Raw genomic sequence first — 80,956 nt, 5'->3', positions numbered from 1 at the left:
AGGCGTTCAGCCCCCAGGAGTGCTCCAACTACTTCAGACATGCAGGTTATGGTTCAATTTAAAACTGACAGACTCTAATCGGAACAACGAAGGATCGGCGGCCGGCTTCCCGGCCACCGCCTTGCCCATCAGCCTGCGTGGCTCAGTTGGAGACGAGAAACGCCGGCGGCGACGTTCAAACCTGTTCCAACCTGAGCACTGACTGGCTGCAGGGCAAAATTCTTGGAGTTTCCGCCAATCAGCGCGTTGGCACCGACGCCAAGCCCGGCGGCGGCAGACGCGGATGCGCCGACATAGCTGCCAGCCAGTGAGCCTTCGCCGATGCGAGACGCAGCAGTGCTGACAACCACCCAGTTGAGGTAGGTTTTTCCCGTCACGCCAATATCGAGACCAAGCTTACCGATCGAACCGGTGTAACGCTCAACCTTGCCATTCTGCTGACGGAACTGGCACTGCACCTTCTTGCTCGAACCGAGGATCAAGCCCACGCCACCTTCGATTTCGCAACTCAGCGCACCGATACGCTGACCAGGCTCCGCTGCTTGGGCACGGGAAGCCTTTCCGCTTGCCGCAAAAGCGGCAGGGGTTGCTGCGAGAGATGCGATTGTGGCGAGAAGAATGATCTTTTTCATAATGTTCTCTTTCTTCAGAAGCTGATTTAGCTATGGTCCGGGATGACCGCGTCATTGACAGCGATATAGCGAGGCAGATGGATCCGTGGCTGCACGGCGAGGTCGGCCAGAACGCTGCGTCCAGTGAAGACTTCAGCGATAGCAATCGCGGTCTCCAGTGTATCGGTGGAGTCCACCTCACCTGTCAGGACAATCCGACCATCCTCGAAGGAACAGGCAATGCTGCTTTTTTCGAGTCCCTGCGCATAGGCAAGGATCGACTGCAAGGCAGCACAAACACTGTGATCCTGAAGGTGTCCGCGCATCTGGGAACGTGCGTGTGCGACAATCATCATACCTGCCTCGCTCACGAGTTGATCCGGAAACTACTTCAGAGCGGACTTCACAGAGTCCTTGGCCTTGCCGACAGCGCTCTGCGCTTCGCCGGCAACCTTGTCGGCCTTGCCCTCGATCTCGAGGTCACGATTGCCCGTCACCTTGCCGACGGCTTCCTTGATGGTACCCTTTGCCTGACGGGCAGCACCTTCGATTCGGTTCTTATCCATGATCCTACTCCTTGTTTCAGTTGGGTCAGCAGCTCTTCATTGCGCTACACGACTGGAGATAGGACCGGAAACGGTGCTGATGCAGAGAGAGAACTACTAATCCTGCTAGTAGGTTTTTACCTTTTTTTGGCCTTCGATGTCTTTTTGCCAGAAGATGCACCGTTCCCGCTGAACCCACGCTCGCGCGCCCATATCACGGCTGCGGCACGCCGATTGACGCCGATCTTGTTGTAGAGGGACGCCACATGATTGCGAATGGTATGGCGCGACAGGCAAAGCGCATCGCCCATCTCGGCATCACTCAAACCATCGCAGATCAATCCGAGAATCTCGCTCTCTCGCTCGCTTAGATCTCTGAGTTCCGCGGACGGACTTTTCCCGGTAGAAGCCTGACGCAAGGTGGCGAGGCGATCCACGACAGTTCGGCTGAACCAGGATGTATCGGCCATGACGCTTTCGATGGCCTCGATGAGTTCCAGTTCCGACCGTCTTCTTTCCGTCACGTCCTGCACCGACCACAGCACGCACGCATGGTCATTTATCTCCACCCGTTCAGCAGAGACCAGACATTCAGCCGTATCGCCATTTGCCAACATCATACGCATGGCGACGTCCCTCACCGGCACATTGTCACGCAAATGCTGCTCGATTTCCTTACGAGCCTTCGTATCTTCCCAAAGCTTCAAATCGGCTGCCGTCTTTCCAATGACAGATTCGATCTTCCTGCCACTCAGGGACAGGAAAGCTTCATTGACCTCCATGAAGACGAAGTCATCCAACCGCGCGATTGCGGCCGGTGCAGGCGACAAGCGGAACGACTTCGAGAACCTCTCTTCACTCTGGCGAAGAGCGTTCTGCGCCTTGCGGCGCCCATCGAGATCGGCAAAGGTAAACAGCATGCAGGGCACCTCGCCGACAGGGATGGGCTCGCCCGCGACAATGACCAATCGATCTCCACCATCCGGAAGCGGTATCAGGGCCTCGCGCTGGCGTATGACCCTGCCTTCCGCCAGCTTGATCATGGCGTCATCACCCGTCTCGCAGTTGGAGAACAGTCCGATTTCCTCGACCATCTTGCCCAGCACATCGTCCTGGCTCAGTCCGGTCATTTCCATGAAACCCTGGTTGACGCGGATAAAGCGTTGGTCGTCCAGCCTGCATATGAGTCCTGGCGCGGGATTGGCATTGAAGGATTTCTCGAAACGCTTTTCGGCCTCATAGCGCGGGGTTTCGTCGCGAATGATCAGCACCAGAACATCAGGCTTGGCACCGGCGTCTTCGAGGATCAGCGTCCGCACAACATGAACCCAGCACGCATCAGGATCGCTGGTCGGAGAGACTTCAATGGTGACCCCGTCCAATGCTTCCCCGCCCAGTAGCCGTTCAAGCGGGTACTGCCCCTCGTCAAGCGTGTGGTTGTTTCGATACCTAAGAGTGAAACGGCGGCGGTAATCCGCAACAGTCTCGCCAAGCCCGGCAAGATCTTCCACGCGGTGGCTCTTGAGGGCGGCTTCGTTTGCCCAAATGATTCTGCCATCCAGTTCCACAAGGATAAGACCATCTGTCAGGCCTGCGATAAGCTGCTGCAGGACGGTACGGTTTATGCGTGGTACCTCAGCGGCTTCGTTCATGGAGATCCGGTTCCAATTTGAATGGACCATAAAGTGTGAACGATCTTGTGCAGGACAAGTGGCATCATCCTGATGTTGAACACGGTGGAAAAGACGTCTGGCGACTAAAGAAAATAAACAAAGGGTTTACGAGGATCATTTTTTTGCCACGCGCGTTGATGAGGAAATTCACAAGCGTCAGCATTGCTGAGTCGAGAACTGCCGCACCAAACGCATAGAGTAATACCCAAGGAGTAAACCCATGAAGAAAATCCTCGCAGTTGCCATCTCTGCTCTGCCCGTCATCGCAAGCGCTGGCACAGCATTTTCAGCCGACACCATCTCCCGCTATGACCGCGCTCCGGTCGCTCAGGAGCAGGACCAGCGCGGTGGCGTGCGCATCGGCTATCTGGATTGCACGATCGGTGGCGGTGTTGGCTACGTGCTCGGTTCTGCGAAGGAAGCTGACTGCGTCTTTACGTCCGCGATGGGTGGTGAACCGCTCGACCGTTATACGGGCGTTGTGCGCAAGATGGGCGTAGACCTTGGCTTCACGACGAAACAGCGCATGGTCTGGGCCGTTTTCGCTCCGACTGCCGGTTACCACCGCGGTTCACTCGGCGGCCTTTATCAGGGCGCAACGGCTGAGGTAACGGTTGTTGCAGGCGTCGGCGCCAATGTTCTCGTCGGCGGGACGTCCGGATCGATCCACCTTCAGACGGTCAGCGTCCAGGGCCAGCTTGGCCTGAACCTCGCTGCAACCGGAACCTCCGTGACGCTTACTCCTGCAAGCTGAGGTCCGTAGTATCAATGAACATGAAAGCGTCTGCTCCGGCAGGCGCTTTTTTCTTGGCCTTGTCTTTATTCAGATTTACTTGAAAAGACTTGATCTGTAATCGCTGGTTCGATTTGGATCCATCGGTACATGACCAACCCACCGCTTCTATGCCGAACCGGAGTTCCAGATGACCGCACTCGTCGAAAATGCCAAGCGATTGGCTGACCGCCTCCTGTCGTCCTACTCGGGTTCTCGACTACTTGCAGGCATGGCCGGAGCACCCGGATCCGGAAAGTCGTCGCTAGCGGATGCAGTAGTGGAAGAAATCAACCACAAGCGGCCGGGCGTTGCCGCGGTCTTCCCAATGGACGGATTTCACTACGACGACGCCGTGCTTCGAGATATGGGCCGCCTTGCCAACAAGGGTGCCATCGATACGTTCGATGCCCATGGTCTCAGACACATGCTGCAGAGGCTGAAAGCAAATGAAGATGATGCGGTCGCCGTTCCGGTTTTCGATCGATCCATTGAAATTGCCAGGGCTGGGGGTCGCCTCATACCGCGTGAGACGGGTATCATCGTTTGCGAAGGTAATTATCTGCTGATGCGCAACGAGCCTTGGGACCGGCTGCATCCGATCTTTGACCTCACCGTTCTGGTTGAAGTGCCGGTCGAGGAGTTGCGCCGGCGTTTGCGAGAGCGCTGGTTCTTTTACGGTCTCGACGAGGAAGGTATTCGTCGAAAGCTGGACGACAATGACATTCCCAACGGGATGGCCATCATGGACGGCAGCATCGAACCTGATGTCCGGGTTCCGAATTGAACCCGCGATGCGCTTCAAGGACATGATTGCATGACTTTGGTTACTATGACCTGGCTTATTGCGGGCATGACCGCCCTTGGCGTCGTCGTCCGTCCGTTTCGATGGCCGGAAGCGGTCTGGGCGGTTGCCGGTGCCGCCATGCTCCTCCTCCTCAACATCATCGGTTGGAGCGACGCCGTCAGCGGCGTCCTGAAAGGGTTCGACGTATACCTCTTTCTCATCGGAATGATGTTGCTATCGGAGCTTGCCAGGCGAGAGGGCCTGTTCGACTGGATTGCCGCGATCGCAACCTCCGCCGCGAAAGGATCTCCGCTCCGTCTATTCTGCCTGGTTTACGCAGTCGGCGTGGTTGTCACGGTCTTTCTGTCAAATGACGCAACAGCGGTTGTCCTGACACCGGCGGTTTATGCCGCCTGTCGTGCAGCGAAGGTAAAGGACCCTCTGCCCTATCTCCTGATCTGCGCATTCATCGCCAACGCCGCGAGCTTTGTCCTGCCCATTTCGAATCCCGCAAACCTTGTCATCTTCGCAGGTGGAGAGATGCCGCCTCTATCCCGTTGGCTGGCGACATTCCTGCTGCCCTCCATTGCCGCGATCGCCGTTACCTTTATTTGCCTCTACGGGACCCAGCGCAAAGCATTGATGGCGGATGAACTGGCAGAAAACATTCCAACACCGGAATTGACACGAGCGGCAAAAATCTCTGGTATCGGTCTCTGCATCACTGCCGCTGTGTTGGTCATAGCATCTGCCCTGCATCTCGATCTTGGAATCCCCACCTTCATAGCCGGGGTCGTTACAACTCTTGGCGTCCTGCTGCTCACCCGCCAGAACCCTCTTGAGGTTTTACGCGGGGTCAGCTGGAGCGTATTGCCACTGGTCGCAGGACTGTTCGTTGTTGTGGAAGCCGTGAACAAGACCGGGCTGACATCGCTTCTTGCGCAGCAGCTAGCAACGCTTGCGGCGGAATCAGAAACACAAGCGATAGCGATCGCAGGCACCGGCGTCGCGATTATTTCAAACCTCGTCAACAATCTGCCAGCAGGTCTCTTCGCCGGAAGCGCGGTGCAGGCCGCGAATGTGTCAGATGCCATCGCGGGCGCTGTACTCATTGGTGTAGACCTTGGCCCGAACCTGTCGGTCACGGGGTCACTTGCCACCATCCTCTGGCTTACAGCATTGCGGCGCGAAGGCATTCACATGAGTGCCTTCGCCTTTCTGAAGTTGGGCTTGGTGGTGATGACCCCAGCGCTTGCCGCTGCACTGGGGGTTCTCATCCTGCAAAGCCTTTAGGCTATTTCGTACGGAGCATCTCGATGATGCCAGAGAAATCCGTCGCACCATGGCCTGAGGCCTCGAACTCGCGGTAAAGGGCAGCAGCCGCAGCGCCCAGCGGCGTGTTCGCTCCGCTGCTGTTTGCCGCATCCTGGGAGAGCAGCAGATCCTTCAGCATCAGGGCTGCTGCGAACCCGGGCTGGTAGTCGCGGTTGGCAGGCGAAGTCGGAACCGGACCCGGAACCGGGCAGTAGGTATTGACCGACCAGCACTGACCGGACGAGGTGGAAACCACATCGAACAGCGCCTGATGGGTCAGGCCAAGCTTTTCGCCCAACGCAAAGGCTTCGCAGGCGCCAATCATCGAAATGCCAAGCAGCATGTTGTTGCAGATCTTTGCGGCCTGACCAGCGCCGCCGCCACCGCAATGGACAATGCGTTTTCCCATGGCCTCGAGGATTGGGCGCGCCGCGTCAAAGGCGGCCTGCGTGCCTCCCGCCATGAAGGTGAGTGTCGCCTGCGCTGCTCCCGAGATACCACCGGACACCGGCGCGTCAAGGGAATGGCAATTGGCCTCGGCTGAAAGTTGATGCGCCTTCCGGGCTGAATCCACATCGATGGTCGAGCAATCGATCAACAGTGTGCCAGATGCAAGCGATGGCTTGAGCTCTGACCAAACGGAGAGCACATGCTCCCCCTTCGGCAGCATGGTGATGATCACGGTTGCGCCCTCGCATGCGTCAGCCAAGGACGAGACCGCCTGCACCCCGGCCTCTCCGGCTGCCTTGCGGCTGTGCTCCGACAGATCGAAACCGCGAACCACGTGGCCAGCCTTCACCAGATTGGCGGCCATTGGTCCGCCCATGTTTCCAAGTCCTACAAATGCAATATTCGCCATAATCAAAGTCCTCCCGATGCCATTATCTATTGTCTTCCAAAATCATCATCGCCGCTTTCTCCGCAATCATGACCGTAGGTGAATTCGTGTTTCCCGACGTGATCCTCGGCATAATGGAGGCATCTGCTATTCGCAGACGCCCAAGAGCCCGCATCCGCAATCGCGGATCGACGACGCTCTCAGGGTCCGGCCCCATGCGGCAGGTGCCGACAGGGTGGAAAATCGTCGTTCCGATCTCTCCAGCGGCTTTGACCAGTTCCTCCTCAGTCTGATAACTCGGACCCGGCTTATATTCCTGCGGATTATAACGGGCGAAGGAAGGCTTAGAAACAATCTCTCGCGTCAACCGGATAGACTGCGCGGCGACCATCCGGTCACTTTCCGTCGAAAGATAGCGGGGTGCGATAGCAGGCTGTTGCGCGAAATCAGCGCTCTTGGCATGCACTGAGCCTCGACTGTCTGGCCGCAGGTTGCACACACTGGCTGTAATGGCTGGGAAGGTGTGAACAGGATCGCCGAACTTATCGAGGGAAACGGGCTGCACATGGTACTGCAAATCCGGCGTTTCCTTCTCCGGTCCGGAACGGGTGAAGATGCCAAGCTGGCTGGGCGCCATCGCCATGGGACCGGATCGTTTTGCCAGATATTCGAGCCCGATCGCCATCTTGCCAAACAGGCTGGACGCCTTCTCGTTCAGAGTTGGGACACCGGTCACCTTGAAAGTCAGGCGCAGTTGCAGATGGTCCTGAAGGTTTTCGCCCACCTGCCCGACCTCCTTGACAAGGTCGATTCCAGCATTTTGCAAAACCTCTCCCCGCCCGACCCCTGACAGTTCCAAAAGATGCGGCGAGCCGATCGCGCCAGCTGAAAGCACTGTCTCGCGACGGGCATAGAATCGCTGATCGACGCCCCCGACGGATACCTCGACACCCTTCACCTCTCCCTGTTCGATGATGAGCTTTTTCGCCTGCGCCTTGGTTACGACGCGTAAATTGCCGCGTTTCATTGCGGGCCGAAGAAAGGCCTTGACCGTATTCCAGCGAATGCCCGAACGCTGATTGACGTCAAAGTAGCCAGAACCTTCGTTGGTGCCCCGATTGAAATCCGGCGTCTTGGGAATGCCTGCCTCTTCCGCCGCCTGCTGGAAAGCGTCGAGAACCGCCCAGCGAACGCGGGCGGTTTCCACGCGCCATTCCCCACCGGCTCCGTGCATGTCATCGCCGCCCTTATGAAAATCCTCGGACTTCCGGAAAAGCGGCAAGACGTCATCCCAACCCCAGCCGGGATTGCCCATCTGTCGCCACTGATCATAGTCGCGCGCCTGACCACGCATATAGATCATGCCGTTGATCGAAGAGCAGCCGCCAAGAACCTTGCCGCGAGGATAGTTCAGCGCCCGGCCGTTGAGACCCTGTTCCTTCTCGGTCTGAAAGCACCAGTCCGTCCGGGGATTGTTGATGCAATAGAGGTAGCCGACCGGAATGTGGATCCAATGATAATTGTCGTTGCCGCCAGCCTCCAGAAGCAGAACCGTGTTCTTCCCGTCGGCGGACAGGCGGTTGGCGAGCACGCAGCCAGCAGTCCCTGCACCAATGATAATGTAATCGAAGCTATTCATGACACAGCTCGTGAGGGGGCCAAAGGTTCGCCTGGGCGCGCTCAATGCGCCCATGCGGAGTTTAAACTAGAAGCTTTGGTGCGCTTATCGGGTTAGAGCCAGCGCGCCAGCCCGAATTTTCGGCCGATCCTTGAGGCCGCCAGTTCGCCCACCACACCACGTCGGAAGACCAGCACGCAGATCATGAACACAGCGCCGGTGATGATCGTGACCGGAAAGCCGGTCGTTGCCAGATAATTGCCGAGCATGACCACAATGGCGGAACCGAGGATTGGGCCAAGCATGGTGCCGATACCACCGAGCAGTGTCATCAGGATCACCTCGCCGGAGGTCTGCCAGCCCACATCGGTCAGCGTCGCGAACTGGAACACGAGAGCTTTGGTGCCGCCTGCCAATCCGGCAAGCGCTGCCGACATCACGAAGGCACCAAGTTTGTAGCGCGCGACGGAGTAGCCAAGCGAGATCGCGCGTTGCTCGTTCTCACGGATGGATTTCAGGATCATGCCGAAGGGCGAATGTACGAAGCGCCAGATGATGAAAACGCCAATCAGGAAGATCGCGGCCACGGTGTAATACATGGCGATCGGCTGGTTGAGATCGATGAAGCCGAAAAGATGCCCACGCGGAACGGACTGGATACCGTCCTCACCATGCGTGAACTTGGCCTGCAGGCAGAAGAAGAAAAACATCTGTGCAAGCGACAGCGTGATCATGGAGAAATAGATGCCCTGCCGCCGGATCGCAAAGAAACCCATGATGAGGCCGAGAGCGGCGCCGCCTGCAGTTCCGATGAGAATGCCGAGTTCAGGCGGCACGCCCCATTCCTTCACGCTGTGCGCGGTGAAATAGGCAGCGCCGCCGAAAAAGGCCGCGTGCCCGAAGGAAAGGAGACCGGTATAGCCAATCAGAAGATTAAAGGCGGCCGCAAAGAGAGCAAAGCAGAGCACCTTCATGATGAAGACCGGGTAGATCAGGAAGGGCGCAACAAGAAGCAGCAACAAGCCTGCGATCAGCGCAAGACGTCTCGCCGTGATTTCGGCCTTTGAAACAGAACGGTCATCGAGGGCATCAGACGGGACGGTGGAGGTGTGAATTTCAGCCATGTTCTTACTCCCGTCCAAACAGTCCGGCAGGCCGGACCAGCAGGACTATTGCCATGATGACAAAGATCACTGTGTTGGAGGCTTCCGGATAGAACACCTTGGTCAGGCCTTCGGTAATGCCCAGAACATAGCCCGTTACGATCGCACCAAGGATGGATCCCATTCCGCCCACGACGACCACCGCAAAGACGACGATGATGATGTTGGAGCCCATCAAGGGCGAGACCTGGTAGATTGGCGCTGCCAGCACACCTGCAAAGGCGGCAAGAGCAACACCCAGCCCGTAGGTCAGCGTCAGCAGGATCGGCACGTTGACGCCGAACGCCTGTACAAGCGTGGAATTTTCCGTTGCTGCCCGAAGATAGGCGCCAAGCTTTGTCTTCTCGATCAGCAGCCAGGTTCCGATGCAGACCAAGAGCGAGGCAACAACCACCCAACCGCGATAGTTCGGCAGGAACATGAAGCCGAGGTTCGTGCCGCCCGCAAGTGATGGAGGCGTGGCATAGGGCTGTCCGGATGCACCATAGTAGTAGCGGAAGATGCCTTCCAGCATCAGCGCCAGACCGAAGGTGAAGAGCAGACCGTAGAGCGGATCAAGACCATAGAGCCTTTGCAGGAACAGCCGCTCAATCACTGCGCCGAACACGCCGACGATGATTGGTGTCAGAATAAGCGCCGGCCAGTAGCCAATGCCGGCGAAATGCAGAAGCAGATAAGCCGTGAACGCACCCAGCATATACTGTGCGCCATGCGCAAAGTTGATCATGCGCAGCAGGCCGAAGATAATCGCCAGCCCGAGCGACAACAGGGCATAGAAGGACCCGTTGATAAGACCGATCAGAAGCTGACCCAGCAGCGCGGGAAGCGGAACTCCGAAAACCGTGTTCATGGTTCAGACTCCTAGAACTTTATGGAGTTCATCCATGCGCTCGCCAAGCTGCGCAACGGGAAACTCCGATTGAATATGGCCGTGATCCATGAGGTAGAAGCGGTCGGCAACTCGACTTGCAAACCGGAAGTTCTGCTCCACCAGAAGAACCGTTATACCGCGCTGTTTCAGCCGGATCAGTACATCGCCGATACGCTGAACGATAACAGGCGCAAGTCCCTCCGTCGGTTCATCCAGAAGAAGCATCCGCACACCCGTACGCAGGATCCGCGCAATAGCCAGCATTTGCTGCTCGCCACCGGAAAGCTTGGTTCCAGGGCTGTTTCGACGCTCATGGAGGTTTGGAAACAGTTCGAAAATCTCATCGACCGTCATGCCGTTTTTGGCGATCTGCGGCGGCAGCATGAGATTCTCGATGACACTGAGGCTTGCGAAGATGCCGCGCTCTTCCGGCACGAAACCCAAGCCATGCCGCGCCGTCTTGTGCAGCGGCACGGGCATCATGTCCTGATCGTTAAATCGCAGCGTACCCTTGCGCTGGCGGATGATGCCCATGATGGTGCGCAGCGTCGTCGTCTTGCCGACGCCGTTGCGGCCAAGCAGGGTTACCGTCTCGCCTTCGCGGATCTGCATGTCGACCCCATGCAGAACGTGGCTTTCGCCATACCATGCGTTGAGGCCGCGAACGTCCAGTAATGCGTTCATCTCAATCCTCCTCGCGGCCCATATAGGCCGTGCGCACCTGTGGATCCTGGCTGACGGTCGCATAGTCACCAGCCGCGAGGATTTCGCCGCGCTGAAGCACGGTGACCCGGTCGCAGATGTCGGCCACGACCGACAGGTTGTGCTCGACCATCAGCACCGCGCGCGTTTTGGCGACGGAGCGAATGAGCCCGGCAATGGCGGTGATATCCTCCTGCCCCATCCCAGCCAGCGGTTCGTCGAGCAGCAGCACTTTAGGATCGAGAGCGAGCGTCGTTGCAATCTCCAGAACGCGTTTGCGCCCATAGGAGAGGTCCGCCGCAAGTGCATCACGCTCCCGCATGAGCCCGACGGTTGTCAGCAGGGCATCGGCTTTCCCTGTCAGGGTGTCGAGCGCCGACATCGGCCGCCAGAACTGGTGTGCCAGACCGTTCGGTCGCTGCAACGCGACCCTGACATTGTCCAGCACCGTCAGATGCGGGAAGACCGCCGAAATCTGGAATGAGCGCACCAGCCCCATTCGTGCCACGCGGTCCGGGGAAGTGGACGTGATGTCTTCGCCCATGAGGGTAATTTTACCCGCCGTTGGCTGAAGAAACTTGGTCAAAAGATTAAACACCGTCGTCTTCCCGGCGCCATTCGGCCCGATGAGCGCATGGATCTCACCATGGAAGACGTCGATATCGACATTGTTGACCGCTAGAAAACCACCGAAGCGGCGAGAGAGACCACGCGCGGAAAGGACCGCGCGTTGCTCCCCCAGGGACTGTGGGGATGGTGCGTTCATGAAAAGACCCGCTTATTTTACGAGGTCACAGCCGCTCTTGGCCGGATCGATATAGGCTTCCTTGCCAGGAATCGTGGCAAGAACCTTGAAGTAGTCCCAGGGCTTCTTGCTCTCGGACGGCTTCTTGACTTCCAGCAGATACATGTCCTTGATCATACGGCCGTTCGGGCCAACAGTGCCCTTGCCTGCAAAGACGTCTTCAACCGGCATGGAATGCAACTGTTTGGCAACGGCTTCCGTCTCATCCGTTCCGGCCTTCTGGATGGCCTTCAGGTATTGAAGAACAGCAGAATAGGTGCCCGCCTGAATCATGTTCGGCATCTTGCCGGTGCGCTTCATGTAACGCTCGCCGAACTTGCGGCTCTCGTCGTCACGATCCCAGTAGAAACCTTCCGTCAGGGTCAAACCCTGTGCCGCTTCAAGACCGAGGCCGTTGACTTCCGCAAGCGTGAAGAGCAGCGCTGCGAGGCGCTGTCCGCTCTGCGTGATGCCGAATTCCGCTGCCTGCTTGATGGCGTTCTGCGTATCCGCGCCAGCATTCGCGAGACCGACGACATTCGCACCGGATGACTGCGCCTGAAGCAGGAACGAAGAATAGTCTGCGTTGCTGAGCGGATGGCGGACCGCACCCACTACTTCACCACCATTGGCCTTGACGAATTCGCTGGTCTGGCCCTCAAGCGAGTAACCGAATGCGTAATCGGCCGTCAGGAAGAACCACTTCTTGCCGCCCTGCTTTACAAGCGCGCCGCCGGTGCCGACAGCCAGAGCATGTGTATCGTAGGCCCAATGGAAGCCATAGGGGCTGCACTGCTTGCCAGTCAGTTCTGTCGTCGCAGCACCGGTGACGATGTCGATCTTCTTCTTTTCCTTGGCAATTGCCTGCACCGCGAGAGCGACGGAAGACGTCGTCAGTTCCATGATGGCATCGACCTGGTTTGTGTCGAACCACTGGCGTGCGATGTTGGAAGCGATGTCCGGCTTGTTCTGATGGTCAGCGTCAACAATCTCGATTGCGCTATCGAGCACCTTGCCACCGAAATCTTCAACGGCCATCTTTGCCGCCTCGACAGAGCCCTTGCCGCCGAAATCGGCATAGACACCGGACTGGTCGTTCAGGATGCCGATCTTCACCTTTCCGTCGGAAACGGAAGCAGCAAACGCCATGGATGTGCTGGCAAGAAGCGCCGCAGCCGACGCCAGAATAGTTCCGCGCATATCATTATCCTCCCAGAGATAGTGCGTGGCGCTCATATGAGCCTGTTCAAAAACAGGCTGCTGGCTATCCTCAAAGCCCGCAGCTCAAGGATTATGTTTCTCTTAAAAATCCGCTTGCGCAAGCAATTGCGCGAACTAATTTCAAACAGTATCTGTTCAAAATTGAACAGGCAGGAGCGAGTGGAATGTCGAAGACGCATTTTACGTGGGATGACCTGCAATTCTTCCTTGCAGTGGCGCGCTCAGGCCAGTTGTCGACGGCAGCAAGAAAACTGAGGACAAGTCACGCTACGGTCTCGCGACGCATCGATCGGCTGGAGTTTACCCTGAAGGTCAAGCTCTTCGAGCGTAACCCACGCGGCTATGTGCTCACACCCATTGGCCAGCGATTCGTGGAAACGGCAGAAAAGGTCGAACAGGAGACCGAGCGGCTGGAGGCGGAACTTGCCGGTCAGGGGCCCGCTCAGCAAGGTGTCGTGCGCATCTCTGCACCGGAGGGCTTCTCGAACTTCTTTCTCGCGGCCCGCTTTGGAGAACTTTCCGCACGCTATCCCAATCTGGCACTTGAACTGGTCACGATCCAGCAGATCATGGCGCTCTCACGCAAGGAGGCTGATCTTGCCGTCGTACTCGATCCGCCAAAGGCAGGCCCCTACCATGTGGAGAAACTGACAGACTACGCGCTGCAAATCTATGCAAGCCAGAGCTATCTCAACCGTCGTGGCACGCCGGAAAGCCGCGAGGAACTGCTCAATCACCAGTTCATCGGTTACATTCAGGATATGATCTTTGCGCCGGGGCTGGACTATCTGGGAGACATCCATCCGCGCATTCAACCGAGCCTGCAAAGCTCTAGTATCTTCGCGCAATTGACCGCGACTCGAAACGGGTTGGGGGTCTGCGTTCTGCCCTTCTTCATTGCCCGCCAATATTCGGAACTTCAGCCAGTCTTAAGCGACGTGAAGCTTGACCGCCACTACTGGCTGGTCTGTCACCAGGATCTGGTGCAGTCCAGCCGTATCCGCGCGATCATTGGCTTTCTTCGGGACATCGTGGCGAAGGACCAGAACCAGTTTCTGTCAAACGGCGTTGATGAACCCCGCGCAAAGGGCAGAGGCAGACATACGACTGTCTCATCCGGTTGACCGAACAAAGAGGCGAACCGATCCGGCGATCGCTTCCCCCGGCTTGAGAACGGTCAAATCTCTTGCCTGCCGCTGCTCCGGGCTCAGGTTCAAGACGCCGGCTGCCGCGCTCACTGGCTCAAGGCAAAGATACCGTTCTGTTCGGTGCACTGCGATGTGCTTGAAGACAGGATCTGCAGTCACGGCCACGTCCCATCCTTTTTTCGAAGAATAGGATGCCTCGGTCCAGTCGCGGAAATGCAGCGTATAGCCAACCTTAGCGGGAATTTCTGCTGATTGCCGAGCAACCGGCGCGGCCAGTGTAGGCAGGTTCTGCGCATCCAGCACATAGGCGTTCCCGGCATCTGTCTGGGCGGCGGCTGACAGATCAACGGCAAGATAAGGATGCCAGCCGAAACATCCGGGCATGGGATCATCAGAGCGATTTACAAGCTTCAGGCGTACAGTCAGGCCATGGTCATCGAGTTCAATCTGCTGGTGCGCGGTGAATGCAAACGGCCACTCGGCATCGGCATCATAATCCAGTCGCAAGGACACGGACGAGCCGTTGGATGACGTGACCTGCCATACACGCTGGTGTGCAGGTCCGTGCATCACATCGCCGCCCAGGGCAGGATGCGACCGCAGTTGGTGCAGCACTCCCTGATGATAAAACGCGGCCTGCTTGATCCGGTTGTGGAAAGGGAACAGCGGATAGCCACCGGCTTTCGGCCAGTTCAACGGGTCGAATTCCGACGCCGTGACGGGCACGAGAATATCGCCAGCCCCAGCATGACTAAGGCCGGCAACCCGCCCTCCCCAGTCTGGAATGACACGGGCCGTAAACGGCCCGTGCGCAATGTCGACCACCTCAAGCGAAGGCATAGGAACCATCAGGACGCTTAGGCACCCGCCGCTGCCAATGCACATAGCCGTCTTCCTGCATGGCCTTCTCATCCATTTCGACACCCCAGCCGGGACGATCCGGGCGCAGTTCCAGATAGCCATCCTTCGGCAGATAGGGATCGACAACGTAGCGCGTTTCGTCTTCACGCGTCTCGATATCGGTCCCGCCGTAGACATAGCACTGGCCGCGCGGCAGGCGATATTCAAGGATACGGAAGTTCTGGGTCGCCGCTGCGAAGTGAACATTCACCGCCGTGGCAAGCGGACCCATGGGGTTATGCGGTGCCATGCTGACAAAATGCGCTTCAGCCAGAACCGCGATCTTGCGCATTTCCGTGATGCCGCCGACGACGCAGATATCCGGCTGGATCCAGTCTGCACCCTTGACCTGTAGAAGGCGCAGGAATTCGAAGCGGCTGTAGAGGCTTTCACCTGTCGCGAGCGTGCAGTTGAGACCCTGCTTCAGATCACCCCAGGCCTCGATGTTCTCTGGCCGCAGCGGCTCTTCGAAGAACAGCGGATCATAGGGAGCGAGCGCATTGCCAAGCTGCCGCGCCGCCGCAGGTTCAAAGATCTTTGCATGTGCATCGAAGGCGATTTCGTAGTCAGAACGGATCGTTTCACGCAGGGAGCGGAAGTATTCCGCCGAAGCGCGAACGACCTCACCCCAGCGATTGGCATGCAGATCGATGCGCCATGGGCTTAGCTTGAAGGCGGTAAAGCCCCAGCCTTCGTTCAGGCGATCAAGCTCTTCCTTGGCAGCGGGCGCATCCGGTGCCGTGTAGACACCCGCGTAGACGCGGATCTTGTCACGCACCGCGCCACCCAGGAGCTTGTAGACCGGCACATTTGCAGCCTTCGCCGCCAGATCCCACAAACAGTGGTCAAGCGCTGAAATTGCAGAAAGCCCAAGCGCCCCAGGGGGAAAGCGGCTTTGCTGGATCAGCAGGTTGACGAGATATTCCACACGCGTCGGGTCCTGCCCGGCTATGAAGCCATAGAGGTAATCCAGCAGCGGCGGCAGCGCGAGATCAGGGCCGTGATTGTAGCACTCGCCCCAGCCGGTCAACCCATCATCCGTGTCCAGAGCGACGATAACGCGTGGACGGTCCTTGTCGCGCGTCACGAAGACGCGCATGCGATCAATTTTCATGGTCATGCCTCATGCAATGTCGGATTTATCGCCCCGCGCTGCCATTTTTTACGGCTGCGGGCTCGATGTAGCGGAAGCGGCGCGAACGGTCGCGGTCGCGTGGATCTGGACGCGGAATGGCGGAAAGCAGCGCCTGCGTGTAGGGATGATCAGGTGCGTTGCAGACCTTCTCTGCCTCACCGACTTCGACGATCTTGCCTCGATACATGACGCCCACGCGGTCGCACATGTAGCGAATGACGCCGATGTCGTGGCTGATAAAGATGTAAGCGAGCCCAAGCTGGTCCTGCAGTTTCATCAGGAGATCGAGAACCTGGAAGCGCACCGAAACATCCAGCGCCGATGTTGCTTCGTCTGCGACGATAATGCGTGGGTTCAAGGTGATGGCGCGGGCAATCCCTATGCGCTGGCGCTGGCCACCGGAAAAGGCATGCGGGTAGCGCTCACGGCCACGAGGATCGAGACCGACCTGTTCCATGAGGTGGCTGACCCTGTCATCCAGTTCCTTGCCTCGGGCAATGCCGTTGACGAGGAGCGGCTCACCAATAACCTGAGCCACCGTCATGCGCGGATTCAGCGAACCAAAAGGATCCTGAAACACCATGCGCAACTCGCGCCGGGCCTTTTTCAATTCCTCGCCCTCGATTTTTGCGAGATCGACCACGGAACCATCTACCTTGCGGTAGAGCATTTCGCCGGCGGTCGGGTCGTAAAGCCGCATGATGGCGCGGCCCATGGTCGTCTTGCCGGAACCACTTTCGCCGACGATACCGAGAGTTTCGCCCGGCAGCAGCGAAATGGAAACGTTATCGAGCGCCTTCACGGTGCCGAACTGCTGCGAAAGATTGCGCACCTCGAGAATGGGCGGCGCGGTCTGGTCCAGCGGCGGTCGGGCAAGCCGTATTTCCGCCTTCTGCTCCAGCTTCAGCACAGAACCTATCAGCATCTTCGTGTAGGGATCCTGCGGCGAATGGAAGATCTGCTCGACCGTTCCATACTCCTTGGCGACGCCGTGATGCATGACGAGCACGTCATCGGCAATCTGCGCCACCACACCCATGTCGTGGGTGATGAACAGAACCGCCATACCGCTCTGTTTTTGCAGGCGGGCGATGAGGTCCAGGATTTCGGCCTGCGTCGTCACATCAAGCGCCGTCGTCGGTTCATCGGCGATCAGGAGCTTTGGACGGCACGCCAGCGCCATGGCAATCATCGCACGTTGGCGCATGCCGCCGGAATACTGGAACGCGTAGCGGTCGATTGCCAGTTCCGGGTTTGGAATCTCCACCTGCCGCAGCAGATTGATCGCCTCGGCGCGCGCCTCGTCCTTTGACATCTTCATGTGAAGACGGATGGCTTCCGTGATCTGATCACCCACCGTATGCACCGGCGATAGCGAGGACATCGGCTCCTGAAAGATCATTGCAATGTCACGCCCGCGCACGGCACGGATCGCCTTGCTGCGCGGGTGCAATTTCGCCAGATCGATCGAGACGCCATCTGCCGTGTTCAGCATGATGGAGCCGGAGGCGATCTGACCGGGCGCGTCCACAATCTGCAGGATTGAACGGGCGGTCACCGATTTGCCGGAACCACTTTCGCCGACGACACAGAGTGTCTTGCCGGCTTCAATCGAGAATGAGAGATCGTTGACGGCACGAAACACGCCGGTTCGCAGGGGAAACTCGGTAACGAGGTTACGAACTTCCAGAAGCGGCTTGCGGGCGGGCATGGAGAGAACATCAGACATGGTTCGCCCTCACTTGTTGTAGGGATCGGCTGCATCGCGCAGACCGTCACCCAGAAGGTTGAGCGCCATGACGGCAACCACGACCGCAGCACCGGGCATGAACAGCCACGGAGCAGTCGCGATCGAGCGAATATTCTGGGCCTCGCGCAGAAGCACGCCCCAGGAGATGGTAGGCGGCTGAAGTCCGAGGCCGAGGAACGACAGAGACGTCTCCGCCAGAATCATGGCCGGGACTGCAAGCGTGACCGACGCAATGATATGGCTGGAGAAGCTCGGAAGCATGTGGCGGAAGATAATGCGACCTTCCGAGACACCATCGAGGCGGGCGGCGGCGACGAATTCTTCCGTTCTCAGTGACAGGAAGCGCCCACGAACGACGCGGGCAAGCTGCGCCCAGCCGGTCAGCGACAGGATGATCGTAATCATCATGTACTGCATCGTCGCGGGCCAGCCCTGTGGCAGGGCGGCGGCCATGGCAAGCCAGATCGGGATCGTCGGAAGCGAGAGAACGAAATCGATCACCCGCTGCATGAAGAAGTCGATGCGCCCGCCGTAATATCCCGAAATACCGCCAAGCACGATGCCGAGCATCAGCGAGATGAAGACGCCGACAAGACCGATGGACAACGAGATCTGCGCACCCTGTATAACACGGCTATAGACATCTCGACCCAGACGGTCAGCGCCAAACAGAAAGAGCGGGCGTGATGGGTCGCCTGACGCCAGAAGATGGACGTTGCTGTTGAACAGTCCGAGCACGGAATATTCGTATCCTCGACCGAAGAACTGGATTGGCACTTTCTTCGTCGTGTCCTCAACGAAGATTGCAGCCAGCGTCTGCGGATCGCGCGTCAGCTTCATGGGGTGGAAATAAGGCCCGATGGAAAAGCCGTTCGACGTATCGAACAGATGGATCCGCTGCGGCGGCGAAAACGTCGCCCGCGCATTCTGGGCAACAGGGTCGTTGATCGCGAAGAAGCCGGGAACAAGCGCCACGATATACATGGCAACCGTGATCCAGAGCGAGATCATTGCAAGTTTGTGGCGCTTGAATGCCCACCAGATAAGCTGCCACTGCGATGCAACGGCGGCGCGATCCGGTTGATAGGTTGTGATAGCTGCATCAACCATGGTCGCCCTCCTATTCGAGACGGATACGGGGATCGACCATGGCCAGCAGGATGTCGCTGATCAGGGATCCGATGAGGGTGAGTGCGCAGATGAGAAGCACGAAGGCACCTGCCAGATACATGTCCTGCGCCATGAGCGCCTGGAGCAGAAGCGGCGCTGCCGTCGGCAGGTTCAGGACGATCGCGACCACCACCGAACCGGAGATCAGGTTCGGCAAGAGCCAGGCAATCGTCGAGATGAAAGGGTTGAGCGCGATGCGCATCGGGTACTTTGTCAGCAGACGAAACTCGGAAAGTCCCTTGGCGCGTGCGGTCGTGACATAGGGTTTCGGCAGCTCGTCCAGCATGTTGGCGCGCATGACGCGAATGAGGCTGGCCGTAGACGAAACAGCAAGAATGGTCACCGGCAACCAGATGTGGGTCATGAGATCCACCATCTTGGCGATGCTCCACGGCGCTGTCTCGTATTCCTGCGAGAACAGGCCACCGACGTCGGCTCCGAATTCGACGGCTGCGACATACATCAGCACGAGCGCCAGCAGAAAGGAGGGGACAGACAATCCGAAGAAGCTGAAAGCCGTGAAGGCATAGTCGCCAATGGAGTACTTCTTGACGGCTGAGTACACGCCGATGGGCAGAGCGATTGCCCAAGTTGCCAAAAGGCTTGCGATGGCGAGAACGAGGGTGAGCGCCATGCGCTCCCAGATCAGGCCAGACACAGGCTGCTGCCATTCGAAGGAGATGCCGAAATCGCCACGGCTCAAAATGCCCCACATCCACTTGCCATACTGGACCAGCATGGGGTCATCGAGGCCGAAACGTTCACGCAATTGCGCAGCCGTGTTCTGGTCAACGACTTCGTTCGAAGCGGCAAGGGTTGCGATATAGGTGGTGACATAGTCGCCCGGTGGCAACTGAATGAGCACGAAAGCTAGAAAGCTGACTGCGAACAGGGATGGTATCATCCAGAGCAGCCGTTTCCCGATAAATTTCAGCATGGCAGGCACTCGTGAGCAAGGTCCGCCGGACGCCAGCAGCGATACTGCGCTGTCGTCCGGGAAACTTCGTGGAATGGAGCGCCGCCCTCAACAAGGCGGCGCCAGCTCTGGTGATCAGGTGTTGAAGGTGAATTGCTGCGGCAGAGCAGGACCCGGGTTCGGCCAGGACCAGCTGTCAGGCTGCTTTTCCGGAACGTTTCGCAGGTTATTGCGGATGACGCCAAAGCCGCCAACCGCAAGGCATACGCCGATCGTTTCGAACTCTTCAGCCGTAATGTCGAAGAGTTGCTTCATGATCGCGCCGCGCTTTTGCAGGTCCGCCGTGGAACGCGCCTCATCAAACAGCTTGAAGCGCTTCTTCTGGCTTTCCGGCGGCTCTTCGCCCTTTGCACCGTTGGACGTGTACCAGAGCGTCCACGGAATGGCATAACGGGAGCCCTGCGGGTGGAACGCGAAGAAGTCGCGCGGATCAAGCATCGGATCCAGACCGCCCGGACCCGGCCAGACCGCCGCATCATGAGCGTTGTCGTCACCGCGTGTATAATAAAGCGCGCGCTCGATGGTGTTGACCTTGATGTCGACACCGATACCTGCCCACTGCGTCTTCACCAGTTCCAGCACGTCGACCAGATCCGGATAGAGCGTCGGGATCACATCGATGGCAAAGAAGACCGGCTGACCATCTGGCCGCAGACGGATACCATTGGCATTCTTCTTGCTGTAACCCGCCTTATCCAGAAGTTCGTTTGCTTTGGCTGCATCGAACTGCGTGAACTGCCGCCCGAGCTTTTCATGGTACCACGGATGTGTGGGGCGTGGTCCTGCCTGATAGGGCTCGCTCTGGCCGAAGTAGACGATATCGATGATTTCCTGGCGATTCATGCCGAGAGACAGTGCCTGCCGGAACGACTTGTCGGCGAACATCTTGCGCATCGCCGGATCTTTGTGCGTCATGTTCAGGTAGATCTGGCACTGCTGCGAGGCAGAGGGGATCAGCGTCAGCAGGCGGTAATCGCCCTTTTTCATGTTCTCGGAAAGCGTTGGCTTATTCGCGAGAACGCTGACATGGCGCTCCTGAATATCGATCTTGCCGGAGATGACGTTCAGCATCAGCGATTCGACATCCTGGCTGATGCCGAAGTTGATTTCATCGATATAGGGCAACTGGTTACCTTCGGTATCGACCTGCCAGAAGTAAGGATTACGCGTCATCAGCACGCGTGTTGCACCGCCGGAATAGGCTTCCTTGACGACCCAGGGGTCGAGAGTCGGCTTTTCGACATTGCCCCAGCGAGACGGAATTTCGATATCGCCGCACTTTGCACGGAAGAGTTCGGGCCAGCTGTTGACGCCCGCTGCCTTCACATCATCGGCCAGCTTCGGATTGTACTTGGGCAGGAACTTGCTGCAGTAGTGTTTTGCAAACAGCGTGGGGTGCTGGCCAAGCGGCGTGGCGAGGTTTTCAAGATAGAGCGCATTCGGCCCGGCAAACTTGAACTTGACCGTGTAGTCATCAACCTTGGTGACTTCGACTGCCTTGCCTGCAACGGAAAGCTGCGCCGGGGTAGCGCTGTATAGCTCCTTGTTCTTGACGCAATCTTCGATAGCAAAAACAACGTCATCGGCAGTAAACGGGTTGCCGTCAGACCACTTTACACCCTGCAACAGATGGAAGGTGAACTCTGTCGCGTCCGCGCTGACTTCCCACTTCTCTGCAAGGTTGGGCAGAACCTCGGTGAAGTCCATGTTCCAGCGCACCAGGCCCTGGTTGCCAACCATGCGCAAAATGCCGTTATGGTCGGACGAGCCACGCAGGCCACGGCGCAGAGAGCCGCCATAGGAACCGATTTTTTCGAACGGCTTCACCACCATCGGCTTCGGCGGAATACGCTCGGCAAGCGGCGGAAGCTTCCCGTCTTTTACCATCGCCGCAAGCTGAGGCGCCTCTTTGCCAGTCGCAGCCGAAGCACCCCGTGGCGCAAGCGACATGGCCGCCGCCGCCCCGATGCCTGCCAGAACCGTACGGCGTGAAACGCCCGGCATCTTGTTATCCCCGTCACCCATCGTCTTCTCCTCCAGAAACTGAATGGCATCCGTGCCGCCGACTCCTCGCAGCACCGATGCGGCCCCTCCAGGCCAGCGGTCAAACCATATGCACGTTTTCAGATGATTACAAGTATTGACAGATTTTTACAGCTTTTATAAATCTGCCGCGATATTGCGAGCCCACGGGGTTCGCCGAGGGGTTTCAAAGGGAGAAGACGAAATGGCAGTCAGCGAAGCGGCGCGTGACAAATTGAAAGCGGTTTCGACCGCAACCTTGACGACTGTCATGCTGAAACGTGGCTTTCGCAATGTCTTCATCGCCGGCATTCACAAGATCAACCATGATGCACCGCGCATGGTGGGGCCAGCCTATACCTTGCGTTACATTCCCGCCCGCGAAGATCTTGATCATCTTGGTGTTTTTGCAGACCGCGGTCATCCGCAGCGTCGCGCTGTGGAAGAATGCCCGGAAGGGGCAGTTCTGGTCATGGACAGCCGCAAGGATCCAAGCGCTGCATCTGCCGGGAGCATTCTGGTAACGCGTCTCTGGAAGCGCGGAGTTGCGGGCGTCGTGACCGACGGAGGGTTCCGGGACACGCCAGATATCGCCGAACTCCCCTTCCCCGCTTATCACGCTGCTCCATCGGCGCCGACCAACCTGATCCGTCACCATGCCCTGGACATCAACCAGCCCATCGGCTGCGGTGATGTTGCAGTTTATCCAGGAGACATTCTGGTCGGTGACAACGAAGGCGTTGTCGTTATCCCTTCCGATATCGCCGAGGACGTGGCAAACGAAGCCTTCGAACAGACGGTTTTCGAGGACTTCGTCGAAGAACAGGTCCGCTCAGGTCGATCGATTTTCGGCATCTATCCGCCAAGCCCGGAAGCCGAAAAAGAATTCGCCGCCTGGCGAAAGGAAAAGGGGCGCTGATGAACAAACCCGAGCTCATTGCGAGCCAGAGACAGGACCCGCGGTTCAGCGACATCATCTACGAGAAGATCGTCGGAATGATTGCTGATGGTCGGTTTCCAGTCAACGAACGACTGCCTTCGGAGACCAACCTCTCGACAATGCTGGGTGCGTCGCGACCCGTCGTCCGCGAGGCTCTGGAAAAGCTCCGCGCGGACCAGTTGATCGTATCTCGCAAGGGTTCGGGTTCTTATGTCCGCCAGCGGCCGGATCAGTCTGTCCTCACGGAAGTGCCAGTCGGCTCCCTGGCCGACGTACAGCGCTTCTTCGAATTTCGCGCAGGGCTGGAAGCGGAAGCCGCCTCCCTGGCGGCGAAAAACTGGCAGATGCAGGACAAATCCCTCATCGAGTCGAGGTTCGACGAATTGGAAGCCTGTCTGCAGCGAGGGGATCTTGGCGCGAAAGAAGATCAGGCTTTGCACGACGCCATTGCCCTTGCGACAGGCAACCAGTTCCATACGCTGGTCAGGGAATGGTTCAAACCGCATATCGCCATCGGCATGTCGGTTACCCGTTCGCTCAGCCTGAAGAGAACGCCAGCGCATGTTCGTGCCGTCCAGGATGAGCACGCGGAAATCGTTGCGGCCATCTTCGCGCGCGATGAGCAGCGGGCCCATGGGGCAATGAAGACACACATATTGAACGCCCGCGCGCGCATGTTCCAGGGCGTATGACCAGCAAGGCACGGCGTGGGGAGACGTCGCCTGTCTTGGGTAAAGCATGCAATTGGAGGACATTATGCCATCGCCACGCGTGATACATCCGAAGGTGCGCCGTCTCATGGACACGCCTTTGAGGGTCGGGGAGTCGCCGACATGGGACGACCGGACAGGGGATTTGTGGTTGGTGGATGTTCTGGCTCCCGCCGTCTACTGTATCCGTGCGAATGGGAGCCTGAGCCATTATCCAATGCCCGCATTGATCGGTAGCCTAGCGCTCTGCGAAAGCGGCAAAATCATCGTGGCATTACAAACCGGCGTCCACGTCATGGACCCTGAATCCGGCGCGCTGACCTTGTTCTGCAATCCGGATGGTGGTCGTCCTGACAGCCGTTTGAACGATGGCAAGGTGGGGCCTGATGGGCATTTCTGGATCGGAACAAGAGATGAGGCAACGCCGCAAACCGGCAATGGACGCCTCTACCGGGTGGCTCCCGATGGAACGTTTCAGACGATCATCGAAGATGGTCTGCTCACCTCCAACGGCTTGGCATGGAGTGCAGATGGCAGAACAATGTTCCATTCCGATAGCAGCGGCCAATTTCTTCAAAGTTTTGACTTTGACCCTGCTACCGGCTCGCTCGGGCCGGCCAGAAGGCTGACCAAATTTACCAATGCAGAAGGCCGTCCGGATGGGGCCGCCATCGACACGGATGGCTTCTACTGGAGTGCTGGAGTGCTGGACGGAAAGCTGAACCGGATCAACCCGGACGGTGAGATCGTCGAACTCTATCAACTGCCGCTGAGCGGACCGACCATGCCGTGTTTCGGCGGTCCGGATCTTCGAACCCTTTTCGTCACAACGCTTGCGCGTGAGGTGAATGGCGAAATGGAGCACGGAACCGTCGTCGCCCTCGACGTAGATGTGACCGGCGTGCCGGTTCCCCGTTTCCCTATCTGAATCCGATTCTCCGAAAGGTTTCCCATGTCCATTCAAGCCATCAAGTCGGCCCTCGCCGGCGTATCCGGTGTGCCGGTTACTGCCTATGATTCTGCCGGAGAAGTGAACCCGGAGGTCACCCGCGAAGTCTATCGTCGCGTCGCGGATGCTGGCATCCACAATATTGTGGCTGCCGGAAACACCGGGGAGTTCTATGCTCTCACGGTCGATGAAATCTACAAGGTTCAGGACGCAGCAGTTGCGGGCGTCAGCGGCAAAGCTCCCGTCACCGCTGCAATCGGTCGCTCCCAGCGCGAAGCCCTGCAAATGGCGCGGCGCGCCAAGGAAATCGGCGCAAGTGCGGTCATGTCCCACCAACCGGTTGACCCCTTTGCTGCCCCTCAGTCACAAATCGACTATTTCCAGGGATTGGCAGAAGGAAGCGAACTGCCGCTGGTAGCTTATGTGCGCGCAGATGGCTTCAGCGTAGACGACATGAAGCGGCTGGCCGATCATCCCAATATTGCTGGTGTCAAGTTTGCGACGACTGATCTCATGCTGCTGTCGCGCGCGATTTCTGCCTCCAATACGAACGGCGCTCTCTATGTTTGTGGCCTAGCGGAAAGCTGGGCTCCGGCCTTTGCCGCAGCGGGTGCGAGAGGGTTCACATCCGGCCTCGTCAATGTCGCCCCGCAACTGTCTCTCGAAGTTCACAAGGCGTTGAGCCAGGGTGATTTCGAGACCGCCAGACTCGTCGTCGAGAAGATTGAGCTGTTCGAGCGTCTTCGGACGAAGTTCCGCAACGGTGCGAATGTTACGGTCGTCAAGGAAGCGCTTGAGATTCAGGGACTGCAGGTTGGTCCGGTGCGCGTCCCCGGACTGCCACGCCTGGATGAGGCAGACCGGGAAACACTGCGCCAGTTGATCGAAGGCTGGAGCGTCAAATAACCTTATGCTCCCGAATGGAAGCGTTGATCTGGTCACGCCAGTTCCGCGCTTCCTTCAGCGCCTCAGGAAAAAGGCCAGGAATGGCAAAGAACGAAGCTGAGGGGTCGCTTGGCTTCATGCCTTGCGCGGCGGCCAGAACTTCGGCACGCCGGGGGTCATCGCAGTCTCCACGCTTGCGCACTGCAGCCATCCATGTGCCGACAGCATAGGCTGTTGCGCCCGCAGTTTCTCCCTGCATCAGGGCATCGATCGCGGGGGCCAGCAGACGTTGCGGCAATTTCTGCGTCGTATCCAGCGAGATTTGTATGTTGCGATGCGCAATCGTCGGATTGGCGAAGCGGGCGAGAAGCTCATCGATATAGGCTGGAAGATCAATTCCTGGCACGGGGTCGAGAGTGCTGACCACTTCCTCCATGTGCTTGCGCGTCTTCGCGGCCAGTTCGGGAACCGCCATGACCTCGCGAATATAATCAAGGCCGTTGAGAATGCCGAGATGTGCAAGCAACGTGTGCGAGCCGTTCAGCAGGCGGAGCTTCATCTTTTCATAGGGCTCGACGTTTTCGGCGAAAATCGCTCCTCCCGCTTCCCACGCAGGACGCCCTTCGACAAACCTGTCCTCGATCACCCATTGCAAGAACGGTTCGGTATCAAGTGCCAGTCGATCATCCACGCCGAGAAGAGAGGCAGCACGCTGCCGGGTTTCTTCGGTTGCGGCAGGAACGATCCGATCCACCATCGAGCACGGAAAAGCGCCTTCCCGTTCGATCCAGTCTGCCAGACCGGCACCTTTGGTACGGGCCATGTCCAGCACCAGCCGCTGAATGACCCTGCCGTTGGAGGGAAGGTTATCACAGCAGAGAACCGTAAAGGGCTTCAACCCCGCAGCATGGCGGAGTGCCAGACCTTCAACGATGAAACCGAGCACACCGCTTGGCTTATGCGGGTTCGCGAGGTCATGCGCCACGGCTGCGTGGTCATGGTCAAGTCCGCCAGTCACCGGATGCAACCCATAGGCTTTCTCCGAGACAGTCATGGTCACGATCCTGATGGCCGGATCAGCCAGATAATCGAGGACGCGTTGTCCGTCCTTCGCAGCGCAGATCCAGTCGACCGTTGCCCCCAAAACTTCTGAACTGTCTCCTGCCTCGCTCCGCACCGTGATGGAATAAAGCCCATCCTGCGCGGCGAGCGCCTCCACCGGTTCCGGCGAACGAAGGTTTACGGCCACAATCCCCCAGTCACCAAACTGCGCCTCAAGGGCTCTCTGCGTATAGACCGCCTGGTGAGCGCGATGAAAGGCGCCGAGACCGATGTGGAGGATACCGGGTTTCAGTCTATTCCGATCATATCCGGGGCGACGTACATTGGCTGGCAGGGCTGAACCTTTGGAAAGAAATACCATCTTTATGCTCCCAGCCCATAGCGCTGGTGTTTCAACGTTCTTTCGATGCCACGCAATTCTGCCAGACCCTTGAGACGCCCGATGGCCGGATAGCCCGGTTGCGCGCCGCGTGTCAGGTCGTCCAGAATTTCCTGGCCGTGATCCGGCCGCATGGGGATCTGGTGGTCCGCGCGCCCTTCCTCCAGGCGCCTCGCCTCTTCCGAGACAAGCGCTGCGATGACTGCAACCATGTCTGTGCCACCCTCCAGATGCTCGTCCTCGAAGAAAGAACAGGGCACTGTATCCGTATCACGCGTTACATTGCGCAGATGCACGAAATGAATGCGATCGGCGAAACGCGTAGCTATAAAGGGCAGATCATTATCCGCCCTTGCCCCCAACGAACCGGTGCAAAGGGTCACGCCATTGGCTCGCACATCTACCTGGCCAAGCATGTGCGCATAGTCTGCCTCAGTGGACAGAATGCGCGGAAGACCCAAGAGCGGCCACGGCGGGTCATCACCGTGCGCGCAGATATTGATGCCAACCTCTTCCGCAACGGGCGTGACTTCACTCAGGAAATCGATGAGGTTCTGCTGCAACCGCTCTCGGTTAACACCCTGATAGGTGCGTAGCTTCTCCAGCAATTGATCCAGCGTATAGCCATCCGCCGAGCCGGGAAGGCCAGCGCCGATGTTCTTGCCAAGCGCTGCGATCTTGCTATCCGCCATCTCAGAGAAGCGACGATGAGCCTCCTCCCTCAACCATTCCGGATAATCGAGCGCGGCATCCGGTCGTTTCAGGATGTGGACATCGAAGGCGGCAAAATCCGTCAGGTCGAAGCGCATTGCCTTGGCGCCGTGCCGTGTTTCCCAGCGCAAATCCGTGCGCGTCCAGTCCAGCACTGGCATGAAGTTGTAGCACACCGTGCGGATGCCGGACGCGGAAAGACGGCGAAGCGTTTCCTGCCAGTTGGCAATGTGTCGCTTCCAGTCGCCCGTCTGGGTCTTGATGTCTTCCGAAACCGGAACGCTTTCAACGACATCCCAGTAAAGACCACCCGCCTTGATCTCCTGGTGTCGCTTTGCAATCTCGTCCACAGGCCAGACTTCGCCCGTCCCGATATGGTGCAGAGCACTGACAATACCCTCCGCGCCCGCCTGTGCCGCATCCTGCACGCTCACTTTGTCGATCGGGCCGAACCACCGCCACGTATGTCTCATCGTCTTTTCCTTAAGATTCTAGTCTGTCTGACTGAAGGTCAACTGAACCTTGCACGCGACAGTTCTGTCACCGGCCTGCTCGAAGGCGTCGATAGCCTGCTCGAGAGGAAACTCGTGGGAGATGATCGGCCTGACATCGATGGCCCGGCTTGAAATCAGATCAACGGCCTGAGCAAACTCCGCGTGAAAGCGTTGCGATCCACGCCAGACAATTTCCTTGCCCACCAGGGCATTCAGCGGAATGGTGATGTCACCCGTCACGCCAACCTGAACGATCGTTCCTCGCGGTTTGATTGCTGCGAAGGCGGATCTGAGGGCAGGACCTGCAGCAGAACAGTCAAACACTACATCGAATTTGCCCTTGTTTTCTTGATAGGGAGCTAGCGCCTCCCCATCGCGCGCCACATTAATCGCGACATCCGCTCCCATGACCGGAGCACGGGCAAGGGCCGCATGGGTCAGGTCCGTCACAACAATTGTGCCAGCACCAGCGTGGCGGGCCGCCGCGACAACCAGCAGACCGATCGGGCCAGCGCCGGTGACAAGCACCGTCTTGCCTGCCAGATCACCTGCTTGCGAAACCGCATGAAGGCAGACAGCCAAGGGTTCGGCACAGGCGGCCTCGCCGGGCGTGACATTGCCGCCAACCGCATGGCATTGTCTGGCGGGTACGACCAGTTGATCGCGGAACATTCCGTTTTCGTGTGGCAGGCGCATGGCAGAGCCCATGAACCGCATATTCAGGCAATGAATTGGCTGGTTGATGGCGCAATATTCGCAATGGCCGCAGGGCTGCGAAGGGTTGACCGCCACCAGTTGCCCGACGGCAAGATTGCTGACGCCGGACCCTAGCGCCTTTACGATGCCGGAAGCTTCGTGACCGGCGATGATGGGTTCACGCACCCGCACGGGTCCAAAGCCCCCATCCTGATAGTAGTGCAGATCCGATCCGCAAATACCACCCGCCGCCATGGCAAGCAGAACTTCGCCCTCGCCCGGCATGTGGGTGCCAATTTCCTCCACGCGCAGATCGCGTGTCGCGTGGAGACGAGCAACGCGCGTCTTCATGTGTTTCTAGCCTCGATGGTTGAGATTGGGGCTCCCGCGACGAGACGCGGGAGCCTTTCGATTAGCGAATGAGGCCCATTTCCTTCGGCAGCCAAAGTGTAATGCCTGGGATGAAGGTGATCAGCAGGAGCGCGATGAGCAACGGCACCAGCCATGGAACGATCGCCATAGTAGTACGCTCCACGGAAAGCTTTGCGACACGCGAAAGTACGAACAGGACCATTCCCAACGGCGGATGAAGAAGACCGATCATCAGGTTCAATGTCATGATCAGACCAAAATGGACCGGATCGATACCGAACTGCTTCACGAGCGGCAGTAGAATCGGAACGAGAATGGTGATGGCCGCGATGGTATCCAGGAAACAACCGACGAAGAGCATCAGCAGGTTCACGAGAATGAGGAAGACCCACTTGTTGCTCGTGATCGACAGGATTGCATCCGAGAGAAGCTGGGCGGTCTGGCTCACAGTCAGCAACCATGCAAACACTGAGGCGGCTGCAACGATGAACAGAACCGAAGCCGTGGTTTCCACCGTATCCAGTGTGGCCTTGGCAACCGACTTGAACGTCATGGTGCGATAGCGGACCATGCCCAGGAAAAGCGACCAGAGTACTGCCGCGACAGCTGCTTCTGTGGGCGTGAACCAGCCCATCGTCATGCCGCCAATCAGAATGACGGGTGTCATCAGCGCCATGACAGCAGAGAAGTCAAAATACCAGTCGCATAGCAAAAGCACGATCAAGGCAACGAAGATGGCCCAGTTCAACGAAAGGCCAAGCATCGTCAGGATCCAGATGCCGGTCGGCACAGCCATCACGACGAGAACTTCAAGAGATGCGCCCAGCAAGTTTCTTATGCTGAAAGGCGTATCGGAACCCCACCGCTTGACGTAAGCGAAGATAGCGACGGTGATCATCATCAGCACGGTCATGACCACGCCGGGGATGATGCCCGCCATGAACAGAGCGCCGATAGAGACATTGGCCATCATGCCGTAGATGACAAAGGGCAGCGAAGGCGGGAAGATGGGCCCAAGCGTTGCGGATGCCGCGGTAACGCCGACGGCTGCTTCCACCGGATAGCCGTGGTCCTTCATCGCCTTGATTTCGATGGTGCCGATACCCGCTGCATCGGCGAGCGCCGTGCCCGACATGCCGGAGAAAACGACAGAGCCGATGATGTTGACCTGCGCCAATCCGCCCTTCATCCAGCCAACAAGCGCGACCGCGAATGAGTAGATGCGGCCTGTGACACCGGCAATGTTCATGAGATTACCAGCCAGAATGAAGAAAGGAACGGCCAGCAGAGGAAAGCTTTCAACGCCCGCGATCAGACGCTGAGCGGCAATGATATCCGGCGCGACATCATAGAACACGATGTACAGAACCGACGAGACGGCCATGGACACTGCAACCGGCAGCCCCAGCACCATCAACGCCAGAAAGGATCCAATCAGGAGAAGCATATCAATCAATCCTCTGCGTTCTGGAAGGCTTCAGGGCGCTCGAGAACGGAATAGCCGCGGCGCATATTGGCAATGAAAACCTGGATGGAACGGCCCAGCATCAGGACGAAGGCGGCGAGAACCGTATAAAAAACAATGTTCCGGGGCAGTTGGACAGTCACCATTTCTTCATCGGCGACGATCTCCATGTAGCGCCACATGAGCCACGAGCCGTAGGCGAAGAAGCCGATGCGGATGATATCCACCGCCGTCGCCATGATGCGCGTCACGCGGGCCGGGAGGTAATGGTACAGAACGTCGACCTGGATATGCCGTGACATTCGCACGCACATGACCGAGCCCATGAACACGACGCCGATCAGGCAGTTGACGGCGATTTCTTCCGTCCAGGCGTAACTGTCATTCAGCACGTAGCGCGTGAAGAACTGCAGAAACACGCAAGCCGTCATCACCCAGAAGAGGCCAAGAGTGAGCCAGTCCTCGAAGGCATAGACCTTGAGGTCGACATGGGCCGGCGCTTCGTCGAAGGTATGCGCCAATTCCTCCGGTGTGACCGGTGTATGGATATCCTGTGCCGCAGACATCAGCAATTTCCTGTTCAAGAACATAGCTTCGCCGGTCAGGCAGTCGCCTGATTTTTTGAAGAGGCCTGTCGATTGGCGACAGGACACGGATCGAAGCGGATTGCAGAAGGGGGCGCGGCGTCAGCCGCCGCGCCGAGGGCGTTACTTGATCGCGCGGATGGCGTCCCAGTCAGCTTTTTCGTAACCGAAGTCCTCGAGCTTGACCTTCTCGATGACGTTCTTCTCAAAATCAGCCTTATCGATTTCCGTGACCGTGATGCCCTTTTTCTTGAACTCGTCGACGAGTTCCTTCTCGCGGGCCTCGATCTTCTTGGTGCCACGCTCAGCTGCCTGTTGAGCCACTTCCGAGAAAATCTTCTTGTCCTCGTCAGACAGGCTGGTCCAAAGCTTTTTCGAGAAGAGCGTATTCAGGTGGTCCACAATATGGCCGCTCAGGACGATGTTCTTTTGAACTTCGTAGAACTTCTTCGCCTCAATCGTCGTCAGCGGATTTTCCTGCGCATCGACAGTGCCGTTTTGCAGGGCAAGGTAAACTTCAGCGAAGGCAATCGGCGTCGTGTTCGCACCGCATGCACGCGGCATTGCAAGGTAGGCTGGCACATCCGGAACGCGCATCTTCACGCCCTGCAGATCGGCGCATTTGGAGATCGGCTTGTTGGATGTCGTGTGGCGCGTACCGTAATAGGTGACGGCTGCGATATGGTTGCCGGTCTTATCCTCGTAGCCCTTGGCCAGACGCTTGAAAACGTCACTCTTGGTGTAGGCGATGAGATGGCTCGGGTCACGGAAGATGTAAGGGTAGTAGGTCACACCGATCGGCTTGAAATCGCGCGCAGCAAAGCTGGAGCCCGAGATGATGATATCGACCGTACCGAGCTTGAGGCCCTGATTGATATCAGCTTCCTTGCCAAGCTGCGATGCCGGGAAGACATCGATCTTGTAACGTCCATTCGTCCGCTTGGCGATTTCCTGCGCCGCCCAGACGGATTCCGTGTGGAACGGCTCGGACGTTTCATACACGTGCGCCCATTTGAGCGCAGTCTCGGCGTGCGCTGAAAGCGTGGATGCCACGATGACGGCGGCAGCTCCCAGCAATGTCTTGAATCTCAGTTTCATTCTTTCCTCCCAAGTGAAACCAGACTTATCGAACGACCGAACCGGAGCGGCTCAATCATTTCTCTCTCGGTTGCTCCTCCCCGAAGCTTTCCGAGAATCTCTTTTGCGCCAACGTCAGATGGCTGCGCATTGCCTCGCGCGCGGCGGCAGGATCACCCGTCGCCAGCGCATCGCGAATGATATGATGCTCCTCCAGAGCCAGCTTCCAGGTATGCGGGCCCTCGAAATAGCTGGCGAGTTTGGTGAAGTAAGGCGACATGCGGGAATCGTAGATCAGGCCCGTAAAATGCTTGAGGGCCGAATTTCCAATCATATCCGCAATGGCGGTATGAAAATCGCGATCGCAGCCCAGCGCCACCTCCGGCTCATCGAGCGAGCGTGCCATCCGCTCGAGCGTGGCATCGATCCGTTGGAGACCAGCTCGCGTCACGCGCCGTGCGGCCTCTTCAGCAATCGCGCTTTCGATAAGGCATCGCGCCTGCAGAATTTCCAGCGGACCTTCTGTGTCTTCCAACTGACGAAGCTCATCAGACCCCTGAGGTTTCTGGCTGATATAGACCCCCGACCCCATGCGGATCTGGATATGGCCTTCGACTTCCAGGACAATCAGCGCTTCACGAACCGTTGGTCGAGACACGGCGAAACGCTCGGCAAGTTCACGCTCCGGCGGCAGACGCGTACCGGGCTTCAATTCGCCGGCCTCTATCAGCGCGCGTATCTGTTCCGCGACCTGCCGATAAAGGCGGCGCGGCTCCAAAGCCACGAACATTGAACCCTCCCCGCGCATCCTCTCCCGATGCGCCATCGGTCAGATTGTCTGACCAATTGCTACTATGGGTTAATTCCTGCAGGTGTCAAGCGGGAAAGTTAAGGACATGCTAAGAAGCAGGAGCATCGATCGGATCCGGCAATCTGACACCATATTGCTCAGCAAGAGCACTGAATGCCTGAGACGTGGCAGGATCAAATTGAACGCCTGCGGCTTCGCGCTCGCGCGCGACACGCCATTCGCGATCACCCGGCGCCATGACATCTGCACCGTCCCGCGGGCGCGATCCACGCAACTGTTCCAGATATCTTTGCATGCCTGCGTCGAACGTCGCCCGATCCACGAAGGCTTCCGGCTTCAGTGCCAGCACGAAGGCACCCATTTCCCTTGGCGTTTCAAAATCCGGCCCGCCCATAGGGGCGATGTCGAATGAAAGGCGCATCCCCGTCAAAACCGCGCTGAAGATTTCGGCGACGCCCGCGAGTGCGGCACCCTTGAATCCGAAAGCCGCACCGATCGGCGCCAGCATTTCAGTTGCGTTCGCATCCGTCGTATCAACACCATCGGCATCCGAGGCGACCGCTGGCGGCAAGGCCAGCCCAAGGCTCCGGTAAAGAAGAACGCGATTGAAGGGAATGGCGCTCGTTGCCATGTCCAACAGCCAGGGAGCATCTCCAGACACAGGAACTGCAACGCTGATGGGGTTCGTGCCATGGAATCGCTCTGCACCATCGTGCAAGCGAACAAAGCTGTCGGAGTTGCAGAATGTGATGCCGAGAAAGCCCTTCTCGGCCGCATGAAGCGAATAGGCACCCGCCGGACCGAAGTGCGATGTATTGCGAATGGCAACGGCCCCGATGCCGAATTGACCGGCAAGCTCTGTTGCAAGGTCCATTGCCTCGTAAGCAGCCAATGCGCCATGGGCGTGATCGGCGTCCAGAGAAGCCACGGCGCCAAACTGGTTTGCGACCTTCAATTTCGGCGCCTTGTTGACCCGCCCCCCATTCAGAACCTGAACATAGTGGGGAAGCAGCCGTATGCCGTGGCTATCCACGCCAAACCGCGTTCCATGCATCATTGCACGCGTTGCAGCCTTTGAAGTCGGCTGATCGGCACCCGCCGCCAACAGGATGTCGAACGTAAATCGCTCCACTTCAGCCAGCGTCAGTCGCGGTTCGAGGTTCTGGTCCAAGAGATCATCTCTTCCATAAAAACGTCTAATGCACACACTAGACGTTTCAAAATATATGTGCAATCCCTCATATCCGCTGATCCATAGGAAATCGCTGTCACGTCATGCACACAAACAATCGCGTCCCGAAGCTGTACCGACAGGCGTATGACGTGCTGGTCCGCGACATCCGTTCCGGGGCCTATCAGCGTGGGATGCGGCTGAGCGAAACCCAAATTGCCGAGCGCTTCAGCATAAGCCGGGCTCCGGCGCGGCAGGCACTTCAGGAACTGGAACGTGACGGCCTTGTGCGCAAGGCAGAAGGCCGAGGATACGAGATTAGCGACTGTGACCGATTGGGCAATTCTCAGCTTTTAGCAGAGCTGCCCCTCGCAGAAGTCGAACCCAGATCAAGCTGGGAACTCATCTATCCGGAAGTCGAGTTGGAAATCGTCTCCCGCACGGCGCTTGCCAGTTGGCGGATCAACGAGGCTATTCTTGCAAAACACTATGGAGTAAGCCGTACCGTAGCTCGTGATGTTGTGGCGCGGCTACAGGAGCGGGGCATTGTTCGCAAGGACCAAAGCGCCCGCTGGTACGCGCAGGCCCTGACACGCGACCACATTGAAGAGCTTTACGAGTTACGCTGGGTGTTGGAGCCGCTTGCCTTGCAAAAGGCGGCTCAACGACTCCCGTCAGAGCATTTCACGCTATTGAGACAGCATCTTGAGCAAGCGCTGGATGCCTCCCAGGTTCCCAGCGAAACGCTTGACCGGCTGGAGCAGGAACTCCACGTCGATCTCCTATCGCACTGCGGCAATCAGGCGCTTTTGCGCGCCGTAAGTCTGCCTCAAGCCCTGCTGGTCGCGCATCATTTTCTCTACCGTCAGACTTCGGACATGTTTGCAAGCGAGCCGTTTCTACCCGAGCATCTGACCATCATCCAGAACCTGGAACAGGGTCATATCGCGATGGCTTGCGATGCGCTGGTCCATCACCTTCAAGTGTCCCGCCAACGAGTCATGCTGCGCATTGAAGCCGTGGCCAACAGCATTACGCCTGCCGCACTGCCTTATCTGGAGCAGCTGTAGCGGTAGCCATTCGATATCCTGGAGGAGGATCCGCAATGAAAATTACTGCCGTCGAACCGTTCATTCTGCATTTGCCGCTCACATCGGATTCGATCTCCGACTCCACCCACAGCATCACGCATTGGGGCGTGGTCGGCGCAAAGATCACAACGGCTGATGGCCTGGAAGGCTACGGCTTTACCGGAACACATGCGCATCTGGCCTCGGACAGGCTGATCACCGCCTGCATTCGCGATTGCTATACGCCGCTACTTTTGGGAGAGGATGCGGCGGACCATCAGCGTCTCTGGACGAAGCTCGCACGCTACCCGGCTCTTCAATGGGTCGGGCGCGCGGGCATTACGCATCTGGCGCTGGCAGCGGTGGATGTCGCACTGTGGGATCTCGCGGCCAAGAAGGCGGGCGTTCCTTTGTGGTCACTGCTGGGCGGAGCGAGAACCGAAAAGTTGGAGGCCTATAACACCGACATCGGCTGGATTTCCTTCTCGAAGGAAGCGTTGATCGCCGGCTCGGCGCGGGCTGTGGAAGAAGAGGGCTTCACCCGCATCAAGATCAAGGTCGGCCATGATGATCCGAATACGGACATCGAGCGCCTCGCCGCCGTGCGCGCCCGTGTGGGGAACAATGTTCGCATCGCGATCGACGCGAACGGTCGCTGGGATCTTCCAACCTGCCAGCGCTTCTGCGCACGGGCTAAAGGACTGGATATCTACTGGTTCGAGGAACCCATGTGGTATGACGATATCGCCAGTCATGCAGCGCTTGCCCGCAATACATCGATACCCGTCGCATTGGGCGAACAGCTCTACACCGTGGATGCTTTCCGCAGCTTCATCAATGCGGGAGCGGTTCAGTATGTGCAGCCGGATGTGACCCGGCTCGGCGGCATCACCGAATACATCCAGGTCGCCGATCTGGCACTCGCGAACCGGCTGCCGGTCGTACCTCACGCTGGCGAGATGAGCCAGGTGCATGTGCATCTCAGCTACTGGCACCCGGCCTCAACAATCCTCGAATATATCCCCTGGATCAAGGATCACTTCCACGAGCCTTCTCACGTGAAGGACGGCATTTTCCTGCGCCCGCAACAGCCGGGGGCAAGCACGACACCCTTGGCCGAAAGCGTTGAGCGCTACGGAAAATCTCTTTCCTGATCGATCAGCGGGCGGGGAGCAGCAAATCCCCGCCTTCGGCTTCCTGCATCATCAGCGCAAGAAGCTCCTTCGGCACATCATCCAAAACGGCATATTTCCAGCGCGGATTGCGATCCTTGTCGACGATCACCGCGCGAATGCCTTCGATGAAATCGCCATGCTCCAGGACGCGAGAAACGAAGCGGTATTCATTGCGAATGCCGATTTCCAGCGTGTCCGCCTCACGAATGGCTTTCAGCGTTGCCTGAAGCGAGATGGGGGAACCACCGCGAATGGCTTCCAGCGCCTTCATGGCCCATTCGGACGACAGACCGCTTAGACGATCGACGATATCGTGGACGGTCTCACCGCTAAAAGCGTGATCGATTTCCGCCTGTCTTCCGGCGAGAACCGAGGTTGGCGGTGTTGACGAGAATTCAGAGATGACCGTTGCATCGCCAGTTTCTATCAGTCTGGCTTTGAGAGCTGCCAGCTTTTCACGCTCGACATAATGATCCGCAAGGTTGGCGTAGATGGCGTCGGCACCGTTCATGCGCGTGCCGGTCAGTCCCAGATATTCGCCCAGATGACCAGGTGCCTGATGAAGGAGATAGGTGCCTCCGACATCGGTAATGAGGCCGATGCTGCATTCCGGCATGGCGACAACGGAATGCTCCGTCACGATCCTGTGCGAACCATGGGCCGAAAGCCCCACACCACCGCCCATGACGATGCCATCCATGAAGGCAACATAAGGTTTCGGATAGTGCGCGATCATCGCATTCAGCCGATACTCATACCGCCAGAAGGCATTTCCGGCATCGAACTGACCGGCCCGCCCATGTTCGTACATGGCCGACAGATCGCCACCAGCAGAGAAGGCACGTTCACTATCGGAATCCGCCATGACCAGCGAGATAGCGGGATCATCCCTCCAGCGGGTCATTGCGTCGGTCATGCCGTCAACGATGGCTTCGTTCACCGCATTCAGCACCTTGGGGCGGGTTAGCGTGATATAGCCGACACGGCCTTCGACGCGGATGGTGAGGTCGGAATTGTTCATGCCGAATATCCTGTCATGACGGACTTAACTGTGATCCCAGTGGGGTTTACGCTTTTCGAAGAAGGCGGCAATGCCTTCTTTAGCCTCATCCTGCTCCCAGGCATCGGCCAGTGCGATGATGCTTTCCTCGATCCCGTCAGCGTCGAGTGATCGGCAGAGAGAACGCGCAAGCGCCTTTGCAGAAGCAACAGCACCCGGTGCCGTTGAAAGATAAAGCTCCGCTTCCGCAACCGCTTCGTTCATCAAGGTGTCCGCACTCACGACACGCGACACGATCCCGAGTTCTACGGCTTCCACAGCCGAAAACCGCTTCGCCGACATGAACACGCGTCGTGCCCGCCCCTCGCCCATCCGCGCCAGAACATAGGGGCCAATAGTTGCCGGAATGATGCCGAGCCGTGTTTCTGTCAGACCAAACAAGGTCTCCGGCGTGGCCAGCACCAGATCACACACACAGGCCATACCCACACCGCCGCCGAAAGCGCTGCCATGGATGGCGCCGATCAACGGCTGCGGCAGCGCGTTCAATGCGCCTAGCATGGTTGCGAGTTTGCGCGCCTCCGCCATGCGCGTTTGCCGATCAGACTGCATTTGCTGGCGCATCCAGTCCAGATCGCCACCGGCACAAAATGTCGCTCCCTCACCGGAGAGAATAATAGCCCGCCAATCGCGCCGACTTTGCGCGCCTGCGGCAAACTCCGTCAGTTCCGCGATCATCTGCACTGATAGGGCATTGCGCTTTTCTGGGCGGTTCAGACGAAGCTGAACGATGCCACGCGCGTCAACGTCGATCTTGATCGCCTTGCTCATGTGCCGCTCCTCAAGGTCTTGGCGAAGGCCGCTGCTTCGTCCAATGCATCCAAATCGAGACCGGTCTCGAAACCTGATGCAGCTAGATGCCGCGCCACGGCTTCCGTTGCCACATTGCCCGCCGCCCCCGGCGCATAGGGGCAGCCGCCCAAGCCACCGACCGAGGCATCGAACACCCGCAACCCCTTTTCCAGCGCCACATCGATATTGTGGAGCGCCCGACCGCCGGTATCATGAAAATGCCCTGCCAGTTTTCCAGCCGGAACGACATCCAGTACAGCTTCCAGCATGGCTGCCACGGCTTGCGGCGTGCCGCGCCCCAGCGTCTCTCCAAGCGAAATTTCATGGCAACCGAGTGCCGCCAACCGGTCTGCAACACGGGCAACCTGTGCGGGTTCAACACGGCCCTCGAAGGGGCAATCGATAACAACCGACACATAGCCGCGAAGCCTGACATCATCGGCCAGCGCCGCTTCGGCCACTGGCTTTAGGCGCTCAACACTCTCGGCAATCGAAGCATTGAGATTGGCACGGCTGAACCCCTCTGTGGCCGCAACAAAGATTGCCACCTCATCAGCACCGGCCAGCCTTACAGCCTCGTATCCCCTCAGGTTCGGTACAAGCACCGCATAGGAAAGACCTTCGCGACGTGGAACACCCGCCATCACCTCTGCCGCATCTGCCATTTGCGGCACCCATTTGGGACTGACAAAACTGGTGGCCTCGATACGGCGAAACCCGCAGCGATTGAGCTTTTCGATCAGAGCTAGCTTATCAGAGGTCGGGATCACCCGCTTCTCGTTCTGCAGCCCGTCGCGTGGACCGACCTCATAAAGCTCCACGAATTCAGCCATGCGGCACAGCCTCCGGCTCCAGCTGAACCAGCGGATCGCCTGCGGAAATCTGCTCTCCTTCGGCGACGAACACCTCCGCGACACGGCCTGCCCGCGCGGCTTTGAGCGTGTGCTCCATCTTCATAGCTTCCAGCACACACAGATGCTGACCGGCATCCACCGTCTCCCCCGCTTGCACCAATAAAGCGCGCACCAGTCCTGGCATCGGTGCCAGCGTTACATCACCGCCGGGACAGGGCGACTGATCGCGATCAAGCGGATCGTGCAAGCGAAAGCTCAATGAGCGCCCGGACGAGAAGACATGGAAACCCTCGGCTTCAACAACCTGAAAGCCGGACTGCCCTTCGAGCGACCAGCAGGAAGCATGCCGCACCGCCGAAAACACCTCACCTTCAATTGATGCCTGCGCTTGATCGGGGTGAGTGAGTTGAAGCCTCATCTCCAGCGTTTCTCCCGCCTGTTCCAGAGCAATCTTTTGGTCCAGTGGTGCCCAGAGAGAAAATCCGGCAAGCGGATCGTTGGGAATTGCCGCAGCATGCAAAGCAGCCAAGGCCGCCATAGCCATCTCTTGCCTACGGCTCTCCGGCTTTGCGGTCAGCGCAGCAAGGTCTCGGGCAATCAACCCTGTATCGACTTCGCCTTTGGCAAATCCTTCATGACGGGAAAGCGCGGCCAGGAATGTCAGGTTCGTCACCGTTCCTGCAACCTGAGTTTCATCCAAGGCGCGGGAAAGCTTTGAAAGCGCGATGTCACGCGTCGGCCCGTGGGTGATGATCTTGGCGATCATCGGATCGTACCAGGGCGAGATCTCATCGCCGCTACGAACACCGGTATCGGCACGGCAGTTGCTGGGAAAAGTCAGATGTGCCAGCCTGCCCGTTGCGGGCAGGAAACCGGCCTCCACGTCTTCCGCATAAAGCCGGGCCTCGAAGGCATGGCCGTTCAGCCGGATGTCATCTTGGCCAAGCGGCAGCCGCTCGCCACTTGCCACGCGCAGCTGCCACTCCACCAGATCGAGCCCGGTAATGGCTTCCGTTACGGGATGTTCTACCTGAAGCCGGGTGTTCATTTCCATGAACCAAAAGCGATCCGGGCGCAGCCCTTCAGACCCATCGACAATGAATTCGATGGTGCCAGCACCGGAATAGCCGATGGCCTTCGCAGCCTTGACCGCCGCCGATCCCATGGCTTGGCGCATCTCAAGCGTCATACCGGGGGCTGGTGCCTCCTCTATGACCTTCTGATGTCGCCGTTGGAGCGAGCAATCCCGCTCAACAAGGTGCACAGCGTCTATGCCATCACCAAACACCTGCACCTCGATATGACGAGGCGCAGCGACATATTTCTCGATGAGAACGGCATCATTGCCGAAAGCATTTGCAGCTTCCGCCTTGGCGGAGCGAAGCGCATCGGCAAAGTCGGAAGCGCTTTCCACCCGCCGCATTCCCTTGCCACCACCACCGGCGACGGCCTTGATAAGTACCGGATAGCCGATGCGTTCGGCCTGCTGAGCCAAAAATGCACCGTCCTGATTATCCCCGTGATAACCGGGAACAACAGGAACGCCCGCCTTTTCCATCAGCGCCTTTGCCGCATCCTTCAAGCCCATGGCACGGATGGCCTCAGCGGAAGGGCCGATGAAGACGAGACCGGTTGTCTTCACTGCTTCAACGAAATCCGGGTTTTCCGACAGAAAACCGTAGCCGGGATGGATCGCCTCCGCACCCGTTTGAAGCGCAGCGGCGATAATGGCCTCACCCTTCAGGTAGCTCTCCTTGGGAGCTGCACCGCCGATGCAAACCGCCTCATCCGCCAGCTTTACATGGAGCGCATTTCGGTCTGCCGCCGAATAAACGGCAACCGTCGAGACGCCCATTTGGCGGACTGTCTTGATGATGCGGCAGGCAATCTCACCGCGATTGGCAATCAGGATCTTGCGAAACATTGTTCTCTCCCCTTTTGCCGTTACATGCGGAAAAGGCCGAACCGGGTTTCCCCGATTGGCGCGTTCAGGCTGGCGGAAAGTGAAAGGGCAAGCACTTCACGCGTCTTGCGCGGGTCCACGATCCCATCGTCCCAGAGACGGGCCGAGGCATAGAGCGGGTGGCTCTGCCGCTCGAACATATCCAGTGTCGGGCGCTTGAACTCGGCTTCCTCATCCGCACTCCAGCTACCACCTTTGCGCTCGATGCCTTCGCGGCGAACGGTAGCCAGAACACCCGCAGCCTGTTCCCCGCCCATGACCGAAATACGCGAATTCGGCCATGTCCATAAAAAGCGGGGCGAGAAGGCACGACCCGCCATGCCATAATTTCCCGCCCCGAAAGAGCCGCCGACGAGCATGGTGATTTTCGGTACGGCAGTCGTTGCGACCGCTGTCACCATCTTTGCGCCGTGCCGGGCAATACCTTCATTTTCGTATCTCCTGCCCACCATGAAGCCGGTTATGTTTTGTAGGAACACCAGCGGAATGCCGCGCTGCGAACATAGCTCCACAAAGTGCGCGCCTTTCTGCGCACTTTCGGAGAACAAGACACCATTGTTCGCGACGATGCCGACCGGGCACCCCATGATATGCGCAAAACCACACACCAGTGTTTCGCCGAAGCGCGTCTTGAATTCATCGAAGCGGCTGCCGTCCACCACGCGGGCGATCACCTCACGAATGTCATAGGGCGTGCGCAGGTCGGCGGGCACCACATCCAGCAGTTCCTCCGGATCATAGGCTGGGAGTTCCGGTGCCTGCCATTGAACGGAGTGGAGCTTATTGCGGTTGAGATTGGCCACAGCGCGACGGGCAAGCGCCAGCGCATGGGCATCGTCTTCCGCCAGATAGTCCGCCACGCCGGAAAGGCGCGTATGGACATTACCGCCTCCCAGATCTTCCGCGCTGACGACCTCGCCGGTCGCAGCCTTTACCAGCGGTGGACCAGCCAGAAAGATCGTACCCTGATCCCGCACGATGATGGAAACGTCCGACATGGCAGGCACGTAAGCACCGCCCGCCGTGCAGGACCCCATGACGACTGCGATCTGTGCTATGCCCTTGGCGCTCATCTGGGCCTGATTGAAGAAGATTCGGCCGAAGTGATCGCGATCCGGGAAGACCTCATCCTGGTTCGGCAGGTTGGCACCGCCGCTATCCACTAGATAGATGCAGGGCAGATTGCAGGCTTCTGCAATTTCCTGCGCCCGCAAATGCTTCTTCACTGTCATTGGATAATAGGTGCCGCCCTTCACCGTCGCATCATTGGCGACGACCATGACGTCCTGCCCCTCGACGCGACCGACACCTGCAATCAGGCCAGCCGCAGGTGCAGCACCCTCATACATATCATGAGCAGCCGTTGCGCCGATTTCCAGAAAGGGAGATCCGATATCCAGAAGGCTGGCCACGCGCTCCCGCGGCAGCATCTTGCCTCGGCTTGCGTGCCGCTTGCGCGCCTCTTCGCCACCCCCGTGCGCAGCAAGCTCTGCCGCCGCGCGAATGGTTTCCAGCATGGCCAGATGCGCAGCGCGGTTCTTTTTCGCGCTCTCCGATCCGGCAAAGTGTTGGGACTTCAGTTTCATCGGCTCCTCCAGCCGTTGCGCCACAGGCGAGCAGGTTCAGGCCATTGCGGCCATCAACTCCCGGCCAATCAGCATGCGGCGAATTTCGGACGTGCCTGCGCCGATTTCCATCAGCTTCGCATCGCGGAACAGACGGCTCACCACGCTATCATTCAGGAAGCCCGCCCCACCCAACGCTTGCACGGCCTGATGGGCCTGCACCATGGCCTGCTCACTGGCATAGAGCACGGCGCCTGCCGCATCCTGCCGCGTGACCGTGCCGCGATCGCAAGCCTTAGCGACCTCGTAAACATAGGCGCGCGCGGTATTGAGGCTGACATACATATCAGCGATCTTGCCCTGCATAAGCTGGAAATTGCCTATGGGCTGGCCGAACTGCTCGCGGGTTGAAACATAGGGCATGACCTCATCCAGACAGGCGGCCATGATGCCAAGCCCGATGCCGGACAGCACCACGCGCTCGTAATCCAGACCCGACATCAGAACCCGGACACCCCGACCTTCTTCGCTAAGTACATTTTCAAAGGGTACTTCCACACCGTCGAAAATCAGCTCTGCCGTGTTGGAGCCGCGCATGCCCAGCTTGTCGAAATGTGGGCTGGCGGAAAAACCCTTCATGCTCTTTTCGATGATGAAGGCGGTGATGCCCTTCGATCCGGCCTCCGGGTCAGTCTTGGCATAGACCACCAGCACATCGGCATCCGGGCCATTGGTGATCCAGTATTTGTTGCCCTTAAGCACATAATGTCCGTCGCGCTTTTCGGCGCGAAGTTTCATGGAAACGACGTCCGACCCTGCCCCCGGCTCCGACATCGCCAGTGCGCCGACATGCTCGCCCGACAAAAGCTTTGGCAGGTATTTCTGCTTCTGAGTTTCCGAACCATTCAGCTTGATCTGGTTTACGCAGAGATTGGAATGGGCACCGTAGGAAAGGCTTATGGAGGCGGAGGCGCGCGCAATCTCCTCCACCGCCACCGTGTGCGCCAGATACCCCATGCCCGCGCCGCCATAGGCTTCATCCACCGTGATGCCGAGCAGACCGAGATCCCCCATCTCCTTCCAGAGTTGGTTCGGGAAACTATTCGAGCGATCCACCTCGGCAGCCAGCGGCTTCACCCGTTCCTGCGCCCAGGCCTGAACGGTTTCGCGAAGGGCCGCGACATCCTCTCCCAGATCAAAGCCCATCGTAGCGTGAAACATGAAGTCTCCTCCCTTCCCGTTCACGAGGCAATCTATGCCTTACCTATTCTTGAATTCAGCCGGCCTGCGCGCCACGAAAGCAGCCATGCCTTCGGAGCGATCTTCCAGGGCAAAGGTGGAATGGAACAGGCGGCGCTCGACCAACAGACCCTCGGCAAGCGTTGTCTCAAAGGCGCGATTGACTGCTTCCTTCGCCATGGCCGCCACCGGTTGAGACATGCCAGCCACGACCACTGCGACCTTGACCGCCTCATCCACCAGATCAGCCGCCGGGAATACGCGGCTGACGAGACCGCAACGTTCTGCTTCCGCCGCATCCATCATTCGACCTGTCAGAACCATATCCATGGCCTTGGACTTGCCAACAAACCGGGTCAGCCGCTGCGAACCGCCCATGCCGGGAATAGTGCCGAGCTTGATTTCCGGCTGGCCGAACTTGGCCGTATCCGATGCCAGAATGAAATCGCACATCATGGCAAGTTCGCAGCCACCGCCCAGCGCAAACCCCGACACGGCAGCAATGATTGGCTTGCGGCGGTTGGTAAACAGCGACCATTCCGAAAACTTGTCGGTGACGGCCACATCCTGAAACGTCAGCGGCTGCATTTCCTTGATATCAGCGCCTGCCGCGAAAGCCTTTTCCGAGCCGGTGAGAACCACGCAGCCAATGGCCGGGTCGACATCCGCCGCAGCCGTAACGGCAATCAATTCCTGCGCGACGGTGGAATTCAAGGCGTTCAGAGCTTCCGGGCGGTTAAGGCGGATAAGAAGCACGCTATCGCGACGTTCCGTCAGAATTGTTTTGTAGGTCATGGTGTCTCTCCCTTCGGCCCGCTCACGCCTGCGCAATAACAGTGCGCGCCACGATCAGCCGCATGATTTCATTGGTACCTTCCAGAATCTGGTGAACGCGAAGATCGCGCACGATCTTCTCGATTCCGTAGTCTGCTAGATAGCCATAACCACCGTGCAGTTGCAGCGCACGGTTGGCAACATCGAACCCGGCATCCGTGACATGCTTCTTGGCCATGGCGCAAAGCTGCGTTGCTTCCGGCAGCTTCGCATCGAGTGCTGCCGCTGCACGCCACAGAAAGGTGCGGGAGACTTCCAGATCAATCGCCATTTCTGCCAGCGCAAACTGCAAGGCCTGGAACTCGTTCAGCTTCTGGCCGAAGGCTTTGCGCTCATTGGTATAGGTAATAGCCTTATCGAGTGCCGATTGCGCACCGCCAAGCGAACAGGCGGCGATGGAGGTGCGCCCACCATCCAGCGCTTCCATGGCCAGTTTGAAGCCGGCCCCTTCCGGACCCAGCATGGCATCAGCCTTCACCCGCACCTTGTCGAGCATAACTGTGCGGGTTGGCTGTGCATTCCAGCCCATTTTCTTTTCATTGGCACCGAAGGAGAGTCCGGCGGCTTCCTTCTCCACCAGAAAGGCGGAAACACCCTTTGCACCGGGGCCACCCGTGCGGGCCATGACGACATAGAGATCCGTCGCACCTGCGCCGGAGATGAACATTTTCTGGCCGGTCAGTAGATAATCATCTCCATCACGCTCAGCCCGGGTCGTCAGCGCCGCTGCGTCCGAGCCGCAGGAGGGTTCCGTCAGGCAATAGGAGGCCAACAATTCGCCGGTGCAAAGGCGCGGCAGATAGGCGGATTTCTGTACCTCGCTGCCATGCTTGTCGATCATGCTCGCGACCATGTTGTGGATCGAAAGATAGGCGGAGAAAGCCGGACACCCCTTTGCAAGCGCTTCATAGACGAGCACCGCTTCAATCCGGCCGAGACCGGAGCCGCCATGCGCATCGGAGACCATGATACCGCCGAGGCCGAGCACCATGGCGTTTCGCAGCACATCCACCGGAAAATGCTTGGCTTGATCCCACTCGATCGCTTGTGGTGCGACTTCATCCTGGGCGAAGGCTTCTGCCATTTCGCGAATGGCGGCCTGCTCTTCCGTCAGCGAAAAATCCATGGGTATCCCTCCTCATTTCTTATTCAAGCGTGCAGAGCCTTGCTCAAGCCCGCCAGTGCAGCCTCCTGCACAGTCTCTCCAAGCGTCGGGTGCGCGTGGATCGTCGCGGCAATATCGGTCAACGTGGCGCACATCTCCAGTGCAAGCGCAAATTCTCCGGCGAATTCGGAAACACCCGCGCCAACCGCCTGAATGCCAAGAACGAGACCACTGGCCTTTTCATGCACAATGCGCACGAAGCCATCGGTCCGTTCCAGTGTCATGGCACGTCCATTGGCGCGCAGCGGATAGGTGGCCACCGCCGCCTCCGCATTGACCGCACGCGCCTCCTCCGGCAGTTGACCGACCACAACGATTTCCGGATCGGTAAAGCAGACGGCGGGAATGGCGCGTTTGTCCCAGTTAGCTGCTTCGCCCGCAATCACTGCGGCTGCAATCTCCCCTTGCGCCATGGCGCGATGAGCCAGCATTGGTTCGCCGGTCACATCACCGATGGCATAAACGCCGCGCATCGATGTCTGGCACTTGCCGTTGATCTTGATGTAGCGGCCTTGCATATCGAGGCCCAGATCGGCAACACCGCATTCGGCAATCACAGGGCGACGGCCGACCGTGACAAGAACCTTGCGGGCGGCAATCTTCAGTTCGCCAACCGCCGTCTTTGCCCGCAGGACACCGTTCTCATAGCCTGCGGCTTGAGCGTTCAGATGCACCTCGACACCCAAAGCCTTTAACCGAGCCAGAACAGGCTTTGAAAGCTCGGCATCATACTGCGGCAAGATCTGAGCCTTGGCTTCGACGATCGTCACCTTCGCCCCGAGTTTCGCGTAAGCCGTGCCGATTTCCAGCCCGATATAGCCACCGCCGACGATCGCCAGCGTTTCCGGCACCTGTTGAAGCGAAAGCGCCTCGGTTGAGGAGAGAATATTGCTACCGAATGGCAGCGACGGCACCTCGATCGGAACCGATCCGGTAGCAATCACCAAACTCTCACAAGAAATGCGAGAGAGACCTTCAGCCGTTCTCACCTCAATGGTCTTACCGTCCAGAATGCGGGCTTCACCTTCAATCTTGCGAACCCCTGCCTTGCGAAGCAGTCCACCGACGCCGCCGGTCAACTGGCGAACGATGCCATCCTTCCAGCCCATGGTTTTGGAAAGATCGATTTTCGGTGAGGCGGTTGTGATCCCCAGCGCAGAATTACCGGTTGCCGCCTCCGCGACGGCGTGAAACTGTTCAGCGGCATGGATCAGCGCTTTGGACGGAATGCACCCAACGTTCAGGCAGGTGCCTCCGGGAGCAGCTTTTTCCACGATGATCGTATCGAGCCCTGCCTGGCCGGCGCGAATGGCGCAAACATAACCACCCGGACCGGCACCAAGCACCAGCACTTTGCATGAAAGATCGGTCATTCCATCAATCCTTCATGAAAATCAGGGCGGGAGTTTCGAGTAATGTCTTCATCCTCTGAACGAAGACTGCCGCGTCCCATCCGTCAATTATGCGATGGTCGAAGCTGGCCGAAATATTCATCATGGTGCGCGGCACGAAGGCGCTGCCGTTCCAGCTTGGCCGTACTGCCATGCGGTTAACGCCCAGAATGGCAACCTCCGGCTTGTTGATGATCGGTGTCGTGGCAATTGCCCCCAACGGCCCCAGAGAGGTGATGGTGATGGTGGAACCGGAAAGCTCCTCCCGCTTGGCCTTACCCTCGCGACAGGCTTCCGAAAGCCGGGTGATTTCGCCTGCAAGCTGGTAGGGCGAAAGCGCCTGTGCGTTGCGCACCACGGGCACCATCAGCCCCGCTTCCGTCATCGTCGCAATACCGATATGCACCGCATTTGAGTAATGGACCTCTTCGGCGTCATCGTCGTAGCGGGCAAAAATTTTCGGGCAGCTTTCTTTGGCTTTGACCAGAGCAGCGGCGATCAGCGGTAGGATGGTGAGCTTTGGTTTGTCGCCGCGCGCCTCATTGAGCTTGACCCGCAGCGCCTCGATCTCGGTCACATCCACTTCTTCCACAACAGTAATATGCGGAATTGTGGCATTTGCCTCGCTCATACGCTTGGCAATCATACGGCGTAGACCGACCACTTTCACAGTTTCCACTGTTTCCGGTCCAGACGGATTGCGCGGCAGTGCCTGGCCAGCGTTATGGAACAGGTGATCCAGATCGGCATGAGTAATGCGCCCTGCCGGCCCGCTGCCTACAACTTGGCGAAGGTCGATGCCTGCCTCTTTTGCCCTTGCCCGAACAGCAGGGGAAGCAAGCACTGCGGCACCTTCTGCACGCGGCGGCGTTGCTGTTGCGGTGATTGCGTTTGGCCGGGTCTCGACCACCTTCAGTGAAGGTGACGCTTTGAGCGGGCAGCTTTCCGTCTGCGCCGCCATACTGGGCGTTGAAGCTGGAGCAGGCTGAGCTTCAGCAGGCGTGAGCGAGGGAACAGTATCGTCCCCGCCTGCACTCTCATCTTCGATGCGGATGAGATCCGAACCAATGGCCAGCGTCTTGCCCACTTCGCCGCCGATCCAGATAACCTTGCCGCTGTATGCAGACGTGATTTCGACCGTCGCCTTATCTGTCATGACGGCAGCGATTGGATCGTCTTCGCGCACAAGATCGCCGGGCTTGACGAGAATTTCGGTGACTTCAGCTTCCGTGACACCTTCACCGACATCCGGCAGGCGGATTGTTTTGATACCCATGATCAAGCCTCCATCACTGCTTGAAGAGCGCGGCAAACGCGCTCCTGACCGGGGAAGTAATCCCATTCGAGTGCATGCGGATAAGGTGCGTCCCAGCCAGTAACACGTTGGACCGGCGCTTCAAGATGGTAGAAGCATGCCTCCTGCACGATTGCGATGATTTCACCTGCCAGACCGGAGGTCTTCGTGGCTTCATGAAGGACGACACAGCGCCCCGTCTTGCGAACGGATTCCTCAATGGTTTCCAGATCAAGCGGCAGAAGGGAGCGCAGATCGATGATTTCCGCATCGACACCAAGAGTGTTTACCGCAGCTTCCGCAACGAAGACCATGGTCCCGTAAGTCAGGATCGTAACTGCCGACCCTTCCCGATGAACCCGCGCCTTGCCGATGGGGATAGAATAGTGTCCCTCTGGCACCTCGCCCAGTTGATGGTTCTTCCAGCTTTGCGCCGGAGCCTTGTGATCGCCGTTGAAGGGACCGTTATAAAGCCGCTTGGGCTCCAGAAATATCACCGGATCGGGATCTTCCATAGCAGAAATCAGCAACCCCTTTGCATCGTGTGGTGTGCAAGGCTGCACTACCTTCAGGCCTGCCACATGGGTAAACAGTGCTTCCGGGCTCTGGCTATGGGTCTGGCCGCCAAAGATGCCGCCGCCTGTCGGCATCCGGATGACGATGGGGCAGGAAAACTGTTCGTTGGAGCGATGTCGAATGCGCGCCGCTTCCTGCGTGATTTGGTCATAGGCCGGGTAGACGTAATCGGCGAACTGGATTTCCACACACGGCTTCATGCCCTGCGCCGCCATGCCGATGCCAATACCAACAATCGCACTTTCATTGATTGGCGTGTCGAACACACGCTCCTCGCCATACTTTTTCTGCAAACCAGATGTGCAGCGGAAAACCCCACCGAAATAGCCCACGTCCTCGCCGAAAATAACGACCTTCGGGTCGCGCGCCAGCATTACGTCCATGGCATCACGAAGGGCTTCAATCATCGTCAGTTGTGGCATGGTCAAACCCCCAATTCCTGTCGCTGACGGCGGATGTGTTCCGGCATGTCGGCATAAACACCCTTAAAGATGGTGGCTCCCGGAATAGGCTTTGGATCGATCATCGTACCTGCCGCCTCGACACGCTTCTGCACCTCCACCACTTGTGAAAGTACCTCTGCTTCCGCCTGCACGTGACGCTGCTCGCTCCATTCACCAATATGGATGAGATGTTTCTTCAGTCGCTCTACAGGGTCGCCGAATGGCCAGGCCTTGCCTTCGTCCCTCGGTCTGTAGGCACTTGGATCATCAGAAGATGAATGCGCCCCGACGCGGTAGGTGTACCATTCGATCAGCACCGGACCGTGGCCTGCACGCACGCGCTGCGTTGCCCATTCCGAAACCGCCAGCACCGCAAGATAATCATTGCCATCGACACGGATTGCCGGGATTCCGTAACCCAGAGCCCGCGCGGCGTAAGTTCGGCCCCTACCTTTGGCAACGCCGGTGTAGGTAGAGATGGCCCACTGATTATTCACGACATTCAATATAACAGGCGGGCTGTAGGACGATGCCGACAGGAGCGCGGTATGAAAATCGTTCGATGCAGTTGAACCATCACCGATCCAGCCGATTGAGATGTTCTCTTGCTGGGTCAACGCATTGGCCATGGCCCAGCCAACCGCATGCACATATTGCGTTCCGAGATTACCTGAAACGGTGAAATATCCATAGTCCCGGGCGGAATGCAGTGTGGGAAGCTGGCGACCCTGAAGTGGATCGAATGCGTTGGAATAGAATTGACCAAGCAACATTTCCAGCGGATAGCCGCCTGCAATCAGTAGACCCTGCTGGCGATAGGTGGGAAAGTTCATGTCACCTGGCTTCAGACAGCGCTGGAAACCGCAAGCTATCGCCTCTTCCCCGACGCCCTGAATGTAAAACGACATCTTGCCCTGCCGTTGCGCATTCATCATGCGCATATCGATGGTGCGCGAGATCATCATATCGCGCAGCCCGGCACGGAGCGTATCGACATCGAAACGCGATAGAAAATCAGTCCAAGGCCCAACGGCTTCGCCATTCTCATCCATGACACGGATGAGCGAATTCGCGTGCTCAACGCAATCCGCTGCGGTCACATCAAGCGGCAGAACAGGCAACAGCCCTGCCTCTGGAATCTCCACTGATGAAAAATCAGGCGTCTGGCCCGGTCGGGCAGGCGGATGCGCAAATGATAATTTGCAATGCGAAGTCACGTTCTTCTCCTCCAAAGAAGTGCATTCGTTAAACTCTAAATCTATGTCCGGCAGCACTCGGAGAACTTCCTCGTCCTCACTCCACCGGTTGATCTTATAGCTATTCTTCCGCTTCTTATGCGGCAAAAACGCCTCTGATTTGATTGCAATGTTAGTCTCGACCTGCCCGAAATGTCCTGATTATGTTGAGCGTAACTGCGCATGAGCAGGAAAGAACGACTGCTAATTTGCGCAATTAAAATTCGTGAGCTACGCCGCTATTGAATCCAAGCCCGCCAGAAAATCTACATGAAGAAACGCGAAAGCCACGCACCTTGCGATGCGCGGCCTGTCAGATAGTCGATATGGTTGGAAGGATGTTTAACGACGCTGATTGTAGACGTCGACGCAGACTGCGCCGAGCAGAACAAGGCCCTTGATCACCTGCTGATAGTCGATGCCGATACCCAGGATGGACATGCCATTATTCATGACGCCCATGAGGAAGGCGCCGATAACAGCACCGGTGACCTTGCCCACTCCACCGTAGGCAGATGCCCCACCAATAAAGCAGGCTGCGATAACGTCGAGCTCGAAACCTGCGCCAGCCTTCGGTGTCGCGCTGTTCAGGCGTGCTGCAACCACGAGACCGCCAAGAGCTGCCAGTACGCCCATGTTGACGAAGGTGCCGAATACAAGGCGCTGTGTCTTGATGCCGGAGAGTTCGGCAGCGCGCGCATTACCGCCCACAGCATAGATCTGGCGACCAATGATCGTGCGGTTGGTGAAGAAGCCATACGCCGCAATCAGGAGGGCCATGATGATCAGAACGTTCGGCATACCGCGATGGGACGCGATCAGATAGGCAACATAGCTGATGCTGGCGAGGACGAGGATATTCTTTGCGACAAAGAAACCAAACGGCTCGGTTTCAACACCGTGCGACATGCGCCGTCCGCGGTTCTTGATGTTCTGCCAGACGAGGAAGGCGGCGACCGCAATGCCGAGAATCAGCGATGTCAAGTACAGCCCGCCCTCAGACGAGATGAATTCCGGAATGAAGCCGGATGACAGCCGCTGGAACGTGACGTCGAACGGCCCGATCGAGCGACCGCTGAGGACGGCGATCATAAGCCCGCGGAAAACAAGCATGCCGGCAAGTGTGACGATGAACGATGGAATCTTCAGATAGGCGACGAAATAGCCCTGTACAGCTCCGATCAGTCCGCCGAGGACCAGGCAGATAATGCAGGCCGTGACGAAATCGAAGTTGTATTGCACCATCATCATGGCGGCGACTGCGCCAATGAAGCCTGCCACGGAACCGACCGAGAGGTCGATATGGCCGGTCACGATGATCATCAGCATGCCGAGCGCCATGATGACGATATAGCTGTTCTGCAGGATGATGTTCGTGAGGTTCAGCGGCTTCAGAAGAATGCCGCCTGTCGCAAACTGGAAGAAGATGACGATGACGAGAAGCGACATCAGCATCCCGTATTCGCGCAGGTTGTCCTTGATGAAACCGGCGACGCTCTGCGGTGCCGGTGCAGTTGTTTCAGGCGTGCTCATTCGTCTCTCCCCTTGCGGCGCATGATAGCGCGCATGATGTTCTCTTGGGTGGCTTCCGCGCCGGCAACTTCGCCGACGAATTCGCCCTCATGCATGACCAGGATGCGATCGCAAATCCCGATCAGCTCCGGCATTTCCGAGGAGATCACCACGACTGCCTTTCCGGCATCCGCGAGTTCGTTGATAATGGAATAGATTTCGTATTTTGCACCGACGTCGATCCCGCGGGTCGGCTCGTCGAGGATCAGCAGGTCAGGGTTTGTGAACAGCCATTTCGACAGCACGACCTTTTGCTGGTTGCCGCCGGAAAGCTTGCCCGTTTCCTGATAGACATTGTGGCTGCGGATGCGCATGCGGGCGCGAAACTCCTGCGCCACCTTCATTTCTGAGATGTCATCAATCACACTGCTGCGTGAGACGCCCGGCAGGTTTGCCAGCGAGATGTTCTTGCGAATGTCTTCCGCCAGAATCAATCCGAGATGCTTGCGGTCTTCCGTGACATAGGCCAGACCCGCATCGATCGCCTTGGTGACCGTCGAGACATCGACAGGCTTGCCATGCATCTTCACAGTGCCGGTGATATTGCGGCCCCAGGAACGGCCGAAGACGCTCATCGCAAACTCGGTGCGGCCCGCACCCATCAAGCCGGAAATACCAACGACTTCGCCCGCGCGAACCTTCAGCGACAGGTTCTTCACGACCTGGCGGTGCGTGTGCTGTGGATGATAAACGGACCAGTCATCCACCTCGAAGATCATCTCGCCGATTTTCGGCGTACGCTTCGGGTAACGGCTTTCCATGTCGCGATCGACCATCTTGCGGATGATTTCGTCTTCCGGCACGACGCCAGCGTGGCAATCCATAGTATCGACAGAGCGGCCATCGCGCAAAACCGTGATGCGGTCGGCCACTTCGGAAATTTCGTTCAGCTTGTGGCTGATCATGATTGAGGTGATGCCCTGGTTACGAAACTCCTTGAGGAGCTCCAGCAGTGCAGCACTGTCCGTTTCGTTGAGAGATGCAGTCGGCTCGTCAAGAATGAGAAGACGAACGTCCTTCGAAAGAGCCTTGGCGATTTCGACCAGCTGCTGCTTGCCGACGCCGAGATTGGTGATCAGCGTATCCGGCTGCTCGTTCAGGCCGACCTTTGACAGCAAAGCCTTGGTGCGTTCGTGCACGGCCGAACGGTCGATCACGCCGAAACGGGATGGAGCGTTGGCGAGGAAGATGTTCTCGGCAATGGACAGGAGCGGTATCAACGCGAGTTCCTGGTGAATAATGATAATGCCCAGCGCTTCAGTATCGTTGATATCGCGAAACTGGCGCTCTTCACCTGAAAACAGGATGGAGCCTTCGTAGCTGCCATGCGGATAGACGCCGGACAGAACCTTCATGAGTGTAGATTTACCAGCGCCGTTTTCACCGACGAGCGCGTGAATTTCGCCCTCGCGAACGGTGAACGAGACGTCGGTCAAAGCCTTAACAACACCGAACGACTTGGAAATGCCACGCATTTCAAGAATCGGTGGGCGTTCAGCCGCATGGACGTTTGCGAGCATGCCATCATCTCCGATGGGAAACAAAGAATACGGCGACGCGGTTTGAACGCGCCGCCGCACTATCGATACAGGAATTACTTCAGCTGGTCTTCCTTGTAGTAGCCGCTGCCAACCAGAACTTCCTTCCAGTTGGTCTTGTCAACAGCAACAGGCTTCAACAGGTAGGAAGGAACAACCTTCTTACCGTTGTCGTAGGTCTTGGTGTCGTTGACAGTCGGCTCCTTGCCGCTCATCGCAGCATCAACCATGTCGACGGTAACTTTCGCGAGTTCGCGGGTATCCTTGAAGATCGTGGAGTACTGTTCGCCAGCGATGATGGACTTAACTGACGGAACTTCTGCGTCCTGACCGGAAACGAATGGCATTGCAACGCCGCCGGAACCGTAACCTACGCCCTTGAGCGATGAGAGGATGCCGATGGAGATACCGTCATAAGGAGACAGAACAGCGTTGACTTTCTTGTCGGCATAGAATGCAGACAGGATAGCGTCCATACGAGCCTGGGCAGTAGCACCGTCCCAACGCAGCGTGGAAACCTTGTCCATGCCAACCTGGCCCGAACCAACCTTCAGAACGCCCTTGTCGATCAACGGCTGGAGAACGCTCATGGCGCCGTTGTAGAAGAAGAAGGCGTTGTTATCGTCCGGAGAACCACCGAAGAGTTCGATGTAGAACGGACCCTTTTCGGTATCAGCCTTGAGAGCCTTTACCAGCGTCGTGGCCTGCAGAACGCCGACCTGGAAGTTGTCGAAAGTCGCATAGTAGCTGACATTCGGCGTATCGCGGATCAGGCGGTCATAAGCGATGACCTTGATCTTCTTGTCGGCAGCCTGCTGCAGAACGTCAGAGAGCGTCGTGCCGTCGATCGATGCAATCACGAGTACTTTCGCACCTTTCGTGATCATGTTTTCGATCTGCGAGAGCTGGTTCGGAATGTCGTCTTCTGCATACTGCAGGTCAACCGAGTAACCGCGTTCCTTCAGAACCTTCACCATGTTGTCGCCGTCGGCGATCCAGCGGGCGGAGGACTTGGTTGGCATAGCGACGCCGACCAGACCCTTGTCAGCAGCGCTGACAGGAGCAGCGAAGGCCATTGCGGCAAACATCGCAGCAGTCGTCAAATACTTCAAAATCTTCATTCTTGCTCTCCTCCTTGGTCGAGCCACCCATCGAGCTCGCCATTGTTGGCAACAGGAATCAGAGCCTGATTCCTGCCGTTTCTTTTCTATCAGTGATTGTCGCGCGGAATACCTTCCGTCTGAGCAATGCGCTGATATTTCACAGCCGGCTCCAGGACGGCGCCGGTCTCCATCTGCCCGACGATGCCGCGCTGGATTTCCTGCCACGGTGTCTGGTGCTTCGGATATTGATATCCGCCCTTTGCTTCCAGTTCGCGACGGCGTTCTGCAAGCTCTTCTGCGGAAATGAGAATGTCTGCCGTTCCACGACCCACATCGATGCGGACCTTGTCACCGGTCTTCAGCAGCGCCAGACCGCCGCCTGCGGCGGCTTCGGGCGATGCATTGAGGATGGACGGGCTGCCCGATGTGCCGGACTGGCGGCCGTCGCCTATGCACGGCAAGGATGTAACGCCCTTGTTCAGCAAATAGCTTGGCGCGCGCATGTTGACGACTTCGGCCGCACCGGGATAACCGATCGGACCCGCACCACGCATGAACAGAACCGTGTTCTCATCGATACCGAGCGCCGGGTCATCGATGCGGTGGTGATAATCTTCCGGTCCGTCGAACACCACGGCCTTGCCCTCGAAAGCATCAGGATCGTTGGCGTTGGAAAGGTAGCGATCGCGGAATTCCTTGGAGATCACGCTCGTCTTCATGATTGCGGACGAGAAGAGGTTGCCACGCAGGACGCGGAAGCCTGCCCGCTCCTTCAATGGCTGATCGTAAGGACGGATGACCTTCTCGTCTTCGATCACGGCGCCACGGCAGTTTTCGCCGATGGTCTTGCCGTTTACCGTCATGGCATCTTCGTGGATCAGGCCCTGCTGCATCAACTGATTGACGACGGCCGGTACCCCGCCCGCATGATAGTAATCTTCGCCGAGATATTCGCCAGCAGGCTGCAGATTGACGAGAAGCGGAATTTCTTCGCCGTACCTTTGCCAGTCATCAACCGTCAATTCGACGCCAAGGTGACGCGCCAGACCATTGAGATGGATCGGTGCATTTGTAGAACCACCGATCGCCGAGTTGACGCGGATCGCGTTGACGAATGCTTCCTTCGTCATGATGTCCGACGGCTTCAGGTCTTCCTTCACCATCTCAACGATACGCAGGCCGGTAAGATAGGAAATTTCCTGACGGTCACGGTAGGGAGCCGGAATGGCGGCAGAGCCCGGAAGCTGCATGCCGAGAGCTTCCGCCAGCGAGTTCATGGTCGTCGCGGTGCCCATGGTGTTGCAGTAACCGGTCGAAGGAGCGGACGATGCAACCAGCTTGACGAAACCGGCATAATCGATCTCGCCCTTGGCCAGCAGTTCGCGTGCTTTCCAGACGATGGTTCCGGAACCGGTACGTTCGCCACGGAACCAACCGTTCAGCATCGGACCGACAGAAAGAGCGATAGCCGGAATGTTGACGGTGGCCGCAGCCATCAGACAGGCAGGCGTCGTCTTGTCACAGCCGATAGTCAGAACCACGCCGTCCAGCGGGTAACCGTACAGGACTTCGACGAGACCGAGATAGGCGAGGTTACGGTCCAGACCCGCTGTCGGACGCTTGCCCGTTTCCTGGATGGGATGCACCGGAAACTCGATGGCAATACCACCCGCTTCCCGGATCCCTTCGCGCAGGCGGTTTGCCAATTCGAGGTGATGACGGTTGCAAGGCGAAAGGTCCGAACCGGTCTGGGCGATGCCGATAATCGGGCGATCGGACTGGAGCTCAGCCTGGCTGAGACCGAAATTCATATAGCGCTCGAGATAGAGCGCCGTCATGTCGGCGTTGGCAGGATTGTCGAACCATGCACGCGAGCGGAGCTTTCCGTTCGGACCGGTTGCAGTTTTGGTGGGCAAATTGTCGTTGCTCATGATCTTCTTCTCACGAGAGGAATAGGTTCAGACGGCGCAAATCAATCTTCGAAAGACTCAACGACATTGCGACGGCCAAGCATAAAGGCATCTGCGACATGTACCAGCGGGGAGAAGTCTGTGTCCGACCGCTTCGATGAGACAAGGTCAACGAAATGCTTATAGAGGCTGCGGTATTCGCGATCCTCCTCAACGATCTGCGCCTCGCCATTGACGGTAAGGCGGCTGCCACCGTGTGTGAGAACCACATCGCCTTCCTGTGTGGAAACGCGAATATCCCAGGTCTGCGGTCCCGTCTGGCGCCAATCGAAGGCTGCCTTGATGGGTGTACCGCTGGCCGTCTGAAATTCCAGATCAGCAGCGATAGGTGCTGCCCGGTTTGCCGGGAATGAAAGCTCCGAAGAGATGAGATGGAAGCTCTCGGGCATGATACGGGTAACGATCGACAGGGCATTGATGCCAGGATCGAAGACACCAAGTCCGCCTGGCTCCCAGATCCAGGCTTGCCCCGGATGCCAGTGGCGAACATCTTCCTTCCATTCGACTTCGACAGACTGGATGCGGCGCTCGGCCAGAAGACGGCGCGCAGGCTCAACCGCGGCTGCCTCGCGAGAATGCCAGGTCGCGAAAAGACTGACACCCTGTTTGCGCGCCAAAGCTTCCAGTGCAAAAACCTCCGCAATCGTAGCGCCCGGCGGCTTTTCAAGCATCACGTGCTTTCCAGCCATCAGCGCCGCGCGTGCCTGCTCAAACCGTCCCTGCGGAGGTGTACAGAGCGAAACCGCATCAACCTCGACATCAGAGGCCAGAAGGGCATCGATGTCGGAGAAACAGTGGATATTTTCAAGAGATGCATTGCGGCTGGCAACGGCTACCAGATCAATGCCATCCGTCGCCGCAATAGCACCAAGATGCTGATCGCGTGCGATTTTCCCGAGCCCGACAATGGCAAGACGAATATTCGGCACAGGCATCACCTCAAAGCTTGCGAACAGAAACAGGACGCTCGTTCGCAACTGCCAGAGCATTGCGCAACGGAAGCTTGAACGGTGCCGCTTCAATCTCGAACACGTCACCCGGCTCTGTCTTGATGCCTTCCGAGAACGACAAGGTTGCCGTCCCGAAGAAATGGACATGCAGGTCGCCCGGACGACGGAACAGATCGTACTTGAAGTTATGATGCTCCAGGTTCGCGATCGTATGCGACATATTGGCTTCGCCGGAGAGGAAAGGTTTTTCGAAGATCACGTCAGTCCCGCGAATGACTTTCGAGGTCCCTTCGACATGATCCGGCAGATCACCGACCAGCAGTTCGGGACCGAGCGCCGCCTCGCGGAGCTTGGAATGCGCCAGCCAAAGATAATTGCCCTTCTCGGTCACATGGTCGGAAAACTCGTTCGCGAGACAGAAGCCGAGACGAAAAGGTGTGCCATCCGCACCAATCAGATAGATACCAGCAAGCTCCGGCTCTTCGCCACCGTCGAGAGCAAAGGCTGGAGATACAAGATCCTCGCCCGTTGCCTTCAATTGCGAACCATCACCCTTGTAGAACCATTCAGGCTGCACGCCGGCCTCGCCAGCCTTAGGCTTGCCGCCCTCGACACCCATGAGGAACATGCGCATGGAATCCGTTGGCTTTTCAGCCGACTGTGCCGCCTTATGCATCTTGTCACGGCCATCGGCGGAACCCAGATGCGTCAATCCAGTGCCAGCGACGACGAAGTGTGCAGGATCCGGATTCGACACTGGCAGCAGCAAACGCTTCTCGCGCGCGGCAGCATCAAGGTCCACAACCTCACCCAGAGTGGCCTGCGAAAGTTGTTCGGCAAACGTGCAGTCAGCGCCAATGGCGCGCTGGGCAAGATCATATACGGAAGCTACACCTTCCACGATCCGCGCGTCGTCTTCACCATTCCAGGCAACAACACGCGCCTGCCCATTGACCGAAACCTGCAGTAGTCTCAACATCCATAACTTTCCGTTCGTGAAGCTACGAGTCCCTCGTAGCGGCTCCCTGGGCGTGCGCGCCATCAAAAATATGACTATTAGCAGACGCCGGGCTTTGTCAAGCGATCGGATTTTTGGGATACTTCATCTTAGACTGGCACCAATCGTCAAAGATTAAATCGATTTGCAAGATTTATATCGATTTAAATTGAACTTGAAAGCACCTCTTAGCCAGGAAACATTGAATTGGCTTTTCAAAAGTATGATTATATGCTCTTCATAGATTGGCAAAATTTCGACATTTAGTTTAACGAAGCCTGACTTGAGGAGCCCGGAAGTGTTCGTCATAAAGTAGAGATAACGCATCTTACAACGCTTTTGGTTTTGGAAAACAGATGGTTCGTAATTAAGTCGCGAAGCGGCGTACGATTCGCAGGGATAATCGGCTTCGGAAGTCGCAAGTAAAAGTCAGGGAGAGAGTTGTGGGCCTTCTGGAATCAGCAATCACGGGCAAGAAGCGGAACAGCAGCCACGCGCATGTTGTGGCTGAACTAGGGAGCTCAATCGTATCGGGTTACATAAAGGTTGGGACGATCCTGCCAGGCGACAACGAATTGACACAGCGGTTCAACGTGTCCCGAACTGTTCTTCGTGAAGCAATGAAAACCCTTGCGGCAAAAGGACTGATCGAACCAAAGGCGAAGGTGGGAACTCGCGTCTTGCCGAGCGACAAATGGAATTTCTTCGATCCAGATGTATTGGGTTGGCGTTTCGACGCGGGAATCGATCAGACATTTACGGATTACCTTGCCGAGATTCGCTTGGCGCTAGAACCTGCCGCTGCAGCTGCGGCTGCGCTACGCGCCACGAGTGACGATATCGTTGCCCTTTACGCCATCGCAGCAAAATTCGATAATCTCTCCCATACACCAGAATCTATAGCCAAGGTTGATCTGGATTTTCATATTGCCATTGCCCGGATGTCAGGAAATCCCTTCATGCGTTCAGCGACTGCACTGATCGAAGCGGCACTGGCAATATCCTTCAGACTCTCATCACCTGCGGAATCTCCGGAAATGATTGATGTGATCGCCGACAATCATCTACGCATTGCCCACGCAATTGCATCGCGCGATCCGGAAAAAGCAGTTGCCGCAATGCGCCACGTTATTGATGTCGGACGAAGCCGTATTGCCAAGTGCCTGACCGAAGAACAAAATCCCATTTCATCAACGTCGGGCTAGGACAGGCGGCTCAACTTGGAAATTTGCGGATTGCGACGCAGTCGGGGAAATGGCCCGCTGATGAATTTTGCCGCTTGCATCCTAAGTGAACCGCAGACCCAACTCTTTCAACTCTCGTCTTACTATAATGCATTGATGGCTACCTCCATCGTCCAAAACGAGCTTGACTTCATCAGGTAACGACAATCCATTCTCTACCGACACGCGAGCGCCGGTATCGGAAATGTCACGGAGAACGCCATTCACGACGCTATGTCCATTGTTGAAGACCAACCGCACGCTCTTCAACATACGCCGCCTCGGTGCGGGTGTTGGGGTTTGTGTCATGCATATCACCTGTCAATTGCTGGTCACGCGACTGTGCACCTATCCTTTAATTAGCCGTTACTATCTTAAGATTTTCCAAATATAACCCAGGAATCTCACCAACCAGACTTTAACTTGCATAGAAGCGAGCCAGCGGATCGAAGATTTCGTCAACGTCAGTGCTATGGATAAAACAAGCGTAAACAGCATCTGCGCCCCCCATGATCTCTCGCTATTCTAATTTTAGAAGACGACGTGCTTCTTGCCATGGAAATGGAGACCCATCTCGGAAGCGCTAGCAACAGGTCCGCCAGCTTGCGGACGGCCGGCCACGCGAGCGCGCTTGGAACCCAGCCGCTTGGCGAGCTTCAAACGCCAACTTCGTAAGGCAGACGGTGCGGCCATCTCTTTAGTCGCTCCGCGATCATCAACGGCTGCTTATTCGCGCTCCCGCGCCACATCACATACCAACCACGGTCCATAACTCAGATGTGTGTGTTCTTGAATCTGCCGTCCAATCCAACGAGATATCTCATCGTTGTTGTACTGAAGGTCTACGACAAACCAAGGCGGATGGTCTCTCGCCCTGGGGTGCGGCATCATCATGTAGGGGATGTGCTAGACCTCACTTCAGTGGCAATTGCTGCCGATGTTGGCGCTGCACCGATAGCAATCAGAGGAAGATTTTTCAGCCTCCGGATAAACGCATTTTTTAGACCTGACGAATACATGTTTAAATAGAACAACCGTAATAAAGCGCCGCTTACATAATGACGCACTTTACGTTGCAGTTTGGCCACAAGGTCATGTGTTTCCAGCAAAAACGAAATGCGCTGGGGAAAGTGATATTGTCTCATTGACTCTCAATGCTAGGTTTCTGCGAATCAACATGCTTTGCGGGAATCACATGCAGAAGATCTGGGCAATCTTAATTTCTTTGTTATTGGTTGCTTGTGCAAGACCTTCGGATGGGCCGTCTCCCGGGAGTTTTTATGACGCAAAAGACCCTGTTACGGGGAAAGACATTCCGGTCGTAAGGTTATCGCAGGCTAACCTGTCGTCAATTGCCAGTGTGCAGCCAAGCTACGATCCAAACGAACCCGGCCTTTCCGTTTTTCGGACCAATGGAGGCAACGACATCCGACTCCAGCGCGGAGACGTGATCGAGGTCACAATTTTTGACACGGGTGAAGAGGGTCTTTTTTCGTCTGCTAACTCAAAAACCTTACCCCTCGGTCGCTTCACCGTTGATTCCTCGGGCAATGTGGTTCTACCTTTCGTTGGCAAGCAACGTGTTCTGGATTCATCTGCGGAAGCACTACAGAGCCGTATCGTTGGGGGCTTGAAGGGAACAGCCGTCAATCCCCAAGCCGTCGTGACAGTGGTGGATCGTCCAGGGAACGGTTTTACCGTGGGCGGAAGCGTACACTCGCCCGGCCGCTTCCCGCTATCGGCTCGCAACGAGCGCGTCTCCGATGCCATTGCAATGGCAGGCGGCGCACTTTCCTCGCCAGCGAATGCCACCGTGACGCTGATGCGAGGATCAAAAAAGGCAAGTGTAACTCTAGCTCGAGTGATCAATGAGGATCGGCAGAATGTCTATTTGCTGCCCGATGATCAGATCTTTGTGCAAGATCGTTCCCCAAGCTTTATGGTGATGGGTGCCTTCAAAAGTACAGGAGAATTCAAATTCGAACCGGGACAGCTGACTCTTGCTCAAGCCATTGGTCGGGCTGGAGGGCTATTGGATGATCGTGCTGATGCGAGCCAGGTCTATGTGTTGCGTAATCAAACTACCTTCGCGCCAATTGTTGCGAGCAGCAGAAAACTGGTCCCAACCTCGACAGCTGTTACCACAAAGCCTGTAATTTATCGCGCAGACATGAAGGACATTTCGAACCTCGCAGTGATGCAGCAGTTCCAGATGGCCAACGGGGACATTATCTATGCCGGAAATTCAGGATTGGTCGATTTTGCCAAGCTCTTCAACGTTTATCAGAAGAGCCCCAATCTACCCGCCGCATCTCCACCTATCGCGCCAGGTCAGTGATTAGAGCAGGATGGACGTGCTGCGATGGCCGATCGCTTGACACGTCCCCCAAAATGCCCGAGGCAGATGGACTGATCCTTCTCGATATCAAGCGTCTCGGTGGTTTCGGGCGTATAGGTCACGGCATCAACCGCGACCGTAAAGGGCAGAGCAGGGCAACTCACGAGGTGATGCAAAATTAGTGGTACGAGCTATATAGCCTTGAATAGGAGGGGGATGTATGTGCTGACCCTTCGGCTACAGACTGATCCACGCCAAGCTGAAATCGTGCCAACATTGTTGAGAGTTCGTAAACATCGCGTTCGAGGGCGATACTTGCCGAATGTATTTCCTGCGCATTTGCCGCATTTCTTTGAGTGAGCTGGTCCATGGAGCCGACGGCGGCGTTGACTTGCTGTAGACCAGTTGCCTGATCGCGGCTGGCGCTGGCGATCTCGGATACGCTGCGACTGATCTCCATAATGCGGCCGTTCATCCTGTGAATGAAATTCCTGGTTTGATCCACGGACTTTACACCTCCTGCGACCTCTTGTTCGGCATAGCCCACCAATTGGCTGATTTCTTTCGCTGCCGTGGCAGAACGTTGGGCCAGTTCCCGAACTTCCTGGGCGACAACAGCAAAGCCTTTGCCGGCCTCGCCCGCACGGGCAGCTTCAACACCTGCGTTGAGAGCGAGGAGGTTCGTCTGAAACGCGATAGCGTCGATCAGATCGATAATCTGCGTGATTTTTTTCGAGGCTTCCGATATCCGTTCCATGGAGTGAACAGCTTGCGCCACCACCTCGCCTGACGTCCTAACGTCAGCCAATATTTCCGTCGCCATTCTATCGGTCTGAAGCGCAAGATCCGATGACCTGGTGACGTTCTGCGTCATCTCATCGATGGTCGCCGCAGTTTCTTCCAAAGACGAGGCCTGTTGTTCCGTTTGCTTGGCGCTATCATGTGCGCCGGAACTCAGAATTCGAGACTTCTCATTCACCGAAAACGCGGTTTCCTGCACGCGCGCCAATGTGTTGCGCATATCGGCAACCGCCGCATTAAATGTCAGGCGTATCTCGTCGAGATTCCCAGCAAAGGGTGTTTCGACAAAGCAATTCAACTCTCCTCGCGATACGCTAGTCAGCCCGGATGCCAGAGCATCGATAGCGTGACGAATGTCGCGCGCTGCAGCTTCGCGATCTCGATCCGCAGCCTGCCTTTCGGCCTCGGCAAGTTTGCGATTCTCTACGGCCTCTGCCTCAAACCGTCGCTTTTCAACGGCATTTGACCGGAAGATCCCAAGTGCGCGAGCCATTGCTCCAATTTCATCGCCGCGATCTGTCCCGATGATTTCTGTTTCAAGCTGGCCGGAGGCTACTCCCTTCATCGTCTCAGTCAGTTTTCGGAGCGGACGGCGGATCGAAACTAATAGAGCAAAGGTTGCAAAAATTGAGAAAACAACTGCAATGGCTGCGGTTCCCAGGGAAAGAACCGTTGACCGTTCTGTCACCTGCCTGGTTGCCTCACCCTGAGTTTCGGCGAAGGCCACGATCTTGGCCCAGGCACGATCAATGATTTCGGCCGTAGAAAGGAACGTTTCGGCGCGCATTCCTTCAAGCTTGACCAGATCGAAAACGGTTTCGGAGGAAGCAACGCCTGGTTCCACGACCGCCTGCGCCAGACTGCGCAGTTGACCGGCTGCCGCCACACCGGGTACGCTAGACAGTGCAGATTGCATTTTCTTCAGGCTCTCAAGGACTCTGGATGCCTGATCGGATGTCGGCTCACCCATGAGCGTTGTCAGCTCGAGCACGGTCTCGTTGACTGCAACATTCACTCTCGTTTGGAACAAAGCGATAGCCATTCCGTCTTGAATATGTGCGCCTAGTGCAGCGAACTGCCTGAAAGAAGATTGCGCAATCGTTGCTGCTACTGCATCGAGACGATCCAGATCAACTGCCAGTTCCTGTGAAAGCTGTCGAGCCATTGTGAGCGTTGTATCGTCAACCACTTCCTGATCGTCTTTAGGTGCGAAGCTTGCCAGTTTCTTCAGCCGTTCCCGTAGCATGTTTGAGAACTCCGCTTCATCCGAAGGCATCGCGTCGGCTAGGCGCGCCTCCGTCCGCAATATCCTGCGCTCACGGGATTTCAGCACCAAAGCGAGCGACTGGCCATCACCAGCATTTTCGATTTGGTCAAAGATAGCGCGCAGATCCTTAGAAGCATCGGTCAACCGCTCAGCGCTTGTCATCTGTCCCTTGGCGCTCTCGTTCAATCTCGAAAGCTCCACATTCGACTGCGCGATGAATTCATGGATGGTGGCGGCAGCGACTTTAATCAGATCAATTTGCTCTTGGACATGCCGCTGCCCTCCAACCGTGCGTTGATGAAGATCCCACAATTCGTCAACGCGAGGAAGAAGGCTATTGATTGCGGTCTCAATCTCGCCAAGCACTGAATCCATCTCGGTACCAGTGTAAGCGTTCCTCATCCGACTGATTTGCTCGGAGCGGGCGCTAAGGCGCGCTTTTAACTGATCTCTCCGCTCAATTGTTGTATCATTCAGGTAGTCACTCATCTCGGAGTATGCCTGCTTGAAGGCTGAGAGTTCCGTAACGCTCGCTCCTGTGCCCTGCACTTTCCGGCTAACCATATTGCCCGTGAAGAAGGTGAATGCGGCAAGCCCGACGATCAAAAGCGAGATCGGGATCATGCAAATCATGAGCTTGGTCTGAATGGATCGGTTAGCAATTATACGAGCGAGCATTTCTTTCCTCACCTAAAGGGCCAATGTCAGAACTCTTCCCAACGGCCATTTGCCACGTAACAGAGCGTTGCCTAGCCGACCCGTCGCTTCTGACTTATGGAATTCACACTTTGGGCAATTTGCATCCGGCGTTCCATCTCCCGCAGCGCTTGACGCTGCTCGTCGACAACAAACCGGGATACGAGGTCGCGCAGCTTCGTCGCTTCGGATGCTAGAGAGGCAGACGCAGCAGAAGATTCCTCCACCATCGCGGCATTCTGCTGTGTTGCCTTGTCCATCTGGTTGATCGCCGAATTGATCTCGCCAAGCCCGGTTGCCTGCTCCCGCGCAGATAGTGCGATTGCATCCATATGCAGATTAATCTCTGCAATGTCTTTACCGATTTCCTTTAGCGCCTCGCCTGTCTCTCTGACGAGCTGAACTCCAGATCCAACCTCGCCAGCCGAGGTGTTGATGAGAGCCTTGATCTCTTTTGCTGCTTGCGCAGAACGCTGTGCAAGCTCCCTCACCTCCTGCGCGACGACGGCAAAGCCCTTGCCCGCCTCTCCGGCACGGGCTGCCTCAACACCGGCATTCAGCGCCAGCAGATTGGTCTGGAAAGCAATTTCATCGATGACACCAATGATACTGGAGATCTGCTGCGAGCTGTTTTCAATGCGCTGCATGGCATCTTCCGCGCGAGAAACGACCTTAGTCGACTGTTCAGCAGCACTGTTGGCACGGTTCGAGACCATGCGGGCTTCATCGGTACGTTTGGTTGAGCTGGAGACATTTGCAGTGATCTGATCCAGCGCGGCAGCGGTCTCCTCAAGGGCCGCAGCTTGCTGTTCGGTGCGCTTGGACAGTGAATTCGCGCCGCCGGCGATTTCGTTGGTCCCAACATCAATGTTGCGTACAGAATCCATCACAGATTTCACAGCATCACTCAGCTGTGCAACTGCCGTATTGAAGTTATCCCGGATCGGCTCGTATTCCGGTGCGAGGGCGGTGTCGATACGGCAGGTGAGGTCACCCAATGCAAGTCTGGCAAGCGACGCGCCGAGCAGATCGGTTGCCAGACGAAGTTGTTCAGCTTCCCGCTCGATCCGCTGCCGCTCAACTTGGCGATTGGCCTCTTCGCGGGCCCGCATCTCCCCGGTCTCGTCTTCAAGTGAGAGCGCCTTGAGCGAATTGTCGCGCAAGACGCCAACCGCTCGCGCCATGTCTCCCAATTCGTCGCGGCGCGATACACCCGGCACTTCGACCTTAAAGTCACCATGCGACATCTGCCTCATAACTTGAGCCAGAACGCCGATAGGCCGCAACTGACGCGCTAAAAGAAGAAAGAGTACCATGCATGATGCGATCAGGACGCCTCCTGCAAGGCCTATCATTGCGAGCATGGACGTCAGACTGCTAGCTGCTGCCGCACCCTCGTCGAAAGCGATAGCCATCCGACCGATCGTCATGGCCTTGCCCTCTTCAGTACGAACGAGGGGGACTGATTTGACCAGTATCGAACCATGGACTTCCTGCCCATTCGGTGTCTTGAGGGCATCGATGATGGATGTGTTACCAATCGAGTAGAAAGGATTACCCTTCTCGTCAAAGATGACACTTGCGCGGAAATCCGGATCGCTGGTTGCTGGGGCAAGCGTCTCCTTTGCCATGGCATCATCGAATTGCCACAGCGCATTGGCGCTCCCGCTCAATACCAATTGGGCGGTCAGATCGACCTTTTTTCGAAACATGTCGTCTTGCATGTTTGCGCGCGAAAGTGCCGCAAACCCGCCAACAGCGATCAGACCAATCGTCATCAATGACATTGTCGGCACAAGTATCTGCGTCTTGAGGGACGACTTCATCTAATTCCTCTTCAATCATGGGACTGGGCAGTCCAAATCGCCTGATAGGGATTTCGGTCACACGGAAAACCAGTAGCGTCTGTCGATAGCGTTTACGTCCCTCGGCAGCGTCGGGTTCTCGATTTCGATCAAGATGCGCTTCTCGAGATTTCCCTCTTTAAGGGCGGTGGCCACATTTTGATCAGTTTTGAACATCGCCTGGTATGAGCCGTCTGCGTGGGCGGTCTGCAAACCTTTCAGGATGTCTTTTTGCAACTCCGGTTTCTTCTTAGAAACGAAGAACATCAGCGCAAAATTGTATTTGAGGATCAGGTTCTGTTCCACAGCGAGATTGGGCGCTGTCGAAACGCGTTGTTTCTGTTCATTGATCGCCTCGAATGCTGCACGCGGGAAGAAATCCGCGCGCCCGCCTACGGTCATACGAAAGAGGTTCTTGTAGAGGCCAGTGCGCACCGTGATGCCTGCATTACGTAGAATGTCGATGTCTCCCCAGCCTGGCCCCTGGATTGCGATGAAGCGTCGAAGGGCTTCAATCGACCTCACACTCTGGAAATCGATCTGCCGCTCACCATTGATAAGGAACAGGCGGTAGCCGAGTAGCCCGCCGTCGATTGGGAACGGCACCGGTAGGGTCGCATCCCAGACAGTCCTGTCGACGCCAACCCAGCAGATGTCAACGTCTCCACCGGTCGCCAGAGCATTCACAAGGCCAGACTGTGTTGGATACCCGACTGGTGACTGTTGTAAGACATAAGGCTTATCAACCTTTGACAACGCCAATCTTAGTGCTTTAGCGGGCAGTGATGCATCATCAAGCTTCTCGGTGGCGTTATAAAAGATTGGAGTTTCATCACCCGCAAATGCACGGCGGACCCAGGGCAAAGCCAAAGTGGAAGCACTCAAAGCCATGAATTGTCGACGGCGCATTTCATCCCCAAAAGTTACAGGATCCGCATTACCGGGAGACCCATTTAGAATAACATTCGAATAAATTTATTAACATGGAATTGCAGCGATTAAATTTTATGCAGCATCACACCAGATGAACTCAAAAAGCTGTGGCTCACGTGAATTCCGATTTGGCCGCAAAGTTTTCCAACTTTGTCGCCGACCCGCGCCCAAAGCTATGCCTACGATATTCGTCCATCTCATCTGCGAGATCCGTATCACGACATTTCGACGTCGAGAGTAACTCCGGCGGAAATTGATCTTGAGTTGCATTTTACTAGCTGCAGCTATTGAATGCGGAGCCTGATTCCTGGGGACGACTGCAAGTGACGAAACCATTTTACGCTGAACCCATTCTTAACTCGCCCTATGAGGTTCCGACTCGGCATCATGCATTGTCTGAAAGTGGGGAGCCGCTGGATCACCCGCCAATCGAGGGGCGGCGACGCTCAAAATACATCGCACCAGTCCCGAAAAGCCGAAGGAGCAAGGCTGACGGCAAAAGGCAAGCATCTCTCGACCTCGACCAGGCGGGCGAAGGTGATAGCCGCTACAATCCGACACCAATTATCAATGAAATCCGGACGCATATCGCAGCGTGGCGCAGCCTGCCCAATCCGAACGACTGGGGTGTTACTCCTACGACTCAGCGGCTTCTTCAGCACTGGCGTAGCGAAGCGTTTTCGGGAGCACGACCGTTCTATTGTCAGGTCGAGGCCGTGGAGACAGCGATCTGGCTTGCGGAGGTTGCACGTAATCGAAAGCAATACGCGCATATTTTCCGCCATCTGGAAGAAGCCAACCAGGACGCCAACCCTGAACTCTTCCGTACAGCCCTGAAACTTGCCACCGGTGCTGGCAAGACGACAGTCATGGCTATGCTGATCGCCTGGCAGTCGATCAACGCGGCGCGCCAGCCGAACTCAAGCCTGTTTTCCCGCGGCTTCCTGATTGTGGCGCCCGGCATCACCATCAAGGATCGCCTGCGCGTCCTCAAACCCTCCGACGCCAACAGCTATTACCGGACCCGCGAGCTTGTGCCGCAGGATATGATGCAGGACCTGAACAAGGCGAAGATCGAGATCGTGAACTATCATGTCTTTCAGCGACGCAAGGCGCATGAGCTGAATGCTGTCGGCCTTCGCCTGATGAAGGGTTGGAAGAACGAAGAGATCGAAGAGCTGGAGACTGAAGGAGCCATGCTCCAGCGCGCCTGTGGCGATCTGCTCCAGATCAAGAACATCGTCGTCATCAACGACGAAGCCCATCACTGCTACCGCGAAAGGCCCAACACCAACGAAGAGGATGAGCTGAAAGGGCAGGAAAAGGAAGAAGCAAGGGAGAACAACGAGGCGGCGCGTCTGTGGATATCCGGCATCGAGGCTCTAAAGCGCAAGGTCGGCGTCCGGGCGGTATATGATCTTTCCGCGACTCCCTTTTTTCTGCGCGGCTCCGGATATGAGGAAGGCACGCTGTTCCCCTGGGTCGTATCCGACTTCTCTCTGGTCGATGCCATCGAATGCGGCATCGTGAAGCTACCGCGCGTGCCGGTCTCCGATAACTCTGTGAATTCGGCGATGCCGGTCTACCGCAATCTGTGGGACCATATTGGCAAGGACATGCCGAAAAAGGGCGCCGGCAAATCCGGAGACCTCGATCCCTTCAAACTGCCGTCGCCGCTGCAAACGGCGCTTTATTCGCTCTATTCCCATTACGAGAAGGAATATGAAGCTTGGGAAAAGGCCGGCATCGGTGTGCCGCCCGTCTTCATCATAGTGTGTAACAACACCGCTAGCTCGAAACTTGTCTATGAATGGGTATCGGGCTGGGAGCGAGAGGTTGAAGGCCAACGCCAGAACAAGCACAGGGGTCACCTGAAGCTGTTCAGTAATTTTGACCGATCCGGTAATCGTCTGCCACGGATGAACACGCTTCTTATCGATAGCCAGCAACTGGAATCCGGTGAAGCACTTGATCCAGCTTTTCGCGAGATGGCGAAGATCGAGATCGAACAGTTCAAGCGAGAGAAAGCCGAGCGTGATGGCGCGGCTGAAGCAGACAAGATTACTGAAGCGGAACTATTGCGCGAGGTGATGAATACCGTCGGCCAGAAGGGACGGCTCGGCGAACAGATCCGATGCGTGGTCTCGGTCTCGATGTTGACCGAGGGCTGGGATGCGAACACTGTTACGCACATTCTTGGCGTGCGCGCTTTCGGCACCCAGCTGCTCTGCGAGCAGGTGATCGGCCGCGGGCTGCGTCGGCAGTCCTACGAACTGAACGACAAAGGTCTGTTCAATACGGAATATGCAGACATCCTTGGCATTCCCTTCGACTTTGCCACCGAGCCGCAGGAGGTCGTCCGCACGCCGCCGAAGCCAGTTACGCGCGTACAGGCCATGAAAGAGCGCGCCCATTTATCCATACGGTTCCCGCGCGTCGCCGGTTACCGCACGGAACTACCGTCCGACAAGTTTTCCGCGACATTCAGCGAGGATTCCAGCCTGACCTTGACGCCAGAGCTGGTCGGTCCATGTCGCGTCCGGCTGGAAGGTTTGGTCGGAGAGGGACACGAGATTTCACCCGAAGCGCTGAATGACACGCGACCGAACACGGTCGCCATTCATCTGACCAAAAAGCTGATCGAACTCTATTTCCGTGAGACCGACCAGGACGTTCCCTACTATCTCTATAACCAGCTGCAACCGATAACCCGTCGCTGGGTCAACCAGTGCCTGAAGCTGACCGGCGGCACCAAGGCGGGTATGCTCACCTATGCAGAGCTGGCGGAAAAGGCTTGCGAACTGATCTATCAGGCGATCGTGCGCAGCGCCGGCCAAGATGGCACCGGCGTCGTAAAGGCCATGCTCAATCCCTATAACCCGAACGGCTATACGGATTTCGTGTCCTTTATCACCACCAAGCAGAACCTCTGGCGCACCTCGCTCTCCCAGGTGAACTATGTGGTCTGTGATAGTGATTGGGAGGCGGAGTTTGCCCGTGTGGTGGAAGCCCATCCCTCGACCATCGCCTATGTGAAGAACCAGGCGCTCGGCTTCGAAGTGCCCTACAGCATCGGCAGCGTGCCTCGACGCTACCTGCCGGATTTCATCATTCAGGTGAATGACGGACACGGGCCGGAGGATCCGCTGAACCTGATTGTTGAAGTGAAAGGCTTCCGGGGACTGGATGCGCAGATCAAGGCGCAGACCATGGAGACCATGTGGGTGCCGGGGGTCAACAATCTGAAGACCTATGGCCGCTGGGCTTTCGCAGAATTCCGCGACGCGTTTGCGATGGAGGAGGAGTATGAAAAGCTGATGAATTCAATGGTTTCACACGTGAAGTCTGGGATGCCGAGGGCCACAAGGAAAATATCATGAAGGGAACCACGGCATATAATTCCTTTAGGGAAAGGGCGAGGCTGCGCAAAGCGGCAAGGGCCAAGTTCGCTGAGTTCATTGAATGGGTCCATAACCATGCCTCCCATCGATGGGTATTTCGCGGACAGCCCCAGCATTGGGCCCTCAAACCGACCGTCGGCAGAAGCCAAGCATACAAGCCAGAAATTGAAAGGTTGCTGCTAGACGAATTCAAGCGATCTGCTTTACCGCATCTCGACCGGAGCAGACTAACGAACAATTGGGATTGGCTTGCCGTTGCGCAACACCACGGCCTGCCCACTCGATTGCTCGACTGGACCACAAATCCTTTGGTGGCGTGCTACTTTGCGACAGGGCAGTATGGGAAAAGCAAGCAGGAGGGAGAAATCTACGCCTATGAAGCTGGTGAGGTCGGCTTTTACGACCCGGCCAATCCCACTGAAGTAGACCCTCTGTCGATTGAGAAGCCAGGCTTCTTCCGCCCATCGGCCCTTGCCGCGCGTATCGTCAGCCAACGAGGGTTATTCAGCATCCAGCCACAGCCAGATAAAGCGTGGTATCTGTCAAAGAAGACGGATAAGTTTCTGATACCGAACGAATTCAAAACTGAGTTCAGACGAGCACTTTTCAATATGGGTGCCGATGCTGCATTCATCATGTCCGATTTGGACGGACTCGCCGCCACGCTTAAATGGCGGTACGAAAGCAGGATGCTAAGCGAATGAAAGCTGCAATCAGCATACAATCAGCGGAACAAGATGTCTGGTTCGAAGAACTACCAGAGAAGCTTGCGCAAGCTGCCAGAGACTATCCTCTTGCGGAGACGACGGATTGGGCTCCCCTGGACGAACTGTCTTCCGGCACTCGTTTCGAGGGCATGGAAGCTTACGGGGATTCTGCTGTCGTTGAAGATGGCGAAAACATAGCACCTGGACGGGTACATGCGGAACTGGTCTACGACGAGCCCGGCGATCCGCTGACCCTTCGCGACAGTTTCCCAGCTCGCATTTTTTTCACAGTCGACAAAAACAGGAAGACCGTCGCGATCACCCGCGTCGAAATCGATACTGCAAGCTTTTTTGAAGAATAGTAATGGCCAAGACCCCGCGCGAAAAAGACGTATCCACGCTCACCCATGACAAGGCGGTGCGGCTGAACAATCCGACGGCCGAAATGGCGTCGCTTTACGAGCAGCAGGAGGAAATGCTGGGCGAGGCGGCGCGCGAGATGCGGGTGCCGCGGGATCGGCCGCTGGCGGACGGCGAGGTGCGCGACCGTGATATGGACCGTGATCCGCAGATCATCTGGAACGGAGTGAAGATCAAGATCACGCCGACGCAGATGAAGAAGCTGGCAGAGACCGGCGAGATCGAGATCGGCGATGCCCAGCTGGTCTGGCGCGGCAAGGACCGGCAGGATTGGTCGGACCTCGTGGTCAATGCGCCGCCGCTCTATATTCAGGAAAAGGTGCATCCCAAGGCCATCATCGACGACCTGAAGCGCCGCACCACCAGCACGCGCCAGCAAAACACCGATGCGCCTGATCTGTTTGCCGATTTCAACGGCATTGCCGATCCGGAAGCGCGCGCCGAATTCTATCAGCACACAAAACACTGGCAGAACCGCATGATCCTCGGCGATAGCCTTCAGGTTATGGCAAGCCTGGCCGAGCGCGAGGAAATGCGTGGGCGCGTGCAGTGCATCTATTTCGACCCGCCCTATGGCATCAAGTTCAATTCGAACTGGCAGGTCTCGACCATGAGCCGGGACGTGAAGGACGGCAAGAAGGAGGACGTTTCGCGCGAGCCGGAACAGGTGAAGGCTTTTCGAGACACCTGGAAGGACGGCATCCACTCCTACCTCACCTATCTGCGCGACCGGCTGATGGTGGCGCGGGAACTACTGACCGAAAGCGGCTCGATCTTTGTGCAGATCGGCGATGAGAATGTGCATCGCGTTCGGGCGGTCATGGATGAGGTTTTTGGTGAGGATAATTTCGTTTCCATCATTTCGTACAATAAGACAACTGGGAACACGTCTGATGTTCTTGCAAATGTCTGCGATTACATCATATGGTATGCAAGAGCATCCGCCCACACAAAATTCCGGAAACTAGGTTTTCCGAAGGCACCGGGCGAAATCGGGGCAACAAAGTACCGACCTGCGTCCACGTACTCAAATGTGCTCGGCATGATGATTGATCCAGACGAGTACATCGACCTGGGCGATGCAACGTCTGCAGATGACCCGACAAAAGACGACTCATTTGTCTATCGAGGGAAAACACATCCGTCACCTAAAGGGCTACACTGGAAGTCTCATCCAAGGGGCATGGTCAGGGTGGATCAAGCTTCCCGATTAGCCCCGATGGGGAATGGAATACGGTATGTGAGGAAGCTATCCGACTTCGGCTATTCTTCCTACACGAACATGTGGTCAGATATTGGAGGCATCCAGTCGCGAACCGATCCGAAAGTCTATGTGGTGCAAACCTCAACTGAAGCAATCAAGCGCTGTATTCTGATGAGCTCCGACCCGGGTGATTTGGTACTAGACCCTACTTGCGGCTCCGGCACGACTGCAATGGTCGCAGAAGAGTGGGGGCGTCGCTGGATTACCATCGACACTTCCCGTGTGGCGCTGGCATTGGCCCGGACTCGACTGATGAGCGGCCGCTACCCGTATTATCTGTTAGCTGACAGCAAGGAAGGCCGTATCAAGGAACAGGAGCTATCAGGCAAGGTTTCTACCGATAGACCTACGAGTGGCGACATTCGACAAGGTTTTGTCTACGAGCGCGCGCCACACATTATGCTTGAGGTCATCGCCAACAATGCCGAGATCGATGTAATCTGGGACAAATGGCAAGTGGTTCTTGAGCCGCTGCAAAAGCAACTCAACAATGCCCTTTCTACCACATTCGAGGAATGGGAAATCCCTCGAGACCTCGGCGCTTGGCTCGACAGCAAAGACGGACAGGGCAAGGTGCATCTGGTGACCGAAACAGCGCGAAAACTGCACGCCGACTGGTGGGAGGGCCGCATTGCGCGCCAGAAGGAGATTGACGCCTCGATTGCCCGCGCCGCCGATGTCGAACTGCTCTATGACCGCCCCTATGAGGACAAGACGAAAGTGCGCGTCGCCGGCCCCTTCACGGTCGAAAGTCTCTCTCCGCATCGTGTCATCGCCGCCCGCGACGATACGCTCGGCGGCGAACTGGCGGCGATGGGCGCGATCACCTCCCGCGCCTCGACACCTGCCAACATGCCGGAGGCGGATTTCGGCGAGATGGTGCTTTCGCACTTACGCACCGCTGGCGTTCACCAACAGGAGAAGCGCGACACCATCCATTTCAGCGCCATCACCCCCTGGCCGGGCAAATACATCGCCGCCGAAGCCCGCTATGCCGATGGCGGCGCGGTGGAAAAACGCGCTGCAATCCTCATCGGCCCGGAATTCGGCACGCTAACCCGTAGCCAGATCACCGCTGCTGCCCGCGAGGCATCGGATGCCCGTTTCGACGTGCTGATCGCCTGCGCCTTCAACTTCGATGCCCAGGCGACCGACCTCAATCGCCTCGGCCCGCTCGCCATTCTGAAAGCCCGCATGAACCCCGACCTGCACATGGCCGAGGACCTGAAGAACACCGGCAAGGGCAACCTCTTCGTCGTCTTCGGCGAACCAGACGTGGAAATCCTCGATGCGACCGGCGGCGAGATCAAGGTCAAGGTCCACGGCGTCGACGTCTTCGATCCCTCCACCGGCGAAATTCGCTCCGACGACGTGAAAGGCATCGCCACCTGGTTCCTCGATACTGACTACGACGAAGAAAGCTTCTTCGTCCGCCACGCTTATTTCCTCGGCGCGAACGACCCCTACAAATCACTGAAGACAGCGCTGAAGGCCGAGATCGACCCGGATGCCTGGGAAACACTCTATTCGGATACGTCACGACCGTTCCCACGGCCAAGCACGGGGCGGATCGCAGTGAAGGTGATTAACCACTTCGGGGACGAGGTATTGAAGGTGTTTGGGGTTTAGGATGGAAGACAGTTCAAGGCGACTGATCAGGACCTATGGTCTTTTCTGGCGCAAGGAAGAGGTAGATTGGTCACGGCCTCTCCCCATCAAACACCGGGGACAGAGCAGAGCTGCGAGAAACGACGCCTTCTGCAAGGTTCAAAGCGAAATGCTGAGCAGCGGCTGGATGAGCGGATTAGGGAAGCGCCGTTTGATGGTTACCGCATAGAAGGACTCCACCATTCCTGGCAGCGCGTCGAATTCAAAGAGTGTGCCAGCCTCAAGCTCGCCCTTGACGACAATAGGGGGAAGCACGGCGAGACCGGCTCCCTCGCGTGCCAGAAGTCGCATCATTGCCATATCGTCCACTTCGGCGGCGATTTGCGGCGTAATACCCAGCCGTGCAACAAGCGCTTCGAACTGTGCGCGGACGCCGCTTTCCAGCGTCGGCAGGATGACGGGATGTGTTTCCAGCAGATCCGCCAAGCGTGCACCTGGCTGTCCATAGGTGGGTTTTCCGATAAGGCCAATTCGCTGTTGATAGACATGCTGCGCAATGAAGGGTGTCACAGAATCAGCCATGGGCGCCTGGTTCAGAAGCACGATGTCAAGGTTCAGCGTCTCCAGCCCGCGCAAGAGTTCTGCGGTGCTTCCCGAGCGCAGGATCATATCGACATCCGTGCGCCCAAGGATTGGGCGAAGGAATTCGATCTGGAAGTTGCGGGAAAGCGTCGCCAGCGCACCGATGCGGATGACGCGGCGATTTCTGCCCGATTCCTTCAACGTTTCTATCAGTTCCTCGCCGGCAGCGAAGATGGTATCGGCACGATCGAGCGCGATGCGGCCCGCCTCGGTGAGATAGAGCTGGCGCCCGCGCCGCTCGAACAGAGCATGCCCCAGCCGTTCCTCCAACTGCCGGATCTGTATTGATAATGCCGACTGAGAGACATTCAGGCGTTGCGCCGTGCGGGTCAGGTTACCGTCATGGGCGACAGCGCGAAAATAGCGGAGATGATGATAATTCAAATCAGACATGGTTCTATTTTATAGAACGATATCGAAGAAACAATGTATTTTTATTGAGATCATCTACCTGATAACACCTCCGTGAAGTGCCCCTGTACCCTCCCAGACAGCGGGCCAAGATCGGAGAAATTCCATGATCCATGCTCTGCCGCTTCTTGCACCTCTTCTTTTGGCCGGTGCCTCCTGGTATGCCTTCCGCTCCCCCGGCCTTCGCCCACGCGGTGCCATTCGCGTTGCCGAACTTGCTGCTCTCGCCGCCATTCTGGTTGCGGTGCTGTCTGGCGTCGCGCTCTTCGCTTATGGTCCGGGAACAAGTCCAGCTGTCGGTTACGGCTATGTTGCGCTAGCAAGCCGGCTTGATCTCGTCAGCCTGGTCATGCTGCTATTGGTCTCCTTCATCGGCTGGGTGGTGCTGCGCTATGCCGGCACCTTTCTCGACGGAGAGGAAAGACAAGGGCCGTTCACTGGCTGGATGACAGCCACGCTCGCGGCGGTGCTTTTGCTTGTGCAGTCCGGCACGCTCTTGCAGCTGGTCCTTGGCTGGGTCGGAACGAGCCTGCTGCTACACCAACTTCTGCTTTTCTATCCGGATCGCATCGCGGCCCGTCGCGCGGCGCGCAAGAAGTTCATTGTTTCGCGGATTGGCGATGTAGCACTGGTCGGTGCCGTTGTCCTGCTCGCCATTTCCTTCAAGACCGGTGACATTGCTACCATCCTCGCTGCCGCAAGGGCTGGCGAAGGACTGCCACTGACACTGGCTGGCGCCACACTCATTGCCATCGCGGCGTTGCTGAAATCCGCCCAATTCCCCACGCATGGCTGGCTGACGGAAGTGATGGAAACGCCCACGCCCGTCTCCGCTCTCCTGCATGCGGGCGTCGTCAACGCGGGTGGTTTCCTGCTGATCCGGTTTGCGGATGTCATGCTGCAGGCGCCAATCGTGCTGGCAGTTCTGGTCATGGTGGGTGGCTTCACGGCGCTCTTCGGCAGTCTGGTGATGCTCACCCAGTCGGCGGTCAAGACATCGCTTGCTTGGTCCACGGTGGCACAGATGGGCTTCATGATCCTGCAATGTGGCCTGGCACTCTTCCCGATCGCCCTCCTGCACATTGTGGCCCACTCGCTCTACAAGGCCCACGCTTTCCTGGGCTCCGGCTCGGCGGTCGAAACGGTAGCCTCCATCCGTCGGCCGGGGCCGGTGGCTATTCCGAACACCAAAGCGGTGGGCCGCGCCTTTCTGCTTGCGCTTGCCATCTACGCAGTCATTGGCGTGCTCTTCGGTTTTGCCGACAAGCCGCCTCAGGCGCTGGCGCTGGGCGCAATCCTCATCTTCGGGGTTGCCTATCTCATCGCACAGGGTCTGGCAGATGCTGCCCCCTGGGCGCTTACCTGGCGCACCTCGCTCTATTCCATGTCTGCCGCCACCGCGTATTTCGCTCTTCAGCGCATATCTGACCAGATGATGCATGGCACGCTACCTGCAACGCCGCAACCTGGTCCGCTTGAATGGACCCTGATGCTGCTCGCCGTCGTTACCTTCGGCGTGGTGGCCGTCGCCCAGTCGCTGTTTCCGCTCTGGGCCTATCATCCGGCAGCGGCGGGTCTGCGTGTGCACCTCGCCAACGGCCTCTATGTGAATGCCATTTTCGATCGCCTGCTCGGTGGCTGGACCCTTTCCCGCTCCGTTTCCGCAACGCCTGCTGCCATCAAGGAATGAACCGATGACCGAAACGACAATCGACACGCTGCACGGTGAAGCGCTTGCAAAGGCGGCAGATCAGGCTGTTCGCGCCATCCCTCCGGCCTGGCCCCTGACGGCAACCGTTGCTGTCAATCCTTTCCTCGGCCAGATCAGCGAGACCTTCGAACAGACCTCTGCGCGTCTTGCGCGAATTGGCGGAGTGCGGCTTGCGCTGCCGCGCGCGCATTATGCCAATAAGGTAAGCAAGGGAGAGATAACGGATGAAGATCTCGCGGCAGCTCTACAATCGAATGCCACCGCCAATGGTCTCGATCTGGCAGCGCTGAAGCTAGCACTGACAACGGAACCTTTAGCTGTCGCATCGCTACCCACTATTGCCGATCTTGCCGCGCAGGCTACAGGTAAAGATTGGCCGGGTCTGGTAGCAGAGCGAATCGGTGCTTTTGCCGCCGGTTTCTTCGATCAGGGTCAGGCGTTGTGGGCCGCTTCGAGGCGCAATGGTCTCTATGCCGCCTGGCGCGCCTTTGCGACCCATGACCTGACGCCGGAGATCCTTGGCCTTAAGGGCTTCAGCATCCATGTCGATGAAACGCCGGAAACGCCTCAAGGTGCAATCGAGCGCGCAGCGGTCTCCCTCGGCCTTGGTCCTGATCCGGGAACCTATTTCCATCAACTGCTGCTGACACTCGGTGGCTGGGCGCAATATGCCCGTCACATCCACTTCAAGGCGGAGGTAGAAGGTCGCACGGATACGACAGCGCTCGAACTGCTGGCGATCCGGCTCGTTTTCGAAGAGGCGCTTTATGCACGCCACAAGGCAGCCATTGAAGGGCAATGGCAACGGATCCGCCGTACACATGCCGAGCCGGTTTCGGTTGAACCGGAGACCGTGATCGATGGCATCCTGCAGCTGGCCGCAGAGCGGGCCGCGCAACGGCGGCTTGCTGCCACGCTTGCCGCACCTTCGGACGTGAAGATTGCAGAACGTCGGCCTATGCTTCAGGCGGCCTTCTGCATCGATGTGCGCTCAGAGGTCTTTCGCCGTTCGCTTGAAAGCACTGATCCCGCAATCCGCACCCTAGGCTTTGCCGGCTTCTTTGGGCTTGGCGCAAGTCACAAGGGTTTTGCATCTGATGTGTCTGAGCACCGCCTGCCAGTTCTGCTAAAGCCTTCCGTCTTCAGTTGCAGCGCCGTTGATCACGATGAAGATTCTGATCGGCAGGCCCGTTTCGCGGCGCGCGCTGTGCGTGCCTGGGGCCGTTTCAAGCTTGCAGCCGTCTCATCTTTCGCCTTTGTCGAAGCCATGGGGCCGGTCTATGCCGGCAAGCTTCTGCGGGATGGTCTGGGCTACGGCAAGAGCAAAGGGCCGGATAGGGCAAAGCCTCGTTTCGCTGGGGATCTGGATCTAGATACACGCACAGTATTTGCCGAAACAATCCTGAAGGCCATGTCTTTGACCGAAGGCTTCGCACGCTATGTACTGATTTCCGGCCACGGCGCCAATGTGGTCAATAATCCCTATGCCAGTGCGCTTCACTGCGGCGCCTGCGGCGGTTATGCGGGGGATGTCAATGCGCGCCTTCTGGCCGATCTCCTGAATAACGCAGAGGTTCGCCGGAAGCTCGTCGAAAAGGGCATCGTCATCCCGGCCGACACGGTCTTCATCGGTGGCCTGCATGATACGACCACCGATAGCGTCACGCTGTTTGAAGAGGATCTGGGTCACGATATCCGTGCCGAGGATCTGGTACGGATCCGGCAGTGGTTGCGCCAGGCAGGACAGCTGACGCGGGCAGAGCGGGCGCGGCGTCTTCCACAAGCAACCGCTGACAACGTCATGGCACGCGCGAAGAACTGGTCCGAAGTTCGGCCCGAACTCGGGCTGGCCGGGTGCCGCGCCTTCATTGCCGCCCCCCGGGCGCGCACGGCTGGGCGATCGCTGGAGGGGCAGGCTTTCCTGCATGATTACGTCTGGAGCAGGGACGAAGGCTTCAAGGTGCTTGAGCTCATCCTCACAGCCCCGGTCGTGGTGGCAAGTTGGATCAGCCTCCAGTATTTCGGTTCCTCGGTTGCAGCCTCGCTGTTTGGAGCCGGGAACAAGTTGCTACACAATGTTGCAGGCGGCATAGGGGTCTTCGAGGGCAATGGCGGCAACCTTCGTGCCGGCCTTCCCTGGCAGTCCGTGCATGATGGGGAAGGCTTTGTGCACGAGCCACTGCGGCTGACGGTTGCCGTCGAGGCGCCAAAGGAAGCGATTTCCGACATCCTGCGGCGTCATCCGCAAGTCCGCGCGCTTTTCGACAATGGCTGGCTTTCTCTCCTCGTCTTAAACGATCAGGGTCAGCTTGAATGGCGCTATGATAATGGCGGGATCTGGGTTTCGGTACAGGTCGGTTTTCATTCGGAACACAGGCGAGTCGGTTGAGGTGTCGGCTTGCCGATAATGGCATTTGGCAGTCCGTATCGCAGACCTTCGAATAATCAACCAGGCTGTGACCTCATGTGACAGTCTTGATATGGCGGTCTTCCTTCGAGATCGTCATATCAAACCCCTGTTTAACTAGGCGGTAGTGACGATTTAGCTATTTGAGCCAGATGGCGATGGCTGCGAGTTTGACGAATCCCATGAAGTTG

The 80,956-nt window shown here is 57.4% G+C and carries 66 protein-coding genes and 1 pseudogene; 18 read left to right on the top strand and 49 right to left on the bottom strand.

The features are described 5' to 3' along the window. Positions 1–128: 128 nt before the first annotated feature. From MUU53_RS13800 to MUU53_RS13785, 4 genes are all read right to left on the bottom strand, one after another. Positions 129–632, bottom strand: coding sequence for a DUF992 domain-containing protein (locus MUU53_RS13800; protein ID WP_247261410.1), 504 nt, complete (start codon positions 630–632; stop codon positions 129–131). A gap of 26 nt (positions 633–658) precedes the next feature. Continuing rightward, positions 659–982 (bottom strand): BON domain-containing protein, encoded by a 324-nt coding sequence (locus MUU53_RS13795; RefSeq protein WP_247261409.1) that lies wholly within the window; start codon positions 980–982, stop codon positions 659–661. 15 nt (positions 983–997) lie between these two features. Next, a complete protein-coding gene (locus MUU53_RS13790) occupies positions 998–1,177 on the bottom strand; it encodes a CsbD family protein (RefSeq protein ID WP_062556467.1) in 180 nt (59 codons plus the stop codon). 116 nt (positions 1,178–1,293) lie between these two features. Then, positions 1,294–2,808: a helix-turn-helix transcriptional regulator gene (locus MUU53_RS13785; protein ID WP_247261408.1), complete on the bottom strand. Its 1,515-nt coding sequence runs from the start codon at positions 2,806–2,808 to the stop codon at positions 1,294–1,296. Between the two features lie 241 nt (positions 2,809–3,049). On the opposite strand from MUU53_RS13785, the gene MUU53_RS13780 reads away from it, so the two are divergent. The 3 genes from MUU53_RS13780 to MUU53_RS13770 all read left to right on the top strand — a co-directional run bounded on the left by MUU53_RS13780 (position 3,050) and on the right by MUU53_RS13770 (position 5,681). Beyond that, complete coding sequence (locus MUU53_RS13780) at positions 3,050–3,583, top strand: DUF992 domain-containing protein (protein ID WP_062556465.1); 534 nt, start codon at positions 3,050–3,052, stop codon at positions 3,581–3,583. A gap of 169 nt (positions 3,584–3,752) precedes the next feature. After that, positions 3,753–4,388 carry a nucleoside/nucleotide kinase family protein gene (locus MUU53_RS13775; protein ID WP_247261407.1) on the top strand — a complete coding sequence of 212 codons (636 nt, stop codon included), beginning with the start codon at positions 3,753–3,755 and terminating at the stop codon, positions 4,386–4,388. Positions 4,389–4,418: 30 nt separating this feature from the next. Then, a complete protein-coding gene (locus tag MUU53_RS13770) occupies positions 4,419–5,681 on the top strand; it encodes an arsenic transporter (protein ID WP_247261406.1) in 1,263 nt (420 codons plus the stop codon). Position 5,682: 1 nt separating this feature from the next. On the opposite strand, the gene mmsB (MUU53_RS13765) is transcribed toward MUU53_RS13770, so the two are convergent. The 7 genes from mmsB (MUU53_RS13765) to MUU53_RS13735 form a co-directional block, all read right to left on the bottom strand. Next, positions 5,683–6,561: a 3-hydroxyisobutyrate dehydrogenase gene (gene mmsB, locus MUU53_RS13765; RefSeq protein ID WP_247261405.1), complete on the bottom strand. Its 879-nt coding sequence runs from the start codon at positions 6,559–6,561 to the stop codon at positions 5,683–5,685. Positions 6,562–6,583: 22 nt separating this feature from the next. Further along, entirely contained in the window at positions 6,584–8,179 is a 1,596-nt protein-coding gene (locus MUU53_RS13760) for a GMC family oxidoreductase (protein WP_247261404.1), read from the bottom strand. A gap of 92 nt (positions 8,180–8,271) precedes the next feature. Further along, a complete protein-coding gene (locus tag MUU53_RS13755) occupies positions 8,272–9,282 on the bottom strand; it encodes a branched-chain amino acid ABC transporter permease (RefSeq protein WP_247261403.1) in 1,011 nt (336 codons plus the stop codon). Positions 9,283–9,286: 4 nt separating this feature from the next. Then, entirely contained in the window at positions 9,287–10,171 is an 885-nt protein-coding gene (locus MUU53_RS13750) for a branched-chain amino acid ABC transporter permease (protein ID WP_247261402.1), read from the bottom strand. Positions 10,172–10,174: 3 nt separating this feature from the next. Next, positions 10,175–10,876: an ABC transporter ATP-binding protein gene (locus MUU53_RS13745; RefSeq protein WP_062556458.1), complete on the bottom strand. Its 702-nt coding sequence runs from the start codon at positions 10,874–10,876 to the stop codon at positions 10,175–10,177. A 1-nt stretch (position 10,877) separates the two neighbouring features. Next, the gene (locus tag MUU53_RS13740) at positions 10,878–11,660 is read right to left on the bottom strand and encodes an ABC transporter ATP-binding protein (RefSeq protein WP_062556457.1); all 783 of its coding nucleotides are present in this window, start codon (positions 11,658–11,660) and stop codon (positions 10,878–10,880) included. A 12-nt stretch (positions 11,661–11,672) separates the two neighbouring features. After that, positions 11,673–12,827, bottom strand: coding sequence for an ABC transporter substrate-binding protein (locus MUU53_RS13735; RefSeq protein ID WP_376748593.1), 1,155 nt, complete (start codon positions 12,825–12,827; stop codon positions 11,673–11,675). A gap of 236 nt (positions 12,828–13,063) precedes the next feature. Between MUU53_RS13735 and MUU53_RS13730 the strand changes: the two genes are divergently transcribed. Further along, positions 13,064–14,023, top strand: coding sequence for a LysR family transcriptional regulator (locus tag MUU53_RS13730; RefSeq protein ID WP_247261401.1), 960 nt, complete (start codon positions 13,064–13,066; stop codon positions 14,021–14,023). Here MUU53_RS13730 and MUU53_RS13725 read toward each other — a convergent pair. From MUU53_RS13725 to MUU53_RS13700, 6 genes are all read right to left on the bottom strand, one after another. Then, positions 14,012–14,887: an aldose epimerase family protein gene (locus MUU53_RS13725; protein ID WP_247261400.1), complete on the bottom strand. Its 876-nt coding sequence runs from the start codon at positions 14,885–14,887 to the stop codon at positions 14,012–14,014. The genes MUU53_RS13730 and MUU53_RS13725 overlap by 12 nt on opposite strands. After that, positions 14,874–16,061, bottom strand: coding sequence for a mandelate racemase/muconate lactonizing enzyme family protein (locus MUU53_RS13720; protein WP_247261399.1), 1,188 nt, complete (start codon positions 16,059–16,061; stop codon positions 14,874–14,876). Before MUU53_RS13720 ends, MUU53_RS13725 begins: the two co-directional genes overlap by 14 nt. Before the next feature lie 25 nt (positions 16,062–16,086). Continuing rightward, on the bottom strand, positions 16,087–17,811 hold the full coding sequence (locus tag MUU53_RS13715) for an ABC transporter ATP-binding protein (RefSeq protein WP_247261398.1): 1,725 nt from the start codon (positions 17,809–17,811) through the stop codon (positions 16,087–16,089). A gap of 9 nt (positions 17,812–17,820) precedes the next feature. Then, entirely contained in the window at positions 17,821–18,942 is a 1,122-nt protein-coding gene (locus MUU53_RS13710) for an ABC transporter permease (protein ID WP_247261397.1), read from the bottom strand. A gap of 10 nt (positions 18,943–18,952) precedes the next feature. Further along, positions 18,953–19,939 carry an ABC transporter permease gene (locus MUU53_RS13705; protein WP_165131377.1) on the bottom strand — a complete coding sequence of 329 codons (987 nt, stop codon included), beginning with the start codon at positions 19,937–19,939 and terminating at the stop codon, positions 18,953–18,955. 114 nt (positions 19,940–20,053) lie between these two features. Then, entirely contained in the window at positions 20,054–22,003 is a 1,950-nt protein-coding gene (locus tag MUU53_RS13700) for an ABC transporter substrate-binding protein (RefSeq protein WP_247261412.1), read from the bottom strand. A 202-nt stretch (positions 22,004–22,205) separates the two neighbouring features. Here MUU53_RS13700 and MUU53_RS13695 point away from each other — a divergent pair, with 202 nt between their 5' ends. The 4 genes from MUU53_RS13695 (at position 22,206) to MUU53_RS13680 (ending at position 25,505) form a co-directional block, all read left to right on the top strand. Next, entirely contained in the window at positions 22,206–22,919 is a 714-nt protein-coding gene (locus tag MUU53_RS13695; protein WP_247261396.1) for a ribonuclease activity regulator RraA, read from the top strand. After that, on the top strand, positions 22,919–23,632 hold the full coding sequence (locus MUU53_RS13690) for a FadR/GntR family transcriptional regulator (protein WP_165131380.1): 714 nt from the start codon (positions 22,919–22,921) through the stop codon (positions 23,630–23,632). Before MUU53_RS13695 ends, MUU53_RS13690 begins: the two co-directional genes overlap by 1 nt. 64 nt (positions 23,633–23,696) lie before the next feature. After that, positions 23,697–24,578: an SMP-30/gluconolactonase/LRE family protein gene (locus tag MUU53_RS13685; protein WP_247261395.1), complete on the top strand. Its 882-nt coding sequence runs from the start codon at positions 23,697–23,699 to the stop codon at positions 24,576–24,578. A 24-nt stretch (positions 24,579–24,602) separates the two neighbouring features. Beyond that, positions 24,603–25,505 (top strand): dihydrodipicolinate synthase family protein, encoded by a 903-nt coding sequence (locus tag MUU53_RS13680; protein WP_247261394.1) that lies wholly within the window; start codon positions 24,603–24,605, stop codon positions 25,503–25,505. On the opposite strand, the gene MUU53_RS13675 is transcribed toward MUU53_RS13680, so the two are convergent. The 8 genes from MUU53_RS13675 to MUU53_RS13640 form a co-directional block, all read right to left on the bottom strand. Then, positions 25,498–26,907, bottom strand: a complete 1,410-nt coding sequence (locus tag MUU53_RS13675; protein ID WP_247261393.1) for a mannitol dehydrogenase family protein — start codon at positions 26,905–26,907, stop codon at positions 25,498–25,500. The genes MUU53_RS13680 and MUU53_RS13675 overlap by 8 nt on opposite strands. A gap of 2 nt (positions 26,908–26,909) precedes the next feature. Further along, a complete protein-coding gene (gene uxuA / locus MUU53_RS13670; protein ID WP_247261392.1) occupies positions 26,910–28,109 on the bottom strand; it encodes a mannonate dehydratase in 1,200 nt (399 codons plus the stop codon). A gap of 18 nt (positions 28,110–28,127) precedes the next feature. After that, positions 28,128–29,177: an L-idonate 5-dehydrogenase gene (locus tag MUU53_RS13665; protein WP_247261391.1), complete on the bottom strand. Its 1,050-nt coding sequence runs from the start codon at positions 29,175–29,177 to the stop codon at positions 28,128–28,130. A gap of 61 nt (positions 29,178–29,238) precedes the next feature. Further along, complete coding sequence (locus MUU53_RS13660; protein ID WP_247261390.1) at positions 29,239–30,645, bottom strand: TRAP transporter large permease; 1,407 nt, start codon at positions 30,643–30,645, stop codon at positions 29,239–29,241. Positions 30,646–30,650: 5 nt separating this feature from the next. Beyond that, positions 30,651–31,229, bottom strand: coding sequence for a TRAP transporter small permease (locus tag MUU53_RS13655; RefSeq protein WP_247261389.1), 579 nt, complete (start codon positions 31,227–31,229; stop codon positions 30,651–30,653). 141 nt (positions 31,230–31,370) lie between these two features. Continuing rightward, positions 31,371–32,345: a sialic acid TRAP transporter substrate-binding protein SiaP gene (locus tag MUU53_RS13650; protein ID WP_247261388.1), complete on the bottom strand. Its 975-nt coding sequence runs from the start codon at positions 32,343–32,345 to the stop codon at positions 31,371–31,373. A gap of 55 nt (positions 32,346–32,400) precedes the next feature. Further along, on the bottom strand, positions 32,401–33,114 hold the full coding sequence (locus MUU53_RS13645) for a FadR/GntR family transcriptional regulator (protein ID WP_247261387.1): 714 nt from the start codon (positions 33,112–33,114) through the stop codon (positions 32,401–32,403). Positions 33,115–33,223: 109 nt separating this feature from the next. Beyond that, on the bottom strand, positions 33,224–34,306 hold the full coding sequence (locus MUU53_RS13640) for an Ldh family oxidoreductase (protein ID WP_247261386.1): 1,083 nt from the start codon (positions 34,304–34,306) through the stop codon (positions 33,224–33,226). A gap of 104 nt (positions 34,307–34,410) precedes the next feature. Between MUU53_RS13640 and MUU53_RS13635 the strand changes: the two genes are divergently transcribed. Beyond that, the gene (locus tag MUU53_RS13635) at positions 34,411–35,376 is read left to right on the top strand and encodes a GntR family transcriptional regulator (protein WP_247261385.1); all 966 of its coding nucleotides are present in this window, start codon (positions 34,411–34,413) and stop codon (positions 35,374–35,376) included. A gap of 35 nt (positions 35,377–35,411) precedes the next feature. Further along, entirely contained in the window at positions 35,412–36,530 is a 1,119-nt protein-coding gene (locus MUU53_RS13630; protein WP_247261384.1) for a mandelate racemase/muconate lactonizing enzyme family protein, read from the top strand. A gap of 4 nt (positions 36,531–36,534) precedes the next feature. Here MUU53_RS13630 and MUU53_RS13625 read toward each other — a convergent pair whose 3' ends face one another. The 18 genes from MUU53_RS13625 to araD1 form a co-directional block, all read right to left on the bottom strand. Continuing rightward, positions 36,535–37,572, bottom strand: a complete 1,038-nt coding sequence (locus MUU53_RS13625) for an enoyl-CoA hydratase/isomerase family protein (RefSeq protein ID WP_247261383.1) — start codon at positions 37,570–37,572, stop codon at positions 36,535–36,537. A gap of 24 nt (positions 37,573–37,596) precedes the next feature. Beyond that, complete coding sequence (locus tag MUU53_RS13620; RefSeq protein ID WP_247261382.1) at positions 37,597–38,382, bottom strand: crotonase/enoyl-CoA hydratase family protein; 786 nt, start codon at positions 38,380–38,382, stop codon at positions 37,597–37,599. Beyond that, a complete protein-coding gene (locus MUU53_RS13615; protein WP_247261381.1) occupies positions 38,379–39,236 on the bottom strand; it encodes a hydroxymethylglutaryl-CoA lyase in 858 nt (285 codons plus the stop codon). Before MUU53_RS13615 ends, MUU53_RS13620 begins: the two co-directional genes overlap by 4 nt. After that, a complete protein-coding gene (locus tag MUU53_RS13610; RefSeq protein ID WP_247261380.1) occupies positions 39,229–41,181 on the bottom strand; it encodes an acetyl/propionyl/methylcrotonyl-CoA carboxylase subunit alpha in 1,953 nt (650 codons plus the stop codon). Before MUU53_RS13610 ends, MUU53_RS13615 begins: the two co-directional genes overlap by 8 nt. A gap of 20 nt (positions 41,182–41,201) precedes the next feature. Beyond that, positions 41,202–42,806, bottom strand: a complete 1,605-nt coding sequence (locus MUU53_RS13605; RefSeq protein ID WP_247261379.1) for a carboxyl transferase domain-containing protein — start codon at positions 42,804–42,806, stop codon at positions 41,202–41,204. Between the two features lie 36 nt (positions 42,807–42,842). Next, complete coding sequence (locus MUU53_RS13600; RefSeq protein WP_247261378.1) at positions 42,843–44,006, bottom strand: isovaleryl-CoA dehydrogenase; 1,164 nt, start codon at positions 44,004–44,006, stop codon at positions 42,843–42,845. 39 nt (positions 44,007–44,045) lie between these two features. After that, on the bottom strand, positions 44,046–44,819 hold the full coding sequence (locus MUU53_RS13595; protein ID WP_247261377.1) for an enoyl-CoA hydratase: 774 nt from the start codon (positions 44,817–44,819) through the stop codon (positions 44,046–44,048). A 22-nt stretch (positions 44,820–44,841) separates the two neighbouring features. Continuing rightward, positions 44,842–45,984 carry an acyl-CoA dehydrogenase family protein gene (locus MUU53_RS13590; protein ID WP_247261376.1) on the bottom strand — a complete coding sequence of 381 codons (1,143 nt, stop codon included), beginning with the start codon at positions 45,982–45,984 and terminating at the stop codon, positions 44,842–44,844. A 23-nt stretch (positions 45,985–46,007) separates the two neighbouring features. Then, a complete protein-coding gene (lpdA, locus tag MUU53_RS13585) occupies positions 46,008–47,396 on the bottom strand; it encodes a dihydrolipoyl dehydrogenase (protein WP_247261375.1) in 1,389 nt (462 codons plus the stop codon). Positions 47,397–47,400: 4 nt separating this feature from the next. Beyond that, the gene (locus MUU53_RS13580) at positions 47,401–48,690 is read right to left on the bottom strand and encodes a dihydrolipoamide acetyltransferase family protein (protein WP_247261374.1); all 1,290 of its coding nucleotides are present in this window, start codon (positions 48,688–48,690) and stop codon (positions 47,401–47,403) included. Positions 48,691–48,692: 2 nt separating this feature from the next. Further along, a complete protein-coding gene (locus MUU53_RS13575; RefSeq protein ID WP_247261411.1) occupies positions 48,693–49,706 on the bottom strand; it encodes an alpha-ketoacid dehydrogenase subunit beta in 1,014 nt (337 codons plus the stop codon). Between the two features lie 2 nt (positions 49,707–49,708). Then, entirely contained in the window at positions 49,709–50,944 is a 1,236-nt protein-coding gene (locus MUU53_RS13570; protein WP_247261373.1) for a thiamine pyrophosphate-dependent enzyme, read from the bottom strand. A gap of 360 nt (positions 50,945–51,304) precedes the next feature. Continuing rightward, positions 51,305–52,495, bottom strand: coding sequence for a multiple monosaccharide ABC transporter permease (mmsB, locus tag MUU53_RS13565; RefSeq protein ID WP_247261372.1), 1,191 nt, complete (start codon positions 52,493–52,495; stop codon positions 51,305–51,307). Then, positions 52,492–54,054, bottom strand: coding sequence for a multiple monosaccharide ABC transporter ATP-binding protein (gene mmsA, locus MUU53_RS13560; RefSeq protein WP_247261371.1), 1,563 nt, complete (start codon positions 54,052–54,054; stop codon positions 52,492–52,494). The genes mmsB (MUU53_RS13565) and mmsA overlap by 4 nt, the downstream gene beginning before the upstream one ends. A gap of 74 nt (positions 54,055–54,128) precedes the next feature. Beyond that, positions 54,129–55,193 (bottom strand): multiple monosaccharide ABC transporter substrate-binding protein, encoded by a 1,065-nt coding sequence (chvE, locus tag MUU53_RS13555; RefSeq protein WP_062556424.1) that lies wholly within the window; start codon positions 55,191–55,193, stop codon positions 54,129–54,131. Positions 55,194–55,282: 89 nt separating this feature from the next. Further along, positions 55,283–57,106 (bottom strand): IlvD/Edd family dehydratase, encoded by a 1,824-nt coding sequence (locus MUU53_RS13550; protein ID WP_247261370.1) that lies wholly within the window; start codon positions 57,104–57,106, stop codon positions 55,283–55,285. Positions 57,107–57,147: 41 nt separating this feature from the next. Beyond that, on the bottom strand, positions 57,148–58,080 hold the full coding sequence (locus tag MUU53_RS13545) for a Gfo/Idh/MocA family protein (protein WP_281435134.1): 933 nt from the start codon (positions 58,078–58,080) through the stop codon (positions 57,148–57,150). Between the two features lie 4 nt (positions 58,081–58,084). Beyond that, positions 58,085–59,074: an AraD1 family protein gene (gene araD1, locus MUU53_RS13540; RefSeq protein WP_247261368.1), complete on the bottom strand. Its 990-nt coding sequence runs from the start codon at positions 59,072–59,074 to the stop codon at positions 58,085–58,087. A 461-nt stretch (positions 59,075–59,535) separates the two neighbouring features. On the opposite strand from araD1, the gene MUU53_RS13535 reads away from it, so the two are divergent. Next, positions 59,536–60,297 carry a FadR/GntR family transcriptional regulator gene (locus MUU53_RS13535; protein WP_247261367.1) on the top strand — a complete coding sequence of 254 codons (762 nt, stop codon included), beginning with the start codon at positions 59,536–59,538 and terminating at the stop codon, positions 60,295–60,297. Between the two features lie 81 nt (positions 60,298–60,378). Here MUU53_RS13535 and MUU53_RS23375 read toward each other — a convergent pair whose 3' ends face one another. Together MUU53_RS23375 and MUU53_RS13530 are read right to left on the bottom strand one after the other, a co-directional pair. Next, entirely contained in the window at positions 60,379–60,588 is a 210-nt protein-coding gene (locus MUU53_RS23375) for a PilZ domain-containing protein (RefSeq protein ID WP_425524256.1), read from the bottom strand. A 258-nt stretch (positions 60,589–60,846) separates the two neighbouring features. Further along, on the bottom strand, positions 60,847–61,008 hold the full coding sequence (locus MUU53_RS13530) for a hypothetical protein (RefSeq protein ID WP_247261366.1): 162 nt from the start codon (positions 61,006–61,008) through the stop codon (positions 60,847–60,849). 502 nt (positions 61,009–61,510) lie between these two features. Here MUU53_RS13530 and MUU53_RS13525 point away from each other — a divergent pair. Next, a complete protein-coding gene (locus MUU53_RS13525; RefSeq protein ID WP_247261365.1) occupies positions 61,511–62,653 on the top strand; it encodes a polysaccharide biosynthesis/export family protein in 1,143 nt (380 codons plus the stop codon). Positions 62,654–62,831: 178 nt separating this feature from the next. Here the strand turns inward: MUU53_RS13525 and MUU53_RS13520 are convergent, their stop codons facing one another. The 3 genes and pseudogenes from MUU53_RS13520 to MUU53_RS13510 all read right to left on the bottom strand — a co-directional run bounded on the left by MUU53_RS13520 (position 62,832) and on the right by MUU53_RS13510 (position 68,170). Further along, positions 62,832–65,345, bottom strand: a complete 2,514-nt coding sequence (locus tag MUU53_RS13520) for a methyl-accepting chemotaxis protein (protein ID WP_247261364.1) — start codon at positions 65,343–65,345, stop codon at positions 62,832–62,834. A gap of 125 nt (positions 65,346–65,470) precedes the next feature. Continuing rightward, positions 65,471–66,727, bottom strand: a pseudogene (locus MUU53_RS13515) (methyl-accepting chemotaxis protein); the annotation flags it as partial. 573 nt (positions 66,728–67,300) lie between these two features. After that, positions 67,301–68,170, bottom strand: coding sequence for a type 2 periplasmic-binding domain-containing protein (locus MUU53_RS13510; protein WP_247261362.1), 870 nt, complete (start codon positions 68,168–68,170; stop codon positions 67,301–67,303). Between the two features lie 347 nt (positions 68,171–68,517). Between MUU53_RS13510 and MUU53_RS13505 the strand changes: the two genes are divergently transcribed. From MUU53_RS13505 to MUU53_RS13490, 4 genes are read left to right on the top strand one after another with little or no spacing between them, the layout of a single operon-like run. Next, positions 68,518–71,574 carry a BPTD_3080 family restriction endonuclease gene (locus tag MUU53_RS13505; protein ID WP_247261361.1) on the top strand — a complete coding sequence of 1,019 codons (3,057 nt, stop codon included), beginning with the start codon at positions 68,518–68,520 and terminating at the stop codon, positions 71,572–71,574. Continuing rightward, positions 71,571–72,299 (top strand): FRG domain-containing protein, encoded by a 729-nt coding sequence (locus tag MUU53_RS13500; protein WP_247261360.1) that lies wholly within the window; start codon positions 71,571–71,573, stop codon positions 72,297–72,299. The genes MUU53_RS13505 and MUU53_RS13500 overlap by 4 nt, the downstream gene beginning before the upstream one ends. Next, positions 72,296–72,664, top strand: coding sequence for a hypothetical protein (locus MUU53_RS13495; RefSeq protein WP_247261359.1), 369 nt, complete (start codon positions 72,296–72,298; stop codon positions 72,662–72,664). The genes MUU53_RS13500 and MUU53_RS13495 overlap by 4 nt, the downstream gene beginning before the upstream one ends. A 2-nt stretch (positions 72,665–72,666) precedes the next feature. Beyond that, a complete protein-coding gene (locus MUU53_RS13490; protein WP_247261358.1) occupies positions 72,667–75,615 on the top strand; it encodes a site-specific DNA-methyltransferase in 2,949 nt (982 codons plus the stop codon). A gap of 138 nt (positions 75,616–75,753) precedes the next feature. Here the strand turns inward: MUU53_RS13490 and MUU53_RS13485 are convergent, their stop codons facing one another. Further along, positions 75,754–76,629 carry a LysR family transcriptional regulator gene (locus MUU53_RS13485; protein WP_247261357.1) on the bottom strand — a complete coding sequence of 292 codons (876 nt, stop codon included), beginning with the start codon at positions 76,627–76,629 and terminating at the stop codon, positions 75,754–75,756. Positions 76,630–76,753: 124 nt separating this feature from the next. Between MUU53_RS13485 and MUU53_RS13480 the strand changes: the two genes are divergently transcribed. Together MUU53_RS13480 and MUU53_RS13475 are read left to right on the top strand one after the other, a co-directional pair. Further along, positions 76,754–78,337, top strand: coding sequence for a proton-conducting transporter transmembrane domain-containing protein (locus tag MUU53_RS13480; RefSeq protein WP_247261356.1), 1,584 nt, complete (start codon positions 76,754–76,756; stop codon positions 78,335–78,337). A gap of 4 nt (positions 78,338–78,341) precedes the next feature. Further along, positions 78,342–80,747 carry a YbcC family protein gene (locus tag MUU53_RS13475; protein WP_247261355.1) on the top strand — a complete coding sequence of 802 codons (2,406 nt, stop codon included), beginning with the start codon at positions 78,342–78,344 and terminating at the stop codon, positions 80,745–80,747. Positions 80,748–80,956 lie beyond the last annotated feature (209 nt).

This window comes from Affinirhizobium lemnae (assembly GCF_022968395.1).
GTDB lineage: Bacteria > Pseudomonadota > Alphaproteobacteria > Rhizobiales > Rhizobiaceae > Neorhizobium > Neorhizobium lemnae.
The sequence above is the reverse complement of the archived record's forward strand: the minus strand, read 5'-3'. Positions and strand labels throughout refer to the sequence as shown.

Bases quoted from the DNA above. Each gene is read 5' to 3' on its own strand.
- MUU53_RS13800 (WP_247261410.1), bottom strand. From the start codon at position 632: ATGAAAAAGATCATTCTTCTCGCCACAATCGCATCTCTCGCAGCAACC.
- MUU53_RS13790 (WP_062556467.1), bottom strand. From the start codon at position 1,177: ATGGATAAGAACCGAATCGAAGGTGCTGCCCGTCAGGCAAAGGGTACC.
- MUU53_RS13785 (WP_247261408.1), bottom strand. From the start codon at position 2,808: ATGAACGAAGCCGCTGAGGTACCACGCATAAACCGTACCGTCCTGCAG.
- MUU53_RS13780 (WP_062556465.1), top strand. From the start codon at position 3,050: ATGAAGAAAATCCTCGCAGTTGCCATCTCTGCTCTGCCCGTCATCGCA.
- MUU53_RS13775 (WP_247261407.1), top strand. From the start codon at position 3,753: ATGACCGCACTCGTCGAAAATGCCAAGCGATTGGCTGACCGCCTCCTG.
- MUU53_RS13770 (WP_247261406.1), top strand. From the start codon at position 4,419: ATGACTTTGGTTACTATGACCTGGCTTATTGCGGGCATGACCGCCCTT.
- mmsB (WP_247261405.1), bottom strand. From the start codon at position 6,561: ATGGCGAATATTGCATTTGTAGGACTTGGAAACATGGGCGGACCAATG.
- MUU53_RS13760 (WP_247261404.1), bottom strand. From the start codon at position 8,179: ATGAATAGCTTCGATTACATTATCATTGGTGCAGGGACTGCTGGCTGC.
- MUU53_RS13755 (WP_247261403.1), bottom strand. From the start codon at position 9,282: ATGGCTGAAATTCACACCTCCACCGTCCCGTCTGATGCCCTCGATGAC.
- MUU53_RS13750 (WP_247261402.1), bottom strand. From the start codon at position 10,171: ATGAACACGGTTTTCGGAGTTCCGCTTCCCGCGCTGCTGGGTCAGCTT.
- MUU53_RS13745 (WP_062556458.1), bottom strand. From the start codon at position 10,876: ATGAACGCATTACTGGACGTTCGCGGCCTCAACGCATGGTATGGCGAA.
- MUU53_RS13740 (WP_062556457.1), bottom strand. From the start codon at position 11,660: ATGAACGCACCATCCCCACAGTCCCTGGGGGAGCAACGCGCGGTCCTT.
- MUU53_RS13735 (WP_376748593.1), bottom strand. From the start codon at position 12,827: ATGGCGTTTGCTGCTTCCGTTTCCGACGGAAAGGTGAAGATCGGCATC.
- MUU53_RS13730 (WP_247261401.1), top strand. From the start codon at position 13,064: ATGTCGAAGACGCATTTTACGTGGGATGACCTGCAATTCTTCCTTGCA.
- MUU53_RS13725 (WP_247261400.1), bottom strand. From the start codon at position 14,887: ATGCCTTCGCTTGAGGTGGTCGACATTGCGCACGGGCCGTTTACGGCC.
- MUU53_RS13720 (WP_247261399.1), bottom strand. From the start codon at position 16,061: ATGAAAATTGATCGCATGCGCGTCTTCGTGACGCGCGACAAGGACCGT.
- MUU53_RS13715 (WP_247261398.1), bottom strand. From the start codon at position 17,811: ATGTCTGATGTTCTCTCCATGCCCGCCCGCAAGCCGCTTCTGGAAGTT.
- MUU53_RS13710 (WP_247261397.1), bottom strand. From the start codon at position 18,942: ATGGTTGATGCAGCTATCACAACCTATCAACCGGATCGCGCCGCCGTT.
- MUU53_RS13705 (WP_165131377.1), bottom strand. From the start codon at position 19,939: ATGCTGAAATTTATCGGGAAACGGCTGCTCTGGATGATACCATCCCTG.
- MUU53_RS13700 (WP_247261412.1), bottom strand. From the start codon at position 22,003: ATGGGTGACGGGGATAACAAGATGCCGGGCGTTTCACGCCGTACGGTT.
- MUU53_RS13695 (WP_247261396.1), top strand. From the start codon at position 22,206: ATGGCAGTCAGCGAAGCGGCGCGTGACAAATTGAAAGCGGTTTCGACC.
- MUU53_RS13690 (WP_165131380.1), top strand. From the start codon at position 22,919: ATGAACAAACCCGAGCTCATTGCGAGCCAGAGACAGGACCCGCGGTTC.
- MUU53_RS13685 (WP_247261395.1), top strand. From the start codon at position 23,697: ATGCCATCGCCACGCGTGATACATCCGAAGGTGCGCCGTCTCATGGAC.
- MUU53_RS13680 (WP_247261394.1), top strand. From the start codon at position 24,603: ATGTCCATTCAAGCCATCAAGTCGGCCCTCGCCGGCGTATCCGGTGTG.
- MUU53_RS13675 (WP_247261393.1), bottom strand. From the start codon at position 26,907: ATGGTATTTCTTTCCAAAGGTTCAGCCCTGCCAGCCAATGTACGTCGC.
- uxuA (WP_247261392.1), bottom strand. From the start codon at position 28,109: ATGAGACATACGTGGCGGTGGTTCGGCCCGATCGACAAAGTGAGCGTG.
- MUU53_RS13665 (WP_247261391.1), bottom strand. From the start codon at position 29,177: ATGAAGACGCGCGTTGCTCGTCTCCACGCGACACGCGATCTGCGCGTG.
- MUU53_RS13660 (WP_247261390.1), bottom strand. From the start codon at position 30,645: ATGCTTCTCCTGATTGGATCCTTTCTGGCGTTGATGGTGCTGGGGCTG.
- MUU53_RS13655 (WP_247261389.1), bottom strand. From the start codon at position 31,229: ATGTCTGCGGCACAGGATATCCATACACCGGTCACACCGGAGGAATTG.
- MUU53_RS13650 (WP_247261388.1), bottom strand. From the start codon at position 32,345: ATGAAACTGAGATTCAAGACATTGCTGGGAGCTGCCGCCGTCATCGTG.
- MUU53_RS13645 (WP_247261387.1), bottom strand. From the start codon at position 33,114: ATGTTCGTGGCTTTGGAGCCGCGCCGCCTTTATCGGCAGGTCGCGGAA.
- MUU53_RS13635 (WP_247261385.1), top strand. From the start codon at position 34,411: ATGCACACAAACAATCGCGTCCCGAAGCTGTACCGACAGGCGTATGAC.
- MUU53_RS13630 (WP_247261384.1), top strand. From the start codon at position 35,412: ATGAAAATTACTGCCGTCGAACCGTTCATTCTGCATTTGCCGCTCACA.
- MUU53_RS13625 (WP_247261383.1), bottom strand. From the start codon at position 37,572: ATGAACAATTCCGACCTCACCATCCGCGTCGAAGGCCGTGTCGGCTAT.
- MUU53_RS13620 (WP_247261382.1), bottom strand. From the start codon at position 38,382: ATGAGCAAGGCGATCAAGATCGACGTTGACGCGCGTGGCATCGTTCAG.
- MUU53_RS13615 (WP_247261381.1), bottom strand. From the start codon at position 39,236: ATGGCTGAATTCGTGGAGCTTTATGAGGTCGGTCCACGCGACGGGCTG.
- MUU53_RS13610 (WP_247261380.1), bottom strand. From the start codon at position 41,181: ATGTTTCGCAAGATCCTGATTGCCAATCGCGGTGAGATTGCCTGCCGC.
- MUU53_RS13605 (WP_247261379.1), bottom strand. From the start codon at position 42,806: ATGAAACTGAAGTCCCAACACTTTGCCGGATCGGAGAGCGCGAAAAAG.
- MUU53_RS13600 (WP_247261378.1), bottom strand. From the start codon at position 44,006: ATGTTTCACGCTACGATGGGCTTTGATCTGGGAGAGGATGTCGCGGCC.
- MUU53_RS13595 (WP_247261377.1), bottom strand. From the start codon at position 44,819: ATGACCTACAAAACAATTCTGACGGAACGTCGCGATAGCGTGCTTCTT.
- MUU53_RS13590 (WP_247261376.1), bottom strand. From the start codon at position 45,984: ATGGATTTTTCGCTGACGGAAGAGCAGGCCGCCATTCGCGAAATGGCA.
- lpdA (WP_247261375.1), bottom strand. From the start codon at position 47,396: ATGACCGATCTTTCATGCAAAGTGCTGGTGCTTGGTGCCGGTCCGGGT.
- MUU53_RS13580 (WP_247261374.1), bottom strand. From the start codon at position 48,690: ATGGGTATCAAAACAATCCGCCTGCCGGATGTCGGTGAAGGTGTCACG.
- MUU53_RS13575 (WP_247261411.1), bottom strand. From the start codon at position 49,706: ATGCCACAACTGACGATGATTGAAGCCCTTCGTGATGCCATGGACGTA.
- mmsB (WP_247261372.1), bottom strand. From the start codon at position 52,495: ATGAGCACGCCTGAAACAACTGCACCGGCACCGCAGAGCGTCGCCGGT.
- mmsA (WP_247261371.1), bottom strand. From the start codon at position 54,054: ATGCTCGCAAACGTCCATGCGGCTGAACGCCCACCGATTCTTGAAATG.
- chvE (WP_062556424.1), bottom strand. From the start codon at position 55,193: ATGAAGATTTTGAAGTATTTGACGACTGCTGCGATGTTTGCCGCAATG.
- MUU53_RS13550 (WP_247261370.1), bottom strand. From the start codon at position 57,106: ATGAGCAACGACAATTTGCCCACCAAAACTGCAACCGGTCCGAACGGA.
- MUU53_RS13545 (WP_281435134.1), bottom strand. From the start codon at position 58,080: ATGCCTGTGCCGAATATTCGTCTTGCCATTGTCGGGCTCGGGAAAATC.
- araD1 (WP_247261368.1), bottom strand. From the start codon at position 59,074: ATGTTGAGACTACTGCAGGTTTCGGTCAATGGGCAGGCGCGTGTTGTT.
- MUU53_RS23375 (WP_425524256.1), bottom strand. From the start codon at position 60,588: ATGTTGAAGAGCGTGCGGTTGGTCTTCAACAATGGACATAGCGTCGTG.
- MUU53_RS13530 (WP_247261366.1), bottom strand. From the start codon at position 61,008: ATGGCCGCACCGTCTGCCTTACGAAGTTGGCGTTTGAAGCTCGCCAAG.
- MUU53_RS13525 (WP_247261365.1), top strand. From the start codon at position 61,511: ATGCAGAAGATCTGGGCAATCTTAATTTCTTTGTTATTGGTTGCTTGT.
- MUU53_RS13520 (WP_247261364.1), bottom strand. From the start codon at position 65,345: ATGATCCCGATCTCGCTTTTGATCGTCGGGCTTGCCGCATTCACCTTC.
- MUU53_RS13510 (WP_247261362.1), bottom strand. From the start codon at position 68,170: ATGCGCCGTCGACAATTCATGGCTTTGAGTGCTTCCACTTTGGCTTTG.
- MUU53_RS13500 (WP_247261360.1), top strand. From the start codon at position 71,571: ATGAAGGGAACCACGGCATATAATTCCTTTAGGGAAAGGGCGAGGCTG.
- MUU53_RS13495 (WP_247261359.1), top strand. From the start codon at position 72,296: ATGAAAGCTGCAATCAGCATACAATCAGCGGAACAAGATGTCTGGTTC.
- MUU53_RS13490 (WP_247261358.1), top strand. From the start codon at position 72,667: ATGGCCAAGACCCCGCGCGAAAAAGACGTATCCACGCTCACCCATGAC.
- MUU53_RS13485 (WP_247261357.1), bottom strand. From the start codon at position 76,629: ATGTCTGATTTGAATTATCATCATCTCCGCTATTTTCGCGCTGTCGCC.
- MUU53_RS13480 (WP_247261356.1), top strand. From the start codon at position 76,754: ATGATCCATGCTCTGCCGCTTCTTGCACCTCTTCTTTTGGCCGGTGCC.
- MUU53_RS13475 (WP_247261355.1), top strand. From the start codon at position 78,342: ATGACCGAAACGACAATCGACACGCTGCACGGTGAAGCGCTTGCAAAG.